The 115,343-nt window shown below is 36.4% G+C and carries 103 protein-coding genes (2 of these 103 only partly in view); 45 read left to right on the forward strand and 58 right to left on the reverse strand.

All coding sequences use genetic code 11. From position 1 onward, the window contains the following. From G9C87_RS16720 to G9C87_RS16745, 6 genes are all read left to right on the forward strand, one after another. Positions 1-309 carry the 3' portion of a heavy metal translocating P-type ATPase gene (locus G9C87_RS16720; protein WP_172283230.1) on the forward strand. Its footprint begins 2,544 nt before the window's first position, so 309 of the gene's 2,853 nt are visible here — the last part of the coding sequence; its start codon lies off the left edge, out of view; its stop codon occupies positions 307-309. Between the two features lie 59 nt (positions 310-368). Then, the gene (locus tag G9C87_RS16725; RefSeq protein WP_172283232.1) at positions 369-1,097 is read left to right on the forward strand and encodes a DUF72 domain-containing protein; all 729 of its coding nucleotides are present in this window, start codon (positions 369-371) and stop codon (positions 1,095-1,097) included. A 126-nt stretch (positions 1,098-1,223) separates the two neighbouring features. Beyond that, positions 1,224-2,090 carry a polysaccharide deacetylase family protein gene (locus tag G9C87_RS16730; RefSeq protein ID WP_172283234.1) on the forward strand — a complete coding sequence of 289 codons (867 nt, stop codon included), beginning with the start codon at positions 1,224-1,226 and terminating at the stop codon, positions 2,088-2,090. A gap of 112 nt (positions 2,091-2,202) precedes the next feature. After that, positions 2,203-2,862, forward strand: a complete 660-nt coding sequence (locus tag G9C87_RS16735; RefSeq protein ID WP_172283236.1) for a YggS family pyridoxal phosphate-dependent enzyme — start codon at positions 2,203-2,205, stop codon at positions 2,860-2,862. 56 nt (positions 2,863-2,918) lie between these two features. Continuing rightward, positions 2,919-4,103 carry a sigma-54-dependent transcriptional regulator gene (locus G9C87_RS16740; protein ID WP_172283238.1) on the forward strand — a complete coding sequence of 395 codons (1,185 nt, stop codon included), beginning with the start codon at positions 2,919-2,921 and terminating at the stop codon, positions 4,101-4,103. Positions 4,104-4,174: 71 nt separating this feature from the next. Continuing rightward, a complete protein-coding gene (locus G9C87_RS16745; RefSeq protein WP_172283240.1) occupies positions 4,175-5,542 on the forward strand; it encodes an MATE family efflux transporter in 1,368 nt (455 codons plus the stop codon). A 27-nt stretch (positions 5,543-5,569) separates the two neighbouring features. On the opposite strand, the gene G9C87_RS16750 is transcribed toward G9C87_RS16745, so the two are convergent. After that, positions 5,570-6,139 (reverse strand): Crp/Fnr family transcriptional regulator, encoded by a 570-nt coding sequence (locus G9C87_RS16750; protein WP_172283242.1) that lies wholly within the window; start codon positions 6,137-6,139, stop codon positions 5,570-5,572. A 77-nt stretch (positions 6,140-6,216) separates the two neighbouring features. Between G9C87_RS16750 and G9C87_RS16755 the strand changes: the two genes are divergently transcribed. Next, positions 6,217-6,906, forward strand: coding sequence for an HAD family hydrolase (locus tag G9C87_RS16755; protein WP_172283244.1), 690 nt, complete (start codon positions 6,217-6,219; stop codon positions 6,904-6,906). Between the two features lie 47 nt (positions 6,907-6,953). Here G9C87_RS16755 and G9C87_RS16760 read toward each other — a convergent pair whose 3' ends face one another. The 6 genes from G9C87_RS16760 to G9C87_RS16785 form a co-directional block, all read right to left on the reverse strand. Further along, complete coding sequence (locus tag G9C87_RS16760) at positions 6,954-7,490, reverse strand: hypothetical protein (protein WP_172283245.1); 537 nt, start codon at positions 7,488-7,490, stop codon at positions 6,954-6,956. An 86-nt stretch (positions 7,491-7,576) separates the two neighbouring features. Then, positions 7,577-9,979, reverse strand: a complete 2,403-nt coding sequence (locus tag G9C87_RS16765; RefSeq protein WP_172283247.1) for an alpha/beta hydrolase family protein — start codon at positions 9,977-9,979, stop codon at positions 7,577-7,579. A 214-nt stretch (positions 9,980-10,193) separates the two neighbouring features. Then, positions 10,194-10,622, reverse strand: a complete 429-nt coding sequence (locus G9C87_RS16770; RefSeq protein WP_172283249.1) for a DoxX family protein — start codon at positions 10,620-10,622, stop codon at positions 10,194-10,196. A gap of 66 nt (positions 10,623-10,688) precedes the next feature. Further along, positions 10,689-11,564, reverse strand: a complete 876-nt coding sequence (gene era, locus G9C87_RS16775) for a GTPase Era (protein ID WP_172283251.1) — start codon at positions 11,562-11,564, stop codon at positions 10,689-10,691. 74 nt (positions 11,565-11,638) lie between these two features. Continuing rightward, positions 11,639-12,535 carry a carbohydrate kinase family protein gene (locus G9C87_RS16780; protein WP_172283252.1) on the reverse strand — a complete coding sequence of 299 codons (897 nt, stop codon included), beginning with the start codon at positions 12,533-12,535 and terminating at the stop codon, positions 11,639-11,641. 33 nt (positions 12,536-12,568) lie between these two features. Then, a complete protein-coding gene (locus G9C87_RS16785; RefSeq protein ID WP_172283254.1) occupies positions 12,569-13,570 on the reverse strand; it encodes a LacI family DNA-binding transcriptional regulator in 1,002 nt (333 codons plus the stop codon). A 307-nt stretch (positions 13,571-13,877) separates the two neighbouring features. Between G9C87_RS16785 and G9C87_RS16790 the strand changes: the two genes are divergently transcribed. The 4 genes from G9C87_RS16790 (at position 13,878) to G9C87_RS16805 (ending at position 17,896) form a co-directional block, all read left to right on the forward strand. After that, on the forward strand, positions 13,878-14,441 hold the full coding sequence (locus tag G9C87_RS16790) for a Crp/Fnr family transcriptional regulator (protein WP_172283255.1): 564 nt from the start codon (positions 13,878-13,880) through the stop codon (positions 14,439-14,441). Positions 14,442-14,769: 328 nt separating this feature from the next. Further along, a complete protein-coding gene (locus tag G9C87_RS16795) occupies positions 14,770-15,273 on the forward strand; it encodes a hypothetical protein (RefSeq protein ID WP_172283257.1) in 504 nt (167 codons plus the stop codon). Between the two features lie 193 nt (positions 15,274-15,466). Next, positions 15,467-17,413 carry a hypothetical protein gene (locus G9C87_RS16800; protein WP_172283259.1) on the forward strand — a complete coding sequence of 649 codons (1,947 nt, stop codon included), beginning with the start codon at positions 15,467-15,469 and terminating at the stop codon, positions 17,411-17,413. Positions 17,414-17,569: 156 nt separating this feature from the next. Continuing rightward, positions 17,570-17,896, forward strand: a complete 327-nt coding sequence (locus G9C87_RS16805) for a DMT family transporter (protein WP_172283261.1) — start codon at positions 17,570-17,572, stop codon at positions 17,894-17,896. 57 nt (positions 17,897-17,953) lie between these two features. Here G9C87_RS16805 and G9C87_RS16810 read toward each other — a convergent pair whose 3' ends face one another. From G9C87_RS16810 to G9C87_RS16835, 6 genes are all read right to left on the reverse strand, one after another. Continuing rightward, complete coding sequence (locus G9C87_RS16810) at positions 17,954-18,721, reverse strand: class I SAM-dependent methyltransferase (protein WP_172283263.1); 768 nt, start codon at positions 18,719-18,721, stop codon at positions 17,954-17,956. Continuing rightward, entirely contained in the window at positions 18,721-19,530 is an 810-nt protein-coding gene (gene map, locus G9C87_RS16815; protein ID WP_172283264.1) for a type I methionyl aminopeptidase, read from the reverse strand. Before map ends, G9C87_RS16810 begins: the two co-directional genes overlap by 1 nt. Positions 19,531-19,639: 109 nt before the next feature. Further along, the gene (locus tag G9C87_RS16820) at positions 19,640-20,071 is read right to left on the reverse strand and encodes a BT0820 family HAD-type phosphatase (protein WP_172283266.1); all 432 of its coding nucleotides are present in this window, start codon (positions 20,069-20,071) and stop codon (positions 19,640-19,642) included. Positions 20,072-20,162: 91 nt separating this feature from the next. Then, complete coding sequence (locus G9C87_RS16825; RefSeq protein WP_172283267.1) at positions 20,163-21,140, reverse strand: acyl-ACP desaturase; 978 nt, start codon at positions 21,138-21,140, stop codon at positions 20,163-20,165. A gap of 155 nt (positions 21,141-21,295) precedes the next feature. After that, positions 21,296-22,846, reverse strand: coding sequence for a 2,3-bisphosphoglycerate-independent phosphoglycerate mutase (gpmI, locus tag G9C87_RS16830; protein ID WP_172283269.1), 1,551 nt, complete (start codon positions 22,844-22,846; stop codon positions 21,296-21,298). Between the two features lie 246 nt (positions 22,847-23,092). Then, entirely contained in the window at positions 23,093-24,028 is a 936-nt protein-coding gene (locus G9C87_RS16835) for a DUF2268 domain-containing putative Zn-dependent protease (RefSeq protein WP_172283271.1), read from the reverse strand. 195 nt (positions 24,029-24,223) lie between these two features. Between G9C87_RS16835 and G9C87_RS16840 the strand changes: the two genes are divergently transcribed. After that, on the forward strand, positions 24,224-24,547 hold the full coding sequence (locus G9C87_RS16840) for a translation initiation factor (protein WP_172283272.1): 324 nt from the start codon (positions 24,224-24,226) through the stop codon (positions 24,545-24,547). A gap of 1 nt (position 24,548) precedes the next feature. Here the strand turns inward: G9C87_RS16840 and G9C87_RS16845 are convergent, their stop codons facing one another. The 3 genes from G9C87_RS16845 to G9C87_RS16855 form a co-directional block, all read right to left on the reverse strand. Further along, positions 24,549-25,448 (reverse strand): leucine-rich repeat domain-containing protein, encoded by a 900-nt coding sequence (locus tag G9C87_RS16845; protein WP_172283274.1) that lies wholly within the window; start codon positions 25,446-25,448, stop codon positions 24,549-24,551. Between the two features lie 56 nt (positions 25,449-25,504). Beyond that, positions 25,505-27,652: an alkaline phosphatase PhoX gene (locus tag G9C87_RS16850; protein WP_172283276.1), complete on the reverse strand. Its 2,148-nt coding sequence runs from the start codon at positions 27,650-27,652 to the stop codon at positions 25,505-25,507. 298 nt (positions 27,653-27,950) lie between these two features. After that, positions 27,951-29,804: a cytochrome-c peroxidase gene (locus G9C87_RS16855; protein ID WP_228457036.1), complete on the reverse strand. Its 1,854-nt coding sequence runs from the start codon at positions 29,802-29,804 to the stop codon at positions 27,951-27,953. Between the two features lie 196 nt (positions 29,805-30,000). On the opposite strand from G9C87_RS16855, the gene G9C87_RS16860 reads away from it, so the two are divergent. Next, positions 30,001-30,468 carry a hypothetical protein gene (locus G9C87_RS16860; protein WP_172283278.1) on the forward strand — a complete coding sequence of 156 codons (468 nt, stop codon included), beginning with the start codon at positions 30,001-30,003 and terminating at the stop codon, positions 30,466-30,468. A gap of 7 nt (positions 30,469-30,475) precedes the next feature. Continuing rightward, positions 30,476-31,330, forward strand: a complete 855-nt coding sequence (locus G9C87_RS16865) for a nucleoside phosphorylase (protein WP_172283279.1) — start codon at positions 30,476-30,478, stop codon at positions 31,328-31,330. 43 nt (positions 31,331-31,373) lie between these two features. On the opposite strand, the gene G9C87_RS16870 is transcribed toward G9C87_RS16865, so the two are convergent. Beyond that, entirely contained in the window at positions 31,374-32,216 is an 843-nt protein-coding gene (locus G9C87_RS16870; protein ID WP_172283280.1) for a hypothetical protein, read from the reverse strand. Positions 32,217-32,245: 29 nt separating this feature from the next. After that, positions 32,246-32,809: a DNA-3-methyladenine glycosylase I gene (locus G9C87_RS16875; RefSeq protein WP_172283281.1), complete on the reverse strand. Its 564-nt coding sequence runs from the start codon at positions 32,807-32,809 to the stop codon at positions 32,246-32,248. A 140-nt stretch (positions 32,810-32,949) separates the two neighbouring features. On the opposite strand from G9C87_RS16875, the gene G9C87_RS16880 reads away from it, so the two are divergent. The 3 genes from G9C87_RS16880 (at position 32,950) to G9C87_RS16890 (ending at position 35,131) form a co-directional block, all read left to right on the forward strand. After that, on the forward strand, positions 32,950-33,249 hold the full coding sequence (locus G9C87_RS16880) for a hypothetical protein (protein ID WP_172283282.1): 300 nt from the start codon (positions 32,950-32,952) through the stop codon (positions 33,247-33,249). Positions 33,250-33,369: 120 nt separating this feature from the next. Continuing rightward, the gene (locus tag G9C87_RS16885; RefSeq protein ID WP_172283283.1) at positions 33,370-34,182 is read left to right on the forward strand and encodes an enoyl-ACP reductase; all 813 of its coding nucleotides are present in this window, start codon (positions 33,370-33,372) and stop codon (positions 34,180-34,182) included. A 214-nt stretch (positions 34,183-34,396) separates the two neighbouring features. Further along, positions 34,397-35,131 (forward strand): hypothetical protein, encoded by a 735-nt coding sequence (locus tag G9C87_RS16890; RefSeq protein WP_172283284.1) that lies wholly within the window; start codon positions 34,397-34,399, stop codon positions 35,129-35,131. An 88-nt stretch (positions 35,132-35,219) separates the two neighbouring features. Here the strand turns inward: G9C87_RS16890 and G9C87_RS16895 are convergent, their stop codons facing one another. The 6 genes from G9C87_RS16895 to G9C87_RS16920 are packed head-to-tail and all read right to left on the reverse strand — an operon-like array spanning position 35,220 to position 45,690. Then, on the reverse strand, positions 35,220-36,659 hold the full coding sequence (locus G9C87_RS16895; RefSeq protein ID WP_172283285.1) for a glycoside hydrolase family 30 protein: 1,440 nt from the start codon (positions 36,657-36,659) through the stop codon (positions 35,220-35,222). Between the two features lie 43 nt (positions 36,660-36,702). Next, the gene (locus tag G9C87_RS16900; RefSeq protein ID WP_172283286.1) at positions 36,703-37,512 is read right to left on the reverse strand and encodes a family 16 glycosylhydrolase; all 810 of its coding nucleotides are present in this window, start codon (positions 37,510-37,512) and stop codon (positions 36,703-36,705) included. A 45-nt stretch (positions 37,513-37,557) separates the two neighbouring features. Continuing rightward, complete coding sequence (gene bglX / locus G9C87_RS16905; protein WP_172283287.1) at positions 37,558-39,780, reverse strand: beta-glucosidase BglX; 2,223 nt, start codon at positions 39,778-39,780, stop codon at positions 37,558-37,560. A gap of 3 nt (positions 39,781-39,783) precedes the next feature. Continuing rightward, positions 39,784-41,214: a glycoside hydrolase family 30 protein gene (locus tag G9C87_RS16910; RefSeq protein ID WP_172283289.1), complete on the reverse strand. Its 1,431-nt coding sequence runs from the start codon at positions 41,212-41,214 to the stop codon at positions 39,784-39,786. A gap of 4 nt (positions 41,215-41,218) precedes the next feature. Next, positions 41,219-42,772, reverse strand: a complete 1,554-nt coding sequence (locus G9C87_RS16915; protein ID WP_172283291.1) for a RagB/SusD family nutrient uptake outer membrane protein — start codon at positions 42,770-42,772, stop codon at positions 41,219-41,221. Between the two features lie 11 nt (positions 42,773-42,783). After that, on the reverse strand, positions 42,784-45,690 hold the full coding sequence (locus G9C87_RS16920) for a SusC/RagA family TonB-linked outer membrane protein (RefSeq protein ID WP_172283293.1): 2,907 nt from the start codon (positions 45,688-45,690) through the stop codon (positions 42,784-42,786). 177 nt (positions 45,691-45,867) lie between these two features. Here G9C87_RS16920 and G9C87_RS16925 point away from each other — a divergent pair, with 177 nt between their 5' ends. The 4 genes from G9C87_RS16925 (at position 45,868) to G9C87_RS16940 (ending at position 51,315) form a co-directional block, all read left to right on the forward strand. Further along, a complete protein-coding gene (locus G9C87_RS16925; RefSeq protein ID WP_172283295.1) occupies positions 45,868-47,058 on the forward strand; it encodes an MFS transporter in 1,191 nt (396 codons plus the stop codon). Positions 47,059-47,080: 22 nt separating this feature from the next. Beyond that, entirely contained in the window at positions 47,081-47,872 is a 792-nt protein-coding gene (locus tag G9C87_RS16930; protein ID WP_172283297.1) for an NUDIX hydrolase, read from the forward strand. 159 nt (positions 47,873-48,031) lie between these two features. After that, positions 48,032-49,210 carry an acyl-CoA dehydrogenase family protein gene (locus tag G9C87_RS16935; protein WP_172283299.1) on the forward strand — a complete coding sequence of 393 codons (1,179 nt, stop codon included), beginning with the start codon at positions 48,032-48,034 and terminating at the stop codon, positions 49,208-49,210. A gap of 161 nt (positions 49,211-49,371) precedes the next feature. Next, positions 49,372-51,315: a T9SS type A sorting domain-containing protein gene (locus tag G9C87_RS16940; RefSeq protein WP_172283301.1), complete on the forward strand. Its 1,944-nt coding sequence runs from the start codon at positions 49,372-49,374 to the stop codon at positions 51,313-51,315. A gap of 110 nt (positions 51,316-51,425) precedes the next feature. Here the strand turns inward: G9C87_RS16940 and G9C87_RS16945 are convergent, their stop codons facing one another. The 5 genes from G9C87_RS16945 to G9C87_RS16965 form a co-directional block, all read right to left on the reverse strand. Then, entirely contained in the window at positions 51,426-54,125 is a 2,700-nt protein-coding gene (locus G9C87_RS16945; protein WP_172283303.1) for a PD-(D/E)XK nuclease family protein, read from the reverse strand. Next, positions 54,122-54,658, reverse strand: a complete 537-nt coding sequence (locus G9C87_RS16950; protein ID WP_172283305.1) for a DUF922 domain-containing protein — start codon at positions 54,656-54,658, stop codon at positions 54,122-54,124. The genes G9C87_RS16945 and G9C87_RS16950 overlap by 4 nt, the downstream gene beginning before the upstream one ends. Continuing rightward, the gene (locus G9C87_RS16955) at positions 54,658-55,062 is read right to left on the reverse strand and encodes a hypothetical protein (RefSeq protein WP_172283306.1); all 405 of its coding nucleotides are present in this window, start codon (positions 55,060-55,062) and stop codon (positions 54,658-54,660) included. Before G9C87_RS16955 ends, G9C87_RS16950 begins: the two co-directional genes overlap by 1 nt. 62 nt (positions 55,063-55,124) lie before the next feature. Then, complete coding sequence (gene rsmG / locus G9C87_RS16960) at positions 55,125-55,760, reverse strand: 16S rRNA (guanine(527)-N(7))-methyltransferase RsmG (protein WP_172283308.1); 636 nt, start codon at positions 55,758-55,760, stop codon at positions 55,125-55,127. Between the two features lie 87 nt (positions 55,761-55,847). Further along, positions 55,848-57,185 carry a M20/M25/M40 family metallo-hydrolase gene (locus tag G9C87_RS16965; RefSeq protein WP_172283310.1) on the reverse strand — a complete coding sequence of 446 codons (1,338 nt, stop codon included), beginning with the start codon at positions 57,183-57,185 and terminating at the stop codon, positions 55,848-55,850. Between the two features lie 121 nt (positions 57,186-57,306). Here G9C87_RS16965 and G9C87_RS16970 point away from each other — a divergent pair, with 121 nt between their 5' ends. From G9C87_RS16970 to G9C87_RS16990, 5 genes are all read left to right on the forward strand, one after another. Then, positions 57,307-58,500, forward strand: coding sequence for a pyridoxal phosphate-dependent aminotransferase (locus G9C87_RS16970; protein WP_172283312.1), 1,194 nt, complete (start codon positions 57,307-57,309; stop codon positions 58,498-58,500). Positions 58,501-58,512: 12 nt separating this feature from the next. Beyond that, positions 58,513-61,452 carry a M16 family metallopeptidase gene (locus tag G9C87_RS16975; protein WP_172283314.1) on the forward strand — a complete coding sequence of 980 codons (2,940 nt, stop codon included), beginning with the start codon at positions 58,513-58,515 and terminating at the stop codon, positions 61,450-61,452. A 149-nt stretch (positions 61,453-61,601) separates the two neighbouring features. Next, on the forward strand, positions 61,602-62,234 hold the full coding sequence (locus tag G9C87_RS16980) for a peroxiredoxin (protein ID WP_172283316.1): 633 nt from the start codon (positions 61,602-61,604) through the stop codon (positions 62,232-62,234). A 61-nt stretch (positions 62,235-62,295) separates the two neighbouring features. Then, positions 62,296-62,601, forward strand: coding sequence for a thioredoxin family protein (locus tag G9C87_RS16985; protein ID WP_172283318.1), 306 nt, complete (start codon positions 62,296-62,298; stop codon positions 62,599-62,601). A 2-nt stretch (positions 62,602-62,603) separates the two neighbouring features. Further along, positions 62,604-62,852 carry a DUF6952 family protein gene (locus G9C87_RS16990; protein ID WP_027375263.1) on the forward strand — a complete coding sequence of 83 codons (249 nt, stop codon included), beginning with the start codon at positions 62,604-62,606 and terminating at the stop codon, positions 62,850-62,852. A gap of 123 nt (positions 62,853-62,975) precedes the next feature. Here the strand turns inward: G9C87_RS16990 and G9C87_RS16995 are convergent, their stop codons facing one another. The 4 genes from G9C87_RS16995 to G9C87_RS17010 all read right to left on the reverse strand — a co-directional run bounded on the left by G9C87_RS16995 (position 62,976) and on the right by G9C87_RS17010 (position 65,706). Further along, complete coding sequence (locus tag G9C87_RS16995) at positions 62,976-63,344, reverse strand: hypothetical protein (protein WP_172283320.1); 369 nt, start codon at positions 63,342-63,344, stop codon at positions 62,976-62,978. Positions 63,345-63,475: 131 nt separating this feature from the next. Next, entirely contained in the window at positions 63,476-64,162 is a 687-nt protein-coding gene (locus G9C87_RS17000) for a Bax inhibitor-1 family protein (protein ID WP_172283329.1), read from the reverse strand. Positions 64,163-64,191: 29 nt separating this feature from the next. Then, the gene (locus G9C87_RS17005; protein ID WP_172283331.1) at positions 64,192-64,647 is read right to left on the reverse strand and encodes a peptidylprolyl isomerase; all 456 of its coding nucleotides are present in this window, start codon (positions 64,645-64,647) and stop codon (positions 64,192-64,194) included. 24 nt (positions 64,648-64,671) lie between these two features. Then, on the reverse strand, positions 64,672-65,706 hold the full coding sequence (locus G9C87_RS17010) for an acyl-CoA reductase (protein WP_172283333.1): 1,035 nt from the start codon (positions 65,704-65,706) through the stop codon (positions 64,672-64,674). 59 nt (positions 65,707-65,765) lie between these two features. Here G9C87_RS17010 and G9C87_RS17015 point away from each other — a divergent pair, with 59 nt between their 5' ends. From G9C87_RS17015 to G9C87_RS17045, 7 genes are all read left to right on the forward strand, one after another. Continuing rightward, positions 65,766-66,116, forward strand: a complete 351-nt coding sequence (locus G9C87_RS17015) for a 4Fe-4S binding protein (RefSeq protein ID WP_048510542.1) — start codon at positions 65,766-65,768, stop codon at positions 66,114-66,116. 119 nt (positions 66,117-66,235) lie between these two features. Continuing rightward, on the forward strand, positions 66,236-67,300 hold the full coding sequence (gene serC, locus G9C87_RS17020; protein ID WP_172283334.1) for a 3-phosphoserine/phosphohydroxythreonine transaminase: 1,065 nt from the start codon (positions 66,236-66,238) through the stop codon (positions 67,298-67,300). 122 nt (positions 67,301-67,422) lie between these two features. Next, the gene (locus tag G9C87_RS17025) at positions 67,423-68,388 is read left to right on the forward strand and encodes a D-2-hydroxyacid dehydrogenase (protein WP_172283336.1); all 966 of its coding nucleotides are present in this window, start codon (positions 67,423-67,425) and stop codon (positions 68,386-68,388) included. Positions 68,389-68,390: 2 nt separating this feature from the next. Beyond that, positions 68,391-69,635: a DUF1015 domain-containing protein gene (locus G9C87_RS17030; protein WP_172283338.1), complete on the forward strand. Its 1,245-nt coding sequence runs from the start codon at positions 68,391-68,393 to the stop codon at positions 69,633-69,635. A 56-nt stretch (positions 69,636-69,691) separates the two neighbouring features. Next, entirely contained in the window at positions 69,692-71,098 is a 1,407-nt protein-coding gene (locus G9C87_RS17035) for a M28 family peptidase (protein ID WP_172283340.1), read from the forward strand. Position 71,099: 1 nt separating this feature from the next. Continuing rightward, positions 71,100-72,458: a M20/M25/M40 family metallo-hydrolase gene (locus G9C87_RS17040; protein WP_172283341.1), complete on the forward strand. Its 1,359-nt coding sequence runs from the start codon at positions 71,100-71,102 to the stop codon at positions 72,456-72,458. Positions 72,459-72,460: 2 nt separating this feature from the next. Beyond that, positions 72,461-73,825 carry a M28 family peptidase gene (locus tag G9C87_RS17045; protein WP_172283343.1) on the forward strand — a complete coding sequence of 455 codons (1,365 nt, stop codon included), beginning with the start codon at positions 72,461-72,463 and terminating at the stop codon, positions 73,823-73,825. A 128-nt stretch (positions 73,826-73,953) separates the two neighbouring features. On the opposite strand, the gene G9C87_RS17050 is transcribed toward G9C87_RS17045, so the two are convergent. The 4 genes from G9C87_RS17050 to G9C87_RS17065 form a co-directional block, all read right to left on the reverse strand. Next, positions 73,954-75,117 (reverse strand): retropepsin-like aspartic protease, encoded by a 1,164-nt coding sequence (locus tag G9C87_RS17050; RefSeq protein ID WP_172283345.1) that lies wholly within the window; start codon positions 75,115-75,117, stop codon positions 73,954-73,956. Between the two features lie 188 nt (positions 75,118-75,305). Then, positions 75,306-76,343 (reverse strand): peptidylprolyl isomerase, encoded by a 1,038-nt coding sequence (locus tag G9C87_RS17055; protein WP_172283516.1) that lies wholly within the window; start codon positions 76,341-76,343, stop codon positions 75,306-75,308. A 78-nt stretch (positions 76,344-76,421) separates the two neighbouring features. Then, complete coding sequence (locus G9C87_RS17060; RefSeq protein WP_172283347.1) at positions 76,422-76,931, reverse strand: hypothetical protein; 510 nt, start codon at positions 76,929-76,931, stop codon at positions 76,422-76,424. A gap of 90 nt (positions 76,932-77,021) precedes the next feature. After that, positions 77,022-78,095 (reverse strand): branched-chain amino acid aminotransferase, encoded by a 1,074-nt coding sequence (locus tag G9C87_RS17065; RefSeq protein ID WP_172283349.1) that lies wholly within the window; start codon positions 78,093-78,095, stop codon positions 77,022-77,024. A gap of 85 nt (positions 78,096-78,180) precedes the next feature. Here G9C87_RS17065 and mnmD point away from each other — a divergent pair, with 85 nt between their 5' ends. Then, positions 78,181-78,858: a tRNA (5-methylaminomethyl-2-thiouridine)(34)-methyltransferase MnmD gene (gene mnmD / locus G9C87_RS17070; RefSeq protein ID WP_172283351.1), complete on the forward strand. Its 678-nt coding sequence runs from the start codon at positions 78,181-78,183 to the stop codon at positions 78,856-78,858. A gap of 172 nt (positions 78,859-79,030) precedes the next feature. Beyond that, entirely contained in the window at positions 79,031-79,447 is a 417-nt protein-coding gene (locus G9C87_RS17075; RefSeq protein ID WP_172283353.1) for an NUDIX domain-containing protein, read from the forward strand. Between the two features lie 13 nt (positions 79,448-79,460). On the opposite strand, the gene G9C87_RS17080 is transcribed toward G9C87_RS17075, so the two are convergent. Next, a complete protein-coding gene (locus G9C87_RS17080; protein ID WP_172283355.1) occupies positions 79,461-80,165 on the reverse strand; it encodes a DUF4294 domain-containing protein in 705 nt (234 codons plus the stop codon). 51 nt (positions 80,166-80,216) lie between these two features. On the opposite strand from G9C87_RS17080, the gene G9C87_RS17085 reads away from it, so the two are divergent. Together G9C87_RS17085 and rpe are read left to right on the forward strand one after the other, a co-directional pair. Beyond that, on the forward strand, positions 80,217-81,293 hold the full coding sequence (locus G9C87_RS17085; protein ID WP_172283357.1) for a M28 family peptidase: 1,077 nt from the start codon (positions 80,217-80,219) through the stop codon (positions 81,291-81,293). Between the two features lie 107 nt (positions 81,294-81,400). After that, a complete protein-coding gene (gene rpe / locus G9C87_RS17090) occupies positions 81,401-82,051 on the forward strand; it encodes a ribulose-phosphate 3-epimerase (protein WP_172283359.1) in 651 nt (216 codons plus the stop codon). Between the two features lie 212 nt (positions 82,052-82,263). On the opposite strand, the gene G9C87_RS17095 is transcribed toward rpe, so the two are convergent. Then, positions 82,264-82,755 carry a DUF1772 domain-containing protein gene (locus G9C87_RS17095; RefSeq protein ID WP_228457037.1) on the reverse strand — a complete coding sequence of 164 codons (492 nt, stop codon included), beginning with the start codon at positions 82,753-82,755 and terminating at the stop codon, positions 82,264-82,266. A 141-nt stretch (positions 82,756-82,896) separates the two neighbouring features. On the opposite strand from G9C87_RS17095, the gene G9C87_RS17100 reads away from it, so the two are divergent. Continuing rightward, on the forward strand, positions 82,897-84,735 hold the full coding sequence (locus G9C87_RS17100) for an alpha-L-fucosidase (protein WP_172283361.1): 1,839 nt from the start codon (positions 82,897-82,899) through the stop codon (positions 84,733-84,735). 128 nt (positions 84,736-84,863) lie between these two features. Here the strand turns inward: G9C87_RS17100 and G9C87_RS17105 are convergent, their stop codons facing one another. From G9C87_RS17105 to G9C87_RS17160, 12 genes are all read right to left on the reverse strand, one after another. Continuing rightward, complete coding sequence (locus tag G9C87_RS17105) at positions 84,864-85,280, reverse strand: nucleoside-diphosphate kinase (protein ID WP_034687444.1); 417 nt, start codon at positions 85,278-85,280, stop codon at positions 84,864-84,866. Between the two features lie 387 nt (positions 85,281-85,667). Continuing rightward, on the reverse strand, positions 85,668-86,858 hold the full coding sequence (locus G9C87_RS17110) for a multidrug effflux MFS transporter (protein ID WP_172283362.1): 1,191 nt from the start codon (positions 86,856-86,858) through the stop codon (positions 85,668-85,670). Positions 86,859-86,983: 125 nt separating this feature from the next. Continuing rightward, on the reverse strand, positions 86,984-87,799 hold the full coding sequence (locus tag G9C87_RS17115; protein WP_172283363.1) for a helix-turn-helix domain-containing protein: 816 nt from the start codon (positions 87,797-87,799) through the stop codon (positions 86,984-86,986). Between the two features lie 8 nt (positions 87,800-87,807). Continuing rightward, positions 87,808-88,734 (reverse strand): ribosome small subunit-dependent GTPase A, encoded by a 927-nt coding sequence (gene rsgA / locus G9C87_RS17120; RefSeq protein ID WP_172283364.1) that lies wholly within the window; start codon positions 88,732-88,734, stop codon positions 87,808-87,810. Positions 88,735-89,006: 272 nt separating this feature from the next. Continuing rightward, positions 89,007-90,086 carry a chorismate mutase gene (locus G9C87_RS17125; RefSeq protein ID WP_172283365.1) on the reverse strand — a complete coding sequence of 360 codons (1,080 nt, stop codon included), beginning with the start codon at positions 90,084-90,086 and terminating at the stop codon, positions 89,007-89,009. Positions 90,087-90,500: 414 nt separating this feature from the next. Beyond that, positions 90,501-90,836 carry a hypothetical protein gene (locus G9C87_RS17130; RefSeq protein ID WP_172283366.1) on the reverse strand — a complete coding sequence of 112 codons (336 nt, stop codon included), beginning with the start codon at positions 90,834-90,836 and terminating at the stop codon, positions 90,501-90,503. A gap of 281 nt (positions 90,837-91,117) precedes the next feature. Beyond that, a complete protein-coding gene (dnaX, locus tag G9C87_RS17135; RefSeq protein WP_172283367.1) occupies positions 91,118-92,203 on the reverse strand; it encodes a DNA polymerase III subunit gamma/tau in 1,086 nt (361 codons plus the stop codon). A 92-nt stretch (positions 92,204-92,295) separates the two neighbouring features. Beyond that, a complete protein-coding gene (locus tag G9C87_RS17140; RefSeq protein WP_172283368.1) occupies positions 92,296-92,934 on the reverse strand; it encodes a TetR/AcrR family transcriptional regulator in 639 nt (212 codons plus the stop codon). A gap of 8 nt (positions 92,935-92,942) precedes the next feature. After that, entirely contained in the window at positions 92,943-94,199 is a 1,257-nt protein-coding gene (locus tag G9C87_RS17145) for an aminotransferase class I/II-fold pyridoxal phosphate-dependent enzyme (protein ID WP_172283369.1), read from the reverse strand. A gap of 251 nt (positions 94,200-94,450) precedes the next feature. Then, positions 94,451-95,206 (reverse strand): SDR family oxidoreductase, encoded by a 756-nt coding sequence (locus G9C87_RS17150; RefSeq protein WP_172283370.1) that lies wholly within the window; start codon positions 95,204-95,206, stop codon positions 94,451-94,453. 59 nt (positions 95,207-95,265) lie between these two features. Next, the gene (locus tag G9C87_RS17155; RefSeq protein ID WP_172283371.1) at positions 95,266-95,661 is read right to left on the reverse strand and encodes a helix-turn-helix domain-containing protein; all 396 of its coding nucleotides are present in this window, start codon (positions 95,659-95,661) and stop codon (positions 95,266-95,268) included. A 93-nt stretch (positions 95,662-95,754) separates the two neighbouring features. Further along, positions 95,755-96,507, reverse strand: coding sequence for a response regulator transcription factor (locus tag G9C87_RS17160; protein ID WP_172283372.1), 753 nt, complete (start codon positions 96,505-96,507; stop codon positions 95,755-95,757). A 106-nt stretch (positions 96,508-96,613) separates the two neighbouring features. Between G9C87_RS17160 and G9C87_RS17165 the strand changes: the two genes are divergently transcribed. Continuing rightward, positions 96,614-97,261, forward strand: coding sequence for a DUF1349 domain-containing protein (locus G9C87_RS17165; RefSeq protein ID WP_172283374.1), 648 nt, complete (start codon positions 96,614-96,616; stop codon positions 97,259-97,261). A gap of 150 nt (positions 97,262-97,411) precedes the next feature. On the opposite strand, the gene G9C87_RS17170 is transcribed toward G9C87_RS17165, so the two are convergent. Further along, on the reverse strand, positions 97,412-97,621 hold the full coding sequence (locus G9C87_RS17170; protein ID WP_228457038.1) for a hypothetical protein: 210 nt from the start codon (positions 97,619-97,621) through the stop codon (positions 97,412-97,414). Between the two features lie 566 nt (positions 97,622-98,187). Between G9C87_RS17170 and G9C87_RS17175 the strand changes: the two genes are divergently transcribed. Beyond that, a complete protein-coding gene (locus tag G9C87_RS17175; RefSeq protein WP_172283376.1) occupies positions 98,188-98,523 on the forward strand; it encodes a hypothetical protein in 336 nt (111 codons plus the stop codon). On the opposite strand, the gene G9C87_RS17180 is transcribed toward G9C87_RS17175, so the two are convergent. Continuing rightward, positions 98,524-100,101, reverse strand: a complete 1,578-nt coding sequence (locus G9C87_RS17180; RefSeq protein WP_172283378.1) for a Na+/H+ antiporter — start codon at positions 100,099-100,101, stop codon at positions 98,524-98,526. A 363-nt stretch (positions 100,102-100,464) separates the two neighbouring features. Here G9C87_RS17180 and G9C87_RS17185 point away from each other — a divergent pair, with 363 nt between their 5' ends. Together G9C87_RS17185 and G9C87_RS17190 are read left to right on the forward strand one after the other, a co-directional pair. Continuing rightward, on the forward strand, positions 100,465-101,664 hold the full coding sequence (locus G9C87_RS17185; protein ID WP_172283380.1) for an MFS transporter: 1,200 nt from the start codon (positions 100,465-100,467) through the stop codon (positions 101,662-101,664). Positions 101,665-101,822: 158 nt separating this feature from the next. After that, on the forward strand, positions 101,823-102,227 hold the full coding sequence (locus G9C87_RS17190) for a hypothetical protein (RefSeq protein WP_172283382.1): 405 nt from the start codon (positions 101,823-101,825) through the stop codon (positions 102,225-102,227). Positions 102,228-102,301: 74 nt separating this feature from the next. Here the strand turns inward: G9C87_RS17190 and G9C87_RS17195 are convergent, their stop codons facing one another. Further along, positions 102,302-103,582 carry an epoxide hydrolase family protein gene (locus tag G9C87_RS17195; RefSeq protein ID WP_172283384.1) on the reverse strand — a complete coding sequence of 427 codons (1,281 nt, stop codon included), beginning with the start codon at positions 103,580-103,582 and terminating at the stop codon, positions 102,302-102,304. 356 nt (positions 103,583-103,938) lie between these two features. On the opposite strand from G9C87_RS17195, the gene G9C87_RS17200 reads away from it, so the two are divergent. Further along, positions 103,939-104,373 (forward strand): organic hydroperoxide resistance protein, encoded by a 435-nt coding sequence (locus tag G9C87_RS17200; RefSeq protein WP_172283386.1) that lies wholly within the window; start codon positions 103,939-103,941, stop codon positions 104,371-104,373. 47 nt (positions 104,374-104,420) lie between these two features. Here G9C87_RS17200 and G9C87_RS17205 read toward each other — a convergent pair whose 3' ends face one another. Both G9C87_RS17205 and G9C87_RS17210 read right to left on the reverse strand, forming a co-directional pair. Next, positions 104,421-105,743, reverse strand: a complete 1,323-nt coding sequence (locus G9C87_RS17205) for a serine hydrolase domain-containing protein (protein WP_172283388.1) — start codon at positions 105,741-105,743, stop codon at positions 104,421-104,423. A 120-nt stretch (positions 105,744-105,863) separates the two neighbouring features. Then, positions 105,864-108,506 (reverse strand): glycoside hydrolase family 2 TIM barrel-domain containing protein, encoded by a 2,643-nt coding sequence (locus G9C87_RS17210; RefSeq protein WP_172283390.1) that lies wholly within the window; start codon positions 108,504-108,506, stop codon positions 105,864-105,866. Positions 108,507-108,855: 349 nt separating this feature from the next. Here G9C87_RS17210 and G9C87_RS17215 point away from each other — a divergent pair, with 349 nt between their 5' ends. Further along, positions 108,856-111,666 carry a TonB-dependent receptor gene (locus G9C87_RS17215; RefSeq protein WP_172283392.1) on the forward strand — a complete coding sequence of 937 codons (2,811 nt, stop codon included), beginning with the start codon at positions 108,856-108,858 and terminating at the stop codon, positions 111,664-111,666. Positions 111,667-111,710: 44 nt separating this feature from the next. Next, the gene (locus G9C87_RS17220; protein WP_317168572.1) at positions 111,711-112,706 is read left to right on the forward strand and encodes a phytase; all 996 of its coding nucleotides are present in this window, start codon (positions 111,711-111,713) and stop codon (positions 112,704-112,706) included. 172 nt (positions 112,707-112,878) lie between these two features. Here G9C87_RS17220 and G9C87_RS17225 read toward each other — a convergent pair whose 3' ends face one another. Next, positions 112,879-114,294 carry an alkaline phosphatase gene (locus tag G9C87_RS17225; protein WP_172283396.1) on the reverse strand — a complete coding sequence of 472 codons (1,416 nt, stop codon included), beginning with the start codon at positions 114,292-114,294 and terminating at the stop codon, positions 112,879-112,881. Positions 114,295-114,391: 97 nt separating this feature from the next. After that, positions 114,392-115,343, reverse strand: partial view of a GTP-binding protein gene (locus G9C87_RS17230; RefSeq protein ID WP_172283398.1) — the 3' portion only. 251 nt of this gene lie beyond the right edge of the window; only the last 952 of its 1,203 coding nucleotides appear in the window; its start codon lies off the right edge, out of view; it ends in the stop codon at positions 114,392-114,394.

A 115,343-nucleotide genomic window follows, 5' to 3' on the forward strand; every position in this document is an offset into this window, starting at 1 on the left:
GGAATTGCTATGGGAACAGGGACGGATGTCGCTATTGAGAGTGCAGAGATTACTTTATTAAAAGGAGATATCATAGGTGTAGCCAAAGCTAAGCTTCTGAGTGAAAAACTATTGAAGAATATTAAGGAAAACCTCTTTTTTGCTTTTATCTATAATGTATTAGGAGTTCCTATTGCGGCAGGATTATTGTATCCTTTTTTTGGAGTTCTGTTATCTCCGATGATTGCAGCCGCAGCTATGAGTTTCAGCTCTTTATCGGTGATTCTTAATTCATTAAGATTAAACGCTGTCGATCTCGACATTAAATAATCAAATTTTCCTCCGGATTCCAGGTTTATAGATCAAATCCGGAGGAACTTTATAAAACCATGAAAAAAGAAATGTATCATATCGGTTGCTCAGGATTCTATAATAACGATTGGAAAGGCTCTCTGTATCCACAAGATGCATCTGCTAAAAATTTCCTTACGCTCTATTCTCAAGAATTCAATGCTGTAGAAATTAATTCTACCTTTTATAGAAAACCGACTCTGAAAACTCTTGTAAAATGGTTTGATGAAACTCCTGAAGAATTCAGGTTTTTTATTAAAATCCCCAAAACAATTTCCCACGAAAAAAGAATGAAAGATTGTAAGGACGAGATCGAAATCTTTTGCCGTCACATCCATGAGGGATTAAAAAATAAACTATCCGGATTTTTATATCAGTTTCCGCCTTCTTTCAAAAATACTCCCGAAAACCTTGATTTGGTACTAACACATCCAGACTTTGATTTTGTAAATGTAATGGAATTCAGACATATTTCATGGTGGACTGATGAAGTCTTAAAAGCTTTAAAGCAAAAAAACATTATTTTTTCTGGTGTCAGTTTTCCCGGAAATCTTCCGGAAGACTTAATGAGTAATCATCCTGAAATCATTTATTATAGACTTCACGGAAAGCCTGTGCTCTACAAATCTGAGTACACTCACGAATTTCTCAATCATTTGACCGAAAAAATACAAAAATCACAAAAGAAAGCGTTTATATTTTTCAATAACACCTGGGGAACTGCCGCAATCAAAAATGGCCTGTATCTGGAAAAAATATTATCTTGAAAACCCTTTACAATTAATAGATTAAAATATTATTAAAACTTATTTTTTTATAAAAATTGGCATGTATATTGTTAACATCTATTTGTAAATTTTAACGATAATTAACATTTAATCTCCAATTTTTTTATGAAAAACCTTTTTGCGGAAAAGTCGCGAAACCTGACTTTTCTTGGGATGTTTGCATTGGTGAGTGCAACTTCAGTTTTATTCAACAGCTGTAATGAGAAAAAAGACGCGAAAGATTCTGAAAAGATGATTTCCAAAGACCATCCCGTCGCAAAAATAGTCCCCGAATTGGAGGATGACGAAGCACCGACAGACAAAAGAGTTATTTATCTTACTTTTGATGATGGTCCTAATCGCGGGACCGAAAACCTTCTGAAAGTTTTACGCAAAAGAAATGTATGTGCTACTGCATTTATAGTGGGAAAACACTGCTATGACAGCAACAGACAAAAGAACGATATGGAACTGCTGAAAGCAGACCCATTAATTGAACTGGCCAATCACAGCTTTTCGCATGCCCACAACAAATATTCCAGTTTTTATAAAAATCCGGAAGCAGTTGTCCATGATTTTGACAGGGCAAAGGACAGTCTTACACTGCACAATAAAATCGCCAGAACTCCGGGCAGAAATATCTGGAGGCTCAACAACATCAATGTTACGGATATTAAAAGTTCTTCGCTGGCAGCCGATCATTTAAAAAAGGCAGGATATAAAGTAATCGGCTGGGATCTGGAATGGAAGCCCACAAACAGAATGGTCCTTAAAGGAAGCCACGAAGCCATGTTGAAAAAAGTAGACAGTATCTTTTTTAATGACCTTGAAAAAACATCAAGACATTTGGTATTCCTTACCCATGATCAGTATCTTTCGGATACCGATTCAATTAATGAGCTCGACCTGTTTATTGAAAAACTACAGAAGACCAATCGCTTTGTATTCAGAAAGATTTCCGCTTATCCTAAAATCAATGAAGTTTTAAATTAAAACATGAAACAAGGCTCATTCTGAAATTTCATGGCAAAAAAATAACTCAGACCTATTTAAAATTTTATAAAATCATTAGCTTTTTGCTATAAGAATTCAGAAATTTGCAATTATGAATATTAAAGAAAATTACAACAATATAAAGGGACAGCTTTCCGAAGGAGTTCAATTGGTAGCCGTTTCAAAAACCCATCCTGTTTCAGCTATTCAGGAGGTTTATGACCTGGGACAGAAAGTTTTCGGTGAAAATAAAGTCCAGGAGCTTATGGAGAAATATCCTCTGCTTCCGAAAGATATTCAATGGCACCTTATCGGGCATCTGCAAACGAATAAGGTAAAATATATTGCTGAATTTATCGACACGGTCCAGAGTGTGGATTCTGAAAAAGTATTGCTGGAGATCAATAAAGAAGCAGGAAAACATAACCGAAAAATTAAGGTTCTTCTGCAGGTAAAAATCGCTGCTGAAGACAGTAAATTCGGTCTTGAAATATCAGAAGCCAGAGAGCTCTTCCAAAGATACATCAATGGTGAATTTGCTAATATTCACATTACCGGACTTATGGGGATGGCTACATTCACTGACGATCAGCAACAGGTAAAAAAGGAATTTTTAACCTTAAAAAAAGTTTTTGATGAATTAAATCAATTAAAAAAACTGGATACCTTATCAATGGGAATGAGTGATGATTTCCCTATTGCCATTGAATGCGGGGCAAATTCCGTACGGGTTGGCTCTGCAATTTTCGGGCGAAGAGATTATTCTAAATAAAGTATTTAGGTATAGTTTTTGCTAATAATTCAATCAAAAAATCTAAATTTGCAACTATGCAAAAAATCCTTATAGTAGAAGACGAAAAAGCAATCTCAGGAGTACTGCACAGTATTCTGTCTGATGAACTTACCAATTATGAATTTGTAGTAGCCGAAGATGGTTTAGAGGGTTACAAACACCTGGAAAAAGAAGATTTCGCATTAGTGATTTCCGATATAAAGATGCCAAAACTTTCAGGAACAGAGCTTTTGAAGCAGACTTTGGTGTTAAAACCCGAAACTACTTTTATTATGATCTCAGGGCATGCAGATATTGATTCTGCTGTTTCTTGCTTAAAGGATGGAGCATATGATTTCATTTCTAAGCCTATCGATATCAACAGACTGATAACCAGTGTTAAAAATGCCTTAGCGAAAGAAACCCTGAAAAAGGAAAATAAGACGCTACAGAGTGAAAATAAAACACTTAAAAGAAAAGTCAACAAAAAATACCAAATGATCGGTGAATCTCCTGCATTACAGAAGATTCAGGATATGATCGAAAAAGTAGCTGTTTCTGATGCAAGAGTTCTTATTACCGGGCCTAACGGTGCAGGTAAAGAGCTGGTAGCGCATGCTATTCACAATCAAAGTGAACGGGCAAAGGGACCTATGATCGAAGTAAACTGTGCGGCGATCCCATCAGAACTGATCGAATCCGAACTTTTCGGACACGTAAAGGGTTCTTTTACCGGAGCTATCAAAGATAAGCAGGGAAAATTCGAACAGGCAACAGGAGGTACTATCTTCTTGGATGAAATCGGAGATATGAGCCTTATTGCACAGGCAAAGGTTTTAAGAGCACTTCAGGAAAGCAAAGTTTCTCCTGTAGGAAGCGACAAAGAAATAAAAGTTGATGTAAGGGTTCTTGCTGCCACGAATAAAAATATGCAGAAAGAAATTGAAGAGGGGAAATTCAGAGAAGACCTTTACCACAGGTTATCTGTAATTGAAATCTATGTACCTCCGTTGGATGAAAGAAAAGAAGATATCAAATTATTGGTAGAACATTTCTCAGGAATGATTTCGGATGAACATGGTACAGCCGTGAAAAAATTTGATGATGAAGCGATTGAAGCGCTTAAAGCCCTTTCATGGACTGGAAATATCAGAGAATTAAGAAATGTTGTGGAAAGATTAATTATTCTAGGTGGAAGCACAGTTTCCAAGGAGGATGTTGCAAATTTTGTAAGAAAATAATTTAATTATAAACTAAATAAATTATAAAAAATTTGCAGTAGTAACACTGCAAATTTTTTTTTGTTAAAACTATGAGCTTTTTAAATAAAAACTATACCAAAGAATGCCTTACTTTGGCGCTACCCGTAATGCTAACGCAGGTAGGACAAGTATCTGTTAACTTATTCGACAATATTATTGTCGGAAAACTATTAGGCGCAGATGCTTTAGCTTCCGTTTCTCTAGGAAATGCCGTATTTTTCTCGACATTTGTACTGGCACTGGGATTCTCTTTTGCGATCCCTCCCCTTGTTTCGGAGGCACATTCAAGACACGACCATGAAAGAATTAATTCCGTATTCAGCCATGGATTTGTGATCAATATGACTGTAGGAATTATTTTAATGGCAGTCCTGTTACTCGGATTACCTCTACTCTATCATTCGGGACAGCCTGCGAAGATCGTTCCTGATACAGTTCATTTTTTGGGAATTATGGCGATCAGTATGATCCCTTTTATGGCGTTTCAGACCTTGAGAGAGGTTTCTGAAGGGCTATCCTACACGATTGGTGTGACCAAAGCAACCATTATTGCAAACGTTATTAATATTGTTTTAAATTACGTTTTTATCAAGGGGCTTTTCGGATTACCTCCGATGGGAGTAAAAGGATCTGCTTTGGCCAGTTTGATCGCCCGGATTTTTATGGTGGTTTTTCTTTACTTCGTTTTGTTAAAAGAAGAAAGAACAAGACGCTATATCAAAGATTTTTCATTAAAGATCCAGGTGTTCTCCAGAAGTATGTTCGATAAAATGGTAAAATTAGGACTACCAACAGCCTTGCAAATGTTCTTTGAGGTAACTGCCTTCGCGGGAGCCGCTTTCATCTGTGGGTTGATTTCAGCTCATGATATTGCCTCTCACCAGATTGCATTAAGCATGGCCTCGTTTACCTTTAATTTATGTGTCGGATTCAGTGTAGCCTCTACCGTAATGATTGGAAGGAAGATGGGTGAACAAAATTATGTTGAGCTGAGAAAAGTTGGGCTTAATAATTTAAAAATTGCCTTTATCTTTATGTGCATCTGTGGAATTGTATTTATTCTGGGCAGAAATATTCTCCCAACATTCTTCACGAAAAAAGAAGAAGTTGAAGTGATAACACTGGCATCAAAACTAATGATTATCGCAGCATTATTCCAGTTATCTGATGGAATTCAGGTTACAGCATTGGGGATGCTTAGAGGAATACAGGATGTGAAGATCCCTTCTATTTACACTTTTATAGCATACTGGGTGATTACCGTTCCATTGGGCTACTTATTGTGTGTTACGCTAAATATGGGGGCATTCGGAATGTGGATTGCTTTAGGATTGGGATTAACCATTTCTGCGATCTTCCTGGTCAAACGTTTTTTAAATATGTCTGCAAAGAAAATCAGGCAGAATGCATCCATATAAAAAAAGCGGTCTTGTAAGACCGCTTTTTTAGTTATTATTCAGACTTTTCAACGCCCTGTTTAGGCTTCTTATGGTCACTCCTAAATAAGCAGCCATATCTTCTTTTGAAATTTCAATCTCCTGTTTGGATTGTAGCTTCAGAAGCTTTGCCAGATTATGTTCAGTGGTGTACAGCTGCTGGTAAGACGCCCTAGTCGATGTATTTACGATACGTTCGGCAAATACATCCAGCAAAAGGTTATTCAACGTAAGGTCATTTTTAATCACCGATCTCAAATAAGGGATGGAAATAGCGTATACAGAAACATTGGTCATAGCTTCGATGGAGCAAAGGCAATTAATATTTTTAATAAACTCTATTTCACCTATAATTTCACCTTTTCCCAGAAACTCCATAATATATTCCTTTTCATTTTCCTCTACAAAATAGCATTTTGTAATTCCTTCACGAATAAGCATTACTTTCGACGCCGCTTCGTTCTGGGTAAATATTTTCTGCCCCTTTGAAAATGATTTTATAACAATATCTTCTTTACGCTCCTGATTTACGTATAGCTGCTCTAAATACTTTAAAAATGCTTCGTTCGTTCGTAACATATAGGGTCCGGGACAAATGTCCTTTTCTGATGTATTTTTTATTCTGATTTTTGCCTTCAGAAATGTACAAAAGTAAAATGAAAAATCATATAACAACAATAGCATTTGATGCAGACGATACGCTCTGGATAAACGAGCCGTATTTTCAGGAAACGGAAAAGGAATTTTGTGCTTTACTGGAAGACTACCTTCCACATCACTCCGTTTCTCAGGAATTATTTAAAACCGAAATGCAGAATCTTCACCTTTACGGTTATGGGGTCAAAGGTTTTATGCTCTCTATGGTGGAAACCATCTGCAGAGTCTCAAGCGGAACAGCTTCACTCCAACTGGTCAATAAAGCAATTGAATTGGGGCATAATTTACTTCAGCAGCCTATAGAACTTCTTGAAGGTGTAACAGAGACTTTAGAACAACTAAAAGGAAAATACAGGTTGGTTATGGCTACAAAAGGAGACTTGCTTGATCAGGAACGTAAGCTTAAAAAATCCGGGCTCGAAAAATATTTTCATCACATAGAAATTATGAGTGATAAGAAAAATAGTGATTATCAAAAGCTATTGAAGCATCTGGATTGCAAACCTGAACATTTTCTTATGTTAGGAAATTCCATAAAATCAGATATTTTACCAGTCCTTGAGATGGGAGGCTATGCAGCTCATATCCCTTTCCATATCACCTGGGCTCACGAGCAACATGAACATCAGCTGAAACATGAAAGATTTGTTGAACTTGGTGATATCAGTGGGGTTTTGAAATATTTGTAATGATCAATTGATTTTATGCTTCCTGAATAAGTGGACAACGAATATAATTATATAATAATTCCCCCATATGCTAAATAGGTGAGTTTTGAACCTTTAATAAATTCTTCAAAGCTTGTCTTTTCATCAGCATTCATATTTTGAAGTTCAAAATAGTATTCCGAAGGATTAGCTCTTCCTTGCAGCATATATTCAAATGAATTTTTATGCCCAACCCTATTTTTGGGAATTATCCAAAACTTAAATCTTTTTGTCTGCGGATTTGGATTCAACAATACAAGTTCATTATTACTAAATATTTGAACTGCATTCTCATTGTCTAATTCTAATGGACTAAATAATTTATGTCCAAAAATTAAGGTAATTCTATTTCCTAAATCTCCTGAAAAGCCATCATCTTTTATAACATCAATTATTATTCTATCCTTTTCAACCTTTACATCAGAGTTTAAATAATTTTGTTTTATGTATTCCTTTTCAAAATGCCTTTTTGCTGAAAAATATTTTCCAGTTTCAAGACTATCAGTTTGTGCAAAAATTTTTCCAATAAAAATGAATAAAAGTAATGCTAACAATATTTTTTTCATAAGTGCTACTTCTTACTTTTTAACTTAATATATAAATTTCAGCTAAAAATAACAAAAAACTCGTCCAAAGGGACGAGTTTTTCAATTTATTTCTTGAGACATTTCTCCAGGAACTGATCTTGTTCCCATAGCAAATGAAGAATATTTTCTTTTGCGACATATCCGTGGGCTTCTTTAGGTAAAAGAACCATCTTTACGGGAGCACCCAGATTTTTCAGTGCCTGGAAATATCTTTCCGTCTGTAAAGTGAATGTTCCCGGATTATTATCCGCATCACCATGGATCAGCAATAATGGTGTTTTCATTTTATCAGCATTCATGAATGGTGACATTGTGTTATAAATTTCAGGTACATCCCAGTAGTTTCTTTGCTCACTCTGGAAGCCAAACGGTGTTAATGTCCTGTTGTAAGCTCCGCTTCTGGCAATTCCACACGCAAACAATTTAGAATGGGTTAAAAGGTTAGCGGTCATAAAAGCCCCGTAGGAATGTCCTCCTACGGCTACTTTTTTCTTATCGATATAGCCTAACTGATCTACTGCATTGATTGCTGCTTCTGCATTCGCTACCAATTGCGGAATAAAAGTATCATTAGGTTCTGTTTTTCCTTCCCCTATGATCGGGAATGCAGCATCGTCAAGAACAGCATATCCTTTTGTGGTCCAGTATACAAAAGAACCGTAATAAGGGAAGGTAAAGTCGTTAGGATTCTGAGTATTCTGCCCTGCCGTATTTTTATCTTTATATTCTGTAGGATAAGCCCAGATCAGCAAGGGAAGTTTTTCTTTTTTTGCTTTTCTGTCATAGTTTGCCGGAAGATAAAGAGTTCCCGTTAGCGTTACACCATCATTTCTTTTGTAAGTAATCACTTCCTTATACACATCTTTGATGCTTTCGAAAGGATTGGCAAAAGTAGTTACGGCTTCTGCTTTATTAGATTTGATGTTTTTCCTGAAATAATTAGGATACTGGCTCGCAGACTGCTGGATGGTCAGTACTTCACCTTTTGCAGGATTAAGGATATCTATAATATCTTCCTTAGCATTTTTTAAGTTTGAAGTGTAAAGTCTTTTCTTTTTTAATGTTTTCACATCCATTTCATCGATAAAAGGATGCTGTCCGTCCTTTGTAAATCCTGCTCCGATGAGATAAGCTTTTCCCCCTTTCATATCAATTACAGTTCTTCCGAATTCATTTTTTGTGGTATTGAAATTTCCGGGATCGCTGTAAACATCCTGATAGTTTCTGTCATCAATTACTTTTGACTCCCCATTGTTCAGGTCTACTAAAAATGACTTGGTATTTCTTGTATCATACCAATCTTCAGAAACGATAGCATAATGATCATTGGTCCAGCTTGTTCCTTCATATCTCTGCTTCGTTTTAAAGAAAGATTTTGCCGCATTGTTAAACGGTGCTTCCCAGGTGAAGATTTCATCTCTGTATTCAGCAGTTCTAGCCTGATCACCTCCATCCAGCGCTTCTGCGTAAACAAGTGTTGCCGGGGCATCGCTTCTCCAGCCCATATCTCTTTTACCTGTTCTTACTGAGGCAAAACCTTTAGGCATAATCTCATTTAAAGGGACTTCATTTACGACTTTCACCATGCTTCCTTTAGCATCATATACAGTTGTAGTCATGGGAAATCTGTTCAAAGGAACGATATACGAGAAAGGCTTTTTGATTGTGGTAACCATCAGGTAATTCCCATCCGGTGAAAAGCTCAGACCTGCATACATGTCCTGATCTTTCACTTTTTTTACGTTGCCGGAAAGATCTACGTTATAAATATCTGAAGCGGTAAGAATTTCAAAGTTTTTTTCATCCTGAGGATTTTTAAGAAGATCCTGATACGTTCTGTTTTGGGATACTTTTCCATCCGCAGTAGATACAATAGGTCCTGTTGGCAGATCCTTGCTTGAATCTATCAATGCAGGTCTGTTTTGCGGAAGCACTTTTATCAGTAAATTCTGAGAATCTTTATACCACGTATAAGGACTACCCAGGTTAGCGTTGAGATTATCATTGGTAACTTTCTTAGCCGTTGCCGTTTCAAGGTCCACGATCCAAAGCTCTACTCCTTTTGCTGTTGTATTGGTAAAGGCAAACTTTTTTTCATCGGGAGAAAAAGAAGTATTGGTTATTTTAGGATTGGAAGGCAATCCTTTTACCTGAACCTCACTTTTATCATTGATTTTTCTAACCTTAAGGTTATTGGAGTAAGTTGCTGAACTAGAAATATTCGTCACAGGATTGATTCTGAGACCACCTAATTTCATTTCCTGCTGACTAAGATCTTCTAGGGTTTTATAGGTAGGACGGTAAGTAAAAACTACCCAATCCTTTTTACTGTTCATTAAAACACTTGGAGGTCTTTCGTAGTCTGCAAGTTTAAGAATTTCAGCAGACGGCTTTTGATAAGTAACATTTTCCTGCGCTTCATAAAAATTAAGGAACGCAAGAAGGCAAACGGTTAGTTTTATCTTCATTATATACATTTTTTACGAATTTAGTAAATTTTGTTATTATAAAGGGTAAACAACAATCATTTAGCCTGTCCTGCAACTTGTAAAATCCGATAATTACCTAATGATTTTTACAACATAATCGAGATTATAAGGTGAAGATACATCGTGAATTTTATCTTTTATAAAACAAAAAGAGGGCATACAATTATGCCCTCTTTATTATATCGGTATGCATCTACCAATCGGATGCCCTTTTTCGTTTTTCTATCATGTAATCCACCGAGATCTTTCCGGCTCCATAAGCGATTAAAAGAAGATAAACAGAGAGGTAAATAAAAGCCAGCTCTTTTTTCTCAAATGGATCGGATCCATGAACTACAAATCCCGCAATAATCATTGTAAAGATAAGGAAACCCAGAGCTACTCTGGTAAATAATCCTAAAATAAGGAGTATTGAACATACAAACTCTGCTATAATGGTAAGAATTAAAGAGATCTGCGGACCAAGTCCTAAGAAATCATAAAAATCTATCTTGCCGCCTTCCAATAACATCTGGAGTTTGGGATATCCGTGTGAAAGCATGGCAAATCCAATAAAAACTCTCACAATTAACAGTATAATATCTCTAAATATGGGATTAGAATTTGAGTTACTATAATTCATGTATGAAAAATTTAGTTTAAAGATAGTAAAATCTTTCTATACAACGATGATTATTGATGTTTTAGTTTATCTGTACCCAAAATTCTTTAGATCCCTGTCGTTTTTTCTCCAGTCTTTTTTCACTTTTACGAACAGGTTCAGGTGAATTTTTTTATCGAAAAATTTCTCTAGATCCACTCTCGCTTCCGTACCCACTTTTTTTATTGCTTCCCCTTTATGTCCAATGATAATCCCTTTTTGGGTATCTCTTTCCACATAGATAATAGAGTCTATAAAAATGATTCCTTCCTTTTCTTTAAATTGTTCGGTAACCACTTCTACGGAATAAGGAATCTCCTTTTCATAATTCAAAAGGATTTTTTCACGGATTGCCTCATTAACAAAAAAACGTTCCGGCTTATCTGTATACTGGTCCTTATCATAATAAGGCGGGTTTTCTGGAAGCATCGATTTTAGCTTTGGAAGGATAACGTCCGTGTTAAAGGCATTTAATGCAGAAATCGGCAAAATTTCAGCCTTAGGAATCCTGTTATGCCATTCTTCTACCAGCTTTTCAAGACCTTCCTGGTTGGTCTGGTCTACCTTATTTAATAAAAGTAAAACCGGAACCGGAATTTTATTCAGTTTTTCAATGAGAAATTCCGAAGGTTCCGCTTTATCTGTAACATCTACAATGAATAAAAATACATCGGCATCCTGTAAAGAGTCCTTTACAAAATCCATCATCTTCTCCTGCAGACCATATTTAGGATCCAACACCCCGGGAGTATCGGAAAATACGATCTGTAAATCCTCTTCATTATAAATTCCAAAAATACGGTGACGTGTTGTCTGTGCCTTCTGCGTTACAATCGCAAGCTTCTCTCCCATCAGCTGGTTAAGGAGCGTTGATTTTCCTGCATTAGGTTTTCCAACTATATTTACAAATCCTGATTTGTGCATAAAAATTATATTACGGACTGCAAAGTTAGTAAAAGAAAACTGGTCTTTAGGATAAATTTTAAAGATTTAAGTCTTTAATGCTGGTCCCTGAACTTTTGAAATTCTTCATATTCATACTCCGGACATGCCCCTTCTTTTGACGTAATGAATGCTCCTAATGCAACAGCTTCTTTCATAATGATTTCCGGAGCTTCCTGCTGTATTCTTTTGGATATAAATCCCGCCAGAAAAGAGTCTCCACTTCCTACGGTGTCTGCAATGGTGATCGGAACAGCCGCGCAGGTATAGCTTTCTGTCCCTTTAAAATACCTGGCACCTTTGCTTCCTTTGGTAAGAACTATTTCCTTAATCTTAAAATGATCCTGAATTAAAGCAGCACTCTGATCTTCATCAATATATTCTTCATTAAGAAAATCGATGATCTGTCTCATTTCTGCTTTGTTCATCTTTACAATATCAGCTTGATGAAGTAAATCTTTAATGAGCTGTACCTCTATGAACGGAGGTCTGAAATTGACATCAAATATTTTAAGTTTTGCATGTTCCAAAAGCTTAAAAAGAGTTTCTCTTGTTTTTTTATTCCGTGCGGATAAACTTCCAAAAATAAATGCCTGGGCATGAGATACCAATTCAGTAAGCTCCGGAAGGTTTTCTATATAATCCCAGGCTACTTCATTAATAATTTCATAGCTGGCTTCATTATCCTCATCAATAGTAGCTACAACGGTACTCGTTGGTTTATCAGCATCGACCTGAATATAGTCCGTTGTCATTTCCCAGTTTTTGATCTGACTGACCAGCTGGTTACCAAGATCATCGTTCCCTATTCTGCTGAGTACCTTCGCATCAATTCCCGTTTTAGAAACATGATAAGCTACATTAAAAGGTGCTCCTCCAGCTCTGGATCCTTGTGGAAATATATCCCAAAGAACTTCTCCGAAACATACTACATACTGATTATTTTTTTTCATTAGGTTAAACGTTTAATATATAGGTTAAATTTTTTATTTGACTGATTTTTTTATAATTAATTCTGCTTCACAAACTATTGTTTCTCCCTTTTCAGAGAAATTTTTTGTTTGTTCATCGAGGAGTTTTACAGCTTGTCTGGCCATTTCTTCCAACGGCTGTCTTATATAGGTAATTTCTGTAGGAAATAAATTGTAGGCATCGGTTTCATCAAAAGCAATGACAGAAACATCTTCAGGAACCCTGATCTTATTTTTTACAAGATAATGCAATCCTGCATTTCCTATTTTATTGTTTAAAAAATATAATCCTGTTTTTCCTGCACCTATTTTAAGATGTTCATCTAATCCTGCATGAACTTTTGAGGTAACATTTCCCATTTCTACCAGCACTTTCTTTGATGCAATACCGTGTTCCTTGATTTTTCTCTCAAACCCTCGCTGTCTGTCAAGCAAATGCGGAAGATGGGTATTGTATCCCACATAGATCAATTCATCAAATTTATGCTCCATCAGATAGTTGAAAACCTGCCCGGAAATTTCAAAATTATTGAGCGTTACTGCAGGAAGCTCAACATTTTCGAGATAATAATCAATAGACACAATAGGATATTCGTCCTTTAGCAGCTTCTTAATGATATCATCAGAGCCTGCTACAGGACTTACAAGCATTCCGTCCACCTGTTGCTGAGAAAAAAGCTCCGTAAGCTTTTTAAACTTATCAGGGTTTTCATCAGAACTTCCGATAAGTATGGTATACCCCAGCTTCATGGCTTCATTTTCTATACAACGCGCAATATTGGAATAAAAATCATTTGAAATATCAGGAACAATGAGACCTATTAGCTTGCTTTTGCTCATTTTTAAGCTTCTGGCAATCTTATTGGGTGTATAATTTATTTCTTCTGCAATATCCAGAATTTTATTCCTGGTTACTTCACTGATTCTGCTTCCCTCCTTTTTGTTGATCACATAAGAAACAGTTGCAACGGAAACTCCGGCAATTCTTGCAATGTCTTTAATGGAAGCTCTCTTCATTTTGTTTATTTGGCGGCGTACAAAAATATTTTATATTTACTAAAAATGAAATAAAAACAGAATTTATTTTATATCAAATTACAGATGCTTATAATTTCTTGAAAAATCACAAATTCACCTTATATATAACTATAGATCAGAAATATACAACTCTTATTTTCATTATCTCTCAGCTGTTTAATCCTAATTGACCAGAATATTATTTTGCGATTTACTCATTTTAAAGATCGCAAATGTAAAAATTAACCATAACATCTTCATTAAATCAGTAAAAACAAATAATTTTGACTGATTAGAATTTGCCTTCATGACTATAGACGAAATCATCGATAATTTACTGATTCTTCCTGAATCTTCACGGGAAAAGCTTAAAGCTCATATTACTGAAGCAGCTTATCCTAAGGGATTTTGCCTCATGGAAGCAGACAAGATCATTCCTTATGTTTATTTTATTAAAAAGGGAATTGTTCGGGCCTATGCCTCCACCCAGGATAATGATATTACTTTCTGGTTTGGCAGTGAAGGAGAAACGATTGTCTCCATGAAAAGTTATGTAGAAGATAAACCGGGTTATGAAAGTATCGAGCTGCTGGAAGAATGTGAGTTGTACCGGTTAGAAACAGAATATCTCCGAAAACTTTTCAATGAAGACATCTACATTGCCAATTGGGGCCGTAAGTTTGCAGAAAGAGAGCTTGTAAAAACTGAAGAGTTGATTATATCCAGACAGTTCAAAACTTCTACCGAACGCTACAAAGACCTGATGCGTGACAAACCCAATCTTTTGAGAAGGGTTCAGCTGGGACACATTGCTTCTTATCTTGGAATTACCCAGGTAAGTCTGAGCAGAATCCGGGCTGAAATCAAATAATACATGATTCCATGGTTTATCATAAAATTAAGTTTTTTTACGCAATACTTTTATACTCAATAAAAAAATACAACCTGGAGCCATCAATGTTCAGACAGCCATATAATGTAAATAAACAACATTATGCAAGTCTTAATAAATTTATTTATACTTTACAGAAATCAGATATTTAAAATTCATAAAAATCAAATTAAAACAATTAAAAAATAACAATACTACAATAAAACCAAAGTAAAAACAAACATCATTCAAAAATTCTAATATTATTCTAATTTTTTTGTTTCTCCATTTTTCTGCTTTTTTCTAACTTTGCACAAAACACAAACAAATGAAAAAAATCACAATCGCTTGTGCAACATTCCTATGTATGATGCTGCACGCTCAGGTTGCTATTGGAAAAAGCAGCATCACCAATCCCAGTACTCTTCTTGAATTTGGACTTGAACCTAAAGGTATTATCCTACCTTCCGTAGATGATGCGCCCGGTGCAACAGGAGGGACCTTTATTGTCAATATCAATGACAGAGCCGTACAATACCATGATGGCACAAACTGGATCAACCTAACCAATACAGGAGAATCTGTAGCCAATCCTTATGTAAATACACAAATTGCTGACAAAGCAACCGACCATGGGGTTATTATAGGTGACAATACCTCTTCCAAGCCAGGAGTATTGGTATTGGAATCGACTACCAAAGCCATGATCTTACCAAAAGTCTCTAATCCGCAGAGTACGATTAAAAGTCCGGTAACCGGAACAATAGTATACGATACAAACAGTGATTCCTTAGCAGTTTGCGATGGGCAAAACTGGTTCTTCTGGCAGTAAACTTACTTCAAGACTAAACACTGACCTATTATTTATCCCTTATGATGACTCAAAAGGTCAGATAAATATGTGTGCCGTTTTGTAAGACGGTAAGCAGAGGTGGATAAATCTTATGATTTACAACTTTCTTATGGCCAAAACCGGGCACAGTTTCTATTAATATATAATATAATAATATAAAAAACACAATTTTATGATGAAAAAGTATATGTATTTCTGTCTGCTGGTTATATCCGGGATTTCCGGAAGCCTTCAGGCACAATGCGGAGGCGCCGGATGTAATGGAAACACTTACGTTAAAAGCAGTGATCCGAATACCATTGAATATGATAATCTGATTTCTACTTTTCACTCTTCTATGCTTAAAGAAGCCTCAGGAAGAGTATTAATATGGGGAGAATACGCTGCAGCAAATGGTACCGATAACGTCCTTTCACCAACTGAAATCAACAGTACTAATTACCCTAGACTTACCGGGACCATTCTTAGATATGCCGGAGGAAGTGCAGGTGGTGATGGTGCACAGTTTATCGTATTAACAACAGATGGTTTATTTATATGGGGAAACTTGAATACTGTTGTTACCAATTCTATAACAAATCGTACTGCATTCCGGAAAGTAAGGATCCGCACTGCGGGCGAATCAGTTGCTAAGGAAGATGGCTTACCAGAAGGTGTAAGTCCAGGGGATGTTAAAATGATGTTTGGTACGCGTAGCACATTAGCTATTACTACATGTGATGGACAGGCATGGGTTTTATCCATGTTCGGCAATAAAAACGGGGACGGATCTGCACAATCTGCAGTTAATAACAGTCTTTGGCACAGAGTAAAAACAGGTAACGGAGCTAATGACTATCTAACCGATGTTGTTGCTGTAAGAGGAACCAGAATGGGATTAATCGCTTTAACATCCACAGGTAAACTCTATACATGGGGATCCGGGACTTATTTAGGAGATAATTCTGGTGCAGCATCGAGGACGTATGCAACAGAAATGACTTTACCTTCCGACTGGCCCGCAGGAGCGAGGCCAAAGATGATTGGAATGACGACCAATAATAGTAGTACCCCTAACACTTATTATCTTCTTGCTTCAGATGGAACATTATATAGCCTGGGAAACAATCGTTATCGAGAGTTGGGAGATTTCACAGTGAACGACAGCAGATCATGGATCAGAGTAAAAAAGTCCCCTACTGAAAATATGACCGATATTGCATGGATCAGTCCTAGTGAGCACGATAGCTATTATTCAGCAATAAATGCCCTCACTACGGACGGAAAACTGTACAGCTGGGGAACTAATGACAGAGGTATGCTTGGAGGAGGAGGAGCTACATTTATCGATCCTACCTATATGCCTGGGCTGGATGCCAATGATGTTTTGATGGCCGTAGAAACAGGGGGGCATACCAGCATGGTTATTAAGCAGTGCAGCCAGAATTTCGGTTATGTAGGACATTCATCCAGTGGAAGTATGGGTAATGGTTCAGCCTTAGAGGCAAATGCATATAATTACACCTTCTTCACAGCAAGGGTAAACCTTTGTGGTGCCAATACACAGCCCAATGTCATCAGCAAAAAAACATGTCCCGGGGCTACTGTTAACCTTGCAGACCTGCATATTGGAAATATACCCGATGAATATGAACTGAAATGGTATACAACCTCTACAAAAGATGCTGGAACTGAAGTTACCAATCCGGCAGCAGTAGGACCAGGAACCTATTATGCTTTTTACATTACTACTAATCCCGAAAGTTGTGACTCACCGGCTTCAGATGCCGTGATCATTTCAGAATTCGGTTCAAGCGATCCTGAGTACAAGGATTGTTCCTGTAAAAGACCAATAGAAACAGGAACTCCTTTATTAAGTAAATTTGGAATTTCAACCAAAGAATCACATGCTGATAACTGGCCAACCCAGGTTCCTAATGGTTATATAGTGCTGGATGCTTCTAAAAAAGGAATGGTAATTACTCACATGACCACCGCACAGATCAATGCATTAACACCCGTAACAGGAATGATCGTTTACGATACTGATGCAAAATGTATCAAATTGTACAGAGGAGATAATCCCGCAATTGCACCTGACAGAAAAGGATGGGTATGTATCCAGCAGGGATGCAATTAAAAAAGCGTTCTCAATAATAAATAGTGTTTTCATTTAGTGTTACCTGCCTTTCGGGGCAGGTATTTTTTTGTAACCGTCGAAAATATCATTTTTTAACATTTGTAAAATTATTTTCCCCTTTAAATACGGAACTTTGCATCAGAAAAAAATAAAAAAATGAACTGGATTATTTTAATTATTGCAGGGTTGTTTGAAGTAGCTTTTGCTTCCTGTCTTGGAAAGGCAAAAGAAACATCAGGATCAGAAATGTATTATTGGTTTGCCGGTTTTTTGGTTACCATGACCATTAGTATGCTTCTTTTAATCAAGGCAACGCAAACTTTACCTATCGGAACTGCATATGCTGTATGGACGGGGATTGGTGCAGTAGGCACTGCTTTAATGGGAATGCTCTTTTTTAAGGATCCGATAACGTTCTGGAGGATATTCTTCTTGTCAACGCTGATTGGTTCCATCATCGGATTGAAAGCAGCATCTCACTAATTAAAGCTGTATCTTTAACCAATAAAAATGTCTACATTATGGTGTAGACATTTTTATTTATTTTTTGAAAACAACAGGTAAGATCTCATTATATCTTAATCCGTATTTTTTAATTTCTTCTTCGGTAAACTTTTGTGAATAGAAATTGATATCAACCTCAAATCCGGCCTTTTTCAACCTGTCAAAATAATCCATTCCATACCAACGTACATGATCATACTGCCCGAAATGTTTCTGCCGCTCTTTAGGATCCTTTATGGTAAAGTCCTCATAGGTTTTTTCCAGTGAATTCTTCATGGGTACCTGGAAAATACCCCATCCTCCAGGTCTCATTACCCTGTATAATTCACTGATTGCTTTTGCATCATCTTCAATATGCTCTAATACATGGTTGCAAAAAACAATATCGAAGCTGTCATCAGCGAAAGGAAGGTTCAGGATATCTGCTTTCACATCTACAATAGGAGAATATAAATCAGCAGAAATATAATCCAGGTTACGCATCCTTTTGAACTTTCTCAAAAATTCCTGCTCAGGAGCGATGTGCAAAACTTTATAGTTCTTAATAAAAAAATCGGTTTCATTCTGAAGGTATAACCACATCTGACGATGTCTTTCCAGACTTAATGTTCCCGGAGATAAAGCATTTTCCCTTTGTTTTCCATAGCCATACGGAAGAAACTTACGGTATGATTTTCCATCAATAGGATCGAAAAATTCATCTCCCTTAAAAAACTGGTAGATAAGCGGCCTTGCCCATATGCTCATCGTAATAAGCGCAGGACGCGGAATAGTATTCAGTAAAAGCTTGGTTACTTTTTTCATTAGAAATCCATTTGAAAAGGCTTCTCCTCATCACTTTGAATACCTAATGCTTCATATACGTATTTGAAAGTAGATAGCAATACAGGTTTCCCGTTGATCACAGCCACATCATGTTCAAAATGTGCTGATGGCTGATTGTCCAGGGTAGTTACCGTCCATCCGTCATTATGGAATTTTACTTTTTCAGTTCCCAGGTTAACCATAGGTTCAATAGCAATGGCAAGACCATCCTTGATCACTTTTCCACTTCCCTGTCTGCCGTAATTCGGAACCTGAGGATCTTCATGCATCTTTCTTCCTAATCCATGTCCTACAAGCTCTCTTACTACTCCATAGCCTTCTTTTTCACAATGAGCTTGAATTGCATGAGAAATATCTCCAATCCTTTTTCCACGGATGCATTGTTCAATTCCTTTATAAAGGGATTCTTTGGTAACCTGTAACAGTTTCTTAACCTCAGGCTTCACTTCCCCTATCTCGAAGGTATATGCGTGATCTCCCACAAAGCCATTTAAAACAGCCCCACAATCTACAGAAAGAACATCTCCTTCTTTAATAATGTCATTATTGGGAAAGCCATGAACCACCTGTTCATTCGGAGAAATGCACAGCGAATTGGGGAATCCCCCATATCCTAAGAATGCCGGTTCTCCTCCATGATCTTTAATGAAATCATGGGCTAATTTATCTAAATACAAAGTCGTAATTCCCGGTTTGATTTCTTTCGCTAACATTCCTAATGTTTTGGAAACCAATTGAGCACTTTGTTTCATAAGACGAAGCTCGTCTATTGTTTTTAATTGAATCATTTTTATACGATGTTAGATAGTAGATTTTAGAAGTTAGATTAATGATTTAATCTTAATAAAAGACATGCAAAAATCTAATTTCTAATGTCTCCTTCTCATATCTATTAATTTACCAGAAAAGGCCTTTTTTCTTTTCTTTCTTAAGTTTGGAGTATGCTAAAACTTCTTTACCTTCCACACGGAATTCTATCCTTTCGTGGATAATATTATAGATTTCTCCCCATCCCGGAAAACCACCTAAATTTCTGTCATCAATAAACCAGTCTGCATCTATTTTTCGAGATTGTGTTTCAGGGTCGAAAACTTCTCCTTCAAAACTACCGTTTACAGAATAAAATTCTATTCCGTTTTTCTTGCAGAATTCTACTGCCTCATCTAATGTTTTTCCGTGTCTGTATGTCCAAAGAATTAACCTGTAACCCTCGGATTGAAGTTTTCTTAAAGTTTCAAATGCAAAGATCTTCGCTTTTCCGATCCCCGGATAAGCATCGTCAACGATGGTTCCGTCGAAGTCTACAGCAATTTTTTTATTATTTAACATTTTCTGCGTTTTTAGCTGTGCAAAGATAAGAAATAAAAAGAGTGCCAAAAACACTTGGCACTCTTACTTTTATTTTTTAAGTATTCCATACCTAACTTTTCACCCAACTGAACTGGAATTGTAAGTCAGGAGTAGAAACTCTGTCTGTAATTTTCTGTAATCTCGCCGGAAGCTTCATAAGGTATTCCTGTGCTTTTTCAGCCTTTTCAGTAAGACCTTTGATGTGTTCTATTTTCCACTCGTCAAGCAGATCTTTCATGATATTGATATAATCCTGACCGGTATACACCATACATCTTTGTGCGGCATCTGAGAAATGTCCCCACAACTCACCTGCTTTCTGCCCTGATTGTCTCATTAAGTGAGCCGGCATAACAATTTTCTTACGCATCATATCTTCAAATGCCAGGATCATTTCTGACGGATCCAGCTCAAGGATCTTTGCAACGAAATGTTTATATGCTTTAGCGTGTCTTGCTTCGTCTGCTGCAATCACTCCACACATTTTTGCCAATTTTCCGTTTCCGGATTGTTTAGCTAAAGTTCCTACCCTTCTATGCGAAATATTAGTTGCTGTTTCCTGGAAGCTTGTATATACAAAGTTTCTGTAAGGATCCATACTTGTTCCAAGATCAAAACCGTCACTGATCAGGTACTGAGTCGTAATCTCTACTTCTCTCATGTTAACCCTGCCGCATAAATAAAGATATTTATTCAGCAAATCACCATGCCTGTTTTCTTCACCTGTCCATGATCTTACCCAATTGGCCCAGCCTACTTTTTCTTCCTGATCAATACCTTCTACACCCATTAACCAAGATTCATAAGATGGTAAAGCTTCTTCTGTAATACAGTCACCGATAAGGGTTACAAAAAGGTCATAAGGCATTTCACGAGCGAAGGTCTGAATTTCTTCTAAATCATATTTGAAATTTTCACTTGACGGATCCGGAAGGTAATCTGAGGGTTGCCATATTTTTTCAATTGGCGTCAAAAACTTTTCCAGAAAAGAACTTACTTCCTTTTCTAGAATACTCATCACTTCCTTCCTTACCAGCGTTTGATACATTTCAGTTATTTAGATTTATTATAATTAATATACAAAGATAGGATTTATTTATTATTTAGAGCATAATAACGTATGTCTCTCATAATATGTATGACATATATCATAAAAAATGCCATTATTAATGTAACGGCATTTTTTATTTTTTATTGGTAATCTTAGTTTACTAAAACATCTCCTGTCATACTTTCCGGAATGTCTATTCCCATTATTTTTAAAATAGTCGGAGCTACATCGCCAAGTTTTCCGGATTTCCCCGGTTTTAAATTCCAGGTACGGTCCTTATCCATTATAATAAGCGGTACCAGATTCGTGGAATGCTGTGTATTTGGTGTCCCATCAGGATTGATCATGACATCTGAGTTCCCGTGATCAGCAAGGATAAAGACGGCATAACCATGTTCATAAGCCGTAGTAGCCACTTTCTCAATGCACTTATCTACCGTTTCGGCAGCTTTTACAGCAGCTTCAAATACTCCGGTATGTCCTACCATATCCGTATTCGCAAAGTTGAGGCAAACAAAATCAGCAGTTTCATTTTCCAGTTCCGGAACAATAGCATTGGTAATATCATAAGCAGACATTTCAGGCTTAAGATCATAAGTAGGAACATCTTTAGGGCTTGGACAAAGCAATCTTTTTTCCCCTACAAATTCTTTCTCTCTACCACCGGAAAAGAAAAAGGTAACGTGAGGATATTTTTCTGTTTCTGCAATGCGGATCTGCGTTTTACCGTTTTTTTCGATGATTTCCCCCATCGTTTCCTGTAAAACTTCTTCATCAAAAACTACCTTTACATTATTAAAGGTCTTGTCATAGTTGGTAAGGGTAACATAATACAGATTCAGCTTACGCATAAAGAATTCCGGAAAATCTTTCTGAGACAGAACTTCTGTGATCTCTCTTCCCCGGTCGGTACGGAAGTTAAAGCAAATAACCACATCATTATCCACAATTTTAGCTACAGGAACCACATTACCTGTTTCCGTAGTATTCATAAGGATAATCGGCTTTAAAAACTCATCGGTAACATTATTATCATATGACTGCTGGATTGCTGCCAATGCATCAGTTGTTTGAAGTCCTACTCCTTCTGTTAGCGCATCATAAGCTAATTTCACTCTTTCCCATCTCTTATCCCTGTCCATGGCGTAATATCTTCCGACAATAGTTGCCAGTTTCCCGGTCGTAGCAAGCATATGTTCATCAAGTTCTTTGATGAATCCCAATCCTGAATGCGGATCGCAGTCTCTACCGTCTGTAAAAGCGTGGACAAAAACATTTTCATTCAGTCCGAAATTTTTAGCCGCGGTTAAAAGACCTTTTAAGTGATTGATATGGGAATGTACTCCTCCATTGGAAACCAATCCGATAAAATGTACTTTTTTATTTTCCCTTTTAGCATATTCGAAAGCTTCCTGAATGACTTTTTCCTCCCCGAGGGTTCCATTTTCTACAGCCATATTCAGTTTTACAAGATTTTGGTAAACCACTCTTCCTGCTCCAAGATTCATGTGTCCTACTTCTGAATTCCCCATCTGTCCTGCAGGAAGACCTACTGCAGTACCGCTCGCTTCAAGTGTGGTGTGTGGAAATTTATGAAAACAACTATCTATAAATGGTGTATTGGCTTTATCAAGTGCTGAAACTTCAGGATTTTTTCCCAGTCCCCATCCGTCAAGTATGGCCAGTATTGCTTTTTTCGACATTTTTTGTAACTTTTAATATACAAATTTACCTATTTTCCAATGAAACTGATCCTTTTAAAGACTTAAATTTTTATTAAAGCTTTTATTTATTTCTCTTTAAACAATGGATTTTTTTTACAGTAACGGATTTTGCAATTCAATAAGATTCTCATTAATAATAATGGTGGCTGCTCAATCTCTATTCCTAGGAACAGCATCATATATGATATGAACTCTCACCAATTCAAATGTTCAAACGTTTACAGTTTACACTTTAAAAAAGTCTTCAAACTTTTTGTGGTCTTTCTTTGTGTATTCTTTGATGTATTGATCTAAAAAACCGCTTTCTTTCAAAAATAACAAGGGATCTTTGATATTCAATATATCATGGATTGCTTTATGCTTATCTGTTTGTTTATTAAAATAGGCTTCTGAAATTTTATATCCCATCCAATATCCTAAATCATTAGGACGGTCATCTTTTTTACTGGTTTCATAAAGCCAGTCCGTAGCACTGTTTCCCTTTAATAAAGCGACAAACTCCTTTTTTAAAGGATCAGCATGTGCTTCACCATATTGAAATGCTTTTACATTAATATTTTCACCAGATATCAATTCGCTGACAAAATCCGCTCCTCCCTCAAGCAAGGTATATTTTAGCAGCATGTCATTTCCCATAATATTTTGTTGAAAATGAATCAATTCATGAGCAATAAGCCCCGTAACACCATCCAGATTTTTAAGCATTTCAGTGCCAATTATAATACCATCATTAGAAGTCGTTCCTCCGGAATTAAATCTTCCATAGACAAAATATACGGGTGGAAATTTAGCTTCGGGATACCAATATTTTAACGCGCTGTAAATTGCCCTTGTCCTTTTTTCTTTTTGATTGATCCCATTCAGTACATTCCGGCTTTTTAAATAATCTTCCCTCTTCTTTTTTACTTTTGAATATAAAGAATCGGCATTGATGATCCTGAATTCCATAAAACCTTTTACTCCGGGAGATCCGTCTTTTACATAATCTGCAAAAGGATTTTTCTTTGATGTTTCTATCTGATCAAAAGCTTTCCAGAATTTATCGGTATCTCTTGTTTCAAAGACAGCATCCAGAGGATTTGTGGAAAAATTTGTCTGAGCATTTACCCCTGCAAAAATTAAAGTGAATGCTATAAGAATGGTCCTTGTTTTTATTTTCATGATCTCATTTTAGTTGAGTGTATTTTATGAATTCCAAAAATATAAAAATCGCCTTTGTATTTAATGTGGAATACAAAAGTTTTTTGCTTTAAATCAATAGGCATTCACGGCATATACTATTGGAATGAATACTTTTTGCTTATGATTATGAAAAATCTGCGGCGAGGTATTAATTATTATTTTTAATTTTGCTTTATGGATTTACGAGATCAACTAAAGAACCTTTTTCCTGACCATGAAGAGCAGGATTTTGAAATGCCTGAAGAAAAATTCAAGCAGAAAGAACCCCTGATATGCAAGTTTGAAAAAAAAGGAAGAAATGGAAAACCCGTTACAGTGATTGAAGGCTGGGAAGGAAGTGAAGAAGATTTGAAAAAAATCTCCAAAAAGATCAAAACCACTTTAGGGATCGGAGGATCGGAAAAAGATGGGATGATCATTATTCAGGGGGATAACCGAGATAAGATTATGGAGATTCTTAAAGATATGGGCTATAAAACGAAAAGGGTTGGCGGATAGCTTAGAAATAGATCTGAGTATCAGGTAGCAATTTCTTATATTTTTCAATGGTGGCCTTATCCATAGGATTCCCCGTTAATATCAATGTTTTAAGATTTTTAAGCTGAGAAATATCGTTCGGCAGGTCTTTTAGGTTATTGTTTGCAAAGTTCATACTTACCACATTTTTCAATCCTTTTATTTTTGCCGGAATTTCCTGAATATTATTCTGGCTCACGTTAAGGAACTCCAGATTCTTTGATTGAAAAAGGGATTCAGGTAGTTTGGAAATAGCATTTTGCTGTAATTCCAGATACTTCAGATTCTTGGGAAATTCAAGATTGCCAAGATCATTGATCTGGTTCGCTGCCAGATTCAGGTATTTTAAGTTTTTAATTTGATTCAGACGTTCGGAAATAAAGCTGATCTGATTATCCTGAAGATTAATTTCCTCCAATGCCGGAATTTCCGTTAAGGCTTCCGGGAAAACATTCAGATTATTAGCATCGAGATGAATTACCTTCAATTGCTGTAACCTTGCAATATTGGGATTAACAGTGGTCAGGTTGTTCAGATTCATTGAAAGGGTTTTCAGCTGGGTAAGCTCTCCAACTTCATCCGGAATAAACTTGATGCTGTTTTCATTGACATTCAATATCTCCAGATTCTTCAAAGCAAATAGTTCAGGATCCATCTTTTCCAGATTATTTCCCATGATATTAAGAAAGAATAAGGAAGTAAATTTTCTTATATCAGAAGGAAGATTAAATAAACCTTTACCTCTGAAACTCATACTGTATACCGGCTTTTCACTTTTTAAAGCATCTTCGATAGTCGTATAGGTAGGATATTTTACCGGATCAATTTGTGCATAGCTGTAGTTCAGTGCGAACAGAATAATCAATAAGGAAAGTTTTTTCATAGATAGATAAAAGCTGCCGATAACAGAATTACCGGCAGCAACTGAATATTAATACATTACTTCTTTATTACTTTTACTGTTTTCTGGAATCCTTCTGCCTCGATATTTACGATCAAAACACGGGAAGCTTCAAGCTGGGATGTAAAGTCTAAATCCAACGCAGTATGAGAGCCTGTAAATTTCTTTGTGAATACAATTTTACCATCCATGCTGTAGGCTGTTACAGAAATATCTTTCAAGCCTTTAGAAGAATTGATCTTCACAATTCCTGACGTCGGGTTTGGAGCTACACTAACTGTACTTTCGGTTTTAGCGTCAATTGTTCCCAAAGTACCGTTTTGTCCTAAATTATTTTTAAGAGCGACAACAATGGTGGCAGATTTTCCTCTGTAGTCAATTGTATTTCCAGTGGCATCCACATCTGTAGAGATTGTCGCATCCGGATGCTGAATCGAAAAGAATCCGAATTTATGATCTGGAGTAAAGGTAAGTCCTGTAGGCTCAGAACCTGCCGGCATAGAAGCAAAAAGTCTCACTTTAGGATTCGCCTGAGTGTGATCCGGAGCTACTACCCAAATATAATTTTTCCCTCCATCCTGTAACACCCAAAGGTTTCCAAGTTCATCAAAAGTAAGATTGTCATTCCCATCTCCCCATGCTTCTGATTTGATCCCTTGTGCCGTATTGAAAGAATATACAGTAGAAAGCCCTCCGACAAACGTTTCTACTTGAGAAGCGGTAGTTCCGTTATCCTGTAAGCGATATACTTTATTTAAACCTTTTGCAGTAAAATAAATCTTCCCGTCCAATGGACTGATATCCACATCTTCTATTCCGTTGAATTTTGTACCTCCTAATGAAAAAGCCAGGTTATTTGTATTATTCTGGTCTGCTTTTGTCTTATTAGGTACCTGGATCCATGTTGCTGTATTTACTACCGGATCTCCTGTACTGCTTAATCCCTGATCCAGTTTCAGTACATAAAGATTACCTGATGAAAGGTTGTTGGGTGTATCCATTACATATTTATAAACCAGATGGGTTCCTCCATCCTCACCATAATAAGCAGTCGTTCCTGCATTATTGATCACTACATTTTCGTGATTCATTATACCCATCTGCCATAATTTCCCTTTAGAACCGTCCGGATTCTGTGAAATTACCTGGGCCGTTGCAGGATCAATTTCTACCAACCAACCATAATCTTTATATCCGTCAGCATTGGTATCACTTGAGGTTACAGATTCTTCAGCTGTAACCACAGTTCCCCAAGGAGTAATACCTCCTGAACAGTTTCTGATCGTCTGTACAAGGCTTGGTGTAGAGAAATCCACAGCTCTGGATTTTGTCAGCTGCCAAAGCTTCGTTGAAGCATTATAATTGATTTCAGCCATCGTAACTCCACCTGGATTTGTTTCATGGTTTACTGAAAGATAACCATCGGTTGAGCTGGCGTTTTTAGCAACATAAGCGGTAAAATCATTCTGTCCACCTACTAATCCACCTCCTTGTGTATAGGCATCTCCTTCTTTTAAAATAAGCTGATATTTATGCTCGGCAGGGATGATCAGTTTATTGGTTTGTGAAGTAGGAACAATAGAAGTGAAACAACTGATGTGAGCCGCATTACAACCAACAGGGTTCGTTGTTCCGCTTACCGTTTTTAAATAAGCATCAATTCTCAGGTCTGAGCTTTGCCCGCTTCTGTTGTGCAGTTCAATGGATATCCTGTTGTTTCCGTTAACAAATTTTGATTTTGGAATCGAGAAAACATTATACACATTCTCTGCAGCACCGTCAATTGTGGTCACAGAAGGTGTATTAAAAGCGATAGTTCCTGTAGGCATATTGTCCCTTACTACTTCCTGTCCGTTAAGGTATACAACAATACCGTCATCTCTCATCACTCCTAACTCCATGGTATCGGAAAGATCAGCAAGATTAACACTAAAATCTTTTGCAAAATAAGCTGCAGTAAGACCTGAATTAATAGTGGTAGTTACAGGATCGCCATATCCTAACGGACCGTTTCCTGTAGACCAGGAAGAAACATCAAAATTGGTATCTTTCCACTGGGTAACCTGCGCCTGGTTGTTGTCGATATACCTCCATGAGGCATTTTTATTGAAAACAAAGGTCTGTGCCTGAAGGGCAGAACCTGATACGAGTGCAAGAGCTGCAACTGTTAGTAGTTTTTTCTTCATAATAATTTCGATTTATTAGATGTTGCAAAACTATTTTTTTATCACCAGCCCTCTATTAATAGAGTTTTAAATAAAGCATCAGCAATGTTACAAAATTAAAAACCCAATGTTAAGTGAATTAAGTTTGTGTTAAATATGATGCAGGATTTGAAATTCGTGGTTATGTAATAATCACGATATAAGTAGAAAATTGAGCGTAAAACGATTACTTTTTAAGTATAGCACGTTCATTTCGAGTTTCGAAATTCATTTATTAAATCAAATAAGCCTTAGCCCGCTCATTATAAACACTTCCCTGTTATCTTTTGCTTACATCCGTCAGAGCGTTTAGAAATGCAATGATCTGCTTCATTTCAGTTTCGGTAAGATTAAGTTTATCCGCTGGTAAAGTCTGGTTATTTATTTTTAACCCCAGACCTTCGCCTCCTCCTTCATTATAAAAATCCAACACTTCTTCCAGAGTATTAAATGCTCCATTATGAAAATAAGGCTTTGTAAGCGCAATATTTCTTACTGTCATGGTTTTAAAAGAATTTTCATAGATCCAGGAATTTTCTTTTTTCACCGGGCTTTTCACTCTTCCCAAATCAGAATCCAGTTCTAAAGGCAGTTTACTGATCGGAGCTTTTGTAACCCCTAACACTTCCGATTCATTCTCATTATAGAAGGGAGGAACCAGTCCTGAGAAATGAGGGGCAAAATGACAGGTTGCACAGTTGGCTTTTCCCATGAATAAATTGAATCCTTTTTTAGCATCATCTGAGATTTCTTTCTCATTTCTCATAAAGCGATCAAAATCACTTTCAAAAGAATAAAGGGAAGCTACATATGAACTCAATGCTTTGGAGAAATTTTCTTTACTGATCTTCCCATCTTTAAATGCTGTACGGAATGCTCTTTTATATTCCGGTTTTTCCTTTAATTTTTTAATAATACTTTCATAGCTCGTATTGAATTCCTGTTCATTGTAGATAACATGCTCTGCCTGTTGCTCGATATAAAAAGCACGCATATCGTAAAAAAATCTTTTAGCAAATACTGCGTTGTATAAAGAAGGAGAATTCCGCAACACGGTTTTTCCTTCAACGTTACTTGGCGACTTTGCTTTAAGGTCTGTAAAAGCATTTTCCGGCAAATGGCATGTAGCGCAGCTCATTTTCCCATTTCCGCTTACACTTTGGTCATAGAATATTTCTTTGCCCAGTTTCTTAAGCTCTGGATTATCTTCAGATGCCTTTAAAAGGGTATAAAAATAGGGATCCAGAAAATCGCTGCTGAAAAAATTTTTGTTCTGAGCGTTCCATCCCGAAAACGCCTTGAGGTCATCTGTTCTTCCGTCCCAGTTTCCAAATTCTTCATAAAGAGGCTGGATGTATTTTTTATAAAATTCAATGCGGTCAAATGTTTCAAAATTTTTATTAACTGCAAGGTATCCGGTTGCATCAGAAAGAATGGTATTTGCTTTCTGAATATTATAATTCGTAAAATAAGGATCATCATTAATGTATTTTTTTATTCCCAAAAGCGCATACGCTGCTTCTTCAGAAATATTTAAAGAACCGGGTGTATCAAAGCCTGTAACTCCCAAGCTATAAATCCTTATTAACTCAATACGGAGTGGTAATGTTTTATTGACACCTTTGCTCAATCCGTTTTTTACCGAGCTTAAATAAAAGTTAGAATAACTATTGTACAAAAAATCAATAATGGATTTTATTTTCTCTTTCTGTTCAGCTGCCTCTTCCGAGTAAATCAGTTCATCCAAAACCTGTAATCCTTCCGGGGGCAAAGTATAGGCTGACGTTCCTGCTGCCTCAATATGAAATAAAGGAGCAGCATTAAGATGGGTTTTTGTGAATTCAGGGTAATGATAGGCAATATAGAATTCTATTTCCTTAAAAGAGTTTCGGGTAGTACTCACTGATTTCTGCAGATCTTCAAGAGATATTTTGTCATCCCCAAACAGGTAAACATCTCTTTTCAACTGTTCAAGCTTATTTTTAAAGTCAGTTAACCCGTTATTGATAAAAGTATTTTCATTTTTCGTCCCTTTATCTGTAGGATTAAATGACATGATTGCAAAACCGAAAGTTAAAATAATAAGCAGTAAAGAGTATTTCATGAAATTTTTAGCGGCAAATGTAATCATCATACATTATCTCAGTTTTAAATCTGGATTAAATAATGTTTATATTTTAATTCATGAATTTTTATTAATTTTAAACCCCGAAACCAAATTCATTATACTGAAAAGCCGGATATACTGCCTGTTCTTTTTAAAATATGATGTGAGATTAATGGGATGAGGATTTTATATATTTACAACTAATCAAAAACGAAATATCATTATGAAAACAAAATTACTACTGGCTTTTGTAGCAAGTCTTTTCTCATTTGGGATTTTTGCCCAGAAATTAGGTCAGGAAATGGCAGTATATGCAGAAAAAAAGGGTAATGATTATTACCTGATCCGTCTGGTACAGGATCAGGCCGTACCTAAAGTTTACGTTTACTCCAACGGCGAGACCAAACCTTATAAAACTTATACCGAATTAAAAGATGTTGTAATGGATTTTCCGGGAATGATGTCTTCGAATAATTCAACTAAAGAAGAGTTGGTTTCTGTTTTGAAAAAAGATAATCATTTTTATGAAATTACCTCCCAGAGAAAAGATCCTAAAAACTTTGAAAAAACAACAGTAACCGTTTACGAAGTTTTCAATGGCCAGAAAAGGATCGTAGAAGAGTACGGCTCTATTTATGAGCTTGTAAGTTCTCCTTATAAAGATGCCATTTTCATTGACATAAAAAAATAAACATAATATGCTAAATAAACTTGCAGCTTCCGAGCTGGTACTAAATGATGACGGAAGTGTTTACCACTTAAACCTTTTACCTGAAGATATTGCGGATAAAATTATCCTGGTTGGTGATCCTGACAGGGTTCCGAAAGTATCTCAGTATTTTGATAAAGTAGAGATTAAAAAGAATAAACGGGAATTCTATACCCATACAGGAATTTTACGCGGTGAAAGAATTTCAGTAATGTCCACCGGAATCGGTACGGAGAATATCGATATTGTAATGAATGAGCTGGATGCCCTGGTTAATATCGACCTTAAAAATAAGGAAATTAAAACCGAACATAAGGCGCTTGAACTTTTCCGTATGGGAACATGTGGTAGCGTGAATCCAGATGTACAGGTGGACAATATGCTGGTAACCCAAAATGTTGTAGGTTTGGATGGTCTTATGCACTTTTATAAGGATTACCATTTTGAAAATGATTTTTCAAAGAACTTTATCGAAAAGTTCCCTTATGAGAAAATTAAGCCAATGCTTTATTTTGCTGACTGGGCTGAAGATATTGCTGAATACTACAAAGATGCCAGATATCATGGAAATACCGCCACATTCCCTGGATTCTATGCTCCACAGGGCAGACAACTTCGTCTGAAATCCCTGGATGATAAATTCCTGGAGACATTGAACGAACTTGGCATTACTAATTTCGAAATGGAAACTTCGGCAATTTATGCATTCTCAAAACTATTGGGACACAAAGCAATTACCGTAAATAATGTAATTGCCAACAGAAGACGTGGAGAATTTTCCTCTGATCACCATGCATCGGAAAAGAACCTTATTGAATGGGTATTGGAGAGAATAATCAAATAATAAGAAAAAAACAAAAGGATTTCAAAATTGAAATCCTTTTGTTTTATGGACAATTCTTTTCATATTCATTGATGATCTTCACAAACATTTTAATATCATATTCGGATCTTTTTCGTGTAACATAATTGAATCTATCTTTTTTATCAAGACTTTTAGATTCATCAATCGCTTTTTGGTAATTGTCTTTAATGTCCTGCTTCATTTTTTTCCTAAAATCCCTGTCCTGTAATTTTATATAAAGATTATCCAGATACTTTACAAATTCAGGGCAATCCCCACCGGCATATTTAAAAGCATTAATTAATTTTTCATCGAGGCTTCCCAGGTTAAACAATGAAACTTCATCCACATCAACAGGCATTACGGCAAAATCTGATTTGTCATTTTTAATATACATAATCGTGCCTGCGTACATGCATCCCATACCATTGCCACAAACTGTATATTCATACCCGTAAATATCTATTTTACCATCGTAAAGAATGGGAAGGATGGCTGTATAATTTTTATCTTTCACATCATTATCCTTACTCACTTTTTTAATGCTCAGCTTTTCATAACCTATAACTTCATCATCATACTTATCTACTACCTTTATTTTTTGAATATCATGATACCCTATTTTCTTGATCTCCGACGCTTCAGAAGTTTTGTATTCAAATAATTGTTCATTCTCAAAAACAGATTTATTTTTACTTTGTGCTACAATCCCCATAAAGGATTCAGCTTTGGGGAAATAAATATCTCTTAACAAAATATTTTCGGTAGAACCATCAGTTTTAGTGATTTCAACCGGAATAAAAGGCCTCTTTTCAAGTGACTTCTTGGATTGCCCGAACATTAAATTTGCGCAGATCAGACCTGCCATAAGTAAAATTCTATTCATCGTTTTTAGTTTTATATAATTTTGTTGTATCAGGATTGCAGCCTCAAAAAACAGTTCTCGATGTGATCATTTACCATACCGGTCGCCTGCATATGGCCATATACTACCGTTGATCCCATAAATTTAAAACCTCTTTTCTTGAGGTCTTTGGATAAAATATCGGAAATTTCAGTAGTGGCTGGAATATCTTTCAAGCTTTTGGGCCTATTGTCAATAGGTTCACCACCTACAAAACCCCAGATATATTTGGAAAAAGTTCCAAATTCTTTCCGGACTTCCATAAACTTCTGTGCATTGTTGACCGTTGCTAAAATTTTCAGCCTGTTTCTTATAATGCCGGAATTCTGCATGAGCTCCTCAATTTTTTTATCCTCATATTTTGCAATCTTTTTATAGTCAAAGCCATCAAAAGCCTTCGTAAAATATTCTCTTTTGCTTAAAATGGTATACCAGCTTAATCCTGCCTGGAAACTTTCAAGGATCAGAAATTCAAAAATCTTTTGATCATCATAAACAGGACTCCCCCATTCTTCATCATGATATTTCCTGTACAGATCATCTTTTTCACACCATCCACAACGTATTTTTTCCATATCTCAAGATTGTATTTATCCCTTTAAAGATAAAACGGATTTAGAAAACTATAACAAAAGATTATGAAAATTTTAACAAGAGAGCCGGATTTTAGGAATGGTTATTGTTTTACTATAAACAACACTAAATAATAAATGTTATGAACAATTCGGATTACAACAAAGCAGAGGACGCGGTAAATAAAACAGAAAACTCTTTAAAAAATGCAGCGACCGATGCGAAATGGAAAATTAATGATTTAGCAGACAAAGCTAGGGATTATATCAATGAAAAAAGAAACAATGACGAAGAAGCTAGTCAGGAAGATTGGCTTGACAGGGTAAAAGCTAATATTTCTGACACTTGGGAAGACATCAAGGATAAGGCGGATGAAGCCTGGGAAAAAACCAAGGATGCGGCTGAAGATGTAAAAGCGGAATGGAATAAAAAAACCAATTAAAATTTCAGTCATATAAATATTTTCAAAAAAACGGAACCTTTTTATAAGGCTCCGTTTTTTTATTATGTTCTAAACACAAATTATCGCTACATTTGTAATATTAATAAACATTAAAAAATTATGTCATACGGTTTACTTAAAGGCAAAAAGGGAATTATTTTTGGGGCCCTTAATGAACAATCGATCGCATGGAAAGTTGCTGAAAGATGCCATGAAGAAGGAGCTGAATTTATTTTATCTAATGCTCCTATTGCTTTGAGAATGGGAGAACTTAACGGTTTAGCTGAAAAAACAGGCTCAGAGGTTATCGGAGCAGATGCTACTTCTGTTGAAGATCTTGAAAAACTTTTTGATGCTGCGATCGCAAAATTCGGAAAAATAGATTTCATCCTTCACTCCATAGGAATGTCCGTAAATGTAAGAAAAGGAAAACATTATACAGAAATGAACTACGACTGGTTGGAAAAAGGATGGGATATCTCAGCTGTTTCTTTCCATAAAGTAATGCGTGTGGCATGGGAAAAAGACTGTATGAATGAATGGGGAAGCATCCTGGCCCTTACTTATATTGCTGCTCAGAGAACATTCCCTGATTATAATGATATGTCTGATAACAAAGCTTATCTTGAAAGTATCGCGAGAACATTCGGAAACTATTGGGGGGAAAGAAAAGTTCGTGTAAATACGGTTTCCCAGTCTCCTACTCCTACCACTGCCGGAAGCGGAGTAAAAGGTTTCGGAGGTTTCCTTGGATATGCAGAAGACATGTCTCCACTTGGAAACGCTACAGCACTTGAATGTGCAGATTATTGTGTTACACTTTTCTCTGATCTTACCAAAAAAGTAACAATGCAGAATCTTTTCCATGACGGTGGTTTCAGTAGTTCGGGTGTTACTCAGAAAGTAATTAGTAAGTATGACGTTGAGAAATAATCAACATCCTTAATAAAAATTAAACAGGCTGCCTTTTCAAGACAGCCTGTTTTTTATTTGCTAGCTTACTATTAATATAGCTTTATCTAAATCGGCTTATTTTACAAAAAATGACACATAGAACGTTTTGATTATATGTTAAACATAATATATTTAATTCGTATTTTTTCTCTTATAATTGAATTAATTTAACTTTGCCAAAAAGCAACAAATTATGAAGAAGTTAAAAGTACTTATTTTTATAAGCATTATGCCATTGGCGTACTCGCAAACTGGACAGGTAGGAATTAATACAACAGCACCAACTGCTACTCTTGATGTGAATGGAAACACAAGAATCAGAAAAGTAGACAGTATTGCATCCGCTCCGAAATATATCTTAACATCAGATGATAATGGGATTGTTCAAAAAGTGAATGTTGAGAAATTATCGGACAGCAATCCTGAAGTGATCAGAAGAAAAATCTATGCGGTACTTTCCAAAAACTCATCACAGTTTCTGACTACAAAAGGGACTGACTATAACTTAACATATGATGGTGTGGTAAGCGGTATTAATACAGATCACCTGTCCTTTAATAGCCAAAAAGACAGAATCAATTTACCCCCCAATAAAACATTTAAAATAACCGGATACATTGGAATTAAAGGAAGTACCACTGGTAATAGCAATACCACTCCCGGTTATATCACATCTCTGTTTTCAGCCGGTGGTGACGCTGAAGCAATCGTAACAACCCAGGGATATACGGAATCGTCTACAGAAACCTTTGATGATGGGGGTGTTACTCCTCCTATTATCATCGTAACAACAGGTTCCGCTGGCAACGCGTATGTTGAACTCAAGGTACGTTATGGAGGAAGTAATGCCGGAAACTCAGGATATTATGTTTCAGGAGCATCTACAAGAACATCTGTAGGAACCTATGTTTTACTGGAGGAATTATAAATATTATTTTTATTTTTTAATAAAAAACAAGGTAGGCTGTCTAAAAAAGACAGCCTACTTAAATAAAAAAATATTAATATGAAGTGTATTATAGAATTACTGTTTGTATGGAATGCGCCGGCGCAGGAAGTTTGGCAGCCATTCCTTCGATCCAGAGGCTCGCATTGATATCACTATCTGTATTATTCATAATAACGGTAACCAACTGGCCGTTCTCATTCATGAATGAGGTAGAAATCAACCCTGATGTATTGGTAGAGCTTCCAATTCTTTGCGCATTGGGTTTAATATACTTTGAAACATGCCCTACATAATAATATTCGTAGGTATAATGTACTTCTCCTGACTGGGTATCTGCAATAATCGGAGCAAAACATAAATTTCCTACATGATTCGGACCTCCTGTTTCGTCAAGCAAAACATTCCAGTCCGTCCATAATGAAGTACCTCTGTTAAAGTCATTGATCATATTTTTTCCGTACAATTCACCAAGACTTACATCATTGATCCTTGACATATTGAAAACTTCCTTACATCCTTCTGTAAAAGCCAGGAACTTATCCGGAAATGCCCTGTGTGTTTCCCCAACATTATCAAACAACTGGGTCTTATTGTGCCAGGTCTCATACCAATGATATGCAATTCCTGAAGCATATTTTGAAGTCTCAGGATCACTTAAAGTTGTTGTGGCTCTTTGAAAGATCAGATCTCTGTTATGATCCCAGATCATTACTTTTTTATCTTTAAATCCGTTTTTCCATAGAGTGGGTCCCAGGTTATTCTTCAGGAAAGCGGCCTCTTCTTCAGCAGTGTACAAACAAGATTCCCAGGTTTGCTTAGCCATGGCTTCATTTTGTACAGTTAATCCCCAGATTTTGATTCCTCTTTTTTCATATTCCCTGATGAACTTTATATAATAATCCGCCCAGGTCTGATAATACTGGTTCTCAAGCCGGCCTCCATTCAGCATATTTTTATTCGATTTCATCCATGCCGGTGGGCTCCATGGTGAAAAATACAATTTGAACTGATTCCCTATCGCCTTTTGAGCTTCCTGGATCATCGGTATTTTATATTTTTCATCATGAGCAACGGAGAATGATTTTAATGAGGTATCATTATCTTCTACATACGTGTACGAATCACTTGAAAAATCACATGAATTCATATTGGTACGCACTACAGTATAGCCTAATCCATTCTTACCATAATAGGCTTCTATGATTTCTTTCTGCTTATCCTTCGGGAGTTTATAAAACGTCTCTGCAGCTGCATCTGTTATTGCACCTCCGATTCCGATCAGTTTCTGATATTTAAAATCCGGGTCTACAAAAACACAGGCTTCATTTTCTTTAGGCTGATCAAATTTTGCAAACTGCACCATTCCCTTATCTACCATCTTTTCGTCAGTTTTGGAATTCGTCAGTATAACCCTGGCCGATTTTCCGGCATTCTTCTTCCAGTAATTCTGTGCATTGACATGACTGGCTATCCCTGCAATAAGACAGCTTACAATTAGTTTTTTCATTATTATTACTTCCTGTTTTTACGGAGCTGTGCAACTCCCTTCATTATTTATTCTGATAAACCCGTACATAATCTATATAGTACTTCTGAGGAAAAATAGAGTCATCAATTCCTTCTTTTCCACCCCAGAATCCACCTATAGCCAAATTCAAAATGATATAATACGGCTGGTTAAAGGGCCAGGCTTCGTTTGTTTTTTCCTCGTTCTCGTACGTGAAAAATTTTTTATCGTCAATATAAACCTCTATTTTTTCCGGCGTCCAGTCTGCTTTATACACATGGTAGCGTTCACTGGCATCATTAACAATCAAAGTATCTGTTTTCTGAGTTCCCTTGATATGATTGTATTTTTTCGTGTGCACTGATGCATGGATGTATCCGGGATTGAATCCCACATGTTCCATAATATCAAGTTCTCCATCATCCGGCCACTTCTTCATATTCTCACTCATCATCCATATGGCAGGCCACGTTCCTCTTCCTTTGGGTAATTTAGCCCTTACTTCAATTGTTCCATATTGAAAAGAGAACTTCCCTTTGGTTAAAAGTCGTGCAGATGTGTATTTATTTTTATCCCATGCTTCTTTTCTTGCTTCGATCACCAGATTCCCATTTTCCATTCTTGCATTTTCAGGGCGGTCTTTTGTATAATACTGAGCTTCCTCATTTCCAAAACCACCTCCGCCTACATCATAATTCCATTTTGATGAATCAGGTAATCCCTTTCCATTAAATTCATCACTCCAGATCAGCTTCCTGCCGGAATCTGTTTTATATGAAGCACAATCTAACACTGAAAACAGCAGCATCCCTCCAACCCATACATGTAAACTATTTCGAAAAAAAAATTTCATATGCGTTAATATAAAGCGGGCTACTACCCGCATTAGTAATCCTGGCTATTTAATCCAATTAATTTTCTTTGTCTGAACTTCCTGAGAGTTTGTTCCTACCATAATTTCAAATTCACCCCCTTCCCAATCAAAATTCAACTTGTCGTCATAGAATTTTAAATTTTCAGGTGACAGTGTAAAACTCACAGTTTTCGTTTCTCCTTTTTTCAGGAATATTTTTTGAAATCCTTTTAACTCTTTTACCGGTCTTACCACTTTTCCGAATAAGTCTCTAATGTAAAGCTGCACGACTTCTTCACCGTCATAATTTCCATTATTGGAAACATTAACTTTAATTTGTAAAGATTGATTTCCTCTAAGATTTTCAGAACTTAATGTCATATCGGAATATTTGAATTTTGTGTAACTCAATCCATATCCAAAAGGAAATTTAGGGTCATTATCCAGATCGATATATGCTGAAACATAACTCCTTTCTTTATTGGTTTTTGCCGGTCTTCCGGTATTATAATGGTTATAATACACAGGGATCTGACCTTCAGTTCTGGGAAAAGTCATCGGAAGCTTTCCACCCGGATTTACAGAACCAAAAAGGACATCCGCAATTGAATTTCCTGCTTCAGTACCAAGCCACCATGTGTATAAAATTGTTGGAATATGGTCCGCTGCCCAATCAAAAACCAAAGGTCTTCCTGCATTAATCATTAAAACAACTGGTTTTCCTGTTTTTGCAATTTCCTTCAATAATTCTTCCTGAACTCCAGAAAAGTGAATATTGCTTCTGCTCTTCGCCTCTCCACTCATAGCGTGCCCTTCACCCAAGGTCATAATAACCACATCCGCTTTTTTTGCCGTCTCTATTGCTTCAGCAAACATAGAGCGATCCTGATCGTCAACATTACATCCTTTGGCATACAATAATGTGGAACCTTTATCTAGTTGATTTTTAATTCCATCAAACTGGCTCACAATTCTTTGATTGTCATCTTTGAATGCTACAGACCAGAAACCATGATTCGCAACAGTTTCTTTCCCGAAAGGACCTATCAAAGCTACAGTTTTTGTAGATTTTGAGAGTGGCAGAACGCTATTCTGATTTTTTAAAAGGACGATACTTTTTGAACCGAACTCTCTTCCAAACTTCCTGTTCTCAAGATTATCAGTCTGTTCTTTTTGTCTTTTCTCATCACTAAAACGGTAAGGATCATCAAACAACCCCATTTCGAATTTTTTAATTAAAATTCTTCTGGCCGCATCATCAATAAATTTCGGGTCTACTTTTCCGTCTTTTACAAGTTTGGGAAGTTCAGCCATATAAACACGGCTTTCCATATCCATATCACTTCCTGCAATAATAGCCTTTTCAGCAGCTTCCGCTTTATCCTTTGTATATCCGTGGTTCACCATTTCACCAATGCTGCCCCAATCTGAAACCACAAAGCCTTTATAGTTCCACGACCCTTTTAACAGGTCTCTGAGGATGTATTGGTTTGCCGTCGCAGGAATTCCATTAATGTCATTAAATGAATTCATAAACGTAGCAACTCCGGCCTCTGCTGCTGCTTTAAAAGGGGGTAAATAAGTTTCATTCAATTGTCTGGGGCTCATGTCCACAGAATTATAATCTCTACCACCCACTGCAGCACCATAGGCTGCAAAATGTTTGGCACAGGCCATTATAGCATCAAGGTTTCCTAAACCTTTCCCCTGAAATCCTTTGATTCTTGCCAGGCCAATTAAAGTACCGAGATATGTATCCTCACCCGAGCCTTCCATGACCCTTCCCCATCTCGGATCTCTGGCAATATCGACCATCGGTGCAAAAGTCCAGTGGATGCCATATGCTGAAGCTTCCGTTGCTGCAATTCTTTCAGACTTTTCAATTAATCCTAAATCCCAGCTCGCAGCTTGTCCGATATTCACAGGGAATGTTGTTCTATAGCCATGGATCACATCCTGCCCAAACAATAATGGAATTTTCAACCTTGATTCCAACGCTAATTTCTGAAAAGCTCTTGTTTCTTCTACACCAGCTACATTGAGCATGGAACCTACCTTACCTTTTTTTATTTCTTCAAGAACAGTTGCCGAATTGGAATTCTGGGGTCCTGTTGCATAAGCAAAACCACTATATTGAACCAATTGTCCTACTTTTTCTTCTAATGTCATTTTGGACAGAAGCTCAGAAACTTTCTGGTCGATTGTTTTTTGTCCGTATGTATTCAGGCCGAAAGTAGCAAATGCCAGTAAGAAATAAACTCTTTTCATAATTTAGAAAATATAGGTTGCAACAGCGTTTCCGGGTAAACTTACCTGAGCTGTTTTTTGATTAAATTTAAGAGAGAAGGTCTCTTCTGTTTTATTATTATTTTGTACGATCAAAACTGTTCTTCCTTCAGGTGTTCTGAATGCTACAGTCGACAGATTATCGGTTTGAGATGAAGCTATCCTTTGCGAGTTTGCCGGAATGAACTTAGAAGCGTGCGCAATAATGTAATACGAAACGTTTCTCGTGAAATTTTCTTTATCGGAAACTGTAATGGCTCCTTTACATTCCGTACAGCCACCTTCAGTGTGCGGCTTATACTGCGGATCATTAGCAAGGTTCCATTCCAGAGCTATTTTACTCCAGTTTCTCATAGAACCGATGATCACATTCTTGGTATGCCAATTCAGATCTTCATTAAAGTTGCTCCTGGAACCTGTCCACTGCTCTGTAAAATAAAGGTTTTTATCAGGATAAGCATTATGGACAGTACTTAACGCAGAAATATCGCCTTCATAAAGATGGAATGCAGAACCATCCACATATTGATAAGCTTCAGGATCACTTAGTATGTTGGTTGCGTATTCAGGTTTATTACAATTGTGGTCGTACACAACAATCTTAGTTGTAATGCCTTTAGATTTAAAAGCAGGTCCCAAATGATTTTTAATAAAATCTTTCTGCTGATCAGAGGTCATATATAAACTCGGATTGTTTCCCGGGTGTAAGGGTTCATTCTGAGGAGTAATGGCATCAATTGTAATCCCTTCTTTTTTCATTCCCTGAATGTATTTTACAAAGTAATCAGCATATACCTTATAGTACTCAGGCTTTAAACTTCCCCCTTTTGACTTTCCGTTATCTTTCATCCAGACAGGTGCAGACCAGGGTGCCGAAATAAACTTAATTTTAGGATTAATTGCTAAAATCTCCTTTAGCATAGCAATCAGATCTTTGTCCTTTGCAAGACTGAAATGTTGTAATGATGGATCTTTTTGTCCTTCCGGTAAATCGTCATAGGAGAAAACTTCACCGTCAAGATCTGAAGCTCCGACACTCAATCTTATATAAGAGACTGAAATGGACTGATCCTTTTTACCAAAAAGCTCATATAATAATGCTTTTCTTTTAGTTTCTGAAAGCCTGTTGATTACTTCCACACTTCCTCCTGTCAGCGTATATCCAAAACCGTCAATATATTGAAACTTTTGCTGGTCATCAATTTCAATATTCTGACTGCTACCCGGATTGTTTGTAAAACCAATTGAAGGTTGCTGTTGTAATTTTATACTCTCATCTCCTTTCGTAAGCCATATCTGAACTTCGTTTCTTGTACTTACCGAATGTGACTTGCATGCTGATAAAGATAAAAGTACCACACCACAAAGTGGTGTGATACTTCTAAAAAAGAAACTATATAAACTGTGAAACTTCATGTTTTTAGTAGCCAGGGTTTTGTTTTAATGCTGTATTTACTAGTTCATTAAAAGGAATTGGCAAAATTTCATTTTTACCTGCAGTAAAGCCTCTTGCTCCCAATTTTGCCGGAGCATCCCCCCATCTTACCAGGTCGAACCATCTATGTCCCTCACCTGCTAGCTCTCTCCTTCTTTCGTCTTTAATGGCCTGCATAGAAACCGGAACTGAAGCTAATCCTACTCTAGCTCTTACTGCATCCAGTAATGCCTGAGCTCTTGCTCCAGAACCTCCTAAGGCTTCGGCTTCCATGAGATAAGTATCTGCTAGTCTGATGGCAATAAAGTTTTGACGGTAATTCAACTCAGTTGGCCCGGGTTGATTAGATTTATCAGCAGTTCTTGGTACATATTTATTCAAGAAATACCCTGTATCTTTAAATCCAGGTGAATAAGAAATCTTATTATCTGCTTTTAACTGTTTAGCATTGAATATAGTAGCATCTAAACGAGGATCTCCTTGCATAAAATTAAATAAATCTTCTGTAGCAGGATTGAACCCCCAGCCTGAAGAAAGATCAGGAGCATTGTTTGGTGGACTACCTGCCGGAGGAACAATACGTCCATAAGATATGATCCCTACCATTTGATTGATCGTATTTCCTTCATCTTTCCCAGTCCCCCAAAATGGCCAATCCGCATTACTTTTATTGGTATGCATTACCTCTAAGATGGATTCTGTAGTAAATTTATTATCTACTTTCCATAAATCAGCAAAATTAGCAACTAATTTATATCCATACTGGCTTGTAGTACCTGGATCTCCATTTACCATTGCAAATTGGGCAGCTGCTTCAGTATTCTTTTTATCATATAAATAAATTTTCCCTAAAATAGCACGTGCAGATCCTTGAGTAATTCTTCCTACTTCACTTTTATTACTAGACGGAATAGATAAAGGAAGATCATTAATAGCTGAAACAATATCCGATTCTATCTGAGCATAAACATCCGCTGGATTTGCTTGAGGAATATTATAGAAATCGTCGTTTGCTAATATTGGCTTTAAGATGAGAGGAATGTTTTTGAACATTCTCAACAATTCAAAGTAATACAAAGATCTTAATACTTTAGCTTCAGCTATAAATCTTTTTCTGGTCTGGTCATTCATATTTGCATTAGGAATTCTATCTAATAAAAGATTTGCTTTTGCAATTCCCTGATAATAATCTTTCCAGTAGCTGAGTGGCATAATGATAGGATTGATCGTATAATTAGAAAAACCCTGAATACCGGCACCATCCGTAGAGCTTCCACCTCCTGAGAAGAAGTCATCAGATGCGCCATTAAAGAAAGTAACCTCATTTTCAAATCCACCAGAATACTTTCTTAGCATGTCATAAACAGCAACTAAACCTGAAAAAGATTGTTCTTCATTTTTAAAATAGTTATCGGAGTCAAATGTCCCAGTATTTTGCACATCTTCGAGATTGCTATTGTTACAAGATATTGCTCCATAACTTATACCTGTCAATAATAAGACAGATAAACTCTTATATATAAATCTTTTATTTTTCATTTTTCTTTAAATTAAAATTGAACATTAGCACCGAAAAGGAAAGTTCTTGCCTGTGGATAGTATGCTCTATCGATTCCAAAGGTATCACCACCTGCAATCTCAGGATCATAACCTGTATACTTAGTAAATGTTACCAAATTTTCTGCAGTAATATAAAATCTTACTTTACTTGCTCCGATTGTTTCTGAAAGATTTTTAGGAAGTGTATATCCTACCTGTACCAGTTTTAAACGTAAGTAATCACCCTTTTGCAAATAATAATCAGACATTCTTGTATAGTTTTGATTAGGATCATCTTTAGTCACCCTTGCAATGGTGTTGGAAGTTCCTTGTCCTGTCCAACGATCAAGAATGGTTGTTTGATAATTAGCCTCCTGAATATCCAATCTTCTCAAGCCCTGGAATATTTTATTTCCTGCCTGCCCCTGAGCAAATACCATCAGGTCAAAGTTCTTATAATTCATATTCAAAGTAAGTCCAAATGTGTATTTAGGTACAGAGTTTCCAAGGTTTACGTAATCGTTCTCATCAATTTTCCCATCACCGTTTGCATCCAGACGTTTAAAATCTCCTGGTTTAGCATTCGCTTGGATCAATCCTCCGTTTGCGTTTCTGTAAGCATCAATTTCAGCCTGGTTCTGGAATACACCTAAGTTCTGATATCCATAGAATGAACCATATGATGAACCAACCTGTAATCTGGAAACTGCTCCCATAGACTGGAATGAAGCAAAATTCACATATGGCTTATCGCCCTCTAGTCGTGTAATCTCATTTTTCAGATAAGCAAAATTACCATTCGCTGAAAACCCAAAATCCCCCCAATTCTTTTTATATCCTAAACTAACCTCTACCCCATCATTATTCATATCTCCAATATTTCTAAATGGATTATTTATTAAGCCAAGGTAACCAGGAAGATCAATTCTTCTCAAAATATCAGTACTCTTTTTTCTGTATACATCAACTGATAAATCGAAATTCTTAAAGATTTTTAAATCCGCTGCAATGTTAAACTGTGATGTTCTTTCCCATTTCAAATTTGGATTTTCTAATGTACTTGGTGCATATCCAATGTGAATGATATCATCTCCAAAAGTATAATTACTTCCCGGAACCAAGAAATTGGCAAACTGGAAATCATCAATAGCATCATTTCCTAAAACTCCATAACCTCCTCTTAATTTAAAACTATTTACGACATTGTTCTGAGGCCAGAATTCTTCATTTGATACATTCCATCCCAAAGACATTGCTGGGAAATTCCCCCAATGATTATTGCTTCCAAATTTTGAAGAGCCATCTCTTCTGATCGTACCAGTGAAAAGATATCTATTGGCATAGTCATAAACTACTCTGGCAAAATAAGATGTCTTGTGAGTTTCTTTTCCATCCCATGCATTAGTAGCTCTATCTGATTGTGGAATTTCAAAATTGAAAGAAGCTTCCTGCCAATCATTCGTAGGTAAGTTTTTATAAGTGGTATTTTGACCTGAAGAAATATTATATTCATAATAGCCCTGCCCTAACAATACATTTAAACTATGTTCGCCAAATTTGTTTTGATAAGTAAATGTGTTTTCCGTACTCCATTCAAACTTCTTTTGAGTTTCTCTGAACAAATTATTAAAATCATTTTTACTGGCTGGACTCAAATATGATACCGGAGTAAACGCTTGATTCCCCCAATAAGAAAGTTTTCCGTTAACACTTGATTTAAAACTAAGATGTTTATAAATTTTTAAATCAGCAAATATATTAGCTACCAAATCATCTGTCCACTTGTATCTTCCTAATTGAGTTTGTCTAAATGCTAATGGATTAGTCATCTCTTTATTTACAAAATGAGAAATTCCATAAGGGTTTCCATTTGGATCTCTTACAATATTAGGACTATTGTAATCACTTGGAAAAGGCTGATTGGCAATACCATTTGTAACTACTACAGGAGTGGTTGGATCAAGATTGATCGCTGAACTTAATGGTCCACCAAATTCATTATTCTCATTAATTCCTTGTGATTTTGTGTGTGTATAAGCAAAGGTCTGTCCTATCGTTAAGAAATCAAAGACTTTATGTGTTGAGTTGATTCTTCCGTTAATTCTTTTATAATTAGAAATATCTCTCAATACAATACCTTGTTGATCGTAATATCCGAATGAAGTATAAAATGTGGATTTATCACTTCCTCCACTGATACTGAATTCATGAGAAGATCGTTGGGCTGAATTAAAGATCTGCTTTTGCCAATCTGTTCCATTTCCTAACGCCGATGGGTTTGAAAAAGTAGCAGGTTTTCCATCGTTCATATTGGCTTCATTCATAATCATCCCATATTGTGATGCATTCAAAAGATCTAATTTCTTGGATGCACTTCCAACCCCAAAGAAACCATTATAGGAAAGATTTAATCTTCCTTTTGCACCTTTCTTTGTCGTAATCAAGACAACCCCTTTTGCTGCAGAAACCCCATAAATAGCTGCAGAAGCACCATCTTTCAGAATTTCCATTCCCTCAATATCAGATTGATTCAACCAACCAATGTTGTCAACAACAATACCATCCACTACCCATAGTGGATCGTTACTTCCAGCTCCAAAGCTGGTAATACCACGAACTCTGATTGTTGCAGTAGATCCCGGTTGTCCAGAATTTGAAATTACAGAGACACCAGCCGCTCTACCTTGTAGAATTTGTTCTGGTCTTCCTGCTGGAACGTCATCAATATCTGAAGCTTTAATACTTGAAATTGCTCCAGTCACATTACTCTTTTTTTGAGTACCATAACCAATCATAACTACTTCCTCTATTTTTTGTTCTTTCGGAAGAGTATCATTGGTTGTTTTTTGGGCACTGAAATTAGCTGTAAAATATAGTACAGCAACTACTCCCAAACCTCTTGATATTCTAATATTCATATACAGTTAGTTTTTTAATTCTCATTTTGAGACAATAAAAATATATTTTTTTTTAAATAGTTAACATTATATTAATAAATATTTTAATATTTCTTTTATTTTTGGGGGTTCAAAGCCCTTTTTTTTGATTAAAATTTCATAAAAACTCATAAAAATTTAATAAAATTAATCCCCAAAATGACGAGCAAGCTTCACAATATTTCACTTCCGTTAAAACTTACCTTCCTCATTTTCTCCATGGTCTTAAACTGCATGGGTATTGTTATCTTGCAACTTTCCGAAGCCAAAATCACTTATGAAAAATTAGGACTTTTGGAATCTTTCAAAGATTTACCAATTGCCTTTTTTTCTCTTTTTGCGGTCAATTTTATAAGCAGGATCGGAACAAAAAAAGCTTTGATCTTTGCTCTGATTATTGTAGGAATCTGTTCATCAATTCTCCCCTTCGTAAAAGTATTCTGGTTTTATAAGCTTTGGTTTGCTATTATAGGAACATGCTTTGCCATAGGGAAGATTTGTGTTTTCGGAATTATCAGAAATAATATTTCCGATGAAAAATCCCTTACCAAAACCATGAGTAATGTAGAAGCATCATTCATGATCGGGATCTTTGTGGTCAATACGGGGTTTGGGTGGCTGATCTCCAGTCAATATTCGGAATACTGGAAGTTTGGGTTTATCGGAATTTCCTTACTCTCCTTTGTTACCATTATTTTGTTTTCAAGATTGGAGATCGCTGAACCGGAAAAGAATTTTGAAAATAAAACCTTTCTTTCCGACCTGTCAGGATTTGTAACTCCTTCTATTGTTGTATTTCTGGTTGTTGTCTTTTCCATTGTATTTGTTGAACAAAGCTTTAATTCCTGGTTACCTTCATTTTATAAAAACCATTTGAAGGTCAATTCGTTCTTTGCCCTTCAGGCGTCTTCCTTTTTAGCTCTTTTCTCTTATGTAGGAAGAACAATAACCGCGAATGTTATCCATCGTTTTCATCTTTCAAAATATTATATCTTCTGCTTACTGTTTATTATTTTCGTGTTAGCAGGTATTTTAGGAATACAATACCTTGATTCTGAAGATTCAAAGGTCATTTTATTTTTATTTCCTGTTATCGGATTGTTTCTTTCTCCTCTCTATCCGGTTCTTAATTCCAAAATGATTGTTCAGGTGGATAAAGAAAAAACGAATCTTTTTACTTCATTAATCGTTATTTTTTCGTCTTTGGGAAGTTCAGTAAGTTCTATCGTTATATCACTACTCTTTGAAAATCAATTACTAACGTACTATCCACTATACATTTTATTTATTGTAACTGTCCTTTTTTCAATAAGTTTGATTTATTTTAAACTTATTAAAAAAACATATTGAAAATAATTTTATTTTTACTCCCATGGAAATCAAGGATTCAAAAAATAAAGAAACTCTTAAGGAGCTTATTGATACTAAAGACTTTGTAGCCCACATTTCAGTGGACTGTACCATATTTGGTTTTCACAATAATATCCTGAAAGTTCTGCTCTTAAAATATCATGATTTAGATCTCTGGTCACTTCCCGGCGGATTTGTGTTTAATGATGAAGATCTGAGAGAGGCTGCTCAACGTGTACTTTACGAAAGAACCCACCTGAAGGACATTTTCCTGAAACAGTTCCATACCTTTGGAAGGATAGACCGTACGGAAAACAATGTCCACCAGATCCTGCTTAAAAATAAAGGCATAGAAGTACCAAGAAATCACTGGATATTTCAAAGGTTCATCACTGTAGGATATTGCAGTCTTATTGACTTTTCCCTTGCCAATACTTTTCCGGACGCTTTTAATGAAACCTGTGAATGGTTTGAAGTGAATAACCTGCCTAAAATGGCATTTGATCATGATAAAATTATTGAAACAGGATTGGAATACCTTCGAATGAATATCAATACCGAGGTGGCTGCCAGCAATTTATTACCGTTGAAATTTACCATGAAGGACTTGCAGTCATTGTACGAAACCATTTTAGGTCAGAAATTCAGAAGGAATAATTTTCAGCGTAAAATATTAAGCTTAAATATTCTTGAAAGACTGGAAAAACTATATGATGGCTCTGCCAACAAAGCGCCCTATCTCTATAAATTCAAGAATAAAATCCATAATTCCGCCAACCACTATCCTATTTCCAACGAAGAGGAAGAGGAATAATTCAACGTTCTTATTTAAAGCTTAGATTATCGTCATCCTAAAAAGTTGGCGTAATTCTATATGTCCTGCAGGTACATTAAAAAAATAGGCTGAAATAAAGCAAGCAAAAAAAATTTTTCTGAAATCGCGAAAAATGCTATTTTTAGGAAAATTTAAAAAATGTCATATTATCCTCTTACAAGTATTCCTGACTATTACGGAATTGATGCCTTACTTACCGAAGAACACAAGCTAATCCGCCAATCTATAAGGGATTGGGTAGAAAGCTTTGTAATGCCTCAGATAGATCATGCTGCTCAAAATCATACAGATTTACCTGGTTTAATGAAAGAATTAGGGAAAATAGGTGCGCTTGGTCCATACATTCCGATAGAATACGGTGGTTCCGGATTAGATCAGATCTCTTATGGTCTTATCATGCAGGAATTGGAAAGAGGAGATTCAGCAGTTCGTTCTGCCGCTTCTGTACAAAGTTCTTTGGTGATGTTTCCTATTAATGAATTTGGTTCTGAGGAACAGAAAAAAAAATACCTTCCTCAGCTGGCATCCGGAGACATGATCGGATCTTTTGGATTAACAGAGCCTAACCATGGATCAGATCCCGGCTCTATGGAAACCTATTTTAAAGATATGGGAGACCATTATCTTCTGAATGGTGCGAAAATGTGGATTACAAACTCTCCTTTATGCGATATTGCGGTAGTTTGGGCTAAAAATGAAGAAGGAAAAATTCAGGGATTAATCGTTGAAAGAGGAATGGAAGGATTTACGACTCCTGAAACACATAATAAGTGGAGTTTGAGAGCTTCTAAAACCGGAGAATTGGTATTCAATAATGTAAAGGTTCCAAAAGAAAACCTTCTTCCTGGAGTAACGGGATTAAAGGGACCTCTTTCTTGCCTTAACTCGGCAAGATACGGGATTTCCTGGGGAGTAATCGGGGCAGCAATTGACTGCTACTGTACTGCTGTTCAGTATTCTAAAGAGAGAAAACAATTTGGCAATCCAATCGGATCTTATCAGCTACAACAGAAAAAATTAGCTGAATTTTTAACAGAAATCACAAAAGCACAATTGCTTTGTTTACAGTTAGGAAATCTTAAAAACGATCACAAAGCAAGTCCTGCACAGATTTCAATGGCTAAAAGAAATAACGTAAAAATGGCTATAGATATCGCCAGAGAATCCCGTCAGATTTTAGGAGGAATGGGAATCATGGGGGAATTCCCAATGATGAGACACGCTGCAAACCTTGAATCGGTAATTACTTATGAGGGAACCCACGATGTTCACCTGTTAATTACCGGAATGGATATTACTGGTATTAATGCTTTCTAAGTATAAAATAATAGAGATGTATAAAGCGTCCGGTCAGCTGACCGGACGCTTTTATTTTGTAATAATTGCAATACTACTATTCTATGAATAATTATTGATATCTCAACAAGGTGAATTTAATTTTAAAAAATTCTATATTAACCTAACCAAAAATTGTCATTATGAAAAAAATTACTCTTTTATTGCTTGGACTTGCTGCTCCATTTTACTTTTCCCAGCAGGCAGGAGACGTTGCCAGTTTTGAACAAAAGCTGGATTTAACTCCCCAGGGAGTTATCAATTTTATCGCCAATAACCTTGGAGAACAAAATGCTCCTGATTTTGTAAGCTATCTTAATGGATTTAACGTGGGTTTGAAAGCGTACAAAATTACTTACTACACTAAAAATGAAAACAATACACTGGTAAAAGCAACCGGTCTGGTTATGTACCCTAACGTTAACTACAAACTTTCTACCGTTGTTTCCGACCATGGAACAACAGACAGCAGAAATAATGTTCCTTCTAATTTAAGGGGTGTATTATACGCAGGATTCGTTGTTGAATTATCCTATGTACTGAATGGATATATCCTTATGGCTCCGGACTATGTGGGAATGGGAAGTGGTGATGGCGTTCATCCTTATGTCCATTACCCTACTGAAGCCAGCGCAACTATCGATTTTGTAACAGCTGCCAATAAAGTATTAGCACAGTTAGGGATAAAGCGTTATGATGAATATTTTCTGACAGGATATTCCCAGGGAGCACACGCTGCAATGTCTACTTTAAAAAAGCTGAACGATTCGAATCCCACTCAATTGAAATTCAAATATGCCTACATGGGTGACGGGCCGTATGATTTTTCAGGAGTTACACTGCAAAAAGGGGTTTTAGAAAAAGATGTCTATCCATTTACTTCTTTCCTGGCCAACGTAGTAAATACCTGTAACAACATAGGATACAAAACATATAACACCAGTATTTCAGAGGTTATTTCCGCGGAATATATGGATAAGTATAATTATCATGTCCTGCAGGATAATGGAGGGTTATTATGGGGACCTCTCATCTGGAGAAAACTTTTCACAAATAATTTTGTGAATGACGTTACTAATAACAACAATAATAAACTCAGACTTTGTTTAAAATCAAATGATGTTTATGACTGGTATAACAAAACGCCTATGACTTTAGGGCACTCAAGTGTAGATCTTGCGATCCCACCTGAAAATACATCAAAAACAATTGATGTACAAAGAGGCTATTACTCATGGTGGGATCTGGATAAATATAAGCTTCAGTCTTTTTACTGGGGTCCTCTGGGACATGTTGGAGGAATAGTTCCATTTGTTCTGGCATCTAATGCAAAATTTAATACCCTCAGGAGCGGTGGGCTTTTTAATGAATGGGCAAAAATCACTTCAAAGTCCGCTGATTCACAACCAAAGCTAAATCCTCTTTATTCGTCACAGATACAACCTAATTCAGGATCCATGGAAGTGATTGAAATAAAAGATTTTAACAAAGATAATTCTCAAGGAAAATCATTAACTCATCAGAATTTAGGCACTTTACAAGATGGTGTATATCTACTAAAAGTATCTCAAAACGATGAAAATAAATGGATCTCATATATCAAAAATGCCCCAACTCCTATTAGCGAAAAGGATATTGTAAATTCCGAAAACAATAATGTAATCAGTTTAAAGATCAATCCTGATGAGTTGATGGCTATTAATATATTTGATGAGAATAAAAGCCTTGTTAAAACAATTCCTCAAAAAGAATATACAAGAGAAGGCGGAATTAACACAAATACCTTAGAATCAAAAAATTACACATTTGAAGTCTTAACAGAATTCTATGGTCTCCAGTTCAATAAGAGCATCACCGGAAATAATGTAGAAAACAGTACTGATATATTCTCTCAAAATAATCAGATTAAAGTCCGCGCCAAAAATGGCCTGAAAAACATTCATATTTATTCAATTTCAGGAACATTAATACAAAATGTGGATCTTACTTCCTCTAGCTTTGAATCCAAATCTTTGGAACCGGGAGTTTATGTAACGCAGGTAACCCTATCTGATGGAAAAACTATTCACAAGAAAATAAAATTATAACATTACTTTCTTCATTTCAAATTATATTGATTCCAAAGCTGCCTTATATTACATATATAAGGCAGCTTTTTTTAAAGGAAGAACTCCGTGAACATCAGCATTCATTCAGCTTAATTAGTAAATGATTTGATGTTTTCTTTAAAGCTAACCTCAGGGTTAAGAATTTCAAGAATAAGACTACGTACCGATTTCATAGCTTCATCAATACCACCTTTTTCAAATTGCAGGGAAACAACCCCTTTTTTTGCCTCTGCGAAACTCCAGATCCCGGTTTCAACAGGAAAACCCCAGAATTCAGGAAGACTTTGAATTACATACTGATAAATACACAACTGAAGAGCCTGTTTTCTGTCGCTGTTATGAAAATAGGCATCTACATTATCAGCATCAATTTTTACGATCAGATTTTTAATTTTTGCGGTCTTGTAATCGATAATCCTTACAGTTCCGTTGAGGCGGTCTATACGGTCTATAAATCCAAAGAAAGAAACTTTATCTTTTGTGATGTCGTCCAGATAAAAATCCACATTCTCAAACCTTCTTTCGATGGCAATAATTTCCAGTTTGTTTCCTGACTTTACAAGATCCAGATCGTAAGTAAGAATGCTTTCAATTACTTTTTTTGCAATTGCTTTATGGATAAAATTCATTCCCTTTTCATAGAATTCCGGCTGGTGTTTAAGCTTTTCAATTGCTATATCGATATATTGATCTATTGCTTTAATTGATTCTCTTAAATCGTTTTCTTTTAATATCTTACCTTTAAGTACTTCATATACTTCTTGAAGTGAATAATGAACCAGATTTCCGTAATTTTTAACAGACAATTCTTCTTCGATTTCATCAGTTTCCGATGTATTTAAAATCTTTGATAAATAAAAATCGATAGGATTATAAAGGTAACTCGTCAAATGGGAAGCAGATACTTTTTCTTTCCATTTTTCAAGCCTTTCCAGAACAATATCCGTTTTATTAATTTCAATAGGCTGAGAGGAAATGGGTTCAGAGGAATTTTCTATAATCAGGTGCTCGATATTGTGTGAGCTTTCCATTTCAATCTGGGTAATAAAACGGCTTTTTTCACCACTGTTAACGCCTGAACTTAAAGCATTGAATAAAAGATGTACATTCTGAGCATCCTGAATCAGCCTGTAAAAATGGTAGGCATAAATACTATCGTTTTCCAAAAAGGTGTGAAGATCAAAGAACTTCCTTATATCAAAAGGAATATAAGTATTCTGCGAATTTCCTAAGGGCAGCTTTCCTTCATTTACAGATAGCAGAATCACGTTCTCAAAATTTAAAAGCCTGGTTTCCAGCAATCCCATGATCTGTAATCCTCTTAAAGGCTCTCCCTGAAAGTCGATACTCTCGGAATTAATATGCTGGTTAATAAGTATTTCAAGCGTTTCCATCTTAATCTCAAAATCATAAGGGGTCACCTGATTTTTAATGATCCTGAATGCATTTTCAAAATGGGAAACATTTTCATATTGGATATCATCTATTTCCAACCATTTAATCTTCTTACAAAAATCAATAAGCATGTCAAGGTAGCGTCCTGTTGAATCTGCCTTTTGAAGTAAATGAAAATAAGAGAGTCCGCTTAAAAGTTCCCGTAATAGCTTCTGGGATATATAAACGATATTTCTCTCTTCTATCCTTGTTTTAAACTGATTGATAATCTGTTCATCTTCAGGTGATTTCGGGAGCTCTTCGAGGATAGGAAACAAATCCCTGTAATAATATGAGGATTTATTTTTTTCCAATTGTTTCTGGAGATAGAAAAGCTGTTTGACAGCATTGGAAAAAGAGAGATTCTTCAGAGGAAACCCCATGGTAATATTCAGATGGTCAATACCATGCATAACATCTAGACTTGCCGGAAGCAGATTTTCATCCAGCAGCACCAATGCAGTATTCGAATAGGTTTTATTCTCAATTTCACTGAATATTTCAGGCAGTATTTTTGTTTGAGTTACATTACCGGATACTTCATAAACTTTGATGTTTTTAGGTTGGTTAAAATCATCTTCGATCCACTGAAAAGCCCTGCTGTCATTAAACTCCTTCCACAACTTATGATTTCTCAGAAACTTTCCGGCTTCTTGTCTTTCATCATCGAAATAGTAATGATCCGCCTGGAAAAAGCACTGTCCTTTATCCCATTGGAGCAAACTCCTCACCAGCTTTTCTTCCACCGGAGTGAAAGCATTAAACCCACAGAATACAAACTGCTGGTCGGTCGCCTTGGCGAAATCGTTTATTTTAGCTTTAGCTGTTTCATGGATCATTCCTGAAGTAGCCCAATTCCTTTCCTGTAATTTCTTTTTTAAAACAGGAAGAAAAATATTCATATTCCTCCAGAAATTAAGGAACTTTTTCCTTGGAACATCATCATCTTCTCCTAAATTCTGAGCCCATTCCTTGATCCTCTCTTCATCAAACATATACTGGAGTACTACTTCATCACTATCTGAAAATTTCAAAATATCATCCCAGTCTTTTTGTAAAGTAGGAAACCACTTCAGAAAGTCAGAGAAATTATCGTTGGGAATCAGGTTAAGACTTTTATAGACATCAAACGCAAAAAGCCACAGGGCAATCCCCTGAATGGGTTGCTTATCCGCAATACGGTCAATAAGTTCCTCTATCGTATAAAAGTTGGGCAGAAATCCTGAATAATTATTTTCCTCAAGGATCTGACGGATAAAAACAATGGGTCTTTTTCCGGGAATAACAATATTAAATACGGATAAATCTGTATTTTGGGCTAAGAGTTCGTGAATGATTTTATTGAGAAATTTCAAGACTTTTTATAGCTATTTAATTGGTCTAACTGTTCCGTTATACTGGTATTATATTCAGCTTGCTTTTCCTTATTCATTCCATTTTGTGTTTCTTTGTCATAGGCAATCTGGAAATCTCTGTATTCATGCAACACCCTGTCATAAATAGCTTTGAATTTTTTCTGGTAATCACCTGCGGTTTTAATGTTTTCAATTACTTCTTTCCGAAGCTTTCTGGCATATAGTTCAGCAATATCAAAATGCTTTTGCTCGTGGAGTAACACATAATCATTAATCCTTTTGACATCTTTCCACGACTTATCTTTATTGAAAATAGTTAGAACTTCAATTTTCACAGGAGATGCAGGGTTGGAGGAAGTGACAACGGAATATTCCCAACCACAATGGGTATAGGCAACTACATCTTTATTGCTTTTTCTGCTCACCGGACTTTTAAAATCATCCCAGGTAAGCTTCTGATCTTCTTTCCAGATAATTTTCTGACCGAATATCTGAACGGATACCAAAAGACAAATAAAGATGGTCCACTTCATTATTTCACTACGATGATTTTGGTGATCCAGCTGTTCGTTCCCTGCCAGAATTTAAAGGTATAAGTTCCGGTCTGCTGAGGATTGAAATTGATCTGATTCATACCCTGATGGGTAGATTGTGAACATTGAGCATCAGTTCGGAATTTATAAGCAGTAACCGTTCTGGTTAAATTATCACTGTGAATGTAATCATAGCCATAGAAGCCTTCACATTGTGACACATAAGAAGAATAAGTTTTTATATGCTGAATATCAAAAACGTTCATCGTGTCTTTAGAAATTTTTACGCTATCAATTTTTACCTTATCAATAGATTGTATGGATTCATAATCATCATCATGACAGGAAGCAACAACTATCCCTAAAATTATTGCAGAAAACCCAATATTTAAAAGTCTTTTCATAACACAATATTTTTCGATTATTAATAAATATTTAGCAAAAATTATTCCTTTGTTAACGAAAATTAAGAATTAAAATTCCCTTTCGATAAATAAACTACTTTTTTGGTATCAAAAAACTCTTCTTTAAAATAAGTATTAAGATTATAAATTTCACACTTCAAACCGGCAAGCTCTTCAGCGAGATCTCCTCCTTTCAGATATAGCACCCCATTATGCTTTGTATTAAATTGTTCTTTTTCAAATTTACCTTTCAACCATCTTAGGAATTCAGGCATTTGAGTAACCGCCCGGCTTACTACAAAGTGAAATTTTTCTTTTAATTTCTCAGCTCTACCATGGATTGCAGTAACATTAGTAAGTCCTACTCCTTCTGCAACAGCATTTACAACACTGATCTTCTTACCGATGGAATCTATGAGTGTAAATTGAGAATCCGGAAATAAAATAGCTAAAGGAATTCCGGGAAAACCACCTCCCGTTCCAATATCAAGAACCCGGGTTCCGGGAGAAAACTCCATTACTTTAGCAATCCCTAATGAATGCAGGATATGTTTTTCATATAAAGATTCCATATCTTTTCTAGAAATCACATTGATCTTTTCATTCCACTCATTATAGAGACTTTCCAATTGAGTAAATTGTTGTATCTGATTTTCTGTGAGATTCGGAAAATATTTTAATAGTAACGATATAGACATAAGAATTATTATAATTTGCAAAAATAAGTTTATTTCACGTTGTATTCAAATTAAGTCGCCTAAATCAGGGTTTTTAAGCCAATAAGATTATTTTGCAATAGCCGGTATCACCGGTACACTTACGTTTCCGCTTGTATTCACGGTTTGTACTGCAAAAATATAGTTGTCTTTTGAGAGCGGGATTTTCAGTGAAAGCTCCTTGGTAAATATTTTCTTCTGCCACAAAGGATTATCTGTTTCTCTCACTAACACATAGTAGCCTGCAGCCAGTCCTGATTTTGGTTTTTTCCAATGCAGAACAGTAGAGTTGGTAAGTTCTTTAACTTCTATTTCAACCTGTTCGGGCTTTGATGCAGATTTAGCAAGACTGGCTAATACAGCAACATTGGCAGCTACATTCTTTCGTAAATAGTTAAAGTCAATAAACTCAGGAAGATCACCATATTGCTTATTATTTTCTTTTCTTATATCCTGATGCTGATGATCATAATTTTCATAATATTCCGTCAATCTTACAGAAGGAAATCCATAGTTCACAAAGCTCGAATGATCTCCTCCACGTAAAAACCTGTCATTTCTGTAGATCAGCTTTACTTCAAGTTTTTTCACATATTTTTCAGCAACCTCCTTAATGTGTCTCGCTAACTGACGGGATTCGCCATCATTTTCCAAGCCCAGATTTCTTAATCCCAAAGCTTTTTTATCCAGGTCAGCATAAGGCAATCCTTCACTGAACACCCGCAGTGTGTGATCATTGATTTCACCAGTCTCTCCCGCTTTGGCATTTCCTATCATATCATTATTCAAAACAGCTTCTAATTGCACATTCTCCTTTTTCATTTTCTCTGCCAGTAATTTAGAACCAAGCAGCGACTGTTCTTCTCCGGAAAAAGCAACGAAAATAACAGATGCCGGAAACTGGGATCTGCTGAGAACTCTTGCCGCTTCTATCACAGCACTTACTCCACTTCCATCGTCATTTGCCCCTGGAGCAAACGATGTCCTGTTCATTACATCCGTAACACGAGAATCTAGATGTCCTGAAATCAGGAAAACCCTTTTGTCATAAGGGTCAGTCCCCCTTAAAAAAGCACACGCATTCCCAAGGTTAGTCACCTGATCTACCCTTTTTCCATCCGGCTGAATATCTTGCTGCTGCAAATAAACTTCCATTCTTCCCCCTGAATTTTTTGCATATTCTTTAAACTTACTTAAAACCCAGGTCCTGGCCGCTCCTATCCCATTTCCCGGATCATTTACCTGGCTTAACGTATGTCTTGTATTAAAACCTACAAGACTGTTGATATAACTTTTCAGGGAATCCGAATTTACCTCGGAAACATATTTTTTTATTTCACCGTCTTTTTCAGGTATTTGTGAAAAACCTATAAACGGAATCAACAGCAGAAGAACAGAGTATTTCATAAAATTAAATGTAAGATGATTTAAATATACAAAACGTACAGCTTGAGAAGCTTTTTTTATTTTAATATTATATTTAAATTAAGTTTTATTATATATTTTTGTTACAATACAAAAATATTACATGGACAAACTTTCAGATAGAGTAAAAAGACTTGGATACTCGCAGACTTTTGTAATGTCTAATAAGGCTAGAGAAATGAAAGCCAACGGAATAGACGTTATCAGCTTAACACTTGGCGAACCGGATTTTGATGTTCCCGACAATATAAAACAAGCGGCTTTTGATGCCATTAATCAAAATTACAGTCATTACTCTCCTGTTCCGGGCTTTCTGGAGCTTCGTGAAGCTATTGCATATAAATTAAAAAGAGATAATCATTTAGAATATAAACCTACACAAATATGTGTTTCCAATGGTGCCAAACAAGCTATTTTAAATGTTCTGGCTGCCATCATCAATGACGGAGATGAAGTGATCCTTCCAACACCGTATTGGGTAAGTTATGACGAAATGGTAAAAATGATGGGCGGAAATTCCGTTATGGTTCCTACCTCTTATGTAACTGATTTCAAAATCACTGCCGAACAGCTGGAAGAAGCGATTACAGACAAAACCAAAGCTGTTTTATTCAGTTCACCTTGTAATCCTTCCGGTGGATATTACACTTACGACGAATTAAAATCCCTGGCTAAAGTCATTGCTAAATACCCTCATGTCACTGTGATTTCTGATGAAATCTACGAGTTTATCAACTATGAAACTAAAACAGCATCTATTGCCCAGTTTCCTGAAGTATATGAGCAAACAGCCGTAATCAACGGAATGTCCAAAGCTTTTGCAATGACAGGCTGGAGAATAGGATATTCCGCATGTCCTGAATGGTTGGCGAAAGCTTGTGAAAAAGTTCAGGGGCAAATGACCAGCGGAGCCAATACAATGGCCCAGAGAGCTTCTATTACTGCTCTGAAAACAGATCCTTCAGAATACAGATACATGATTGATGCCTTCAAAAAAAGAAGAGATCTTGTCTATGATCTGATCACTGAAATCCCGGGATTCAAGGTTCTTTTGCCTAAAGCAGCCTTCTATTTCTTTCCGGATATTTCTTACTATATAGGCAAAACTTTGAACGGAACCGAAATTAAAGATGCTGATGATTTTGCTATGTTTATTTTAGAAAATGCCCATGTAGGATGCGTTGGTGGTGTTTCCTTTGGAAGCCCTGAATGCATCAGATTCTCTTATGCTGCATCAGAAGATGATCTAAGAGAGGCCATGAGAAGAATCAAGGAATTATTAGAAAAATTTAACTAACAATACCAACCGATGAATTTATTAAAGAGAATCACTATTGCAACAAGCATTGCAGCAGCTAGTTTTACAGGCTATGTTCATGCACAGGATTTCCAGTGGAAAGAAGCTACGGCCAACGGTTATACTTACCGATATGTAACCAATGACCCAACCGCCGCAAGATATTATAAACTGAAAAACGGCTTAACTGTTATTTTAAGTCCAACCAAAAAGGACCCAAGAATCCAGACGTATATTGCTACCAAAGCAGGAAGCAAAACCGACCCTGCTGATCATACAGGTTTAGCCCATTACCTTGAACACATGCTTTTTAAAGGTACCGACAAGTTCGGATCCAAAGACTGGGCAAAAGAAAAACCTCTGCTGGATCAGATCGATGCATTGTATGAAAAATACAATCAGACAAAAGATGAAGCCAAGAGAAAAGAGATCTACAAAGAAATAGACAAAGTATCCGGAGAGGCAGCGAAATATGCCATTGCCAATGAATATGATAAAATGATGTCAGGAATGGGAGCAGATGGCACCAATGCTTTTACATCATTTGAACAAACGGTGTATACGGAAGACATCCCTTCAAATGTTACCGATAAATTCTTAGCTGTTCAGGCAGAAAGATTCAGACAACCCATTTTAAGGCTTTTCCATACGGAGCTGGAAGCAGTTTATGAAGAAAAGAACCGCGGCCTGGATAATGATTCAAGAAAAGTTTATGAAGCGATGTTCGCGGCCATATTTCCAAATAACAATTACGGGAAACAAACTACAATCGGAACCGTTGAACACTTAAAGAACCCTTCCCTAAAAGCAATCAGAGAATATTTTAACAATTATTATGTTCCTAACAACATGGGAATCATCATGTCTGGAGATTTCAATCCTGATGAAATGATCGTTAAAATCGATAAAGAATTCTCCTATATGAAACCTAAGGAGATTCCTGCTTACACTGTTGGGCAAGAGCAGCCTATTACTGCACCGATTACTAAAGAAGTATTTGGCCCTAACCCAGAAAACATCACGATAGGCTTCAGATTTCCGGGGGCGACAACAAGAGATGCCAGACTTCTGAATCTGATAGGAAGCATGCTAACCAACGGGCAAGCGGGACTTATTGACCTTGATCTTGTGAAAAAACAAAAATTATTAGCCGCCTATGCCTTCCCTTATGTTTTAAAAGACTACTCTGTTCTCTTCCTGCAAGGAAACCCTACAGAAGGTCAATCTTTAGATCAGGTTAAAACATTGTTACTGCAGGAGATTGATAAATTAAGAAAGGGAGAATTCTCTGATGATCTTATACAATCTATCGTAAATAACGAAAGGAAGAATATCATTCAGAATAATGAAAAATACTCTTCAAGAGCAAGTACTTTAATGGATGAGTTCACTTCTGATATTGACCACAAAGCAGCTTTGGAATATGTAGAAGAGATATCGAAACTTACTAAAAAAGATATCATGGACTTTGCTTCCAAATATCTTCAGGACAACAATTACGTTGCCATCTATAAGAGAAAAGGAGAAGATAAAAACATTATAAAAGTAGATAAACCTACAATTACTCCTGTTTCTGTAAACAGGGACGACCAGTCTCCTTTCCTGAAAAAGATCAACGAAATGCCTGAGTCGGCCATCGCACCGGTTTGGCTGAATTTCGATAAAGACATCGCAAAAAATAAATTAGGCGGCATCGATGTTCTTTCTGTAAAAAATACAGATAATGAATTATTCAGGATGTATTATCACTTCGATTCAGGAAAATGGAACAACAAAATGCTTCCTTTGGCAGCAGAATACCTTCAATACCTCGGAACCAAAAATAAATCATCCGAAACCATCAGCAAGGAATTCTATAAACTTGCATCAAGTTTCAGCGTAGGCGCCGGAAATGAGGAAACCTATGTAACCATAGAAGGTCTCAACGAAAATTTTGATAAAACATTAGCTTTATTCGAAGACCTGATCAAAAACTGTGAAGCTGACCAGGCTGCTTTAGATTCTTATAAAGCAAGATTGAAAAAAGCGAGAGCCAATGCAAAACAGAATAAAGGCAGCATCATGGCTGGATTGAGAAGCTACGCACAATATGGCCCTCAAAATCCATTTAATAATGTATTGACAGATGCAGAACTTGATGCCTTAAAAGCAGAAGACCTGATCAAAATACTTCACGATTTGTTCAACTACAAACACAAAGTATTGTATTACGGTCCGAAATCCGGAAGTGAAGCCGTTGCATCCCTCACTCCCATCCACAAGCTTCCGGCTACCTTAAAAGATATGCCGAAGTCTAAAACTTTCACCCAGGTACCAACAGATAAGACCAAAGTATTATTTGCTCATTATGACATGGTTCAGGCTGAAGTTTTCTGGGTAAGAAACGGAGAGCAATATAATGCAACGATTACTCCTACGGTAAGCTTATTCAATAATTATTTCGGAGGTGGAATGGGATCAATTGTATTCCAGACCATAAGAGAATCCAAAGCCCTGGCTTATTCTACTTATTCTTACTTCTCTCTTCCAAGCAAAAAAGAAGATAAAGATATGATTACTGCTTATGTAGGAACTCAGGCAGATAAATTCAATGAGTCCACTACAGCGATGAATGAGCTTCTCACTACTTTACCGCAGTCTCAACAACTATTTGAAACAGCTAAAAGTGGTTTAAAGAAATCTATCGCTTCGGAAAGAATCACCCAGGACGGAATCATCTTTACTTATTTAAGAGCTCAAAAGCTGGGCAATTCTACTGATATCAGAAAGAATGTTTATGATCAGGCTCCTAAACTGTCATTCGCAGACATTAACAGTTTCCACGATAAGGAAATGAAAGGTAAAAATTTCACCTACTGTATTGTAGCATCTCAGGACAAAGTAAATGAAGCCGACATGAAAAAATTAGGAGAGGTAAAAAAACTCAACTTAAACGAAATTTTCGGTTACTAAATATAATGAAAAAGCTCTGAATTCAGAGCTTTTTTCTTTCTATCGGTTTGAAAACAATTATAGATTTTATTAATCGATTTACATTTGTTCGATAGACAAATCATTCCTATATTTGCAACAGAAAATTTAAATATAAAAACAGAAAAATTATGTCTTTAGTAGGAAAAAAATTCCCGAATCTAACAATCGATGCGATGTCTGAAATGGGTGATGATTTAAGAATCAACATTTTTGAACAAACGACTAAAAATCAGGAGAAAGTTATCTTATTCTGGTATCCAAAAGATTTCACTTTTGTTTGCCCTACAGAGCTTCATGCTTTTCAGGATGCTTTAGGTGAATTCGAAAAAAGAAACACTAAAGTAATCGGAGCTTCATGTGATACTAACGAAGTACACTTTGCATGGTTGAACACTGCAAAAGACAATGGAGGTATCGAAGGTGTAACTTACCCTCTTTTAGCTGATACTCACAGACAATTAGCAAACATCTTAGGAATTGTAGATCAGGATTTCGAATACGATGAAGAAGGAAATGAAAGCTTTACAGGTTCTAATGTAACTTACAGAGCAACATATCTTATCGACGAAACAGGAAAAATCTTCCATGAGTCTGTAAACGATATGCCACTTGGAAGAAACGTGAAAGAATATTTAAGACTAATAGATGCTTATACTCACGTTCAAAAGCATGGAGAAGTTTGTCCTGCAAACTGGGAAGAAGGTAAAGAGGCTATGAAAGCTGACAGAAATTCAACCGCTGAATATTTAGCTAAAAACTAAAAATAATAATGGGGTTTGAATTTTCAGACCCCATTTTTTTTAAATTAAAATAACAACAATTATGTACACAGAGTTAACAGAAGATACATTACAGAATATAGTAAACGATAATGAAAAGGTAGTCGTTCAATACGGTGCTACATGGTGCGGAAACTGCAGAATTATGAAACCAAAGTTCAAAAAACTGGCTTCTGAAAATGAAGCGATTCCATTTCTTTATGTAGACGCTGAGAAATTACCTGAAAGCAGAAAACTGGCTAAAGTAGATAATCTTCCTACGTTTGCGATCTTTAAAAACGGAGCGCTTGTTAACCAGGTTCAATCCAATCAGGCAGAAAGTTTAATTAACCTTTTCAACGAATTATAATTATGAAGTTACCCGTAATCAGACAATTTTATCAGAATCAGACCCCTGAAAACCTGGAAAAGACCCTTGAAGTATTGGAAAGCTTCAGTGAATTCAGAGGAACGAGTGAAGAAGATTTAAATGTAGCAGGAGAGCTTATTACCAATATCTGTGGAGCGTTAGAAGTTCATGCTAATGTTCAGAACGGAATGAGCGAAAAAGATGCTTTAAACTCTTTTGCACAAAAGGTATTAGGATCTATAGATAAATAGTTTTAATTTATTTTAAAATTAAAAGATTAAAGTATTTAAAGATTAGATCACCTGATGTCTAAATACTAAAAATCCCGATGATAATACATCAGGATTTTTTTTAGTTTACAGCCTTTGACAATATCAATCACGCTGTTTAATAATAAAAACCGTCCCTGCCGGATCTGTGATCCAATGCATATTATCAGGGATTTTTTCAAATTCATCACATGTTTCTACATGATGATTCTTGAGATGAGATATCGCTGCCGGTACATCAGGCACATTAAGCTCAAGCCATGTTTCGGAATGGGTATAATTATCCACACAATCAAGCCACACTGTATTCCCGCCAAACTTCACTTCGTGAGTTCTTGATACTGTAGGGTTATCGATAGGCTTCTCTTCAATCTCCATTTTGAGAATATCTTTATAAAAAGAGATCGTTTGTTCGTATTTGTTTTTAGGAATTTTTATGGCAATATTAACTCCTCCTTCAAATTTTGTTTCCATAATTAAGTTTTGGCATTAAGTTGTTGCACCCAAAATACAAAAAAATTGACATTCTGTATTTTTTAAGACTGATATACTAAAAGATCCCGATGCATAACATCGGGATCTTTCGAATATACTGTGTTGATTATTTAGCTTCTTCTGCTCATCAGGATGCTTAAAACATACCAGAATAAAAGCATGATTGAAGCGAAAAGTTGAAGAGCCGCACCTACATATTGATCTGTAGCATAAGAATCCTTAAGTTTACTTGTCTGGTATAGAATGGTTGCAGAAGCAAGAATCACCATACCTACAGAAAACCAAAGTCCAAGATTGAACCCGAAAATCATTCCGGCTACAATAAGGCCAATTGCTATAAATCCACCGATCACAATGATGTTTCTCAGGAATGAAAAGTCCCTTTTGGAGGTAAATGCTACGGCCGATACACCAGCAAACATAGCGATGGTTAACATAGCCGCCTGAAAAATAACATTAGGCCCAGAGTATACCATTGCAATATAAATCAAAGGCAGGAAAATAACAGCTTCCAATAAAACATAAAATCCAAGCCCTAAATATTGTGTTGATTTGCTTTGCGACAACGACCATTTGGCTGCCAAAACGGAAGCAAGCCAGAAAACACCGATAATCAATAACCATGCATACTTCTGAGCAAACATCATAAAAATCAGCTCCTGTGGAACTGTTTTCAATAAGATCGTTTCAACTCCAATAAAAGCAAGGATAGAAAGCGCAACATGCAAATAGGTTTTTTTGTAAAAAGCAGCCTTCTCTACATCGGTAGACTGTGCTACTAAAACGTCTTTAATCATAATTTATATTTTCTTTAAATATACTGAATTTATTTATTTTTCTCGACAGGTTTTACTCCAATAATCCTGCCATCTTCCTCAAATAAAACAGTAATGAGATCTTTTGGCAAAGGGGATTTATCATCAGAATATTTATACTGAATAAAAGGATAGCTTATTCCATCCATCAACGTCTGATGACCTGATTTAAAGACTTCAGCTTTTTTCTCCAGCTGAATCCCGTCTTTAAGCTTCTGCAATACCTTATCAGTCACGAGGGTCTTTACCTTTTCAGAAAGTAAACCATCGATTGTTGCGCGATCAGCAGAAGTTTTCAGAGCCTGTATAAATGCAAAATACTTTTCATTATATAATGCAATTTTATCCTTATCAAGATCTACTGTTGATTCCTTTCTGTTGTCATTTTGAATTTTTAAGCCTACCACTTTTTGTGAAAATAAAAATGGCGCGGTAAAGAGGCTTATGGTAAAAAACAATTTTTTCATACTATGAGATTTGGTGGCTTAAAGTTAGACTATTTCCAGGAACTTCATGGTATCCACATTATCTGCATATGTATTCAATCCCGGATTCTGGGCTTCGCCAAAACGAATAGAGTCTAATCCTAATTCATCTTTAGCCACAATACATTGGATATTTTCTTCATTTTCCGCAATAAAATTTCTCACTTCATCCATTGAAGAATACCTACTGAAATTGATAACAGAAAGAGGACTGAACAATTTATCGTCTTCTTTTAACATCACAAAATTATTATCCCAGAACTTATCCTGGTTCAATAGATAAATTGCGCGGTTATAATCATAATTATTAGCATACTTATGATGATTGATGATATCTTTATGATCGATAAAACTTTCAAAAAGCCTGTCGATCAGGAAATCTTCAGGAATTAAAATCCTCGTGACATTTCTGCAACCTAATCCGAAATATTGGAAAATATCATTCGCGAGAAGCTTAAGCTCTTCTTCTGTTTCATCTCCTTTCAGAACAGCAACCGATGTCCTGTTTTTACGAATAATGTTCAGATGATTTTTAAAGTAGTATTCCAGGTACCTCGCGGTATTATTGCTTCCTGTAGCAATTACAGCATCAAAATTGTCTAATCTTTCAACAAATTCGTACTCCACGTTATTATCAGAAAATTCCCTCCATTTTTTTAATAAAAAAGGAATTATATATTGATCTTTTGACGATAATTTGATCACCGGAATATGATTACTTAATACAACAGAGATCACATCGTGCCAACCTACAAGAGGAATATTTCCTGCCAGGATAAGCCCTACCCGCTTTGAAGTTTCAGATGCAGAATAGTCTTTAAGCCAATCTTTTATATTCGTTTCGGTAAGCAATTCAGCCCATTGCCGGAAAGCAAATTTCTGATTATCAATAGTAAACCACGGATTCTCTATTTCCGACTTTCTCAACAATAATTCAAATTCAGAATCACTTTCGTTGAACTCCTCCGTACTTTTTGCTAAATACGCTCTTATATAATCACTTAGTTTAATAAGTCCTAAAACTTGATTTTCGATATTCATAATTACTGCAAAATTGGGGAATATTTTGTAATTTTGTGCAAATTTAAAAAAAATTAGCGATGGCTATTAAAATAACTGATGAATGCATTAATTGCGGAGCCTGTGAACCGGAATGCCCGAATAATGCAATATATGAAGGAGCCGTAGACTGGAAAGCTTCCGAAGGTACTGAGTTAAGTGGTACTGTAACATTGCCATCAGGATTAACGGTAGATGCGGATGCACCTCAGGAACCTGTAAGTGATGATGTTTATTTTATTGTTACTGATAAATGTACAGAGTGTAAAGGATTCCACGAAGAACCACAATGTGCTGCAGTTTGTCCTGTAGATTGCTGTGTTCCGGATGAAGATCATGTAGAATCCGAAGAAGCACTACTAAATAAAAAAGCGTTCTTACACGGTGAATAAAAAATGCCGTCTCATCAATTATGAGACGGCTTTTTAATTATAATTTCTATAAATCTATTAAGAATATAAAGTGAAACCACAGGTTCTAAAAACACCTGTACAACCAAAAAAATAAAAATATGAGCAAAAAGCACAATTTCAGCGCAGGACCATGTATCTTACCAGAAGAGGTATTTCAAAAATCAGCAGAAGCTATTCTTGATTTCAACGGTATCGGGTTATCTATCCTTGAAATTTCTCACAGAAGTAAGGATTTTGTTTCGGTGATGGACGAAGCACGTGCCATTGTAAAAAGGCTGATGAACCTGGGTGATGATTATGAAGTATTATATTTAGGTGGTGGTGCTAGCTTACAGTTTGCAATGGTTCCATACAACCTTATGAAAGTAGGTGGTAAAGCTGCTTACCTGGATACAGGAACTTGGGCTGCCGGAGCTATAAAGGAAGCTAAAAAAGTAGGAACTGTAGATGTTGTAGGTTCTTCAAAAGAGGAAAATTACTCTTTCATTCCAAAAGACTATACTGTTTCTTCAGATTATGATTACTTCCATTGCACATCCAACAATACTATTTATGGAACTCAGATGAAATCGTTTCCCGAAGTGGATACATTGATGGTTTGCGATATGAGCTCAGATATTTTTTCAAGACAACTGGATTTTACTAAATTCGATTTAATCTATGCCGGAGCTCAGAAAAATATGGGACCTGCAGGTGTAACACTGGTTGTTGTAAAAAAAGAAATCCTGGGAAAAACAGGAAGAGAAAACATGCCTTCTTATTTTGATTATGAACAACATATCAGTAAGGAATCAATGTATAATACACCACCGGTTTTCCCGGTATATGCATCTTTATTAACACTTCAGTATCTTGAAAGAAACGGAGGAATTGCAGCAGCAGAAAAAAGAAATGAGGCTAAAGCTAAACTTCTTTACGATGAAATAGATAACAATCCTTTGTTTAAAACGTTCTGTGTAAAAGAGGATCGTTCACTAATGAATGTTTCTTTTAGATTAGTCGATGAGTCTAAAAAAGAAGCTTTTGATAATGCATGGAAAGCAGCAGGAATCAATGGGTTAAACGGACACCGAAGCCTTGGAGGTTACAGAGCAAGTCTATACAATGCCTTGCCTATTGAAAGTGTTCAGGTTCTTGTTGATGTCATGAAATCCATTAAGTAATTGAGGCATTAAAAAATTGAAGAATTGAAAGATTATAATGCTAATTATAATTTTATTAATTTGCGAACCAATTTTAAATATTTAAATTTTTCAAATCTTTAGATTTTTAAATAAAAGAAAGTATGAAAGTTTTAGCTAACGATGGAATTTCCAAAGCAGGAGAACTCGCTTTAAAAGAAGCTGGAATTGAAATTCTGAACAACCGTGTTGCGCAGGATCATGTCATCAATTTTATTAACGAAAATAATGTTGATGTTCTGCTGGTAAGAAGTGCCACCAAAGTGAAACAGGATCTTATTGATGCCTGCCCGGGTTTGAAGATTATTGGAAGAGGCGGGATCGGAATGGATAATATTGACGTAGAATATGCCAAAATCAAAGGAATACAAATCATCAATACCCCTACGGCTTCTTCTAAGTCCGTAGCCGAGCTGGTATTTGCTCATTTCTTTTCCTTAGCAAGGTTTCTTCACGAATCCAACAGATTAATGCCTTTGGAAGGAGAAACTCATTTTGATGCAATGAAAAAGTCATTCAGCAATGCCTATGAGCTTTCGGGAAAGACATTAGGCGTGATTGGTTTTGGAAGTATTGGTCAGGAAGTAGTGAAAATGGGAATTGCATTAGGAATGAAGGTTAAGGTATTGACCAGAAAACCTAAAACAAAGACCCTATCGTTATCTTTTTTTGACGGACAAACCCTGGATTTTGAAATTACATCTACCAACGATTCTGATTCTTTCTATAAGGACACTGATTTTATAAGTATTAATACTCCTAAAACCAATGAATATATTATAGACACCGATCAGTTCGAGAAAATGAAAGATGGTGTTTATATCGTAAATACTGCAAGAGGTGGGGTAATCAATGAAGTTTCCCTTCTTGATTTCATTGAATCCGGAAAAGTGGCGGGAGCTGCACTGGATGTTTTTGAAAATGAACCTACTCCTGAACTGATCTTACTGATGAATCCATCTTTGTCCCTTTCTCCTCATGTAGGAGGCAATACAGTGGATGCCCAGGAAAAGATCGGGGTAGAACTTGCAGAACAAATTATTAAGCTACAAAAAGAAACTATAAAATAAATATGCCTGTTTTTAAACCATTTCGCGGAATTAGACCTCATAAAGATCTTGAGCAAACTTTTCCTACCCATCCATTAGACAATTTCACCCAAGAGGAAATTGCAGAAAAAGCTCAGGTTGAAAATACTTACATCAATATGATAAAGCCCTATGTTGTAAGTAAATCAAAAGATATTGACCGGAACCTAAGGAAGATCCGTTCTACGTTTGAAGAACTTCTGGAAGAGAAAAAACTCGTTCAGGACAGTTCTGCATACTATCTTTATGAACAGATCTACCCCAACAAACAGGTTTTCAGAGGATTACTTGGTCTAACAAGTCTTGAAGATTTTTGGAACGGAAAAATCAAAAGACATGAAAGTACCATCCCTCAGAAGAAGGAAAAGCTGGCACATTATCTTGAAAAAGTAAACTTACAGGCAGAACCGGTACTTCTTACCTACCCTGCCAATTCCAAAGTGGAGCTTCTTATGAACCATGAGGAGAAAAACGTGCCGATCTTCAACCACGTTGACTCTAAAGGGATCAGACACAAAATCTGGAGAATAGACAACCGTCTTAAATTACAGCAATTCAAAGAAGTCATCGAGCAGATCGATTCTTTTTATATTGCCGACGGTCACCACAGAATTGGTTCCACAGCATTGAATGCAAAGCATCAGAAAGATAAAAATAAAAGACACAACGGTACGGAAGCCTATAATTTCGTATTCAGCTTTATCGTGTCCAATCAGTCCATTAAGATCCATGATTACAACAGAATTGTAAGTGATATTAATGATTTATCTACTGACGATTTCTTAAAACAGCTTGAACATTATTTCCTGATTCACGAAAAAGAAGAAACCCCATACTACCCTTCACAGAAATTCCATATTTCGATGTATCTGGACGGTAAATTTTATTCGCTGCACGTGAAGCATGACCTTCGCTCCCAGGAAATGTCATTGGATAACCTTGACCACCATTTATTGGACAAATACATCTTTAAAAACATATTGAAGATAGAAGATCCTGATAGTTCAGATAAAATTTCCTATGTAAAGGGAACTTCCAATCTTGAAGGTATCACTATTCTAAAAGAGAAAATAGACAACGGTGAAGGACGAGTAGGTTTTGGAATTTATCCGGTAAGTTTTAACGATATGATTAAAATTTCAGATCTTAAATTGAGTATGCCTCCAAAATGTACATTTATTGAACCGAAATTGGTTACAGCACTCTTAATGTACGACATGAAACCTTAAATTATTTCCTTTTTTTTCCTACTTTTATACACGGAAAAGAAAAGGTAAATCAAAAAATGAAAAAAATATTCATTATCATACTTCCACTCTTTTTGAGTGGATTTTTATTTTCTCAAAAAAAAACTCAAAAAAAGCCTCAGAAAAAATTAACCACAGCCAAATTCAACTACGCAGATGAATTTAAACAGATCTCTGATGAAATCTTAATCAATGGTACTGCCTACGAGAATTTAGGAGAATTAACTAAAGGTATAGGTCCTCGTTTCAGTGCTACACAGGGTTATACAAAAGCTACGGAATGGGCGGAAAAAAAGCTGAAAGAAGCAGGTGCCGAAAATATATGGAAGCAGGAAGTTAAAGTACCAGTATGGATCAGGGGAAAGGAATCTTTACAGATAAAAACCAACAATGGAGAGTGGAAAAATATCAGAATGCTTTCTTTCGGAAACTCTGAAGGAACAGGCGGTAAAGACCTTACAGCAGATATTTTGCTTGTGAATGATATTCCGGAACTCAATGCTCTTACTTCAGCTCAGGTAAAGGATAAAATCATTTTTGTGAACTCTCCCATTGACCAGAAGATCATCAATACTGTAGATTCCTATCTTATTTCTGCAAAATCTAAATTGCTCTCCGCTTCTGTAATTGGCAAGAAAGGGGCAAAAGGCCTGATCATCAGATCTCTCACTACGGCATCTGATGATGTTCCACACGCCAAAATGATCTATTATGAACCCGATGACAGGGTAAAAATACCTGCAGTAACCATAGGCGCAAAATCAGCCAATGAACTGGAAAAATTGTTAAAAAAACAGACTGTCAAGGCAAAGCTTAATATGTCTGCAGAATCAAAAGGAGAAACGATCAATCATAATATCATCGGAGAAATTCCGGGAAAGAAAGATTCTAAGGTAATCCTTTTAGGAGCACAGCTGGATTCATGGGATTTTGCAGAAGGAGCTCATGATGACGGCACAGGAGTCGTACAGTGCCTCGAAGTATTAAGAGCAATTAAAGCTTTAGGAATTGATAACAACCACACCATAAGAGTTGTCCTGTACGCCAATAGTGAAAACGGTGGCCAGGGAAGAGAAGGCTACGCTGCTTATGTTAAAAAGAAAGATGAAAAACACATTTTTGCTTTAGGCACGGATTCGGGAGGCTACTCTCCAAGAGGGTTTTCATTGGATATGGCTCCACAGCGAAGAAGACTGATATTTGATTGGAAAAACTATTTTCTCCCTTATGGAGTGTATGATTTCGATCAAACCTACGCTATACAAGACATTTCACCATTAAAAAAACTGGATATCCCACTTGCGGAATTAGTAGTAGATACTCAGCGTTATTTTGACTACCACCACTCTTCCGAAGATACTTTTGATAAAGTAAACAAAAGAGAGCTTCTCCTGGGAGCTGTCGCTATGACACAAATGATTTTTATGATTGATAAAAATTGGTAATATGAAAAAATTAATAGGAACCACTTTAGCTCTCTTAAGCATAGCAACATGTGCTCAGGCCCAGGGAGATTCAATACAATTCAGTAAAATTTCCACGGAAATTCTAAATAATGGAAAAGGATATGAAGAACTCAGAGATCTAACACAAAATATTGGAAATCGTTTAAGTGGTTCGGAAGCCTACGAAAAGTCGGTACAATGGGCAGCGAAAGAACTTCGCAATGCCGGGGCAGATAAAGTATGGCTGCAGGAAGTTATGATTCCAGTCTGGAAAAGGGGAAAAGAGTTTTTATATATAAAAGCCGGTTCAGGAAAGCCCCAAAGCCTCAAAATGCTTTCTTTGGGAAACTCTGAAGGAACAGGAGGAAAAGATGTTTCCGGAGAAATCGTTATGGTCAAATCATTGGAAGAATACGAGCAGCTTCCGGCTGAAAAAGTAAAAGGTAAGATCGTTTTCTTTAACCATCCTTTTGATCAGAATTATGTACAGACTTTCATAGCTTACAGGGATGCCGGTGCTTACAGACGCTCTGCGGCCGCACTTACCGCAAAGAAAGGGGGTAAATTTGCAATCGTCCGTTCTTTGTCTTCTGCATTGGACGATGTTCCGCATACCGGAGGCATGAAATATGAGGATAATATTGAAAAGATTCCCGCAGTTTGTATAGGAAATACAACTGCAGATCAACTGGAAGAACTTTTAAAAACCCAGAAAGTGATTGCAACACTCAATTCTAACTGTGGGATGAAGGGAGAAAAACTCTCTCACTCTGTTATCGGGGAGATTACCGGTAAAAAAGACCAAAACGTAATTGTTGTAGGTGGCCATCTGGATTCCTGGGATGTGGGCCAAGGTGCTCATGATGATGGAGCCGGAATCGTACAGAGTATAGAAGTCTTAAGGACATTTAAAAAATTAGGAATTCAAAATAACCATACCATAAGAGCAGTTTGTTTTGCGAATGAAGAAAATGGAACCAAAGGAGGCAAACAATATGGAAAAACTGCAAAAGAGACCAATGATAAACACCTTTTTGCAATAGAGTCTGATGCAGGAGGATTTAGCCCAAGAGGAATATCCTTAGAAATGGATGATATTAAAAGAAAACAGATCCAGGGTTGGGTTAATTTGTTTTTACCCTATGGCGTTTATAATTTTGATGGAAAATATTCAGGATCCGACATCGCCCCTCTCCATGAGATGGGAGTACCTACAGCTGAGCTGGTTCCCGATCCTCAAAGGTATTTTGACATCCACCATACGGAAGAAGATACTTTTGAGAAGGTAAATCGCAGGGAACTGCTTCTGGGATCCGTAGTAATGACACAACTTATTTATATGATTGATAAAAACTGGTAGACATGAAAAAAATAGTAAGCACCTCTTTATTCCTTTTAAGTATGACCTTGTTTGGTCAGGTAAAAGTAAAAGAAGATTCAATACAATTCAGTACAATATCCAAAGAGATCCTTAACAACGGAAAAGGATATACAGAGCTAAGAGACCTGACCAAAAACATTGGCCATCGTTTAAGTGGCTCGGTGGCTTATGAAAAAGCAGTTCAGTGGGCAGCGCAGAAGCTGCGTGATGCCGGAGCTGATAAGGTATGGCTTCAGGAAGTTACCATTCCTGTCTGGGAACGAGGAAAAGAATCTTTAAAGATCACAGCAAACAGTGGCCGATGGAAGACCCTTAAAATGCTTTCTTTAGGAAATTCTGAAGGTACGGGCGGAAAAGATGTTTCCGGAGAAGTCATTATGGTAAAATCCATGGAAGAATACGATCGTCTTCCTGCTGAGAAAGTAAAAGACAAGATCGTGTTTTTTAATTACCCTTTCAGCCAATCGTTTATAGAAACTTTCAGAGGTTATGGGGATGCTGCTAAGTATAGAGTAACTGCCGCAGCTTTAACGGCTAAGAAAGGGGGCAGATTTGCCATTATCCGTTCTCTTTCATCAGCTTTTGACGATATTCCTCACACGGGTGCTATGCGATACGAAGATAATGTAGACAAAGTACCGGCTGTTGCAATCGGAAATACAACAGCGGATGAACTGGAACAGCTTTTAAAAACCCAAAAGGTACTGGCTACTTTGAATTCCAACTGTGGAATGAAAGGAGAAAAGCTCTCCCACTCTGTTATCGGGGAAATAACAGGTAAAAAAGATAAAAGCGTAATCGTTGTCGGTGGACATCTGGATTCCTGGGATGTGGGCGAAGGCGCTCATGATGACGGAGCCGGGATTGTACAGAGTATAGAAGTTTTGAGAACATTTAAAAAATTGGGTATTCAAAACAACCATACGATCCGGGTAGTATGTTTCGCCAACGAAGAAAACGGATTAAAAGGTGGCTTACAATATGGAAAAACCGCTAAAGACACCAATGAAAAGCACCTTTTTGCTATAGAATCCGATGCCGGAGGTTTCAGTCCAAGAGGAGTTGCTCTGGAGATGGATGATGCAAAAAGAAATCAGATCAAAGGCTGGGCTCCATTATTCCTCCCTTATGGAGTTTATAATTTTGAAGGAAAATACTCCGGGGCTGATATTTCTCCCCTTCATGCTATGGGAGTACCTACAGCAGAATTGGTTCCGGATTCTCAGCGGTATTTTGATATTCATCATACTCATGAAGATACTTTCGAAAAAGTAAACCGGAGAGAATTGCTGCTGGGAGCGGTAACAATGACCCAACTTATTTATATGATCGATAAGAACTGGTAATATATAAAAAAACCGCCGTACGGCGGTTTTTTTATTTTATGTACTATTGGAAGTTTTCATTATTTACCGTAACGAAAAACCAGGTTATTTGATTAGTTATCGAAATATTTAAGGTAGACTGTTTGTACCTATTTTAGAAATTCTTTTTTATCAACTCTCAGATCCATAATATTACCGGCTCTTTTTACTTTGATTCCAATAGTTTTATAATCCCTCTCCACCCGATTCATCATATAATGGCAAGCAGATTCTTTATTCAAATGATCCAGATCCACATCATTTATACTTAAGATTGAATCACCAATTTCCAAAGAGGAACTTTCTCCTTTAAATATAAATGCAACAACCGGCTTGGCATCAATAAAACGGTATCCAAAACCAAAAGATTCCAGTGTTGGCGGATCATTTTTAATCTTCTTCATGTAAATCTTTTTATTCTGCCAGTCCATTATAAATGCAAAGTCTTTGAAAAAATCATTTCCTATTAATCTTGAATTTCCGGTAATGACCATTTCATTATCAAAGATTCTGTTTCCTAAACCTAATGCAGGCATTTTAAAAATAAATCCTGGGACCGGCTTTCCTGCCCCAAAGGCCCCCACAGAACTAATTCCGTAAGTTTCAACATATTGTTTTATCTTTTTTTGATCATAATCACTTTCTAAAATCTTAAGCCTTCCTGTAAATCCGGTATCAAAAGTAAGCCTGATGTTTTTATCTAAAATTTTAGTTTCCACGACCGGTGTTTTCTGATTTTGTGAATCAAAGGGGACTACAGTTTCATAATCATCAAACTTAAAGTTCGAAAGATCTTTTGTCGCTTCAAGCAAATTCTCAGAATAATTCACTTTCCAGAAAAGTTTTGCCATCTGATTAGCACCAATAATACCATCAATTTTAAAACAGCCAAGCTCAGAACCATTCAGGTCCATTACAATAGCACCTATATTTTTAAAAACCACATTATCAACAGTCATTTCCGGTAATTTTGTGAAAATCTGTTCCTGCTTATTTTTCTGGGAATCCTTTACTTTACTGGTATGCTCTTTCTGTAGATTGAGCTCAGTATAAATGGTATTGGAAATAACGGTAGGGGCACCGGAATCAAACAAAAAATTATACAATTTCCCATTAATGTTCACCTTTACAAGTGGTAAATCATTAATAAAATTCAGATTAATTTTCTCAACAGGCTGTGTCAATTGTACTTCTCCACTTTCAAAGAATCGCTTTCCCTGAGCTGAAATCATTATTAAAATAAAAAGGAAAAATAAGGAGAATACTTGCTTCATTAAATTATTTTGAGCTAAAATAGTAATTTTACCGTTGATCACGAAATAAAAACACGATCCTGCTCATATAGTTCTACATGGACTTATCTTGCTAAAAAAGTTGGTTTCCCATCCTTAAATTAATTGTATTTTTATCCCAATAAAAAAAGCCGACTAAAAAGCCGGCTTTTCCTATAATGGTATTTGAATTATTTCACTTTTACAAGCTCAACATCGAAAACTAACCATGCATTTGGTGGAATAACACCTCCTGCCCCTCTTTCTCCATAACCCATTGCAGGCGGGATCAATAAGGTAGCTGTTTCACCTTCTTTCAGTAACAGGATTCCTTCATCCCATCCTTTGATTACTCTACCCATTCCGATTGGAATTTCGATCGGCTCATTTCTTTTAAAAGAAGAATCGAATTCACTACCGTCTACCAATTTACCTGCATAGTGTACAGATACATTGTCTCCTGATTTCGGAGCTTTTCCATCCGTAGTCTTCGTAATTTTATAATATAATCCGGATTCAGTTTTCTGCATTCCCGCTTTAAGGTTTTCTATCATCTTCTCCTGATTAGCCTTAAATTCTTCTTCTTTTTTCTTTCTCTCAGCTTCTTCTTTTGCTAAATAAGCCTTGTTGTTTTCCTGAATCTTAGCTTTTCCTTCATTGAAAGTTTTAGCCGGATCATAATTCTTATATTCATCCCCTTTACTGAAAACATTCACCTTCTCTAAAACAACATCTGTTTTAGGTTTATCCTGAGGTCCTTTTTCAACATTAGCGATGGCATCAATTACCTCTTCTCCTTTTACTACTTTTCCGAAGATTGTGTGTTTTCCATCCAACCAAGGAGTAGCTACTTCTGTAATGAAAAACTGAGATCCGTTTGAATTAGGTCCTGAGTTAGCCATTGATAAAATACCTTTTCCTGTATGGCGAAGGTCGTTTCTCTCATCTTCGAATTTATATCCTGGATCTCCCATTCCGGTTCCCTGAGGATCTCCCCCCTGGATCATGAAATCCTTGATCACTCTATGGAAAATAGTTCCATCATAAAAAGGAACTCCTTTAGCTTTAGATTTGTTATCAATTTTCCCTTCTGCAAGACCAACAAAGTTGGCTACAGTAACAGGCGATTTTTTGTCTTCAAACTTTACAATAAGGTTTCCTTTTGAAGTTTGAAGATTAGCATAAAGTCCGTCTTTAAGACCTTCGTAAGTTTCTTTGTCTACGTTCATTTTTTTATAAATTGGTGTACAACTCATCAGCGATATACTTGCCGCTGCCAGAATTATATTCTTGTTAAACAATTTCATTTATTGAGCTTTTAATTTTATGATTAATGGGATGTCGTTATCTATTTTTTTTTCGTCTCCATAAGTACCATACGCCAGAGAAGATGGAACCAAAATCGTAACTTCCTCACCATCATGTATAAAACGCAAAGCATTTTCTACCGCTTTTAATTCATCAAAGTGCCCGAATTTGGCATCTCTTCTTTCAACAGGCTGATCATAGATCTTGGTCTGATCAAAATCATAAAGATCATAAGAATAAGAGATCAGGGAATTATCCGGTCTCCTCTCTCTTGTATCAAAACCTTCAGCATTGACCCAATAGTTGAGTTGGGTAGGATAAAATTTCACCGGCTGATTTTTGATCCACTCCTGAATATGCATTCTTTCCGAAGCGTTAAGGTTTTTCATCCTTGCTTTCGAAATATCCAGATCTTTCTGGCTCAAAACCCCACCCAATGGCGGATGAGCCTGTGAATTCCTGTTACAGCTCAGCAATCCCAATACTGATATGAAGAGTAATTTTTTCATAAACTTTTGCGAAAATAAGCATTTCACAGGATATAATAAACAAAAAAAGCCAAGAATATCTTGGCTTTTATATAATTTTCAAAGTAGAAATTAAACGGTTTCCAACACATTTTTTTCTACTAACACTCTCCATCCGAACGAATCATCCGAAAGATTCGTCTGTATGCTTACCAAATCATTTTTAAGGATTGCTGCAAAGCTTTCTTCATCAGATAATTTTGGTAAATCCAGTTTTTCACCCTGGTATCCTAATGCCTGGAAAATAGTTGTAACAACAGCAGTTCCAACCCCCCAAACTTCTTTCAATGTACCATTCTTCTGCGCTTCAATTACAGCTTTTACAGGTATTGGCTCCACTTTCACTTCAATTCCTCTTTTTTTAGCCAATTGAATGAAACTGTCTCTTGTAACTCCGTCCAGGATCTTTTCTGAAGTAGGAGGAGTAAATACAGTATCGTTGATTCTTACGAAAACGTTCATTGTTCCGCTTTCCTCAAAATATTCGTGAGTAGCATCATCCGTCCAGATGATCTGATCATATCCTTCTTCTATTGCCAACTGAGTAGGATAAAATGATGCAGCATAATTTCCTGCAGCTTTTGCAGATCCTACACCTCCGTTAGCAGCTCTTGAATAATGATCGGAAATTTTTACTGAAACAGGTTCAGTATAATAACTTTTTGCAGGTGTTGCAACAATTGCAAACATATATTTTTCTGCTACTCTTGCTTTTAAAGCTTCTTCAGTAGCAAAAATCAAAGGTCTGATGTACAAAGACATTCCTTCTCCCTGAGGGATCCAGTTTCTATCGATATCTACCAATGCTTTCAGACCATCTAAAAACATTTCTTCCGTTACCTCAGGCATTGCAAGACGCTTAGCCGATTTATTGATACGTTCAAAATTCTTTTCAGGCCTGAAAAGGAAAACCTGTCCCTCCTGATCTTTATAAGCTTTCATTCCTTCGAAACAAGCTTGTCCGTAATTTACCCCCATCATTGCAGGTGTAAAGGCTAAAGGCCCATAAGGCACCAATTTTACGTCCCCCCACTTTCCATTCTCATACTCACATATTACCATATGGTCTATGAAAGTATTCCCAAAAGAAAAATTATTTGGGTCGAATGATGAAAGTCTGGAATTCTCAGTTTTTTGAATTATCATTTCTAAAATTTTTTATGATGTTCTACAAATTTAACATAATTTTCTAAATATAAAAATTTTAGACTAAATTTGACAAAAAAATAGGGTGAAACGAGAGATAAAGACCACAAACGACGGAAGCAAAACACTGTTTATCAATGAATTAAATGAAAACTACCATTCTCATCACGGAGCATTACAAGAAGCCGAACACGTGTTTATCAAAAATGGACTAATTTTGATAAATGATTGCGAAATTAATATTTTAGAACTCGGTTTCGGGACAGGTTTGAATGTTTTGGTTACAATTAATGAATATTTAAAAACTGATAAAAATCATGTCATCAACTATTTTTCTCTGGAAAAATATCCCATAAATGAATCGGAAATTAAAGATTTGGCCTATTTTGAACTTTTTGATAACATTGAATTCAAAGAAATTTATCATAAAATTCATGCTGCAGAATGGGAAAAATCAGTGGAAATAGTTGAAAATTTTAATTTAAAAAAAATAAAATGTGATTTTTTTGAATTAAAAAATATTGATTTACCTAAAATAAACCTTGTATACTACGATTGTTTTGGTGCGCGCGTACAACCTGATCTATGGGAAAAACCATTATTTGAGATGGTTTCAGACAAAATGAATGTGAACGGATTATTAACAACCTACTCTTCCAAAGGAAGTGTCCGAAGAATCCTTCAGGAACTTAATTTTACTGTAGAGAAGAAACAAGGTCCGCCAGGGAAAAGGGAAATGCTGAATGCCATAAAGAGAGGGTGATCAATAGAAAATCGAAAGTCTGAGGTTTTGTAATATAAGAATTGCGGGTCAGAGGTTCAGGATTTACAACATCTGAGATCTTATGACGCACCTTTCATTTTTCAGCTTTCAACTTTCAATTCACTTCTTTTTTTTCACAAATTTCCTTAATTTAGCTATACAAAATATATATATGATAGATAAGATCAACGTCAGAGTATATGCCTGTGCGATAAAGGAAAAAAAAGTACTTACCTTATTTGAAGAATATGCCGGAGACCAGCTTGTAAAATTTCCGGGAGGAGGTTTGGAGTACGGAGAAGGATTACTGGAATGTCTCCACCGGGAGTTTGATGAAGAGCTCAATGTAAAAATAGATATCGTGGAACACTTCTATACACAAGAAGATTTTTTAGTATCCCGTTTCAGAGAAAATGAACAACTCCTTACCATATATTATATAGTTAATATTATCAACGAAGAAGATTTCCTTATTCTGGATCCTTGTATAGAAAAAACGGAATGGATTGATATCAACAGACCGGACAATCCATTTCCTTTACCCATTGATCAAATCGTATTTGATAAACTGAAAGAAAAATACCTGTAATTACTTACAGGTATTATTTTTTTATTTTAAAATCACCGGCTCCCGGATATGGCTGAAGATAGCCAGAATTCCAGTTGGATTGTAATAGTGATTCTATGAATTCATCTGTTCTGTTTCTATGAGGGTCATATTGATCTTTAAGATCGATACTGGCCATTTTACCTTTAACATTCCACCAGAAAGCGCTCCACCCTCCCCTTAGTTCTTTAATAATCTCATAAACATTCTTTCCTGTCGCCCTGTTCATAAGCTTGGCAAAAACCTGACCTTCGGTTGTTGTAAGATCGCGTAACTGCTTTTCGTACTGATCAGCCAGGATATTCTGACGGTCCCTTACATATTTTCTTTTTGCCTTACTGTCGAGATTGGTCATTTCTTTCTGAATATCCCTGTACTGTTGTAAAGCTGCTACAAATAACGGATATACCCTGTATAGTTTTTTATTTAGAAAATAATAATAATTCCTGTCCAGCTGGTTATTGAATTTAGGTTTGTTGAGAAGGACAAGTTCATCCATCACAACAACTGTCTCTCCATTTATTTCATAGAATTTGGCTTTCTGTCTTTCATCATAGTAATATTTATTTCCAAATTCATCTACTTTTAACTCCTCCGGAGGGTATTGGCTCAGGGGTTTAGCAATAATAGAATCCGTTTGTCCAAAAACACCAATTCCAAAAAAGAAAAGAAAAAGACAAAAAATCTTGCTAAAATTCATTATTTTTACGCGTATTAGAGCTAATATTGAACGCAAAAATCATTCCTTTTTATGAAATTTGAAAAGAAATCTTTAAAATTTTTAGAAAAATACCTAAATACATCATCTCCGACGGGTTACGAGCACAAAGGGCAGGAAGTCTGGATGGATTATATCAGACCTTATGTAGACAAAATTGAAGTTGATCACTATGGAACCTGCTATGGAATTATCAATCCTGAAGCTGAATTCAAGGTAGTCATTGAAGCGCATGCTGATGAGATCTCGTGGTATGTGAATTATATTACGGACGACGGATTAATTTATGTAATAAGAAACGGAGGTTCCGACCAAACGATAGCTCCTTCAAAAGTAGTTCATATCCATGGAGAAAACGGGATTGTAAAGGGTGTGTTCGGATGGCCTGCAATTCACACCCGCAGCAATAATCAAAATGAGCCTACTCCTAAAATTGAAAATATCTTCATCGATTGTGGGGCAACTTCTAAAAAAGAAGTTGAAGAGATGGGCATCTATGTGGGATGTATGATTACTTATCCTGACGAATTCTTCGAAATGAATAACCGCTATTTCGTTTGCAGGGCTTTGGATAACAGAATCGGTGGATTTATGATTGCAGAAGTAGCCAGATTATTAAAAGAAAATAAAAAAACAATTCCTTTCGGTCTGTACATTACAAATTCTGTTCAGGAAGAAGTAGGCTTGTACGGTGCAGATATGATTGCAGATACTATAAAGCCTAACATCGCCATCGTGACAGATGTAACACATGATACAACCACCCCTATGATCGAGAAGAAAAAAGAAGGTGATCAGAAGTGTGGTAACGGGCCGGTGATTTTCTTTGCTCCAAGTGTGCATCATACCATCAGGGAACTGATTATAGATACTGCAAAAACAAAGAAAATCCCATTCCAAAGAGCTGCAGCCAGCAGATCTACAGGAACGGATACTGATGCATTTGCCCATTCTAATGGTGGTGTTCCCAGTGCATTGATTTCATTACCTTTGCGCTATATGCACACAACAGTAGAAATGGTTTCAAAAGAAGATGTAGGAAACGTGATCTCCCTGATCTATGAAACTATTTTAAAGATCCAGCCGGAAATGAAATTGAAATACCACTAATAAAGACATCAGATAAAAGATGTCAGATGTTAGACTTTAAAAAAAACAGGTCTGATATCTGGTGTCTGGCATCTGATATCTTTAATAAATCTAATATAAAAGTAAAAATGAAAACTAAGCTAATTGCTCCTTCCCTTTTATCAGCAGACTTCGGGAATCTGCAAAGAGATATTGAAATGTTGAACAATTCTCAGGCAGACTGGTTCCATATTGACGTGATGGATGGGAGATTTGTACCGAACATTTCATTTGGTTTTCCTGTAATGAAAACGGTTCAGAAGCATGCCAAAAAATTTGTTGATGTTCATTTAATGATCGTTGAACCGGAAAAATATGTTGAGGAATTTATTGACCACGGAGCAGATTTGATTTCTGTACATTATGAAGCTTGCACGCACCTGCACAGAACGATCCACCTTATTCAGAGCAGAGGCGCTAAGGCAGGAGTTGTACTGAATCCTTCCACTCCGGTTCTAATGCTGGAAGATATCATAGCAGATGTAGATCTGGTATTGTTGATGAGTGTAAATCCAGGATTCGGGGGACAAAAATTTATTGAGAACACCTATAAGAAGATTGCTGAGACCAAAGACCTGATCTTAACCAATAATTCCACTGCTCTTATTGAAGTGGATGGTGGTGTTAACCTGGATAATGCATCGAAATTATTCGAAGCAGGCGCAGATGTTCTGGTGGCAGGAAATGCTGTTTTCTCTTCTGAAAATCCTGAGAGAACAATTGAGCTGTTAAAAATTTAAGTAACGTCTCATTATTAAAGCTATATAAAAAAGGCAGCCCTTCAGGCTGCCTTAATTCGTTGAAAATCTGAGCTTACGATGGTTATTAGTTTCAGTCATTCAGACTTTAGCTTAGATTTTCGTTGTTCTATGCTTGTGTAAAGATGCTAATAAAACACAATACCGTGCATCCGTAAAAATACGGAATTTGCATTAAGTACTAATACTGAACATTATTCCGTTTTAACCCATATACAGGCACAAATAACCAGAACAATACTGATGGTAGAACATATTGACCTGATGTTATTGAGAAGGTTCCATCTGTTTTCAAAAGCTTCACGCACTTTTTTTAATGCTTCAGCAGTAGCATCTCCGATATTAAACTGATCCAATTGATCATTCATAGGTACATTACCTACCACGGTAACCCCGAAAACGCCAACCAGATAAATTATTGTAGCCAATAAAAGCAAGAGAAAAGCCGGATGCTGCCCTCTGAATATATAAGTACAAATAGGAAGCATCGCTGCCGTTCCCATAAAACTCAGGAAGAAGACCGGATTGAGAATTTCACGGTTTATAGACTGCATTGCTTTCAGGTACTCCATGTCGGATAGTTTCCCTAATCCCAATACTACCGAGCAGGAATAAGCATAGAATAATCCTGCAATAAGGGCTGTAAGTGTTCCAGTAATGATCAGAATAAGTGTTGTCATTTTCATGTCTTTTGTTTTGGTGATTATCATTTTGTTTATTTTATAAAATTAGCTTTATTCTGAATACAATCACTCACAAAATGAATATGCGCTCCAACTAGGAAATTAAAGAAGACTTTTGTTATTTTAGTACACAAAAATATAAGCATGAGAAATAAGTGGATCATTGCCTTTTTGTTGGGAACTTTGGTTGCAGGAAATAGCAATGCACAAAATAAGCCCAATCCGAAAAAAATGGAATGGTTTCAAGATGCCAAACTGGGGATCTTTATTCACTGGGGAATCTATTCTGTAGATGGAATTTCGGAATCCTGGTCTTTTTTTAATAACTACATTAACCATGAAAATTATATGAAGCAGCTGAATGGATTTTCTGCTGCGAAATATAATCCAGCCTACTGGACAAAACTTATTAAAAATTCGGGGGCACAATATTCCGTAATCACCACAAAGCACCATGATGGGGTTTCTCTTTGGGACTCTCAGGCTGAAAAAGCGACTACTATTGCAAAAAATTCAATAGCCCAAAAAGATGTTCTCTCACCCTTTATTGACGAACTTAAAAAATCAGGGTTAAAAACTGGTCTTTACTATTCCCTCCCGGACTGGAGCCATCCTTATTATGATATCAACACCAGAACAAAGAAGAGATATGAAATTAAGAATGATCCAGGACGATGGCAAAACTTCATCCAATATTATCAGTCACAACTCAATGATCTGTCAGACCGTTACCACCCCGATCTTTTATGGTTTGATGGCGATTGGGAACATACTTCTGAGGAATGGCAGGCATCAAAAACTTTAGACAATTTAAAAAAATATAATCCAGATATTATTATCAATTCAAGGTTAACCAATCATGGAGATTACGAAACTCCTGAGCAAGGAATCCCGGTCATCAGCCCTCAAAGTGAATACTGGGAATTATGTTATACCATGAATGATTCATGGGGATACCAACCTTTTGATCACCATTATAAAACTCCTAATATGATTATCAGAACATTGGCAGATGTAATCAGTATGGGTGGTAATTTACTTCTGGATATCGGTCCTAAAGCAGATGGAACCATTCCGGAAGAGCAAGTAAAAATCCTCCAAAACCTGGGACGCTGGACCTCTAAATATCCTGAGGCTATATATGGAACACGCCAGGGCTTGCCTTTTGAAAACTACAAAGGAAAATCTGCAATATCTAAAGATCATAAAAAACTGTTTCTGTATCTTGAGGAAGCTAAAAATTTCACAAAAATATATGGGTTAAAATCCTTCCCGGTTTCTGCAGAAGTTCTTAGTGATCCCAATGCAAAGGTAAATATGGTAACCGATCCTGCCGGAAACCTGACTTTACATTTTTCTAATGTACAATTTGATCAGGATGTGACTGTTATTGAGATTACTTTTAATAAGGAAATTCAGTTTAAAGCCCCCCATAAAGGAGATATTCCATCTTTAAAACAACTCACTGATCATTCCGATACGTTTGCAGCTGTCTATGAAATTGCTGAACAGCTTCATAATGGCAATAATCTCCTGGACCATTCCGGACTTACCGCAGATGGGATGGATATGAGCATTCCAAAGACTTCAAAAACGAATGCGAAAACTTTGTCATGGATCAGCGATCATGCCGAAGCTCTTTTTGAAACCGGAAAAGGATTACCGGATGGGCATTATGCAGGTATGAGTGCCCTTTCAAAAGATAAACAAACTCTTTATCTTTTTGTAGAAGGAATTCCCACGGGACCGGTTGCTTTAAAAGGAATTAAAAATGGCATTTCAAGAATTCGTATTGTTGGGGAAGGTTCCATGATCGACCATACTGTTTACAATAAATTGTACTGGAGTGACCGGCCTGGAATTATCTATATTGACATTCCAAAAGAAAGGCTGGATAAAGAAATGACAGTCATTGCTATACTTCTGGATAAACCATTGGAATTATACCGTGAAAAAGTAGGTGCTATAGAAAGTAATTTATAGGATCTGAGATTACATCATATTAACCGCTTCTAAAAAACGGCTATTATAAAAGTTTCCCAATAGCAGGGTTTGAAAATAAAAAATCCGGAGAATTATCTCCGGATTTATATTTTGAATAAATTCTGGTCTTAAAAGATCTCTCTTCCGGAAAAATGGAATTGTGCTTCGATAAGAGCATTTTCGTCAGAATCTGAACCGTGAACGGCATTCTCTCCTATGCTTCTTGCAAACATTTTTCTGATAGTTCCTTCTGCAGCTTCAGCAGGGTTTGTTGCACCGATAAGAGTTCTGAAATCTTCCACTGCATTGTCTTTTTCTAAAACAGCTGCAACAATTGGTCCTGAGCTCATAAATTCTACTAATTCCCCATAGAAAGGTCTTTCAGCATGTACTTCATAGAATTTTTTAGCATCAGCTACAGTAAGTTGAGTTAACTTCAAAGCTTTGATTTTAAAACCTCCTTCTGCAATTTTACCTAATATAGCACCGATATGTCCGTCTGCAACTGCGTCAGGCTTAATCATAGTGAATGTAATGTTAGACATAAACGTATATTTTTTTTAATGCCGCAAAATTACAAAAAAAAACCTTATCTCCATTTTAATTTTTTTTTAACATAAAAATAACTTTTATTAAGAAATAGTAAATTCATCTTTGGCACAGTAATTGTTTATTCTATTGCGATTCTCATGTTTAATTTGAGTTTTCATGGTTATTAGTTTTTACCCAGCTTCGGCTGGGTTTTTTATTGTTAAAATCTATGATATCTCCCTTATTTTCTCAAAAAAAAATCCCCAAAATCATCACCAAGAACCCCAAAAAGTAAAAAAACGATATTTTTTCGAAAAAAATACCACTCCAACATACATGTCAAAGTGGCATTTTTTTTATTTTAAAAATCTTATTATCAACAAGATCGAAATGAGATATTTCTAAGCGTAAACCTTTTTTGCCAAAAAAGTTCTATAAGCAAAAAAGACAGCAACCCCTGCCAGTGCGATCCGCGCTATAATCATGGGCATAATGGATTGAGATTCTAAAAAACCAACTATAGCTGACATGAGGAAGGTAACCATTAACTGAATAAATCCCATCAGGGCTGCAGCTGTACCACGACCCTCTTTAAAAGGAGATAATGCATGGGCAGTAGTAATAGGAAAAAGAAGTCCTATTGCTATAAGAGAAGAAAACAGAACCGCAACTTCCAATCCCACGAACAATTGGCCCAGAGATATAAATAAATGTAAACAGCTCATTGACAACAACAGGATAGCAGCAGAAAATAGAATTCTGGTATCCTTAACTCTCTGGGTTAATTTCGGAGTAATATAGGCTGCAAATATTAATGCCATGGAATTAAAGGCAAATATAAAGCTGAATACTTCACTGGAAAATCCATGAATTTCCATAAAAAGGAATGGAGCATTGGAAATATAAATAATCAGTGATGCAAAAGCAATACTCCCGATAATAGTATTGTTGATAAAATCTCTATTGGAAATAATAACTTTCAGCTGATTTTTTAATTTGATTTCAGTTTCCGAAGTTTCAGGTGATGCTATCCGGGAATTGGTTTCCGGAATATACTTAACAACAAGAAATAAAGTGATAGCTCCTAAAATGCTTAAAAAGCTAAACGCACTGTTCCATCCCCAAAACCTTAGAAAAACACTTCCCATTAATGGCGCTACAATGGGAGCAATCCCGCTTATCTGAGATTGCTTGGAAAAGATAGTTATCGCTTTTTCTTTGTCGTAGAGGTCTATTACAATGGCCCTGCCAATGACAATCCCGGCACTTCCTCCAAAAGCCTGAAGAAAACGCATGATCCACAACACATATATATTTTCGGTAAAGATAATAGCAACGGCTCCAATCATAAATAGGATTAATCCGCAATACAGCATAGGCTTTCTCCCCTTTTTATCAGATAACGGTCCCCATAGTAGCTGCCCGATAGCAAAACCGGCAAAAAAAATGGAAATAGAAATCTGGATATGCCCTATATCGGTTCCGAAAATTTTTGCCATTACAGGAAAAGCAGGAAGATAAAGATCTATACTTAAAGATTCGAGCGTGTTTAAAAGAGCCAGAATAAATACAATAATACTCAGTTTTTTCATAATTTTTTTTAAATCATTACATGCCAACATTGACTTTTACAGCATGCAAAATTCTTATAAAATTAAAGGTCATCCAATGAAACTATTGAAGGCTTACCAGGACAAACTGAGGATTATCCCTGGAATCAGTCATTCATATTTTTGAATTGTTCGGGGCTGTACCCTGAATGCTTCTTAAAAAAACGGGAAAAATAAGAAGAATCATTAAAGCCTAATCTGAAGGCTACTTCTTTTACTGTCAGAGCTCCAAAACTCAACTCTCTTTTTGCCTCAAGTAAAAGGCGTTGAGCGATCATTTTTTTTACTGTTGTCCCACGTGAAATCCGCACAATGTCATTAAGATGATGAGCGCTTATGCTAAGTTTTTCTGCGTAGAATCGGGTTTCTTTTTGTGTAATATAGTAGGTATCGATCAGCGTAATGAGCTTTTGTATACGTTGCTTGTCATGGAGTAAAGGCTCTTGTGAAGTAAGATCCTCTGTGATAATAATACAAAAAGCTTTTAAATAAGCTTTGATTAAATTCATCCGGCAATTTCCATGGTATTCGTCCTCAAGCAGCTTAATGATCCCCTGGCAATTTTTCCGGCTTTCATAATCAGGAAAAAAAGGAGCTGCCCCATTGGTAAGGATGAGTTCCACGTCACAAATTTCCTGGAAGATTTCCCGGCTTATGGCAAAGACGTATCCTTTTTCACCCCGGAGCTTCATATTGAACACCTGTCCCGGAGCTATAATGCAGATCTGATTATTTTTGAGGTGATAATTTTCAAAATCAAGTTCAAGATGACTATCATCTTTTACCTCTTTGAACCACAGGATCTCAAAAAAATTATGCCTGTGGACGTCATTAAAATTTTCAGGATGTCCATTTTCCAAAGTGGTCAGCTGAAATTCCTGATAGGTAAGGTTATGAACAGGAATATGCTTTTCCTCACTCATGAATAAGACTATTTTTGAGAAGCCTCTTCTGCTTCATCCATTAATTTTATATAGGTAGAATATCGGGAATGCTGAATTTCTCCTGTTTCCAGGGCAGCCACTACTGCGCATTTAGGTTCATTGATATGCATACAGTTATGGAATTTACAGTCTTCCCTTTTTTTGAAAATTTCAGGAAAGTAATGTTGTACTTCTTCTTTTTCTATATCAATCATCGCAAATTCCCTTACTCCGGGTGTATCAATAACATTTCCTCCAAAATTCCAAAAATGCATTTGGGCAAACGTAGTCGTATGTTTTCCTTTCAGATGGCTATCTGAAATTTCTGAAGTCTTTAGATTTAATCCGGGCTGCATTGCATTAACCAATGTGGATTTACCACAACCAGAATGTCCGAAAAATACAGAAGTTTTATCTTTTAAAATTTCCTGAAGCTGATCCAGATTAAGTTTGGAGTAAGATGAAATTTCAAGTGTATCATATCCGATTTCCTGATACATAAACTCAATATCTTTTACGATCTCTATTTCTTCTTCATTCAGGACATCAATTTTATTAAATAAAATAAGCGGTACAATATTATATGCCTCGCAACACGCTAAAAAACGATCTAAAAACCCCAGAGAAGTTTCCGGATACCGAAGTGTAAAAATGAAACATGCGAGATCAATATTAGAAGCTATAATATGAGCTTCTTTGGAAAGGTTTACCGATTTCCTTATCAGGTAATTCTTTCGTGGTTCTATTTTAGTAATCCAGGCAATATCATCCTGTTCCAGCTGAAACTCTACATAATCTCCCACAGCCAAAGGATTCGTAAGCCGGGTTTTGATAAGTTTAAACTTGCCGCGAATTCTGGCTTCGAAAATTCTACCGGTTTCCATTTCCAGAACCTGGTACCAGCTTCCTGTAGATTTAATAATTTTTCCTTTCATACGTATAGAATGCAAATATAAGGAATTCGGTGATAGGTAGGAGGATGTATAGTACAGAGTTTAAAATGGAACATTCAAAATACAGAGCTGGGAAAAATGAAAAGCTAAAGTAAGACTATAAGGCTTTTGAAAATGAGAAAATATATTTTCCGATTTCATCATAAGATCAATATTAAAAAATTCAGGACTTAAGATTCAGTTTCGTAACGAAGTTTGTTTCGTGCACGTCTGATTCTTAAGCCCTGAATCCGTTAATTATTATTTTATAATTGTTATTTCTCAATCATAATATTGTTCTGTACTTCAATCGACTCTTCATGTATCGCTTTGAAAACCTTTTCAATAAAATCCTGTGACATTCCTGTTTCTTTTGCTTTTTGAGTAGCATATTCGGTAATCACTTTCCAACGCTCCGGCTGGAAAATAGCGATATCATTCTCTTTTTTAAGCTTACCAATTTTCTCAGAGATTTTCATCCTTTGGGAAAGAAGCTCAATTAACTGAAAATCGAGATCAGAAATCAACGTTCTGTGTCTTCCCATTTCACCGTCAAATCCTGCTAATCCTGCATTTCTCATTTTTAGATTACCAATAAGTTCAGCTAAAACTTCCGGTGTAATCTGCTGTGAAGCATCGCTCCATGCTTCATCTGGATTACAGTGACTTTCAATGATAGCTCCCTGGTACCCTACGTTCATTGCCTCCTGGGTGATATCTGCCAATCCAGTTCTGTTTCCGCAAATATGGGAAGGATCAATCAGCATCGGAATATTCGGGAACTGGCTTTTGAAATCCAGAGCAATCTGCCAGTTCGGATTGTTTCTATATTTTGTTTTCTGGTATGTAGAGAAACCTCTGTGTATAGCTCCCAGATTGTGAATCCCCTGCCCTACAAGTCTTTCCAAAGCTCCGATCCATAATGCCAGATCCGGATTTACAGGATTTTTAACCAATACAGGTTTATCCGTTCCTCTTAAAGCCATTGCAATTTCCTGAACGGTGAATGGATTCACAGTAGAACGGGCTCCGATCCAAAGAATATCCACATCTGCTTCCAAAGCGGCAAAAACATGATGTGCGTTGGCTACCTCGGTAGCTGTTTTGAAGCCGTATTCTTCTTTTACTTTTTTCAACCAGTTTAATCCAATAACTCCAACTCCCTCAAATCCATTGGGTTTTGTACGTGGTTTCCAGATACCTGCCCTGAAAACAGGCACCTGCGCATTGGTTTCTTTTATCCTTCTCGCAGTTTCCAACATCTGAGCCTCACTTTCAGCACTGCATGGCCCGGCAATCATTAATGGCTGTGAAAACTCATTAATCCAATCGTTTTTTAAATCTTTTAAATTCATTCTGTTAATTTATTTTTATCTTATTTTTAATTTATTATAATGCACAAACGGTTCTTCCCTTATAAAGTTTCTTTATAATTCTTTTCAAAAAATGCCGTTTAAAAATTTTTTATTGGGATGAGGAATTAATGAGAGAAGATCCGTTAATTCCTATTTTTTGGAAAGAAATTTAATTAGTAGTACCAGTAAAATCGGTAATAACTTCTAAAATTTCTATAATAAGTAGCCGAAAAGCTAAAATAACCGCTAAAATAATCAGCGGGTATAAAACCAAAAAGGTTTAAAGTAGACAGAGATGGGACTAATAATTTTTCCACTTTATTCTGTAATTGTCTATTCTTTAGCTTTACAATTAAATCATTTGTTTTTGTCAAAAATCCATTTTGAACAAAAAGATTTGACAAAGATATAAAATTATGTCAAATCAAACTTCATTAAATCATCAAGATCTTTTAATAAAGGATTTTTCTCAACGAACTTTTCGAATATTTTTTTCTTCGTAACCACCTCTATCTTAAGGTTTTGAACGTCTTTTTTATAATCAATTTCAATTGAATAATTAAGTACTTTTCTTTTAAAATGATTGAAAAATTCTCCACTTATTTTATCAAATTCAGCTTTTGCTGAGTCCGAAGGATATAAAACCTGTACTGTTGTCTCATCAATTTTAACCAGTTTAAAAGATTTTATAGCATTGAAAACTACTGCTTGTTTGAATTGGATTTGTTTTAAAAATAAATTCCATTCCATTAACAAATCCGTTTCGGTAAAATGATGCTGCGGAAGATTATCAGCTTTAGTAACAACAGCTTCTTCCTTTTCTTCCTTTTCCTCTTTATTTAAAAAAGAATTAATGCTGAATCCTGAAGAAATACCTTTTGATAAAGGTTTGGATGTTTTTCTTATCGTGGGTTCAGCCTGATGACCTATGGGAGTCGAAGGTTTTTCAATGCTGTCCTGTTTTACGGGCTCTGATTTTTCCTGTTTGGGAAGTTTTATTTCCTGTTTCTCACTAAGAAGCGGAGCTAGTATTATAAACTTTTTTTTTTAGCAACGTCTGCCTGGGCAGTCAATGAACATAATTGCATTAATGCAATTTCTACAGTAAGTCTCGGGTTTTTGGAATTTTTATAGTTGATGTCTGCATGGTTGCAGATTTCTATGGCATCAATCAATTGCTGAACATTCCATTTCTGGCTTTGCTCTACAAATTTAGTTTTTGTTTTCTCTCCAACCTCAATTAAATCTATCGTTGAAGCATTTTGAGCCATCATGAGGTCCCTACAATGGTTTCCAAGTCCTGCGATAAAAATATGCGGATCAAAACCTTTTTTTACAATTTCATTGAATGCGGAAAGGGTTTCAGGAATCTTATTGTCTTTAGCCAGGTCCAGAATATTGAGATACTGATCGTAATCAAGAATATTAAGTACTTCAGCAGCTTTAGCCAATGTAATATTTTTCTGGGAGAATGTAGAAAGCCTGTCGAAAATCGAAAGGGCATCCCTTAATGCACCGTCTGCTTTCTGCGCAATAAGATATAAAGCATCATCTTCATATTGGATATTTTCTTTCTGGGCTATATTTCTTAAATGCCCCTGAATATCCTCAATAACGATCCTTTTGAAATCATATATCTGGCAACGGGATAAAATCGTAGGAATGATCTTATGTTTTTCCGTTGTTGCAAGAATAAAAATTGCGTGAGCGGGCGGCTCTTCCAGTGTTTTAAGAAAAGCATTGAAGGCTGCAGAAGACAGCATATGCACCTCATCAATAATGTATACCTTATACTGACCAACCTGCGGTGCAAAACGAACCTGGTCGATCAGTTCCCGAATATCATCCACTGAGTTGTTTGAGGCAGCATCGAGCTCATAAATATTATAAGCAAAACCGTCTTCTGAAACGGAACCATCCTTTTCGTTGATCTTTCTGGCCAGAATTCTGGCACAGGTTGTCTTACCAACACCACGAGGCCCACAAAATAGTAGAGCCTGTGCTAACTGGTTCTCTTCAATTGCATGTTCTAAAGTATCTGTAATATGGGATTGTCCAACAACAGTGTCAAACTCTTGCGGGCGGTATTTTCTTGCAGATACGATAAAATTTTCCATTGGTCAAAAATAAGAAATATAGTTCTAATTTGAAAGTCAAAAGTCTTCAAATTATCCACAAAAAATATATCTCACATCAAACAGGAAAATTTTTACTGAGCAGCTTTTTTCTTGTAGGCATTATCTATTAACTCCACAATTACCTTTTCAATCTCGGCTCTTCCTTCAGTCGTTCTCATATCAAGACCACAAAATTCGGTTCCGTTATAGGCCGGGAAAAGATTAAGATAGTAAACACCAGCTACAATTAAAGCCAATAAAGCTCTAAAACTTGTTGCATCTTCTCCGAAATATGGGTCTGTAACATTTTCAAATAAATTAGCCCCAACATCTTCTCTTTGCTTTAAGATATTTTTAAGGATAGGCTTACTTTCAGAAAGTTCCCACAGAATGATTTTCTGTAATTCTTTATTTTTCTTCAGACTCTCGAATTGCATAAGAATTCCTTGAGTAAGGGCTTCTTTACCTTTTCCAACCTGTACTTCCTCCTCAATATTCGGGCTGAATTTACTCCAATAATCCTGAGATTTAATATATTCGTCAATAAGCTTATCTGTACTGCCAAAGTATTCATAGATAAGTTTTTTATCAAAACCGGCAACCGCTGCAATTTTACTTACTTTCAGTCCGGCATAACCTTTTACTCTCAGAATTTTACCCACTGCAGCAAGCAGTTTCTGTTTTGTTTTTTCTTTGTCCCTTATAGGACCTTGCACCACTTTTCTAGGCATAATTATTATTATTTTTTCGCAATATGCATTTTTTTATTAATATCATCAAAGACATTAAGCGTTTTATCTAAATGTTCTTTTTCATGTCGCGCTGTTACCGTCATCCGGATACGGGCATCTTTTCTCGCTACGGCCGGATACATGATAGGATTCGTGTAAACTCCGTTTTCGATTAATATTCTACCGATATCCCACATTTTATTTTGATCTCCAATCTTTACCGGGATAATAGCAGAACAGGTAATTCCTGTATCCAATCCCAGATCATTAAGACCTGTTTTTAGATAATTGATATTTTCCCACAGTTTATCTTTCCAAATGGGTTCTTCGTCAACAAGATCAATCGCTTTTACTATTCCGGCGGAAGAAGGTGGCGCTGTAACAGAGAATATATGTTGTCTCGACTGAAACTTTAGGAATGATGCTATTTTTTTATTTGCAATAACATATCCTCCCAGGTTACCGAAAGTCTTACTCGAAGTTCCTGTTATAAAATCCACTTTATCCAATAAACCGTCATCCTCTAAAGCTCCTCTTCCTGTTTTTCCCAAAACTCCAACACCATGGGCATCATCTATCATAAGATAGGCATTGTATTTTTTCACAAGATCATATATTTCCTTGGCCCGTGAAGTATCACCCTCCTGAGAGTAGACTCCGTCAATGATAACGAGCTTTGTACGGTACATACTCTCAGACATCTTCAAAATATGTTCCAAAGCTTCCAAATTATTGTGAGGAAATGTTTTTTTATTGGTAAAAGCACATCCTTCATGTACGCTTGCATGCACTCCCATGTCCAGTATAGCAATATCTTCCTTCTGCATTAAAATCTGCAAAGTCGCACTATTAGCTGCATATCCGGTAGTAAACAAGACTACTTCGTCTTCATTCCTCCCAAAAAAGGCAGAGATTTTTTTTTCCAAAATATTATGATAATCAAAGTACCCCCCAATAAGCGGTGAGGCTCCTGTACCCGTACCATATTTTTCAATTCCTTCAATAGCTGCCTGCTTTACTTTCGGGTGTTGTGTAAACCCTAAATAATCACTTGATACAAAACTTACATACTCCTTATTGCGATCTGCAATACTGATATTTAACACTGCATCGGCTGCTGAAGTATTTTTCAGTCTATAATTCATGTGTCCCCTGGTTTTCATATGATCCAGGAATTCGTAAAAATATTCTGCCCTCTGAGCGATATCATAATCAGGAATATTCTCAAAATCCTTAAATGTCGCTGTTGTAAAATCGATACTCATCCTTTATATTATTAGTTGTTTAGCAGGCAAATATATAAATAATTCACTCTTCTTGATTTTAATTTTCATCGAAAATTTATTATAAATACCATATTTCGATCTTACCACTTAAAAATCAAATAATTTTACAACAAAATCCATTTATAATAATTAATTATAACATTTATAGGCTAAATACAGAGCCATACTGAAGAAAAAGAAAAAGGTGATTGCATAAAACAATCACCTTTTTTATCGGTTGAATAAGAGATCTACCTTGTTGTGTATCCTCCGTTTGCAAATATGGTCTGACCCGTAATCCACCATCCGTCACTTACCAAAAACTCTACAAGAGGTGCAATATCTTTTATATCTGTTAGCCCACCTAAAGCAGAAGCAGATTTATGATAATTAACAGCATCATCACTTTCCTGTCCATAAAAGAACGGAGTATCCATTGGTCCCGGTGCAACAGCAGTTACAGAAATACCACGATCACCAAATTCTTTGGAAGCCATTCTGGTAAAGTGTTCTACCGGGGCTTTTGCTCCTGCATATGTGGAATACAATCCGGTATAAGCAGCCAGCAATGATGTAACGATCGTACATATTTTCCCGTGATCATTTAATTTCTTTCCAGCTTCCTGAATAAAGAAATATGCCACTTTGGAGTTGATGTTAAACATAGAATCATATTCTGCTTCTGTCGTTTCCACAAAAGGCTTCTTAAGAACCATACCTACAGTATTGATCGCAATGTCAATTCCACCGAAAGTTTTTATCGTTTCGTCGAATAATCTAGTGATGTTTTCAACTTTTGTAAGATCCCCTTGAAACAGAAAAGCTTCTGCTCCCAACGCTTTAACTTCATTTAAAGTCTTTTCACTTTCTGCTTTTGAACTTTCACTGTTATAGTGAATAGCAAGCTTTGCTCCTTTTGAGGCAAAATCTCTGCTTAATAATCCACCAAGATTTTTTCCTCCTCCGGCAATTAAAACCACTTTTCCTTTTAAATCATTTTTTGACATAATTATGTTTCTTTTTAATTAGTTATGTCTTACAAATGTGAGCATTAGGAATAGTTTTTTTATGGTGAACTTTTTGGAACTTTTGTCTTTGTTCTTTTTCTGTATTCTCCAGGTGTAATTCCTGTAAACTTTTTAAAAAATTTTGAAAAGTTGGAGGGATCATAAGTAAATATCCTGGCTATTTCAGCAATTGAAAAATCGCTTTGTGCAAGCATTACCTGTATCTGCTCTACGATTTTAGTATCATAAAAATAACAAGGATGGTTCCCGGTTTCTTTCTTTACCGTATCTGTAAGGTGGGTGTGAGAAACAGCCAGGCTGTCCGCAATCTCATTCACTTCCATAAATTCAGATACATTGCCGGAAATAACATCCTGAATATGCCTATCTAAGAATACCATATAACTATTGGTGATTTCTTCTCCCCTCTTCAAATTTCTTACGTTTTTTTTCATATAAGTATCGTTATGTGTTTTACTAAAAATACCAATTTAAAAAGATATTACGCAAGTTTATGGTGAACTTTTCGGAAGATTAGCCTTCATTAATCAATGAAAGCTGTCATTGAATGCCTGTATTGAATTTTTTACTTTCAGCTTTTCAAGGATATTTTGCCTGTGACGGCTTACTGTATTTACACTAATAAAAAGTAAGTCTGCAATTTCCTTACTGGTAAAACCCTCTCCTACATATTTTAAAATTTCCATTTCTCTCTGCGATAAAATGTTTCTGTAAATGAGTTTATCCTCCGCAACAATCTTCCCCTTTATTGAATTAATGATCAGAAAGTCCGGAGGTAAAAGTATAGACTGATCAATAGCGATACTATAAAGACAGAGAGCAAATCTCAGTTTGTTATTGTAAGGAGAATAGAAATAAAACATACGGTGCTGCACAAAGACATATTCCCCATTCTTGTCTTTCATCCTTATTCTGGATAAAACGTTATGATGGGTTCTTTCTTCCGGTTTAAAAGAATCCATCAGCTTGAAAAATCTCAGTTCATGAATGTATTTTTTAACCTTATCATCAGGATGTATTCTCTTCAGGATTTCCTCTTCCCAGATGGAATCTATGATTAGTGGCTCTATCTCCCTTTCCAATCCAAGTTCCAGGGCAGTATCGGATTTATAAACGTAGCTTCTGTTTTCCTGCATATCACTTAATACAGAAATGGTGTTTTCCATTTGGGTATACACTCGAGCTATGTTTTTATATACATCAATATCCAATAAACATTCATTGCTTTTATTTATCTCTTTAATCAGCAATGTTTCATTCAATGTTTCTACAATCTTCATAAAATGGTTATTTATCAGTATTGATGATACTATTGTTAAGTTTTACTTTTGCTAAATTAATAATTTACATTCAGTTATATATTGATATGAAAAGATATTTTGCGTCATGAGGAGAATCATTTTAAGTTTTTGCACCCTATTGTTCATCAATACAACTTTCGCCCAGACATTAGAAAAAATGATGTGGTTTAATGAACCTGAAAAATGGGAGATTAAGGGCAATACATTGTCTATGTTTGTAACTCCGCAAAGTGATTATTGGAGAATCTCTCATTACGGCTTTACAGTAGATGATGCGCCTTTTTATTATACCACTTATGGTGGTGAATTTGAAGCTAAAGTAAAAATAAACGGAAACTACAAGGCCAGATTTGATCAGATGGGTTTGATGCTGAGGGTGGATAAAGAAAACTACATCAAAGCAGGGATCGAATTTGTAGACGGAAAGTATAATCTAAGTACGGTCGTTACTCATACGACGAGCGACTGGAGTGTCATTACCCTGGATAAAATCCCTTCAGCAATATGGATAAAGGCAGTAAGGAGACTGGATGCAGTAGAAGTATTTTATTCTTTCGACGATAAAAATTACATCATGATGCGTAACGCCCATCTACAGGACAATACTCCGGTAATGGTCGGGTTAATGGCTGCATGTCCTGACGGAGCAGGATTTAATGCTGTTTTCGAAAATTTTAAAGTTAAGCATTTACCCGATGAACGACGTTTACAATGGCTTGACAATCATCAATAACGATTGAGTTACATTTCAATATACAGTCAATTTTTTAATACCTCCCATTTTTGGGAGGTTTTTCATTGACATATTGATATTTCAGTTTCATTTTTTCAATAAATTTCAGAAAATATATGGTAGCAATTAGGAACTAAACTAAATATATGTTTAACATTTTTTAAAGCTTTTATAAAAAGCGATCTCGGAAGCCTTCTTGTTCTTGAACCTGATTGACAAAATAATTTTTCTTCCAATCCAGGTTTTCCCTACCTCATAGGTCCAGATTTCATTATGCGGAAAATTAAAACCATCACCTATTTCTTCTACTATTTCACGACGTGTTTTTCCAAGCAAATGCTTAAATTTTTCTTTCATCATTGTTTTGTGTTTGCTGATTAGCATCAAAAAAGAGACCAAAAATATAAGCTTACTTCCTTCTTAAAAATCCATATAAATAATTAGTATGCAATTGATTAAATATATATTAAACTAACACAATCTACATGAATATATTTAATCAAAAACTTTGCTTCATTAAATAAAAGATAAGGCTGAAAATCTCTTCAAGAGGTTTCCAGCCTTAAACACTTGTACTTAAAAGTATGTTAAATATTGTTATGCTCTATAATTTATAAAGATTATCCTTCTAAAATGAACCTTATCGGGATTATAAAAGCAGTGTAACAAAAATAAGACTCCCTTACTTTTTATTAAAATAAATTGCATAGAATAAAAAGTCACAATACGTAGAAATAATTCTACATTAGCTATAGATTTTATTGGAAACCGGTAATCAACCACAAACAATCATATAAAAAATTCTGAAAAAACTTTTTCCATCATTATTTATATATTTTGGTCAGGTTTTTGAAGTGAAAAATTTAAATACAAATGATAAAATTGGTTTAAAAAATTCTAAACAAATTAAAAACTATTGCCAGATTATGATTTTTGAAGATGAATCCCACTACCAATTGCAGGATAAGCATAATTTATCATTTGTGAAAAATATCATTAATTTCCATGGAGATAAATCTCTTATATTAAATTCTCTGCAGAAAATAAGGAATTGTACTTTATGTGAAATGAAGAAAAGAATTATTGATAAATATATTAGCGATTACTCCGTTCACCTCAATCAAGATATTGAAACCGAAGAGTTTCACACCATCACGGAAGTGTATAAGCTTTCACCTTCTTACGCGAGGCAGTCCTATCAAAAGGTATTAAAGGAAAACGAATATTTGCAGAGGCTTCTTTCCTCATTGAACATAGATTGATTAATGGGTATATCTTATTCTTTCTTCTTCAAGATCAATTCTCATCAGATGCTTTCTGATAATGTCTTCATCATAGCGGTCACCATGATTCTGATCTACCAGCCAGGTCCGTTGTTGGTTTAGGATATCCATGTATGCAGATTTAACTTCCGGAGAAATCCTGATCTGAGCATCATCTCCTATTTTTCCCTGCCACTTGTCATGTATGTTCTGTAAGAAAGGGCTTGTCTTCAACATTTCTCCATAATTATTCGTGATATGTGCAAGCGTATATTGAGCCATTTCTCTTTTAATCTGTTCATCGGCTTCTTCATCCGGAAGATGATCATTAAAGGAGGGTATATTTACTTTTCTGATTATAAAAGGCAGGGTCAGGCCCTGAAGCAGTAATGTGGTCAATATAACAATGAAAGTAATAAATAAAATCAGGTTCCGCTGAGGAAAATCAGGACCACCAGGGTATAACTTAATAGGTATTGAAAGTGCTGCTGCTAAAGAAACTACCCCACGCATTCCCGTCCATCCCATGATTAATGGAGCTTTGAATCCGGGGCTTCTCTTATCCGCTACCGTAATATAATTTCTGGCAATAAGAGTAATGATCACGGCTCCGTAAGCAGACAAAATCCTGACAACTATCAACACACCCGTTATTAAAAGGCCATATCCTATTGCTGCAGAAAGACTTACTCCTTCCAGTCCTGAAGTAATTTCAGGAAGGTCTAATCCGATCAGCACAAACACCAAACCGTTTAATACAAAGGCGAAACTTTCCCAAACATTGATTCCCCGTAAACGTGATGAAGCACTTAATACACGATGCCTGTGATTAGAGAGTAGCAGGCCGCCGCTCACTACCGCAAGTACACCGGAACTGTGCACTTCTTCAGCACAGATGTACATGATGTAAGGAGCCACAATTGTAAGAATGGTATCCATGTTGGCATCTGTAGGCAGATATTTATGGCACTCCATGAAAATCCATCCTATGACCAGGCCGATTCCGAGTCCTCCTACAACCATCCAGGAAAAGCTTAACGCCGCTTCATGCCATACAAATTGCCCGGTAGCTACAGCTACCATTGCAAAACGTAATATAATAAGAGAAGAAGCATCGTTTAAAAGGCTCTCTCCTTCCAGGATTGATGACATCCTTTTGGGAACTTTCACAAATTTAAGAATGGCACCTGCACTTACAGCATCCGGCGGAGAAACAATTCCTCCCAGCAAAAACCCTAATGCCAAAGAAAATCCGGGTATGAAATAATTCGCTACAAAAGCGACGGAAATTGCAGTAAGAAAAACAACAACGAAGGCAAAACTTCCGATAATGCGCCGCCATTTCCATAATTCCTTCCAGGAAATAGACCAGGCTGCCTCATAAAGCAAGGGTGGAAGAAAAATGATAAAGATAAGTTCCGGATCCACCTTTATGGCGGGAATACCGGGAATAAAACTAATCAGTAATCCTGCAATTACCAAAAGAACAGGATAAGCCACCTTTATTTTATTGGCCAGCATTATAAGTAATACGATAGCAACAATAAGTGACAGATAAAAGGGGAAATTTTCAATCATTTTATCATGTTTAGAAATACAATGATAATGATTTGCTGACTTTTAATCCAAAAAAAAATTGAATTTATAAAACGTTTACAAGAGGTCATTCCTTAAAAAACCTAACATTTGTTTCTATTTCATCGCTTTTAAAACCGTAAAACAGAAATCACTGTTGATGATAAGAATTCCTTGGTCCGTTGATATTATTTAGAAGATATTCAAATTTAAAAAAGAGCTTTTTTAATCAGAGTGTAAAGAATATATTTTTCATGATCGCTTATAACGATTTATATTATCAAAAATAAACGTTTTTCAAATTGAAAATTTATCTGGAAATTTGTATAATCCTTTATGGTTATGAAGTAAAGGAATATGTATCCCATGAACTTATCTGAAAAAGCAGAAAGAAAAAGCAAACGTTTTCATTACATTAAATTATGTATTTTTCTTTCCGGATTATCTGTATTTGCCCAACTTTATCTTTTCCAACCATTGCTTCCTTTGGTAGCAGATCATTTCCATACGACCGTAGGAGACAGCTCTTTGCTCGTTTCTTCTTCTACAATAGGAATGGCAGCAGGCCTTTTTTTCTTTGCTTTTAATGCAGACAGCTATTCAAGAAAGGGATTAATGGCATTTTCCCTTATGTCTTCAGCTATTCTCACTATTATTTCTGCATGGATTCCAAGTCTTACCGTATTGATATTCATTGGCATTCTAAAAGGTTTTGTGATTTCCGGTGTGTCCGCGGTAGCTCTGGCCTATCTCACCGAGGAGGTCCATACATCTGTGGTTGGCCTGGCTATCAGTATGTATCTTAGCGGGAATACAATAGGAGGAATGAGCGGAAGAATATTGGCGACACTTCTTTCAGGAGAATGGGGTTGGCAGAAAGCAGTCCTGATCATAGGCATCGAGAGCCTGATCCTGGGCTTACTATTCTGGAGGCTTTTTCCCGGATCAAAATTTTTCAATCCGCAAAAAGTAGATTATCACCTTAAAATAAAACAGATGAAGAGATTCCTTACAGACTCTTATATGCTAAGGTTGTATTTTGTTGCGGCGCTGTTGATGGGAGCTTTTGTAAGTGTATATAATTATCTTACATTCCGTTTGGAAGCCGCTCCATTCTCGCTCAATCATTTTTATATTGCATTTATATTTTTGATGTATACATTCGGAGTGTTCGGAACGATGATTACCAGCCGTTTATCAAAGAGAACGGAACAGAAGAATATTCTGAAAGGATCAATATTATTTATGATTGCCGGCGTTATCCTTCTTCTTTCGGAAAATATCTACATTGTTATTTTCGGACTCGGATTATTTACACTTTCTTTTTTTGCGGCCCATACTATGGCGAGCCAAATGACAGCGCTCCGTGCAAAAGAAGGAAAATCTTCTGCAACTTCTATGTATTGGCTATTTTATTATTTTGGTTCCAGTATTCTAGGGAGTGGCACCGGTTATTTACTACACGGCACTTCGTGGAGTTATTTTATCATATTCCTTATTGTAGCTATACTTACAGCCTTTCTGCTTGCATCCTTAAAATTTAACAATATCCACAAAGTATCGTAAGTAAAAATCATTTATTTCAAGTAATATTTTATAATCCATAAATATTAGCCTAATACATTAACATATATTTAAATAAAATATATTCTGTCAGGCATAGTATTTGCAACTCTATTTATTAACACACATCATTTTTAATAACCTCCTTAACACTAAATATTATGAACGTTGCAGACTTAAAGATTAGAAATTTAGTTGAGTACAAAAATCAAATTTTCACAATCACAGAGATCTTCCAAAATAATGCAAAAGATTATTTTGTAAAAATTGAAAATGATATCCAAAGTATCTCTGCCCCGGCTGATGCCATCAATCCAATCCAGATCACTGAAGAATGGCTGGAAGAATTCGGTTTTTCAAGAACATACAGTTCTGAACAACGCATCCGGTATGAGCGACCGGAAGAGTTTATTAAATATGACATCGATCTGAGCCCCAAAAAAATCGTAGAAGGTTTAAAGATTTACGGCAACTCAATCCGGTGCAGATACATTCATGAGTTTCAGAATATTTTTTCATGCCTTTTCGGAAAAGAGGCCTTTACACGAATGCAATATCACCAATAATGTAAACATAACAACTATATATAAATCCACAGCTTTCTGAAGCTGTGGATTTTTTTGTTTCTGTTTTATCCCATTTATTTTCTTAAAGGCTTAAATGCCGACCGGAGTTCCTGTGCAAAAATCTGGGGCTCTTCCCAGGATGCAAAGTGTCCTCCTTTTGTAACTTCATTAAAATACATCAGGTTAGGATATGCCTTTTCTGCCCATGTTTTGGGAGCCTGATAAATTTCTCCGGGAAATACAGTAATGGCTACAGCCACTTTGATGTCTCTTGTTTTCTGCTCTACGACATTAAAATTGTTATTATTATTTTCCCAGTATAGTTGTGCAGATGAAACAGCGGTATCCGTGAACCAATATAAACTGATATCATCAAGCATCTCATCTTTCGTCAGGGATTTTTCAGCATTTCCACCACTGTATGTCCATTCATTGAATTTATCCAGGAAAAAAGAGGCTAGTCCTGCAGGTGAATCTGTTAGTCCATAACCAAGTGTCTGAGGACGTGTTACCATCATTGCAGCATAACCACCGCCGCGGGTATATAATTTATTCAATGAGGCAAAAGCTGCTTTTTCTTTTTCTGACAGACTTTCAGGTGCCGGGCCTCCCGCTTTTAGAATATCAGCTATTTCTGCAGGCACAGTTGCAGGCATATTGACATGGATTCCCAGAAGCCCTTCCGGAGCCTGACGGCCCATCGCATCGGCAATAACCGCACCCCAATCTCCTCCCTGGGCTACATAATGATGATAACCCAGACGTTTCATCAGAACATCCCAGCTTTTGCCTATCCTTTCAACACCCCAACCTGTTGTTTTAGGTTTTTCTGAAAACCCGTAACCAGGCATAGAAGGAATTATTACATCAAAAGCATCTTCAGCTTTTCCACCATATTTTACAGGATCTGTAAGAGGTTCAATGGCTTTTAATTCTTCAAATACAGACCCTGGCCAGCCATGCGTAATAATCAAAGGCATTGCATTTTTATATTTCGACCGTACATGAATGAAATGAATATCCAACCCATCTATTTTAGTTATATACTGTGGATAGGCATTTAGTTTATTTTCCGCCTTATGCCAGTCATAACTATTTCCCCAGTATTTTACAAGATCCTGAATCTGGTTTAGTCTCACTCCTTGTGACTGGTCTGTTACCGTCTCTTTACCTGGCCATCTGGTCGCATTGATCCGCTGGCGAAGTTCTTTGATGGCAGCTTCGGGAATACGTACATGGTAAGGGCGGATGGTTTCAGTTTCTTTTGTTGTATTCTGTGCAAAAGATGTTGCTGATAATAACATAAATACACCTGCAGTAATAGTCGTTTTTAAATTGTTTGCTTTTGTTTCCATTGTTTTGATTTTAAGAAGTTGATTTTTTAATTATTTTTTCGGCAAATGTATTGTGCTGCTTGTCGCAGATCAATCATCATCAGGTCCAATAAGACTAAACGAACGATAAACCGGTCATTTCAAAACTTAAAATCTACACCTGCTTTTTGAGTACTTATTCTGATCATTATTTTCAGCTCTAATCATAGTATATCCTTCAAAATTGTTCTTCCTAAAACCCCTGAAAATATCCCTGATCCTATTTGCCCGCCTCATCCTCCAAAATGTCTGTTTCACCCTTATGAAGCTGGTAACCGAAGAAGATTCAGACTTTCTTTGCAAAGTATTTCAACAATTATTAACTAAAATTTACACTCATGAACAATGATCAAAAAACAGCAGAAATAGAAAAAGTACTCTATACTGCAAAAACAAAAACTACGGGAGGACGACAAGGCAACGCTAAAAGTGATGATGGAAATCTGGATCTGTTGTTATCTCCTCCGGGATCAAAAATGGCGGGGACAAATCCGGAACAGTTATTTGCTGCAGGCTGGTCTGCCTGCTATATCGGAGCTTTAGGTCTTGCTGCCAAAAAATTGGGAGTACTTATTCCTTCTGAGACTTATGTGGATGCCGAAGTAGATCTGGGAATGAATGGGGAAGACTTCCTTTTACAGGCCCGGCTTTCCGTTAGTCTTCCTGGTTTGGAAAGAGAGATTGCACGGCAATTAACAGAACTCGCTCATCAGACCTGCCCCTATTCCAAGGCAATACACGGCAATATCAAGGTAAGTACTACCCTTGTTTAAAAAAGAAAATCCACAATATTGAAGTTGTGGATTTTTTTAGAATTTAATCAATTTACCCTTTTAGTTTTAAGATGTAATCCATCCGATATCATCTCGAGCTCATAAACTCCTGTATCTTTGTTTAAGGTAAATATCAGTCCGTCATTTGAGGCAGGATCAAAAAAGAATGTAAATTCAGAATCAGGGACACCTTCTGAGGTCTCGCCATCTTTGTTAGTAATGTACAATTTTCCCTCCTTAATGGTAATGACTAAATATTGAGATTGGTCGATTTCGAGAATGTATTTTCCTTCATACCGCTTCATTACATTTTCAGATAGACTAATCTTTTGTCTTTTTATTGCTCGAGGAACATGGTATGCTTTTCCTTCAAATATCTTCACGATATCTTGTGTCACCTGTTGAAAAGGAACTCCGGTGTAGTTGCTTAGAAAAATGAAATCAAATCCGGTTTTCCGGTTTTTATAAAAATAAGCCCGGTATCCAGGTCTGCCGCCAGCTTGTGCCAATACATCATTTTCGTCAAACAATTCTTTAATAAGATCTTTTTGAAGATGTTTACCATTAAAACCTTCTTGGGAGAAATGGAAAAGATCATCAATCGTTGAGGCGTAATTGCCGGTTTCAAACCGATCGAGTTCCTTTGCAGAAGCTTTAATTATTTTCCCATCTTCTATATCAAATCCATTCACAAAATTTTTAATCGGACTCTTACCATTATATTCATTGGTATTGTGAAGACCAATAGGGTCAAATATTTCTTTTTTTATGAATTTTAGATAACCCTCAGAAGCTACTTTGTTAATAATGTTATGCAATAATAAAAATCCAATATTGGAGTATAATGTCTGGGATCCGGGTTCAAATAAAAGTTTTTCCTTTTTAGCCAATTCAATGATCTGGTCGCCGGATAATTTATCAAACTTTTCATAATCTGTAATTTCCCTTGGTAAGCCAGACTGATGCTGCATAAGATGGTGGATGGTGATTTTTTCTCCTTCCGGAAAACCAGACAAAAACTTTGACAAATGATCGTTAAGCGATATTTTGTTCTGTTCTACCAATTTCAGGATTCCATATTTTACAAAAACCTTTGAAACAGAAGCAATAATAAATGTACTGTTTCTATTGATCAGCATATCCTTAGGTCCGTTTTGTAAATTGTATGTTTTATTGAGAAGCACCACTCCATTTTTTGCAATTATAACATTTCCATTAAACTGCCTTAGAGCTGTAAGAGATGAAAAATATTCATCTGCTTCCTTTTTTATTGTAGTATTTTCCACACCTACATTTAGCTGCGAACCTTCCTGGCTAAAACCCAGTGAAAAGAACAGTAAAAAAAGCATCAGCGAAAATTGATATTTCATAATTATTGGTTTTTTGGTGGTAAGGCTTTACGAATAATCCGATTTAAAGTTAGAAAAATATAGTAATAAGTTTATTTTTTTTACCTGTACCCAGCCTTATCCAAATCCTCTATTTTGATACTAAAATATCTTCCTAAGCTGTATTCCATTTAAAATGGCTTCGCCTTCATGAGGAATAAAACCAACTGTTATTCCCTGTCCTCTATTTACCAAAACGGTAGTTTTTGTACTGTATGCTGTAATAGGAGCAAGATGATTATCGTCTGAAAGATTTTCAAGAAAAATAAAACCATTCAGGGAAACATCAAATTTCCGGGTATTTCCCAACTTATTTTCTGACCGGGTATTGCTTTCAAGGTTATACACCAGCTTTTCCTGTTCCGTAGGGGTAAGGAGCTCCGCAAAGTGCAGTGTAATTTCGTAAAGTCCGTCAGGGACATCAGCTTTAAAGCTTTTCAGACCAACACGCTGTGTTTCATACATTGCATCATAAGCAGTTCCCAGTATATTTCTTCTTGAACCGTACTTTTCACTTTTTTCATCTTCCCGATACACTTTTCCGCCTACATATCCCCAGCTTCCCGGTTTATACTCCTGCTCAGGCACCCAGCTTTCTTTCGTTACTTCATCTTCAAACATTCTCTGATCTCCCAAACTTACATTTAAAGTTGTAAATGTATTTTCCGTATTTTTCAACTGATTGGCAATTACATGAAAATCAATGGCTATAAGATCTTCGTCACCTCTGTCCGTAACAGCTTTGAGGGTGTTAAGTCCATTTTTAAAACTGCATGCAAAGACAGCTTTCCCGTCTTTCACATTTTGTATGCCAATCAATTGTCCGTTATTCCAAAGCTTCACTTCTTTCTGATTGCTATACACTGTTACCGGTTGAGTGGCTTCTGTATTAATTCCGGGGTCCGCCTGCTGTGCCCGGTACAACCAGTCCGAGCCTCCAATTTTCACAAAAGGCTGTTGAGCCAATGCTGCTTTGTATATGAAATAGCTGTCTTTTGGTTTTCGGTCCGTCGTAAGTAATCCTTTGTTGTTAATATGAGGAACGGCTTCCTGACGGCTTTCGTTTCCAAACTCTGCAAGATTCCATACAATGGCACCTGCAATGAAGGGGTATTTTTTAATGATCTTAAGATAGGATTCATGATAAAGATTAGCATATCCCTGGGTTTTATCAAAAATCACAGGGCTGAAACTGTGAAGCCGGTAATCTGAATCTGCTCCGAACTCGGAAATAATCAAAGGTTTTAAAGGAAATTCTTTATGATGCTTTAAAACAAAAGTTTCAAAGTCTCCGAATTTCCCTCCATACCATCCCTGATATAAATTCCATCCCGCGATTTTAGGTATATCGATAAGTCCAACTTTTTTGTACAAATCGAAATCTCCGTGAAATGCAATCATAGTATATCTTTCCTTATCTTCATCCTGGCAGAGATTTTCCATTTTCAGAGCAAGCTCATGAAGATTTTTCCAATACTTTTCTCTTTCCGGTGTTTTGTCCTTATACAAGGGCTGAATAAGAACTTCATTCATATAGCTCCATATAATTACACTGGGATGATTATAATTCTGCCGTATCATTTCACGTTGCATATCGAGCATATTATGAGTGTAGCCTTCACTTTCGGTGATCTGATTGTTACCCGGCGTTTCCACAGCAGTTAATATTCCAAGGCGATCACATGCTTCCATAACAGCAGGATCCTGGGGATAATGAGAAACCCTTAAAAAATTTCCACCCATATCCTTCAGCCATTGCACATCATTGATATGCAAGGCGTCGGAAAGAGCAGATCCTATGCCTTTAAAATCCTGATGCCTGCTCGCTCCCATAATTTTATAGGGTTTACCGTTCAGGTAAAATCCTTTTTCAGCATCGAAATGATACCATCTAAAGCCTAAAGGATTGACCACCTCGTCATATACGATCTCATTTTTTGCATCTCTCAATACATTCACAACTTTATACAGGTAAGGATTTTCAGGACTCCATAAATTTGGTTTTTTGATGTTTTTTACCTGAACCGTAAAGCTTCCATCCTTATCCGGATCCGTTTCAGAAACGGCGACCTCTTTGCCTTCTTTATCATAAATCGTTGTTGTAATTTTAACCTTTTTGCTGACAGAAACTTTCCCCCTGATCTGAACACTGGCAGATTCTTCACTTACGGAAGGAGTAGAAATAAATACACCGCTACTTGCATAATTATCCATATCGAAATGGTTCTTGTCTGCTGCAATGAGATAGACATCCCGGTAAATACCACCATATACGCTAAAATCTCCTCCAAGCGGGGGAATATCAGGATCATGGCTGTTATCCACTTTTACCCTGATTGTATTTTTTCCTTCGTTTAAAAGGCTGGTAATATTGAAACTAAATGCAAGATAAGATCCTCGATGTACCCCCACCCTTTTACCATTTACAAATACTTCTGCAACCTGGCTGGCCCCTTCAAAATAGAGGTATATGTTTTTATCCTTCCAACCCTCAGGAATGTACAATTCTTTCTGGTACCATCCTATTCCCCGATAGTACCCTGGTTCATCATCCATAACATCTTCAGCATTCCATGTATGGGGAATATTTACCTGCTCCCAATATCCTTTTTTATTATCATCTTTTTCAGCTCCTCTGTGAAATTGCCAGGAAGTATTAATACTTTGCTTGATCCTTTGTGAAAAAGACACAAACGGAATTAATGACAGGAATATTATAATCAGATTTCTTATCGAATAGGTCATACTTCGGGATTTTGGAAATAAGTATTTGTTACAATGTAATTATTGTCTCAAATAGAGACAAATACAAATTTAATAGAAATTATCGTGCTTTAGTTTTTTTTCTTTCTTTTAGTTAATTCACATTTTAATATAAAAACCATTCTTATATTTCATTGTAAGACATTCCAGATGCTTTTAGTTCAAGTCCTATTCATTTAATTAAAAAACAACTTTATTTATTTATAATTACATTAAAATTTAAACATAAAACTTACATATTATTAATAATTTATTAAAGCAACGTTCATCTTAATTTCAGCCCGTTCCAAGCTTTAGAACCTATTTTTACACTGAGAATTAATATACTAAAGTGAAGAAAATTTTAACGTCTGTTCTATTGTGTACATCCATCTATTTTTATGCACAATCCGGGACCGTTTCCGGAAATATCAATGATGATTCGAAAATTACATTACCGGGAGCAAAGATCTCCCTTGCACCTGGAAACATTTATACGACATCGGATGAGCATGGAAATTTTGTTTTCCTGAATGTTCCTGCGGGAAATTATACAATGAAGGTAGATTATATGGGATATGGCAGTAATGAATACAACATTGTGGTGGAAACAGATAAAAACACTAGACAAAACATCATTTTTACCAGAAAAGAAACCCAGATTAAAGAGGTTGTGGTAACCGGGGCCACTTTACGGAACCAGGCCAGAGCCCTGAATAAACAAAAGAATAATGCCAATATTACCAATGTAATCTCTTCTGACCAGATTGGGCGTTTTCCTGATGCCAATATTGGGGATGCTTTGAAAAGAGTTCCTGGAATTACGATACAGAATGACCAGGGGGAAGCAAGAAATCTTATCATCCGAGGGCTCGCTCCCAATCTAAATTCGGTGACTTTAAACGGTGACCGTATCCCATCTGCAGAAGGTGATAACAGAAATGTTCAAATGGATCTGATTCCGTCCGATATGATTGCAACAATTGAAGTCAACAAAACATTGACGCCGGATATGGATGCGGATGCAATAGGTGGATCTGTAAATCTTATTACAAGAGCTTCACCTAACGGGCAAAGAATTTCCGCAACATTAGCAGGCGGATACAATCCGATTCGTGAAAAGGGAAATTATACCGCAGGCTTCGTATATGGAAACCGCTTTCTGAATAAGAAACTGGGTGCCGTTTTTAGTTTTTCCTATAATAATAACAATTTCGGATCGGATAATATAGAACCCACCTGGAGCCTTTCCGAAGATATTGCAAAGACAGCCTATGTCAGTAAAATGGGAGTTCGTTATTATAATGAACATCGTATACGACATAGTTTTGACCTGAATATGGATTATGAATTCAATTCGAAAAACAAAATTTATGCTTCTGCAATGTATAATTTCAGGAATGATAAGGAAAACAGATATGCTTTGGGCTACAAAATAAAACCTGTGTATAATACGGATGAAACTGAAATCACAGGATGGAGCGGAAGTATTACGAGACAAGATAAAGGTGGAGATGCTGCTAACGATAATACGCGTCTTGAAAAACAGAAAGTTCAGAACTATGCATTAAGAGGAGAACATCTCCTGGGTTCCAAAATTGATCTGGACTGGTCTATGAATTATGCTACCGCCAGTGAAAAAAAGCCTCATGAACGACATATTGAGTTTGAACGTAAAAACGTAAATTTCCTGAGTGACCTCAGTGATCCGGAAAGACCAATGATCAATCCTGCAACAGCAGATAATCTCGGGAGTTATAAATTAAGTGATCTTTCTGATTCCAACAGTTTCACCCAGGAAAAGGAATTCGGAGCAAAAGTAAATCTACGTTTCCCACTTTCTGTGATTGAGGATCAGAAAGGAAGATTACGTGTGGGAGCGCGTTTACGTATAAAACAAAAAGAAAGAGAAAATGATTATTATGCTTTTGAACCGCTTAACAGTTTGGGAAGTCTTTTAACGGTTCCAACTACCTATTTTGATGGTTATAACTTTCAGCCGGGTAATTATGTTCCGGGGACTTTTGTAAGTACGTCGTACATGGGAGGACTGGATCTGTTCAATCCCAATCTATTTAAAGGAGAACTTAAGCCGGAAGAATTCCTTTCCAGTAACTACCGTGCAAAAGAGCATATATATGCCGGATATATCCGATGGGATCAGGATCTCAGTGACAAATTCTCTATGATTGCCGGTGCGCGTCTTGAAACGACCACAATTGATTATACAGGAAACTATGTAATGGATGAAGAAAATCTTGTAGGAAAGATCAATAATAAAAACACATACACTAATATTTTACCTAATATTTCCTTCAAATATGTTCCGGAACAGAATCTTTTTCTCCGGGCTGCTTTTACTACGGCCTTGGCACGTCCTAATTATTATGCACTCGTACCTTTCTTAAACGTTATTTCGGCAGATGAGCTGATATCCGCAGGAAATCCAAATCTTAAAGCAACGTATGCGTATAATTTCGATTTCATGGCAGAAAAGTACTTTAAATCAGTGGGGATTCTTTCAGGAGGTGTCTTTTATAAAAACCTGAAAGACTTTATTTATACCTATTCCAGAAAAAACTATACAGCGGCGGATTTTTCACAAGATTTTACAGGTCAGACCAATCCTATTCCTGACGGGGAGAGTAACTGGAGATTTACGCAACAAAGAAATGGAGATAATGTAGACATCTATGGTTTTGAGGTCGCTTTACAGAGACAGCTGGACTTTATTCCGGGGGCATTCTGGAAGGGTCTTGGAGTATATGTTAATTACACCTATACTAAATCCAAAGCCAAAGGAATTACCAACGAAGAAGGTGTGGAAAGAACAGATGTAGGATTACCGGGAGCAGCTCCCCACATGTTCAACGGATCTCTGTCGTGGGAAAATAAACGTTTTTCAGCAAGGGTTTCTATGAATTATGCATCTTCTTATATTGATGAACTGGGTGGAAATTCGTTCGATGACCGCTATTATGACAAGCAGTTGTTCCTTGACGCAAATGCCTCATTCAAAATTACCAGCCAGCTGAGAGTATTTGCTGAAGCCAATAATTTAACGAATCAGCCGTTAAGGTACTATCAGGGAATTCAAAGCAGAACAGCTCAGGTAGAATATTACAGGCCCCGGTTTACGATGGGTGTAAAGTTTGATTTTTAATGTTATACAGAATGATAAAGATAAATACACGTGTTGCTCTCATCATGTTACCTTTGCTCATTAATTGTGCAGGACAAAATGAATTGGGAAAAAAAATAGAACCAACTGTTATTACAGAACAGGTCGGTTATGATACCGATGACCCGGCTATCTGGATCAATCCGGAAGATGCTTCAAAAAGTATTATCATAGGTACCGATAAGGATACCAATGGCGGGCTGTATGCTTTCGACCTGAATGGAAAGATCATTAACAAAGTTACGGGCTTAAAACGTCCGAATAATGTAGATCTCGAATATGGATTTTATTTACACGGAAATACAATAGATTTTGCTGCCGTTACAGAAAGGGAAACGAATACAGTTAGACTTTATTCTCTTCCTGAATTAAAGGAAGTTGGTGCATTCCCTGTTTTTGATGGTGAAAAAGAACGATCCCCCATGGGAATTTCTCTTTATAAAAACCCTGAAACAGGCGATTTTTTTGCTGTTGTCGGAAGAAAATCCGGACCAGCAGATGGCTATTTGTGGCAATATAAATTAACCGAAAAAGAAGGGAAAATTACGGGCGAGGTTGTACGGAAGTTTGGAAAATACAGTGGCTTGAAAGAAATAGAAAGCATTGCGGTGGATGATGAAGCAGGATATATTTATTATTCTGATGAACAATTCGGGGTGCATCAGTATTATGCAGATCCATCTAAAGGAAATGAGGAACTTCTGGTTTTCGGAAAGGGTGATTTCACATCTGATGTGGAAGGAATTTCCATCTACCCTACTTCTTCAAAGAATGGATATATCCTTGTTTCCAACCAGCAAAAAGATACTTTCAACGTCTATATGAGGGAAAATCCGTCAAAAGGAAAGATTGCAGAAATTCCGGTTTCAACCAGTGAAAGCGATGGTTCGGAGGTTACAAACGTAAACCTTGGTCCAAAGTTTCCAAAAGGGATGTTTGTAGCAATGAGCAACGGAAAGGTTTTTCATCTGTATGACTGGAGAACGATTGAAGATAGAATTAAAAGCCAGATGAAGAACTGATTTTCAGTATGGATAACTGATGTAAAATATATTCATCATTGAAATACCACGGTTGAAATCTATTTTTAATATAGAAAAACAAGAAGCCTTTACTATTACGTAAAGGCTTCTTTCCACCAAAAGATATAAATATGAAAAAAAAATATTTATTCTGAAATCCGGATACCGAAGATCAAAGCTTACCGGTATGTGCTGAAAGCTCTGTGGCTTCAAGCATAATATAATGTAAATCTGTGTTTTTTACGAAAGGTTTTAGCAGTTCACTTCCCGGCCCGAACATGGCAAGTTCCACATAATCACCCGAGTGATCCATGCTGATCCAGCCAACAGAATTATGCTTTTTCTGAATTTCCGAATACAGTTTAAAGGGAAGCTTTTTATAATTATATAACCCACCTTCTTTATCAAGACTGGTGTAGAAACTTAAAAGACTTTTAGCTTCATCATCAGCCAGGCTTATGGCATTGGTCTCATAGATCCAGTCTTTCGTTTGCTGCAGGTTAAAATCGGGATGGATTGCATTCAGGATATATTCATTGGTGAATTTATAATGGGCAATAGTATTGAAGTTTCGGGTAGCATCCGCGCCATAAATTGTTCCCGGATTGGCATTGCCGTGATCTGTGGTGATAATAACCAATGTGTTCTTATCTTTTTCAGCAAAATCAACAGCTACTTTTACAGCTTCTTCGAAAGCAATCTGATCATGGATAAGTGCTGCAACATCATTTGCGTGTGCAGACCAGTCCACCTTACCTCCTTCAATCTGAAGCACAAAACCTTCTTTATGATCTTTCATCTGGTCTATTGCCGTCTTTGCCATCTCAGCAAGTGTTGGTGTAGACTGTAAAGCTGCTATATTAACCCTATCAATTGAATAAGGTAGCGCTCCTGTATTGAATACTCCTAATACCGGTTTGCTTTTATCGATATTCTGCAGATCCGAACGGTTTTTTAGAATCTGATATCCTTTTTGTTTATACAAACCGTATACATCTTTTTTGTCTTCTCTTTTCGCGGGGTTAAAAAATTCATCTCCTCCACCCATCATCACGTCAAATCCTATTTCTGCATACATTTCCGCAATTTCAGGCTCGGCATTCCTGCTGGCTGAATTGATACAAAACCCGGCAGGTGTGGCATGGGTAATGGTTACAGTAGTGACACAGCCTGTTTTTTTTCCCGCTTTTTTAAATTTCTGCCAGATGGGAACATATCTTTCACCATTAGCGCCTATATTCAGTACGCCATTCTTTACCCTGAACCCACCACCGAAAGATGAGCTTGCAGCAGCAGAATCGGTAACAATTGAACTCGCAGAGGCAGTATCCATCAGTGCTCTGGATACTTTATTTTCCTTATACAAATTGATCCAGTTTCCACTTTTCCCAAGGATATTCTGGGAGTACAGGTTCGCTAAAGCCAGTGTTCCGGAACTCATGCCATCGCTTACCATAAAAATGATATTCTTAGCTTTTTTGTAAGATTTGGGCTTTACAGAAGATTCGGTGGCCAGAACATTAACCGGATTAATTGCAAACAATCCGGAAAGCAATGCCGAACCTTTTAGAAACTTTCGTCTGTTCATTTTCATTAACATTTCACGATGCAATATATATAATTAAAATTTAATAATGAAACAATGTTGCATTAATTAATTGTAAATTTAATTTTAACAGAATTGATCATATATTCTGCGGAAAAGGATCCTGAAAAATTACAGATTCATCAAACATTTTCTTTTCATCTCCGGTTAAGAGACAATACTCCAGATCTGCCATCATCTTTTCCTGATCTAAATTCTGCCCGATAAAGACCAATTCATTGATGCGGTCCCCCCAGTTTTTATCCCACCGGCTTTCTATAAATTCCTGATTTTGCAGAAATGAAGAATACTGCACTCTATTGCTCATAGGCATACTGGACCACCATACTCCTGCTTTTTCAAGACGGAAAGAACCGCCTGCCTGCGAAAAGTTCAATGCGTCATCAGGACGTGAAGCAAGCCAGAATAAACCTTTTGCCCGTAAAGCACCTTCCGGATATTGTTCGTTCAGATAGGTCCAAAACCTCATCGGATGGAATGGCTTTTTGTTTCTGAAAACAAATGATCCTATTCCATATTCTTCAGTTTCCGGAGTATGATGTTCTGCTTCCAGCTCCTTCTGCCATCCGGCAGATTGTTGGGCTTCTTCAAAGTCAAATAAATGAGTATTCAGTATTTCCCCGGAAGCTACTTTTCCAAATTCAGAGGTAATAATTCTGGCACCAGGATTCAACTTTCCGATGGTTGCTTTTAAAAAGCCCACCGTTTCTGCGTTGACCAAATCCGTCTTATTCAGTATGATCACATTGGCAAACTCTATCTGATCTGTCAGCAGGTTTACGATCGTACGGAAATCACCTTCCATATCCGTAAGCTCGCGGTCCATTAATAACTCGTTGGAACCAAAATCTTTAAAAAAATTTAAGCAATCCACTACGGTAACCATTGTATCTACATAGCTGAATGCGGAAAGATCAATTCCGTTTTCCTCATCTGCATAGGTAAAAGTTTGTGCTACTGGAACAGGCTCGCTGATACCGGTGCTTTCAATTAAGAGATAATCAAATCTTTTCTCTTTTGCCAGCCGTTCT

Origin of the sequence: Chryseobacterium sp. LAM-KRS1, from assembly GCF_013184525.1 — a bacterium.
GTDB lineage: Bacteria > Bacteroidota > Bacteroidia > Flavobacteriales > Weeksellaceae > Chryseobacterium > Chryseobacterium proteolyticum.

Bases quoted from the DNA above. Each gene is read 5' to 3' on its own strand.
- G9C87_RS16955 (WP_172283306.1), bottom strand. From the start codon at position 55,062: ATGAAAAGACTTTTAAATATTGGGTTTTCTGCAATAATTTTAGGGATA.
- G9C87_RS16980 (WP_172283316.1), top strand. From the start codon at position 61,602: ATGTCTTTAGTAGGAAAAAAATTCCCGAATCTAACAATCGATGCGATG.
- G9C87_RS16740 (WP_172283238.1), top strand. From the start codon at position 2,919: ATGCAAAAAATCCTTATAGTAGAAGACGAAAAAGCAATCTCAGGAGTA.
- G9C87_RS17115 (WP_172283363.1), bottom strand. From the start codon at position 87,799: ATGAGTGAGGAAAAGCATATTCCTGTTCATAACCTTACCTATCAGGAA.
- G9C87_RS16840 (WP_172283272.1), top strand. From the start codon at position 24,224: ATGGATTTACGAGATCAACTAAAGAACCTTTTTCCTGACCATGAAGAG.
- G9C87_RS16765 (WP_172283247.1), bottom strand. From the start codon at position 9,979: ATGAAGATAAAACTAACCGTTTGCCTTCTTGCGTTCCTTAATTTTTAT.
- G9C87_RS16800 (WP_172283259.1), top strand. From the start codon at position 15,467: ATGATGAAAAAGTATATGTATTTCTGTCTGCTGGTTATATCCGGGATT.
- G9C87_RS16890 (WP_172283284.1), top strand. From the start codon at position 34,397: ATGAAGAAGTTAAAAGTACTTATTTTTATAAGCATTATGCCATTGGCG.
- G9C87_RS16925 (WP_172283295.1), top strand. From the start codon at position 45,868: ATGACGAGCAAGCTTCACAATATTTCACTTCCGTTAAAACTTACCTTC.
- G9C87_RS17035 (WP_172283340.1), top strand. From the start codon at position 69,692: ATGAAAAAAATATTCATTATCATACTTCCACTCTTTTTGAGTGGATTT.
- G9C87_RS16790 (WP_172283255.1), top strand. From the start codon at position 13,878: ATGACTATAGACGAAATCATCGATAATTTACTGATTCTTCCTGAATCT.
- G9C87_RS16845 (WP_172283274.1), bottom strand. From the start codon at position 25,448: ATGAAAAAACTTTCCTTATTGATTATTCTGTTCGCACTGAACTACAGC.
- G9C87_RS17165 (WP_172283374.1), top strand. From the start codon at position 96,614: ATGAGGAGAATCATTTTAAGTTTTTGCACCCTATTGTTCATCAATACA.
- G9C87_RS17010 (WP_172283333.1), bottom strand. From the start codon at position 65,706: ATGAATATCGAAAATCAAGTTTTAGGACTTATTAAACTAAGTGATTAT.
- G9C87_RS17085 (WP_172283357.1), top strand. From the start codon at position 80,217: ATGAAATTTGAAAAGAAATCTTTAAAATTTTTAGAAAAATACCTAAAT.
- G9C87_RS16810 (WP_172283263.1), bottom strand. From the start codon at position 18,721: ATGAAAAAAGTAACCAAGCTTTTACTGAATACTATTCCGCGTCCTGCG.
- G9C87_RS17140 (WP_172283368.1), bottom strand. From the start codon at position 92,934: ATGCCTAGAAAAGTGGTGCAAGGTCCTATAAGGGACAAAGAAAAAACA.
- G9C87_RS16780 (WP_172283252.1), bottom strand. From the start codon at position 12,535: ATGAAAAAAAATAATCAGTATGTAGTATGTTTCGGAGAAGTTCTTTGG.
- G9C87_RS17190 (WP_172283382.1), top strand. From the start codon at position 101,823: ATGAACGTTGCAGACTTAAAGATTAGAAATTTAGTTGAGTACAAAAAT.
- G9C87_RS17110 (WP_172283362.1), bottom strand. From the start codon at position 86,858: ATGAAAAAACTGAGTATTATTGTATTTATTCTGGCTCTTTTAAACACG.
- G9C87_RS16915 (WP_172283291.1), bottom strand. From the start codon at position 42,772: ATGAAAAATAAAAGATTTATATATAAGAGTTTATCTGTCTTATTATTG.
- G9C87_RS17175 (WP_172283376.1), top strand. From the start codon at position 98,188: ATGATTTTTGAAGATGAATCCCACTACCAATTGCAGGATAAGCATAAT.
- G9C87_RS16865 (WP_172283279.1), top strand. From the start codon at position 30,476: ATGCTAAATAAACTTGCAGCTTCCGAGCTGGTACTAAATGATGACGGA.
- G9C87_RS16825 (WP_172283267.1), bottom strand. From the start codon at position 21,140: ATGTATCAAACGCTGGTAAGGAAGGAAGTGATGAGTATTCTAGAAAAG.
- G9C87_RS17100 (WP_172283361.1), top strand. From the start codon at position 82,897: ATGAGAAATAAGTGGATCATTGCCTTTTTGTTGGGAACTTTGGTTGCA.
- G9C87_RS16785 (WP_172283254.1), bottom strand. From the start codon at position 13,570: ATGAAGAGAGCTTCCATTAAAGACATTGCAAGAATTGCCGGAGTTTCC.
- G9C87_RS16985 (WP_172283318.1), top strand. From the start codon at position 62,296: ATGTACACAGAGTTAACAGAAGATACATTACAGAATATAGTAAACGAT.
- G9C87_RS16725 (WP_172283232.1), top strand. From the start codon at position 369: ATGAAAAAAGAAATGTATCATATCGGTTGCTCAGGATTCTATAATAAC.
- G9C87_RS17080 (WP_172283355.1), bottom strand. From the start codon at position 80,165: ATGAATTTTAGCAAGATTTTTTGTCTTTTTCTTTTCTTTTTTGGAATT.
- G9C87_RS16880 (WP_172283282.1), top strand. From the start codon at position 32,950: ATGAACAATTCGGATTACAACAAAGCAGAGGACGCGGTAAATAAAACA.
- G9C87_RS17155 (WP_172283371.1), bottom strand. From the start codon at position 95,661: ATGAAAAAAAACGTAAGAAATTTGAAGAGGGGAGAAGAAATCACCAAT.
- G9C87_RS17005 (WP_172283331.1), bottom strand. From the start codon at position 64,647: ATGAAAAAATTGTTTTTTACCATAAGCCTCTTTACCGCGCCATTTTTA.
- G9C87_RS17095 (WP_228457037.1), bottom strand. From the start codon at position 82,755: ATGAAAATGACAACACTTATTCTGATCATTACTGGAACACTTACAGCC.
- G9C87_RS17050 (WP_172283345.1), bottom strand. From the start codon at position 75,117: ATGAAGCAAGTATTCTCCTTATTTTTCCTTTTTATTTTAATAATGATT.
- G9C87_RS17200 (WP_172283386.1), top strand. From the start codon at position 103,939: ATGAACAATGATCAAAAAACAGCAGAAATAGAAAAAGTACTCTATACT.
- G9C87_RS17015 (WP_048510542.1), top strand. From the start codon at position 65,766: ATGGCTATTAAAATAACTGATGAATGCATTAATTGCGGAGCCTGTGAA.
- era (WP_172283251.1), bottom strand. From the start codon at position 11,564: ATGCACAAATCAGGATTTGTAAATATAGTTGGAAAACCTAATGCAGGA.
- G9C87_RS16870 (WP_172283280.1), bottom strand. From the start codon at position 32,216: ATGAATAGAATTTTACTTATGGCAGGTCTGATCTGCGCAAATTTAATG.
- G9C87_RS17150 (WP_172283370.1), bottom strand. From the start codon at position 95,206: ATGTCAAAAAATGATTTAAAAGGAAAAGTGGTTTTAATTGCCGGAGGA.
- G9C87_RS17040 (WP_172283341.1), top strand. From the start codon at position 71,100: ATGAAAAAATTAATAGGAACCACTTTAGCTCTCTTAAGCATAGCAACA.
- G9C87_RS17055 (WP_172283516.1), bottom strand. From the start codon at position 76,343: ATGAACGTAGACAAAGAAACTTACGAAGGTCTTAAAGACGGACTTTAT.
- rsmG (WP_172283308.1), bottom strand. From the start codon at position 55,760: ATGTCTATATCGTTACTATTAAAATATTTTCCGAATCTCACAGAAAAT.
- G9C87_RS17170 (WP_228457038.1), bottom strand. From the start codon at position 97,621: ATGATGAAAGAAAAATTTAAGCATTTGCTTGGAAAAACACGTCGTGAA.
- gpmI (WP_172283269.1), bottom strand. From the start codon at position 22,846: ATGTCGAAAAAAGCAATACTGGCCATACTTGACGGATGGGGACTGGGA.
- G9C87_RS16860 (WP_172283278.1), top strand. From the start codon at position 30,001: ATGAAAACAAAATTACTACTGGCTTTTGTAGCAAGTCTTTTCTCATTT.
- G9C87_RS16885 (WP_172283283.1), top strand. From the start codon at position 33,370: ATGTCATACGGTTTACTTAAAGGCAAAAAGGGAATTATTTTTGGGGCC.
- G9C87_RS16750 (WP_172283242.1), bottom strand. From the start codon at position 6,139: ATGTTACGAACGAACGAAGCATTTTTAAAGTATTTAGAGCAGCTATAC.
- rsgA (WP_172283364.1), bottom strand. From the start codon at position 88,734: ATGAAAGGAAAAATTATTAAATCTACAGGAAGCTGGTACCAGGTTCTG.
- serC (WP_172283334.1), top strand. From the start codon at position 66,236: ATGAGCAAAAAGCACAATTTCAGCGCAGGACCATGTATCTTACCAGAA.
- G9C87_RS16930 (WP_172283297.1), top strand. From the start codon at position 47,081: ATGGAAATCAAGGATTCAAAAAATAAAGAAACTCTTAAGGAGCTTATT.
- G9C87_RS17180 (WP_172283378.1), bottom strand. From the start codon at position 100,101: ATGATTGAAAATTTCCCCTTTTATCTGTCACTTATTGTTGCTATCGTA.
- G9C87_RS16920 (WP_172283293.1), bottom strand. From the start codon at position 45,690: ATGAATATTAGAATATCAAGAGGTTTGGGAGTAGTTGCTGTACTATAT.
- G9C87_RS16895 (WP_172283285.1), bottom strand. From the start codon at position 36,659: ATGAAAAAACTAATTGTAAGCTGTCTTATTGCAGGGATAGCCAGTCAT.
- G9C87_RS17060 (WP_172283347.1), bottom strand. From the start codon at position 76,931: ATGAAAAAATTACTCTTCATATCAGTATTGGGATTGCTGAGCTGTAAC.
- map (WP_172283264.1), bottom strand. From the start codon at position 19,530: ATGATTCAATTAAAAACAATAGACGAGCTTCGTCTTATGAAACAAAGT.
- G9C87_RS16755 (WP_172283244.1), top strand. From the start codon at position 6,217: ATGAAAAATCATATAACAACAATAGCATTTGATGCAGACGATACGCTC.
- G9C87_RS16935 (WP_172283299.1), top strand. From the start codon at position 48,032: ATGTCATATTATCCTCTTACAAGTATTCCTGACTATTACGGAATTGAT.
- G9C87_RS16730 (WP_172283234.1), top strand. From the start codon at position 1,224: ATGAAAAACCTTTTTGCGGAAAAGTCGCGAAACCTGACTTTTCTTGGG.
- dnaX (WP_172283367.1), bottom strand. From the start codon at position 92,203: ATGGAAAATTTTATCGTATCTGCAAGAAAATACCGCCCGCAAGAGTTT.
- G9C87_RS16820 (WP_172283266.1), bottom strand. From the start codon at position 20,071: ATGTTAAATAATAAAAAAATTGCTGTAGACTTCGACGGAACCATCGTT.
- G9C87_RS16990 (WP_027375263.1), top strand. From the start codon at position 62,604: ATGAAGTTACCCGTAATCAGACAATTTTATCAGAATCAGACCCCTGAA.
- G9C87_RS17225 (WP_172283396.1), bottom strand. From the start codon at position 114,294: ATGAACAGACGAAAGTTTCTAAAAGGTTCGGCATTGCTTTCCGGATTG.
- G9C87_RS17220 (WP_317168572.1), top strand. From the start codon at position 111,711: ATGTTACCTTTGCTCATTAATTGTGCAGGACAAAATGAATTGGGAAAA.
- G9C87_RS17105 (WP_034687444.1), bottom strand. From the start codon at position 85,280: ATGTCTAACATTACATTCACTATGATTAAGCCTGACGCAGTTGCAGAC.
- G9C87_RS16735 (WP_172283236.1), top strand. From the start codon at position 2,203: ATGAATATTAAAGAAAATTACAACAATATAAAGGGACAGCTTTCCGAA.
- G9C87_RS16795 (WP_172283257.1), top strand. From the start codon at position 14,770: ATGAAAAAAATCACAATCGCTTGTGCAACATTCCTATGTATGATGCTG.
- G9C87_RS16835 (WP_172283271.1), bottom strand. From the start codon at position 24,028: ATGAAAATAAAAACAAGGACCATTCTTATAGCATTCACTTTAATTTTT.
- G9C87_RS16970 (WP_172283312.1), top strand. From the start codon at position 57,307: ATGGACAAACTTTCAGATAGAGTAAAAAGACTTGGATACTCGCAGACT.
- G9C87_RS17160 (WP_172283372.1), bottom strand. From the start codon at position 96,507: ATGAAGATTGTAGAAACATTGAATGAAACATTGCTGATTAAAGAGATA.
- G9C87_RS17000 (WP_172283329.1), bottom strand. From the start codon at position 64,162: ATGATTAAAGACGTTTTAGTAGCACAGTCTACCGATGTAGAGAAGGCT.
- G9C87_RS17205 (WP_172283388.1), bottom strand. From the start codon at position 105,743: ATGAAATATCAATTTTCGCTGATGCTTTTTTTACTGTTCTTTTCACTG.
- G9C87_RS16910 (WP_172283289.1), bottom strand. From the start codon at position 41,214: ATGAAGTTTCACAGTTTATATAGTTTCTTTTTTAGAAGTATCACACCA.
- G9C87_RS16850 (WP_172283276.1), bottom strand. From the start codon at position 27,652: ATGAAGAAAAAACTACTAACAGTTGCAGCTCTTGCACTCGTATCAGGT.
- G9C87_RS17075 (WP_172283353.1), top strand. From the start codon at position 79,031: ATGATAGATAAGATCAACGTCAGAGTATATGCCTGTGCGATAAAGGAA.
- G9C87_RS16900 (WP_172283286.1), bottom strand. From the start codon at position 37,512: ATGAAATTTTTTTTTCGAAATAGTTTACATGTATGGGTTGGAGGGATG.
- G9C87_RS17130 (WP_172283366.1), bottom strand. From the start codon at position 90,836: ATGGAATGGAATTTATTTTTAAAACAAATCCAATTCAAACAAGCAGTA.
- rpe (WP_172283359.1), top strand. From the start codon at position 81,401: ATGAAAACTAAGCTAATTGCTCCTTCCCTTTTATCAGCAGACTTCGGG.
- G9C87_RS17025 (WP_172283336.1), top strand. From the start codon at position 67,423: ATGAAAGTTTTAGCTAACGATGGAATTTCCAAAGCAGGAGAACTCGCT.
- G9C87_RS16770 (WP_172283249.1), bottom strand. From the start codon at position 10,622: ATGAATTATAGTAACTCAAATTCTAATCCCATATTTAGAGATATTATA.
- G9C87_RS17045 (WP_172283343.1), top strand. From the start codon at position 72,461: ATGAAAAAAATAGTAAGCACCTCTTTATTCCTTTTAAGTATGACCTTG.
- G9C87_RS16940 (WP_172283301.1), top strand. From the start codon at position 49,372: ATGAAAAAAATTACTCTTTTATTGCTTGGACTTGCTGCTCCATTTTAC.
- G9C87_RS17210 (WP_172283390.1), bottom strand. From the start codon at position 108,506: ATGACCTATTCGATAAGAAATCTGATTATAATATTCCTGTCATTAATT.
- G9C87_RS16965 (WP_172283310.1), bottom strand. From the start codon at position 57,185: ATGAAATACTCTGTTCTTCTGCTGTTGATTCCGTTTATAGGTTTTTCA.
- G9C87_RS16805 (WP_172283261.1), top strand. From the start codon at position 17,570: ATGAACTGGATTATTTTAATTATTGCAGGGTTGTTTGAAGTAGCTTTT.
- G9C87_RS16745 (WP_172283240.1), top strand. From the start codon at position 4,175: ATGAGCTTTTTAAATAAAAACTATACCAAAGAATGCCTTACTTTGGCG.
- G9C87_RS16855 (WP_228457036.1), bottom strand. From the start codon at position 29,804: ATGATGATTACATTTGCCGCTAAAAATTTCATGAAATACTCTTTACTG.
- G9C87_RS16875 (WP_172283281.1), bottom strand. From the start codon at position 32,809: ATGGAAAAAATACGTTGTGGATGGTGTGAAAAAGATGATCTGTACAGG.
- G9C87_RS17065 (WP_172283349.1), bottom strand. From the start codon at position 78,095: ATGATAATTCAAAAAACTGAGAATTCCAGACTTTCATCATTCGACCCA.
- G9C87_RS16975 (WP_172283314.1), top strand. From the start codon at position 58,513: ATGAATTTATTAAAGAGAATCACTATTGCAACAAGCATTGCAGCAGCT.
- G9C87_RS17030 (WP_172283338.1), top strand. From the start codon at position 68,391: ATGCCTGTTTTTAAACCATTTCGCGGAATTAGACCTCATAAAGATCTT.
- G9C87_RS16760 (WP_172283245.1), bottom strand. From the start codon at position 7,490: ATGAAAAAAATATTGTTAGCATTACTTTTATTCATTTTTATTGGAAAA.
- G9C87_RS17145 (WP_172283369.1), bottom strand. From the start codon at position 94,199: ATGAGTATCGATTTTACAACAGCGACATTTAAGGATTTTGAGAATATT.
- G9C87_RS17125 (WP_172283365.1), bottom strand. From the start codon at position 90,086: ATGAATTTAAAAGATTTAAAAAACGATTGGATTAATGAGTTTTCACAG.
- G9C87_RS16995 (WP_172283320.1), bottom strand. From the start codon at position 63,344: ATGGAAACAAAATTTGAAGGAGGAGTTAATATTGCCATAAAAATTCCT.
- bglX (WP_172283287.1), bottom strand. From the start codon at position 39,780: ATGAAAAGAGTTTATTTCTTACTGGCATTTGCTACTTTCGGCCTGAAT.
- G9C87_RS16950 (WP_172283305.1), bottom strand. From the start codon at position 54,658: ATGAAGTGGACCATCTTTATTTGTCTTTTGGTATCCGTTCAGATATTC.
- G9C87_RS17185 (WP_172283380.1), top strand. From the start codon at position 100,465: ATGAACTTATCTGAAAAAGCAGAAAGAAAAAGCAAACGTTTTCATTAC.
- G9C87_RS17195 (WP_172283384.1), bottom strand. From the start codon at position 103,582: ATGGAAACAAAAGCAAACAATTTAAAAACGACTATTACTGCAGGTGTA.